This window comes from Microbulbifer maximicatervae (SeqCode) (assembly GCF_052467815.1).
Window position 1 is genome coordinate 468,871 of the sequence record NZ_CP174326.1, and the last position, 115,343, is coordinate 584,213.

Annotated in this window: 80 protein-coding genes, 1 tRNA gene and 1 pseudogene (2 of these 82 only partly in view); 27 read left to right on the top strand and 55 right to left on the bottom strand. The window is 46.9% G+C overall.

Features of this window, described 5'->3' with window-relative positions; all coding sequences use genetic code 11:
* The 7 genes and pseudogenes from ACJJIW_RS02030 to ACJJIW_RS02060 form a co-directional block, all read left to right on the top strand.
* A protein-coding gene (locus ACJJIW_RS02030; protein WP_444936588.1) for a non-ribosomal peptide synthetase crosses the window boundary here: on the top strand, positions 1-2,345 show its final stretch. Its footprint begins 2,740 nt before the window's first position; only the last 2,345 of its 5,085 coding nucleotides appear in the window; its start codon lies beyond the left edge, outside the window; its stop codon occupies positions 2,343-2,345.
* 3 nt (positions 2,346-2,348) lie between these two features.
* Positions 2,349-12,086, top strand: coding sequence for a non-ribosomal peptide synthetase (locus ACJJIW_RS02035; protein WP_444936589.1), 9,738 nt, complete (start codon positions 2,349-2,351; stop codon positions 12,084-12,086).
* Between the two features lie 10 nt (positions 12,087-12,096).
* Positions 12,097-16,374, top strand: a complete 4,278-nt coding sequence (locus tag ACJJIW_RS02040; RefSeq protein WP_444936590.1) for a non-ribosomal peptide synthetase — start codon at positions 12,097-12,099, stop codon at positions 16,372-16,374.
* Between the two features lie 197 nt (positions 16,375-16,571).
* Complete coding sequence (locus ACJJIW_RS02045; protein WP_444936591.1) at positions 16,572-17,834, top strand: MFS transporter; 1,263 nt, start codon at positions 16,572-16,574, stop codon at positions 17,832-17,834.
* A 698-nt stretch (positions 17,835-18,532) separates the two neighbouring features.
* Complete coding sequence (gene gcvP / locus ACJJIW_RS02050; protein ID WP_444936592.1) at positions 18,533-21,424, top strand: aminomethyl-transferring glycine dehydrogenase; 2,892 nt, start codon at positions 18,533-18,535, stop codon at positions 21,422-21,424.
* 391 nt (positions 21,425-21,815) lie between these two features.
* A pseudogene (locus tag ACJJIW_RS02055) lies at positions 21,816-22,163 on the top strand (Tse2 family ADP-ribosyltransferase toxin); the annotation flags it as partial.
* Entirely contained in the window at positions 22,163-22,375 is a 213-nt protein-coding gene (locus tag ACJJIW_RS02060; protein WP_282934107.1) for a hypothetical protein, read from the top strand. The pseudogene ACJJIW_RS02055 and the gene ACJJIW_RS02060, both read left to right, overlap by 1 nt.
* A 201-nt stretch (positions 22,376-22,576) precedes the next feature.
* Here ACJJIW_RS02060 and ACJJIW_RS02065 read toward each other — a convergent pair whose 3' ends face one another.
* The 5 genes from ACJJIW_RS02065 to purU all read right to left on the bottom strand — a co-directional run bounded on the left by ACJJIW_RS02065 (position 22,577) and on the right by purU (position 29,343).
* Positions 22,577-23,896 (bottom strand): glycosyl hydrolase family 18 protein, encoded by a 1,320-nt coding sequence (locus ACJJIW_RS02065; RefSeq protein WP_444936593.1) that lies wholly within the window; start codon positions 23,894-23,896, stop codon positions 22,577-22,579.
* A 113-nt stretch (positions 23,897-24,009) separates the two neighbouring features.
* On the bottom strand, positions 24,010-26,817 hold the full coding sequence (locus ACJJIW_RS02070) for a TonB-dependent receptor (protein WP_444936594.1): 2,808 nt from the start codon (positions 26,815-26,817) through the stop codon (positions 24,010-24,012).
* A gap of 380 nt (positions 26,818-27,197) precedes the next feature.
* On the bottom strand, positions 27,198-27,929 hold the full coding sequence (locus tag ACJJIW_RS02075) for an AraC family transcriptional regulator (protein WP_282934110.1): 732 nt from the start codon (positions 27,927-27,929) through the stop codon (positions 27,198-27,200).
* 87 nt (positions 27,930-28,016) lie between these two features.
* A complete protein-coding gene (locus ACJJIW_RS02080) occupies positions 28,017-28,433 on the bottom strand; it encodes a hypothetical protein (protein ID WP_444936595.1) in 417 nt (138 codons plus the stop codon).
* A 70-nt stretch (positions 28,434-28,503) separates the two neighbouring features.
* Positions 28,504-29,343 (bottom strand): formyltetrahydrofolate deformylase, encoded by an 840-nt coding sequence (purU, locus tag ACJJIW_RS02085; RefSeq protein WP_282934112.1) that lies wholly within the window; start codon positions 29,341-29,343, stop codon positions 28,504-28,506.
* Between the two features lie 83 nt (positions 29,344-29,426).
* Here purU and pepQ point away from each other — a divergent pair, with 83 nt between their 5' ends.
* Together pepQ and ACJJIW_RS02095 are read left to right on the top strand one after the other, a co-directional pair.
* Positions 29,427-30,728 carry a Xaa-Pro dipeptidase gene (gene pepQ / locus ACJJIW_RS02090; protein WP_444936596.1) on the top strand — a complete coding sequence of 434 codons (1,302 nt, stop codon included), beginning with the start codon at positions 29,427-29,429 and terminating at the stop codon, positions 30,726-30,728.
* Positions 30,729-30,933: 205 nt separating this feature from the next.
* Positions 30,934-32,985 carry an amidohydrolase family protein gene (locus tag ACJJIW_RS02095; RefSeq protein ID WP_444936597.1) on the top strand — a complete coding sequence of 684 codons (2,052 nt, stop codon included), beginning with the start codon at positions 30,934-30,936 and terminating at the stop codon, positions 32,983-32,985.
* Between the two features lie 123 nt (positions 32,986-33,108).
* On the opposite strand, the gene metE is transcribed toward ACJJIW_RS02095, so the two are convergent.
* Positions 33,109-35,343 carry a 5-methyltetrahydropteroyltriglutamate--homocysteine S-methyltransferase gene (gene metE, locus ACJJIW_RS02100; RefSeq protein WP_444936598.1) on the bottom strand — a complete coding sequence of 745 codons (2,235 nt, stop codon included), beginning with the start codon at positions 35,341-35,343 and terminating at the stop codon, positions 33,109-33,111.
* A gap of 172 nt (positions 35,344-35,515) precedes the next feature.
* On the opposite strand from metE, the gene ACJJIW_RS02105 reads away from it, so the two are divergent.
* The 3 genes from ACJJIW_RS02105 (at position 35,516) to ACJJIW_RS02115 (ending at position 37,492) form a co-directional block, all read left to right on the top strand.
* On the top strand, positions 35,516-36,475 hold the full coding sequence (locus ACJJIW_RS02105) for a LysR family transcriptional regulator (protein ID WP_444895075.1): 960 nt from the start codon (positions 35,516-35,518) through the stop codon (positions 36,473-36,475).
* Positions 36,476-36,714: 239 nt separating this feature from the next.
* Positions 36,715-36,942: a hypothetical protein gene (locus ACJJIW_RS02110; protein WP_444936599.1), complete on the top strand. Its 228-nt coding sequence runs from the start codon at positions 36,715-36,717 to the stop codon at positions 36,940-36,942.
* A gap of 10 nt (positions 36,943-36,952) precedes the next feature.
* Complete coding sequence (locus tag ACJJIW_RS02115) at positions 36,953-37,492, top strand: cytochrome b (protein WP_413664530.1); 540 nt, start codon at positions 36,953-36,955, stop codon at positions 37,490-37,492.
* 94 nt (positions 37,493-37,586) lie between these two features.
* Here the strand turns inward: ACJJIW_RS02115 and ACJJIW_RS02120 are convergent, their stop codons facing one another.
* The 30 genes from ACJJIW_RS02120 to gltX form a co-directional block, all read right to left on the bottom strand.
* Positions 37,587-39,353: a DEAD/DEAH box helicase gene (locus tag ACJJIW_RS02120; protein ID WP_282934580.1), complete on the bottom strand. Its 1,767-nt coding sequence runs from the start codon at positions 39,351-39,353 to the stop codon at positions 37,587-37,589.
* Positions 39,354-39,562: 209 nt separating this feature from the next.
* Positions 39,563-40,798, bottom strand: a complete 1,236-nt coding sequence (locus tag ACJJIW_RS02125) for a capsule polysaccharide biogenesis protein (protein WP_444936600.1) — start codon at positions 40,796-40,798, stop codon at positions 39,563-39,565.
* A gap of 681 nt (positions 40,799-41,479) precedes the next feature.
* Entirely contained in the window at positions 41,480-43,414 is a 1,935-nt protein-coding gene (locus ACJJIW_RS02130) for a capsule polysaccharide biogenesis protein (RefSeq protein WP_444936601.1), read from the bottom strand.
* Between the two features lie 101 nt (positions 43,415-43,515).
* On the bottom strand, positions 43,516-44,103 hold the full coding sequence (locus ACJJIW_RS02135; protein ID WP_444936602.1) for a glycosyltransferase family protein: 588 nt from the start codon (positions 44,101-44,103) through the stop codon (positions 43,516-43,518).
* A gap of 349 nt (positions 44,104-44,452) precedes the next feature.
* Positions 44,453-46,186, bottom strand: a complete 1,734-nt coding sequence (locus tag ACJJIW_RS02140) for an SLC13 family permease (protein ID WP_444936603.1) — start codon at positions 46,184-46,186, stop codon at positions 44,453-44,455.
* Between the two features lie 238 nt (positions 46,187-46,424).
* Complete coding sequence (locus ACJJIW_RS02145) at positions 46,425-48,524, bottom strand: glycosyltransferase family 2 protein (protein ID WP_444936604.1); 2,100 nt, start codon at positions 48,522-48,524, stop codon at positions 46,425-46,427.
* Between the two features lie 291 nt (positions 48,525-48,815).
* Positions 48,816-49,958 (bottom strand): glycosyltransferase family 92 protein, encoded by a 1,143-nt coding sequence (locus ACJJIW_RS02150; RefSeq protein WP_444892871.1) that lies wholly within the window; start codon positions 49,956-49,958, stop codon positions 48,816-48,818.
* Positions 49,959-50,091: 133 nt separating this feature from the next.
* Positions 50,092-50,652: a sulfotransferase gene (locus ACJJIW_RS02155; protein ID WP_444892870.1), complete on the bottom strand. Its 561-nt coding sequence runs from the start codon at positions 50,650-50,652 to the stop codon at positions 50,092-50,094.
* A 348-nt stretch (positions 50,653-51,000) separates the two neighbouring features.
* Positions 51,001-51,957 carry a sulfotransferase family 2 domain-containing protein gene (locus ACJJIW_RS02160; RefSeq protein ID WP_444936605.1) on the bottom strand — a complete coding sequence of 319 codons (957 nt, stop codon included), beginning with the start codon at positions 51,955-51,957 and terminating at the stop codon, positions 51,001-51,003.
* Positions 51,958-52,041: 84 nt separating this feature from the next.
* Entirely contained in the window at positions 52,042-52,881 is an 840-nt protein-coding gene (locus tag ACJJIW_RS02165; RefSeq protein ID WP_444936606.1) for a DUF2147 domain-containing protein, read from the bottom strand.
* 30 nt (positions 52,882-52,911) lie between these two features.
* Positions 52,912-53,583: a sulfotransferase family 2 domain-containing protein gene (locus ACJJIW_RS02170; protein ID WP_444892867.1), complete on the bottom strand. Its 672-nt coding sequence runs from the start codon at positions 53,581-53,583 to the stop codon at positions 52,912-52,914.
* A gap of 26 nt (positions 53,584-53,609) precedes the next feature.
* On the bottom strand, positions 53,610-54,647 hold the full coding sequence (locus ACJJIW_RS02175; RefSeq protein ID WP_444936607.1) for a glycosyltransferase family 2 protein: 1,038 nt from the start codon (positions 54,645-54,647) through the stop codon (positions 53,610-53,612).
* 10 nt (positions 54,648-54,657) lie between these two features.
* Positions 54,658-55,626 (bottom strand): hypothetical protein, encoded by a 969-nt coding sequence (locus ACJJIW_RS02180; protein WP_444892865.1) that lies wholly within the window; start codon positions 55,624-55,626, stop codon positions 54,658-54,660.
* Positions 55,626-56,858, bottom strand: a complete 1,233-nt coding sequence (locus tag ACJJIW_RS02185) for a glycosyltransferase family 4 protein (RefSeq protein WP_282934133.1) — start codon at positions 56,856-56,858, stop codon at positions 55,626-55,628. The genes ACJJIW_RS02180 and ACJJIW_RS02185 overlap by 1 nt, the downstream gene beginning before the upstream one ends.
* 10 nt (positions 56,859-56,868) lie before the next feature.
* A complete protein-coding gene (locus ACJJIW_RS02190; protein ID WP_444892863.1) occupies positions 56,869-58,740 on the bottom strand; it encodes a glycosyltransferase family 2 protein in 1,872 nt (623 codons plus the stop codon).
* 15 nt (positions 58,741-58,755) lie between these two features.
* Positions 58,756-59,865 (bottom strand): dTDP-glucose 4,6-dehydratase, encoded by a 1,110-nt coding sequence (gene rfbB / locus ACJJIW_RS02195; protein WP_282934135.1) that lies wholly within the window; start codon positions 59,863-59,865, stop codon positions 58,756-58,758.
* A gap of 46 nt (positions 59,866-59,911) precedes the next feature.
* The gene (rfbD, locus tag ACJJIW_RS02200) at positions 59,912-60,781 is read right to left on the bottom strand and encodes a dTDP-4-dehydrorhamnose reductase (RefSeq protein ID WP_282934136.1); all 870 of its coding nucleotides are present in this window, start codon (positions 60,779-60,781) and stop codon (positions 59,912-59,914) included.
* Positions 60,782-60,920: 139 nt separating this feature from the next.
* The gene (gene rfbC, locus ACJJIW_RS02205) at positions 60,921-61,469 is read right to left on the bottom strand and encodes a dTDP-4-dehydrorhamnose 3,5-epimerase (RefSeq protein ID WP_282934137.1); all 549 of its coding nucleotides are present in this window, start codon (positions 61,467-61,469) and stop codon (positions 60,921-60,923) included.
* Positions 61,470-61,602: 133 nt separating this feature from the next.
* Positions 61,603-62,535 (bottom strand): glucose-1-phosphate thymidylyltransferase RfbA, encoded by a 933-nt coding sequence (gene rfbA / locus ACJJIW_RS02210; protein ID WP_444936608.1) that lies wholly within the window; start codon positions 62,533-62,535, stop codon positions 61,603-61,605.
* Between the two features lie 277 nt (positions 62,536-62,812).
* A complete protein-coding gene (locus tag ACJJIW_RS02215) occupies positions 62,813-64,447 on the bottom strand; it encodes a polysaccharide biosynthesis/export family protein (protein WP_444936609.1) in 1,635 nt (544 codons plus the stop codon).
* 89 nt (positions 64,448-64,536) lie between these two features.
* A complete protein-coding gene (locus ACJJIW_RS02220) occupies positions 64,537-65,781 on the bottom strand; it encodes a KpsE/RkpR family capsule polysaccharide export protein (protein WP_282934140.1) in 1,245 nt (414 codons plus the stop codon).
* Between the two features lie 9 nt (positions 65,782-65,790).
* Positions 65,791-66,504, bottom strand: coding sequence for an ABC transporter ATP-binding protein (locus tag ACJJIW_RS02225; protein WP_444936610.1), 714 nt, complete (start codon positions 66,502-66,504; stop codon positions 65,791-65,793).
* Positions 66,501-67,292 carry an ABC transporter permease gene (locus tag ACJJIW_RS02230; protein ID WP_444892858.1) on the bottom strand — a complete coding sequence of 264 codons (792 nt, stop codon included), beginning with the start codon at positions 67,290-67,292 and terminating at the stop codon, positions 66,501-66,503. Before ACJJIW_RS02230 ends, ACJJIW_RS02225 begins: the two co-directional genes overlap by 4 nt.
* A 779-nt stretch (positions 67,293-68,071) precedes the next feature.
* Complete coding sequence (locus tag ACJJIW_RS02235; RefSeq protein WP_444936611.1) at positions 68,072-68,650, bottom strand: hypothetical protein; 579 nt, start codon at positions 68,648-68,650, stop codon at positions 68,072-68,074.
* Positions 68,651-68,775: 125 nt separating this feature from the next.
* Positions 68,776-69,066: a YciI family protein gene (locus tag ACJJIW_RS02240; protein ID WP_282934144.1), complete on the bottom strand. Its 291-nt coding sequence runs from the start codon at positions 69,064-69,066 to the stop codon at positions 68,776-68,778.
* Between the two features lie 455 nt (positions 69,067-69,521).
* The gene (locus tag ACJJIW_RS02245; protein WP_444936612.1) at positions 69,522-69,806 is read right to left on the bottom strand and encodes a hypothetical protein; all 285 of its coding nucleotides are present in this window, start codon (positions 69,804-69,806) and stop codon (positions 69,522-69,524) included.
* A gap of 1,293 nt (positions 69,807-71,099) precedes the next feature.
* Positions 71,100-71,720, bottom strand: coding sequence for a Type 1 glutamine amidotransferase-like domain-containing protein (locus tag ACJJIW_RS02250; RefSeq protein ID WP_282934147.1), 621 nt, complete (start codon positions 71,718-71,720; stop codon positions 71,100-71,102).
* A gap of 532 nt (positions 71,721-72,252) precedes the next feature.
* On the bottom strand, positions 72,253-72,618 hold the full coding sequence (locus tag ACJJIW_RS02255) for a hypothetical protein (RefSeq protein WP_444892854.1): 366 nt from the start codon (positions 72,616-72,618) through the stop codon (positions 72,253-72,255).
* A gap of 158 nt (positions 72,619-72,776) precedes the next feature.
* Positions 72,777-72,852, bottom strand: a tRNA-Ala gene (locus tag ACJJIW_RS02260).
* 161 nt (positions 72,853-73,013) lie between these two features.
* Entirely contained in the window at positions 73,014-74,489 is a 1,476-nt protein-coding gene (gene gltX, locus ACJJIW_RS02265; RefSeq protein ID WP_282934149.1) for a glutamate--tRNA ligase, read from the bottom strand.
* A 275-nt stretch (positions 74,490-74,764) separates the two neighbouring features.
* On the opposite strand from gltX, the gene ACJJIW_RS02270 reads away from it, so the two are divergent.
* Genes ACJJIW_RS02270 through ACJJIW_RS02280 form a run of 3 tightly spaced genes read left to right on the top strand, consistent with a single transcriptional unit; the run spans position 74,765 to position 78,778 of the window.
* Positions 74,765-75,292, top strand: coding sequence for a hypothetical protein (locus ACJJIW_RS02270; RefSeq protein WP_282934150.1), 528 nt, complete (start codon positions 74,765-74,767; stop codon positions 75,290-75,292).
* A 38-nt stretch (positions 75,293-75,330) separates the two neighbouring features.
* A complete protein-coding gene (locus ACJJIW_RS02275; RefSeq protein WP_444936613.1) occupies positions 75,331-77,844 on the top strand; it encodes a TcfC E-set like domain-containing protein in 2,514 nt (837 codons plus the stop codon).
* Complete coding sequence (locus tag ACJJIW_RS02280; RefSeq protein ID WP_444936614.1) at positions 77,831-78,778, top strand: hypothetical protein; 948 nt, start codon at positions 77,831-77,833, stop codon at positions 78,776-78,778. Before ACJJIW_RS02275 ends, ACJJIW_RS02280 begins: the two co-directional genes overlap by 14 nt.
* Before the next feature lie 61 nt (positions 78,779-78,839).
* Here ACJJIW_RS02280 and ACJJIW_RS02285 read toward each other — a convergent pair whose 3' ends face one another.
* Entirely contained in the window at positions 78,840-79,523 is a 684-nt protein-coding gene (locus ACJJIW_RS02285) for a fimbrial biogenesis chaperone (protein ID WP_444936615.1), read from the bottom strand.
* A 466-nt stretch (positions 79,524-79,989) separates the two neighbouring features.
* On the opposite strand from ACJJIW_RS02285, the gene ACJJIW_RS02290 reads away from it, so the two are divergent.
* A complete protein-coding gene (locus ACJJIW_RS02290) occupies positions 79,990-80,682 on the top strand; it encodes a glycerophosphodiester phosphodiesterase family protein (RefSeq protein ID WP_282934155.1) in 693 nt (230 codons plus the stop codon).
* On the top strand, positions 80,666-81,874 hold the full coding sequence (locus tag ACJJIW_RS02295) for a glycerol-3-phosphate dehydrogenase/oxidase (protein ID WP_282934156.1): 1,209 nt from the start codon (positions 80,666-80,668) through the stop codon (positions 81,872-81,874). Before ACJJIW_RS02290 ends, ACJJIW_RS02295 begins: the two co-directional genes overlap by 17 nt.
* An 85-nt stretch (positions 81,875-81,959) precedes the next feature.
* Here ACJJIW_RS02295 and ACJJIW_RS02300 read toward each other — a convergent pair whose 3' ends face one another.
* Positions 81,960-82,220 (bottom strand): hypothetical protein, encoded by a 261-nt coding sequence (locus ACJJIW_RS02300; protein WP_282934157.1) that lies wholly within the window; start codon positions 82,218-82,220, stop codon positions 81,960-81,962.
* A 528-nt stretch (positions 82,221-82,748) separates the two neighbouring features.
* On the opposite strand from ACJJIW_RS02300, the gene dusA reads away from it, so the two are divergent.
* The 3 genes from dusA to ACJJIW_RS02315 are packed head-to-tail and all read left to right on the top strand — an operon-like array spanning position 82,749 to position 85,205.
* Complete coding sequence (dusA, locus tag ACJJIW_RS02305) at positions 82,749-83,726, top strand: tRNA dihydrouridine(20/20a) synthase DusA (RefSeq protein WP_444936616.1); 978 nt, start codon at positions 82,749-82,751, stop codon at positions 83,724-83,726.
* 44 nt (positions 83,727-83,770) lie between these two features.
* On the top strand, positions 83,771-84,766 hold the full coding sequence (gene tal, locus ACJJIW_RS02310; RefSeq protein ID WP_444912162.1) for a transaldolase: 996 nt from the start codon (positions 83,771-83,773) through the stop codon (positions 84,764-84,766).
* On the top strand, positions 84,747-85,205 hold the full coding sequence (locus ACJJIW_RS02315) for a tellurite resistance TerB family protein (RefSeq protein WP_282934160.1): 459 nt from the start codon (positions 84,747-84,749) through the stop codon (positions 85,203-85,205). The genes tal and ACJJIW_RS02315 overlap by 20 nt, the downstream gene beginning before the upstream one ends.
* A gap of 43 nt (positions 85,206-85,248) precedes the next feature.
* On the opposite strand, the gene ACJJIW_RS02320 is transcribed toward ACJJIW_RS02315, so the two are convergent.
* From ACJJIW_RS02320 to hrpA, 7 genes are all read right to left on the bottom strand, one after another.
* Complete coding sequence (locus tag ACJJIW_RS02320; protein ID WP_282934161.1) at positions 85,249-85,767, bottom strand: STAS domain-containing protein; 519 nt, start codon at positions 85,765-85,767, stop codon at positions 85,249-85,251.
* Positions 85,768-85,987: 220 nt separating this feature from the next.
* A complete protein-coding gene (locus ACJJIW_RS02325; protein WP_282934162.1) occupies positions 85,988-87,166 on the bottom strand; it encodes a PP2C family protein-serine/threonine phosphatase in 1,179 nt (392 codons plus the stop codon).
* Positions 87,167-87,203: 37 nt separating this feature from the next.
* Positions 87,204-88,106 carry an MlaA family lipoprotein gene (locus ACJJIW_RS02330; RefSeq protein ID WP_282934163.1) on the bottom strand — a complete coding sequence of 301 codons (903 nt, stop codon included), beginning with the start codon at positions 88,104-88,106 and terminating at the stop codon, positions 87,204-87,206.
* 127 nt (positions 88,107-88,233) lie between these two features.
* On the bottom strand, positions 88,234-89,004 hold the full coding sequence (locus ACJJIW_RS02335; RefSeq protein ID WP_282934164.1) for an HvfC family RiPP maturation protein: 771 nt from the start codon (positions 89,002-89,004) through the stop codon (positions 88,234-88,236).
* Entirely contained in the window at positions 88,985-89,830 is an 846-nt protein-coding gene (locus ACJJIW_RS02340; protein WP_282934581.1) for an HvfB family MNIO-type RiPP peptide maturase, read from the bottom strand. Before ACJJIW_RS02340 ends, ACJJIW_RS02335 begins: the two co-directional genes overlap by 20 nt.
* 88 nt (positions 89,831-89,918) lie before the next feature.
* Entirely contained in the window at positions 89,919-90,218 is a 300-nt protein-coding gene (locus tag ACJJIW_RS02345) for an HvfA family oxazolone/thioamide-modified RiPP metallophore (RefSeq protein ID WP_108731896.1), read from the bottom strand.
* A gap of 239 nt (positions 90,219-90,457) precedes the next feature.
* Entirely contained in the window at positions 90,458-94,372 is a 3,915-nt protein-coding gene (gene hrpA / locus ACJJIW_RS02350) for an ATP-dependent RNA helicase HrpA (protein WP_444936617.1), read from the bottom strand.
* Positions 94,373-94,538: 166 nt separating this feature from the next.
* On the opposite strand from hrpA, the gene ACJJIW_RS02355 reads away from it, so the two are divergent.
* On the top strand, positions 94,539-96,032 hold the full coding sequence (locus tag ACJJIW_RS02355) for a peptide MFS transporter (protein WP_413664480.1): 1,494 nt from the start codon (positions 94,539-94,541) through the stop codon (positions 96,030-96,032).
* Positions 96,033-96,044: 12 nt separating this feature from the next.
* The gene (locus ACJJIW_RS02360; RefSeq protein ID WP_444937342.1) at positions 96,045-97,292 is read left to right on the top strand and encodes an amidase family protein; all 1,248 of its coding nucleotides are present in this window, start codon (positions 96,045-96,047) and stop codon (positions 97,290-97,292) included.
* 16 nt (positions 97,293-97,308) lie between these two features.
* On the opposite strand, the gene ACJJIW_RS02365 is transcribed toward ACJJIW_RS02360, so the two are convergent.
* The 10 genes from ACJJIW_RS02365 to dnaX all read right to left on the bottom strand — a co-directional run bounded on the left by ACJJIW_RS02365 (position 97,309) and on the right by dnaX (position 106,444).
* Positions 97,309-98,490 carry a vWA domain-containing protein gene (locus ACJJIW_RS02365; protein ID WP_444936618.1) on the bottom strand — a complete coding sequence of 394 codons (1,182 nt, stop codon included), beginning with the start codon at positions 98,488-98,490 and terminating at the stop codon, positions 97,309-97,311.
* A gap of 100 nt (positions 98,491-98,590) precedes the next feature.
* Complete coding sequence (locus ACJJIW_RS02370) at positions 98,591-99,436, bottom strand: AAA family ATPase (protein ID WP_282934167.1); 846 nt, start codon at positions 99,434-99,436, stop codon at positions 98,591-98,593.
* Between the two features lie 172 nt (positions 99,437-99,608).
* Positions 99,609-100,289 carry a YEATS-associated helix-containing protein gene (locus ACJJIW_RS02375; RefSeq protein WP_108731891.1) on the bottom strand — a complete coding sequence of 227 codons (681 nt, stop codon included), beginning with the start codon at positions 100,287-100,289 and terminating at the stop codon, positions 99,609-99,611.
* 414 nt (positions 100,290-100,703) lie between these two features.
* Positions 100,704-101,084 carry a hypothetical protein gene (locus ACJJIW_RS02380; RefSeq protein WP_282934168.1) on the bottom strand — a complete coding sequence of 127 codons (381 nt, stop codon included), beginning with the start codon at positions 101,082-101,084 and terminating at the stop codon, positions 100,704-100,706.
* A 463-nt stretch (positions 101,085-101,547) separates the two neighbouring features.
* Positions 101,548-101,997 (bottom strand): YcgN family cysteine cluster protein, encoded by a 450-nt coding sequence (locus ACJJIW_RS02385; RefSeq protein ID WP_282934169.1) that lies wholly within the window; start codon positions 101,995-101,997, stop codon positions 101,548-101,550.
* A gap of 10 nt (positions 101,998-102,007) precedes the next feature.
* The gene (locus tag ACJJIW_RS02390; protein WP_444892840.1) at positions 102,008-102,295 is read right to left on the bottom strand and encodes a YcgL domain-containing protein; all 288 of its coding nucleotides are present in this window, start codon (positions 102,293-102,295) and stop codon (positions 102,008-102,010) included.
* Positions 102,292-103,422: a ribonuclease D gene (gene rnd, locus ACJJIW_RS02395; protein ID WP_282934171.1), complete on the bottom strand. Its 1,131-nt coding sequence runs from the start codon at positions 103,420-103,422 to the stop codon at positions 102,292-102,294. The genes ACJJIW_RS02390 and rnd overlap by 4 nt, the downstream gene beginning before the upstream one ends.
* A gap of 9 nt (positions 103,423-103,431) precedes the next feature.
* Positions 103,432-104,037: a recombination mediator RecR gene (recR, locus tag ACJJIW_RS02400; protein WP_282934172.1), complete on the bottom strand. Its 606-nt coding sequence runs from the start codon at positions 104,035-104,037 to the stop codon at positions 103,432-103,434.
* Positions 104,038-104,067: 30 nt separating this feature from the next.
* Positions 104,068-104,412 (bottom strand): YbaB/EbfC family nucleoid-associated protein, encoded by a 345-nt coding sequence (locus ACJJIW_RS02405; RefSeq protein WP_282934173.1) that lies wholly within the window; start codon positions 104,410-104,412, stop codon positions 104,068-104,070.
* Between the two features lie 55 nt (positions 104,413-104,467).
* Positions 104,468-106,444 (bottom strand): DNA polymerase III subunit gamma/tau, encoded by a 1,977-nt coding sequence (gene dnaX / locus ACJJIW_RS02410; RefSeq protein WP_444936619.1) that lies wholly within the window; start codon positions 106,442-106,444, stop codon positions 104,468-104,470.
* Positions 106,445-106,679: 235 nt separating this feature from the next.
* Between dnaX and ACJJIW_RS02415 the strand changes: the two genes are divergently transcribed.
* The 5 genes from ACJJIW_RS02415 to ACJJIW_RS02435 form a co-directional block, all read left to right on the top strand.
* Complete coding sequence (locus ACJJIW_RS02415; protein ID WP_282934175.1) at positions 106,680-107,207, top strand: RNA polymerase sigma factor; 528 nt, start codon at positions 106,680-106,682, stop codon at positions 107,205-107,207.
* A gap of 296 nt (positions 107,208-107,503) precedes the next feature.
* Complete coding sequence (locus tag ACJJIW_RS02420) at positions 107,504-108,535, top strand: FecR family protein (protein ID WP_282934176.1); 1,032 nt, start codon at positions 107,504-107,506, stop codon at positions 108,533-108,535.
* A gap of 309 nt (positions 108,536-108,844) precedes the next feature.
* Entirely contained in the window at positions 108,845-111,559 is a 2,715-nt protein-coding gene (locus tag ACJJIW_RS02425) for a TonB-dependent receptor (protein WP_444892837.1), read from the top strand.
* Positions 111,560-111,817: 258 nt separating this feature from the next.
* Positions 111,818-114,451 carry a TonB-dependent receptor plug domain-containing protein gene (locus ACJJIW_RS02430; protein ID WP_444892836.1) on the top strand — a complete coding sequence of 878 codons (2,634 nt, stop codon included), beginning with the start codon at positions 111,818-111,820 and terminating at the stop codon, positions 114,449-114,451.
* A gap of 514 nt (positions 114,452-114,965) precedes the next feature.
* A protein-coding gene (locus tag ACJJIW_RS02435) for a TonB-dependent receptor plug domain-containing protein (RefSeq protein ID WP_282934179.1) crosses the window boundary here: on the top strand, positions 114,966-115,343 show its start. 2,331 nt of this gene lie beyond the right edge of the window; only the first 378 of its 2,709 coding nucleotides appear in the window; it begins with the start codon at positions 114,966-114,968; its stop codon lies off the right edge, out of view.

A 115,343-nucleotide genomic window follows, 5' to 3' on the forward strand; every position in this document is an offset into this window, starting at 1 on the left:
TTGCAAGAATAAAACAAAACTCAAAACAAGAAATTAATGATTTTATTCACACCTGTTTTGATACGACACAAGAAATACAAAGAAATCAGGAACTTCCATTTGAAACCGTAGTTGATTTGGTAAATCCTGACCGTATCAAAGGACTAAATCCGTTATTTCAGGTCTGCTTTAGTTTTCATGATTCTCCCCTACCGAAAATGACATTGCCTGGCATCTCAGAGATGCAATTGGTCGAAGCCATCGGCAGCAAATCCGCAAAGTTCGATTTAAATATTGTGGTTATCCCGAGGATGGGACAGGAAGGCAGTGACGACCCAGTTACTGTCCTATGGGAGTTCAATCAGGAACGACATGCCCCTTGGTTTATTCAGAATATGATGACCTCATTCAAGTCAGTAATGGCCCAAATCCTGAACGGGAAAGCCAGTAAAATATCAGATTTGATTATATCTGATCCCCAACTGAAGCAACAGCTCGCCAGATGGAATAATACCGATACTGAATATGCAGCGACCAGTAATTTGGTCGAATTATTTGAATCCCAAGTGAGTAAAACCCCACAAAATACAGCTCTGGTGTATCAGAATAGTACTATTAGCTATCAGGAACTCAATAAAAAAGCAAATCAACTTGCCCAGGTTATACGCTCTCAACACCGAGCTCAAACTGGCCAAGAGTTAATGCCAGATACCCTAGTAGCTTTGTATTTAGATCGTAGCCTGGATATGGTGATCAGTATATTAGCCGTTCTAAAATCTGGTGGCGCCTATTTACCTATCTCTCCAGAATACCCAGAGCAACGTACTCAATTTATCCTTGAAGACAGTCAAGCTCCCATTATCCTAACGCAACAGTATCACTTTACTGCGATTGATAAAAAACTGTCAGAACTAAAAAATGTTCCATTACTTATTTCTGTTGATATACCTGAATTGCTATTCACTCAATCGCCAACGGCCCCCTGTATCAAACTCGACTCCAAAGCCCTGGCATATGTGATTTATACCTCAGGCACTACAGGAAAACCCAAGGGGGTAATGATAGAGCATCAAAGTGTAGTAAATCTGGCTCAATACATGATCAAAAGTCATCGATTGGATACTGAAAAGCGGATATTGCAGTTCTCTAACTATGTTTTTGATGCTAGCGTTTTTGAAATATTCCCGGCACTTTTATCTGGCTCGGAGCTCCATATTGCTTCAGATGAATGCCGGGTTGAGAGTGAAAAGCTAATTTCATATATCAATGAAAATAATATCAACCAGGCATTTATTCCAACTGTAATGCTCAATGAAATTGCAGAGGAGCTAAGAAAGTCCACATTAACATTAGTTCACACAGGTGGTGACAATTTAAGTCCATTACCAGTATTGCCTGCCGAGCCCACATTTAATGAATATGGCCCGACAGAAGCCACGGTATGTGTGACACAGCAAAAAATAGAGAAACCTGACCAAATAAACATAGGAAAACCAATCGATAATGTGAGGCTTTATGTATTAAATGAATATGGACACTATTCACCTGTTGGTGTTATTGGCGAATTATATATAGGTGGAGCTTGCCTGGCTCGCGGATATTTAAATAGAGAAACCTTAACGCAACAGCGATTTATTCCCAACTATTTTGCAACACAGGAAGATCTCGATAGAGGTTACGATAGATTATATAAAACTGGTGATTTGGTCCGCTGGTTACCTGACGGTTCTCTAGAGTATTTTGGCCGTAACGACAGCCAAATAAAAATCCGTGGTTATCGAATAGAAACAAGCGAAATCGAAAACATCTTGTGCACTCACCCCGAAATAAAACAGGCAGTTGTTATTAAACGGGAGTTAAAGGGTAATCAAGTCTTGGCAGCCTATTTGGTTTCAACACATGATGTAGTACTGGATTTCGACGCAATAAAGTCATTTCTACAGTCGAGTCTACCCAATTATATGGTGCCTGATTCATATAATTTAATAGATGCCGTTCCCCTTAATATCAATGGCAAAGTTGACCCCAAACTATTACCCGATCCAAAACTGGTCACCCAGCAAAATTATGTTGCGCCAAGAAATGACCTTGAACGACATTTATGTGTAATCTGGCAAGAAGTATTGAATCTGGACAAAGTCGGGATAGAGGATAACTTCTTCCGTATCGGCGGTAACTCCATCAATGCAGTAAGGCTCACAGCTGTCAGCCGAAAGTCGAACGGGATAGATATTCCATTGCGCCTACTATTAGAGCACAGCACCATTGCCAGATTAGCACTCGCATTAAAGAACCAGAAAAGCGTAGTAATTCCCAAGCTGCCTGATGATCCTACGACTATAAATCAGCTTGTAATGGAGATTTAATTGATGTTGGATTTACTTAAAGAACTCAAAAAAAATAGCTTAGCGGTTTGGGTCAGTGGAGATATTCTAAAATTAGCAAGTAGCACTGATGAAATACCAAAAGAACTACTAACACGATTGAAAGAAGAAAAGTCTCAGTTAGTTAATTATTTGCAAAGAAGAGAAATTGATTCACAGGAAAAATTTTCTGAGCTTAAGGAACTTATACAATACCGCCTATCTTTTGCTCAAGAACGATTATTGTTTATTGAGCGCTTACAGCCTGAAACCTGTGCATATCACATTCCGTATTTAGTGCAACTGGACCAAGATGCCCAATTAGATATTCTACAAAGTGCTTTTACACATTTGGCAATACGCCATCCTGTGCTCAATTCCGTCTATATGGAGTCTGACAACCAGAATATCAGCCAGATATTATCTGACTCTATTAAAATTTTGACAACCCAATTAAGCACAGAAGAAAATTTACTACCGGCGGTAAAAGATGAGATAGTGCGCCCCTTCGATCTGTCACAAGATCCACCAATGCGCCTGAAATATTATGAGGTCAATAAAAAGCTGTATTTGCTAATTATGTGGCATCATATTGCGTTTGATGGCTGGTCAATGGACATTTTCTTACGGGAATTATCTAGCACCTACCAATCTCTACTTAACAGTCAGGAAGTACGCTTACCAGACCTATCTATCCTATATAGCGATTACGCCCAATGGCAGAGGGATTACCTAAATGGAGAAAATCTCTCCAAGCTAAAGTCTTTCTGGCATAATACCTTATGCGGTTATGAACTTTTAGCTTTACCAACAGATCGCCCTCGCCCAAAAAAAATGGATTACCGAGGAAAAAATACCTACTTTACGTTAGAGACTGGACTATCCCTGAAATTGCGGCACTATGCCCAAACAAGGGAAACTACTCTATATACCGTCCTCCTCAGTGCTTTTTTTGCAACACTGTCTAGCCTATCAGGGCAAGAAGATATCCTGATAGGTACTCCGTCAGATAATCGTCATCATGCCCAGACCCAAGACGTAATTGGCTTTTTTGTCAACTCGCTGGCGCTACGTGTAAAGTTAAATGCAGATATAACAGCTGATGAATTAATCAGGCAGGTACATCAGGTAGTCTCTGCGGCTAAAACTCACCAAGATCTACCATTTGAGTCTCTCATTGATACACTGGAAGTGGAAAGGGATTTGTCCCGCCATCCATTGTTTCAGGTAATGTTTACGGTACAAAGTTTTGGTTTGACAAACCTATATGAATTGCCGTTTACCCGAGTAGAAACAGATCCTCAAAACCCATTATATTCGCCTGCAAAAGCGGATTTACGCCTGACTCTCGATGACAGTGGGAACCAGATAAAAGGTTTATTTAGTTATGCCGTAAGTCTATTTGATGAAGACAGCATTATTCGTATCAGTAGAGTCTATCAAAAAATTTTAGTACAGATGCTGGAGCAGCCCTCCCGATCTATCAATACTTTTGATAGTTTGTCAGATAGAGATCGCCAAAAAGTTTTAATTGATTGGAATCAGACAAGCTCACATAGTGGTAATGAGCTAAGTTTATCACATCTATTTGAAACTCAAGCCCTAATAAATCATGATTCAATCGCGGTTAGTTTTGAAGAACAACAATTAACTTACCAAGAGTTAAATGAAAAAGCTAATCAAATAGCAAGGGCAATACAGCATAACTATCAAGATAAACACCGAAATACGATAAGACCCGATACTATCGTTGCCTTATATTTTGAACAAAGCCTGGAAATGGTTATAGGGATATTAGCTGTGCTAAAAGCCGGCGCAGCTTACCTTCCCCTTGCCTGTGATGCACCTCAAAAACGTCTGAAATTTCAATTAGAAGACAGTAAATCTGCCCTGGTATTAAGTCAAAGTTTCAAGCTTGATAAACTCCGCTCTTTACTCGAAGAAATCCCCACTCCACCTTTATTACTTGCAGTAGATAACCAAGTAGAAACTGCGCCGTATTCTATCGAAAACCTAAGTCATGGTCCGCAAGGAAACAACCTGGCGTATCTAATCTATACCTCAGGCACAAGCGGTACTCCTAAAGGAGTAATGGTAGAGCATAAATCCGTTGTCAATCTAATTAAAGCACAAAGCGAAGCATTTAATTTTGACAATCAAGAACGTGTACTTTGGCTGTTGTCTTATGTTTTTGACGCATCAGTTGAGCCCTTTTATTTGGCTCTGTTGAATGGTGGGAGATTGATATTACCCGAAAGAGGAATATTAAAACAACCGGAAAAAATCATCGGCTTATTAACCAAACATCAGGTTACACACTTGGTAGCATCTCCTTCTCATTTGTTGACTTTAGGTAACATCAAAGACAAACAGCAAATAAAAAGAGTGGTATTTGGCGGTGAACCTTGTTCACCAGAGTTGGTAAATATTTGGAAAGACAAGCTTATTAATGAATACGGACCAACTGAAGCTACGGTAACAGCCATTCAAAGCCTGAACTTTTATCAGCAAAATAATAATCGATGTATAGGTCGCCCTATCAATAATGTTAAGGCTTACGTACTTAATAAAAAAGGTTGTCCGGTACCCATCGGGGCTCCAGGGGAATTATATATCGGTGGAGCAGGAGTCGCCCGAGGCTATCTCAACCAGAAAGCACTGACAGCACAGAATTTTATCAATAACCCTTTTGCCAATAATGAAGATAAAAGCAGGGGGTATGATCGCTTATATAAAACCGGCGATTTGGTGCGCTGGTTACCCAACGGGAACTTGGAATATCTGGAACGTATAGGACAGCAGGTTAAAATTCGGGGTTACCGAATTGAGTTAGGGGAAATTGAAACTGCGCTCACCAACGTAGAATCAGTAAAACAGGCACTGGTGACAACTTATCATCATCAGGGTAGTACCCTGCTAATAGCCTATATAGTACCTTGTCTAGCACAAGATATTTCATCAGAAGTCTTACGGGACACATTGGCTCTTAGCTTACCTGAGTATATGTTGCCGGAGAGCTTTACTTACCTGGATCAGATCCCGCTAACCACCAACGGTAAAGTAGACTATCGTGCTTTACCCGCCCCGGAACTAATTTCTAAGGATAACTACCTTGCACCCCGAACCGAACTAGAGAGTCAGATGTGTCAGATCTGGCAACGTGTACTGGGACTGGAACACATAGGCGTTAAGGATGACTTTTTCCGTATAGGTGGCCATTCAATTAATGCAGTTCAGCTAACCGCTACTATTCGTCGAGAACTGGCTATAGAAGTTTCACTGGAAGATCTGTTCGAACGAAAAAATATAGCCACTCTGATTTCGGGAATAGAAAAACAAAAGCTGTTGACAATCCCGCGCTCAAATGCAACCGCATTTCCACTATCTTTTGCTCAGGAAAGACTTCTATTTATTGAGCAATTTGAATCTGGTAGCAGTGCCTATCATATACCTTATCTTACCCGACTAAAGCCAAAGACATCGCTGGATAAGCTTGAACAAGCGCTAAACGCTGTGATTCGTAGACATACTGTGCTTAACAGTGTCTATTATACCGATAACACCGGAATTAGTCGGCAAGAGGTACTATCTACTCCTGTCACTTTACAAATGCACAAAGCTGCGGACAAAAAACAATTAACGCTCTTAGTTAGAAAAGAGTGTATGCATTCCTTTGACCTTGAAAAGGAAGGGGCAGTTCGACTTCATATATATCAATTAGGGGAAGTAGATTATCTACTAATACTCTGGCACCACATCGCCTTTGATGGCTGGTCTAGCGGGATTTTCATCAAAGAGCTTTCAGAAATTTACCAAGCTATATGTCAAAAGCGAGAAGCTCTCCTACCCGAACTGGATATTCAATATCGTGATTATGCTGCCTGGCAACATGACTATCTGCAAGGAGAGCAGCTAGAGAAGCAGCTACAGTATTGGCAACAACGTTTGTCCGGATATGAATCTTTGGCTTTACCACTTGATTACCCCAGGCCCATAGTGGCTGATCACCGAGGTAAATACCATCGGTTCACTCTAGGTAGTCAAATCTCAGCACAGTTACGAAGATTAGCAAAAGATCAAGGAATCTCTCTATATACTGTACTTCTCAGTGGATTCTACCTATGCCTGACAACCCTGTCTGGGCAAGAAGATATTTTGGTGGGCACACCGTCAGATAATCGTCATCATGCCCAGACTCAAAATTTGATCGGTTTTTTTGTTAACCCCCTGGCTTTGCGTGTTGTAATCAAGTCCGAAATGTTGATAAAAGAACTATTAGCCACAGTGCACCAGGTCGTAACTTCGGCTAAGGTGCATCAGGAGTTCCCATTTGAGCGTCTAATTGAAGAACTGAAGATAGAGCGAGATAATTCTCGCCATCCTTTATTCCAGGTAATGTTTGGCCTACAGAATAACAGGCAGGAAATCAGTGATGCCGAAAAATTACCTTTTATTCCTACAAAATTAATTGATGAAAGCAATTTATATGTACCGGCAAAATTTGATCTAAGTTTATCGCTAAATGATTATGGCGATGAAATTACCGCAGGGTTTAACTATGCGGTAAGTCTTTTTGATGAAGAATCTATAGCACATATATCCAGTCTTTACCAAAGGATGCTCTCCGGTCTCCTTTCTGGACCAGACTTTCCGATAGCACAAATAGAAAAACTAAGTACCGTTGATCGACAGAAAATGTTGTACCAGTGGAATGATACTCAGGTTAATTACCCCGACGGAAACACTATACATGGTCTATTTGAACAGCAGGTCAGCCGGACACCTGATCATATTGCCCTGGTTTTTGAGCAATGCCGACTAAGCTATCGGGAGCTAAATCAAAAGTCCAACCGTCTCGCACGTGCACTTTTAAATAAATATGAAGACAGCACAGCGAGGACAATAGAGCCCGACGATCTAGTAGGATTATGTTTTCAACGTAGCGCAGATATGGTGGTTGCCATTTTGGCGGTACTGAAAGCTGGAGCGGCCTATGTGCCAATTGCACCGGACCTCCCTCAAGCACGTATTAAATTTATACTGGAAGATGCACAAATCTCGCTGGTAATGAGTGATAAGCAGAGCTTATCGGCACTACCCGCATCCCAGGCTGGCAAGTACCAAGCTCCATCAATCCTTGTAGTTGATGATAAAAAGGAAGTCACCGCATATCATCACGATAACTTACCAGAAACATCAAGTAGCAATCATCTTGCCTATGTGATTTACACGTCAGGGACAACAGGTAAGCCCAAAGGCGTTTTAGTGCAACATAATGCAGTAGCAGCTTTTACTTGCAATAATCGTTATTTGGAAGCCTCCAAGGTGACCAATATTGCCAGTTTGTCTTCCTATGCTTTTGATGGTTTCGTATTTGACTTATTTTACAGTGTGCTAAATGGCTGCAGTATGCATCTCATTACGCAGAACGTAATCCAGTCTCCTATAAGTTTAATAGACTATCTAAATAGCCATCATATTGATTCATTTTTTATCACGACTGCATTACTGAGTGTCCTGACCAAAGAAAGCCTATTAAATGGATTGAAGGTAAATAATATTTTATTTGGCGGAGAAAAGGCCGATGCTGGAACTTTACACCAGCTAGTTAATGACCACCCTGAAATTTCGTTTACACATGTTTATGGGCCGACTGAAACGGTTGTTTTTGCTACTGCCTGTCACTTAAATACCAAGATGAGAAAACTGCCTATTGGCAGCCCATTGCATAATAAAAAATTATATGTTTTGGATAAAAATGGCCAACCGGCACCTGTCGGGTCTCCTGGGGAACTATATATCGGCGGTGCAGGTATTGCTCGCGGCTACCTTAATCAGGAAGAGCTGACAGCTAAGAGTTTCATTAATAACCCTTATGCCAGTGATGAAGATAGAGAAAGGGGACATGACCGGCTATATAAAACTGGGGATTTAGTGCGCTGGTTACCAGACGGAAATTTGGAGTACCTTGAGCGAATTGGTAAGCAAGTTAAAATTCGGGGCTACCGGATCGAATTAGGAGAAATCGAGTCAGCCCTGCATGAAATCGAAGCAGTAAAGCAAGCATTAGTGACCACTTTTCACCATAAAGAAAATACAATATTAGTTGCTTATATAGTACCAGAGGCAAGAGAGAAAATTTCACCGGAAACCCTAAAGCAAATGCTATCTATTAATTTACCGGGATACATGGTACCTGAAAGCTATACTTTGTTGGAGAAATTGCCATTAACCCCTAACGGAAAATTGGACTATCGCGCGTTACCAAATCCACAATTGATTATAAATGATAACTACCTCCCTCCCCGCACCAGTCTTGAACAAAATCTCTGCCTGATCTGGCAGCAGATATTGGGACTTGATCGTGTAGGTATTGCGGATGACTTTTTTCGAATCGGTGGGCATTCGATCAATGCGGTACAACTCATAGCTACCATTCGCAGGGAATTAGGTATTGAACTATCCCTAGCAACTCTCTTTGAGAAAAAAAATATTGCTGCCCTCTCCAAAGGGCTTGAGGAGAAGCCGCTGCTAAGAATTCCTTCAGCAAAAGTCGGCCCTTATCCCCTGTCTTTTTCCCAGGAGCGTTTATTCTTTATCGAGAAATTTGATTCCGGGGCAAGTGCATATCATATTCCCTACTTAGTTAGGCTCAGGCCTCAAGCATCGCTAAATAATATTGAGCGGGCAATAAGCGAGGTAGTACGACGTCACACTATACTAAACAGCATCTACTACACGGACAAAAATGGTGTCACCCTACAAGAAGTCCAGCCCAGGGAGATAGCAATAAACAAGCACCAGCTTACAGATGAATCCCAATTGAAGACTGCCCTGATTAGGGAAAATAATCGGCCCTTTGATCTAAGCCATGAGAGCGCCGTCCGCTTACATATGTACCAGTTAGGCGAACAACGGTACTTGTTGATCCTTTGGCATCATATTGCTTTTGATGGCTGGTCTACTGGCATTTTTATTAAAGAATTTTCACAAATCTATCATGCTATTTGTGAAAGGCAGCAAGCATCACTACCGGTGCTGGAAATCCAATATCATGATTATGCTGTTTGGCAACGAGAATATCTCAAAGGTGAGACTCTAGAAAATCTGCTGAATTACTGGCAAAAAACGTTGTCCGGTTACGAATCCTTGGTACTGCCACTAGATCATCAACGGCCGCCAAAGGCTGATCAAAGGGGTAAGCACTATCACTTTGTCCTAGACGAAAATACATCAGCGCAGTTACGCGCTTTTGCAAGATCTGAAGGTACTACTTTATATACCATATTACTAACTGGATTTTATCTTTGCCTCGCAACCTTGTCAGGGCAGGAAGATATCCTGGTAGGTACACCCTCAGATAATCGTCACCATGCCCAAACTCAAGACTTGATTGGTTTTTTTGTTAACACTCTAGTATTGAGAACTGTTCTAGATACTAAAATGACTGTAAAGGATTTGATAGCACAGGTGCATCAGACCGTTACTCAGGCTAAAGTGCATCAGGAACTGCCTTTTGAACGCCTGCTCGAGGCACTTGATGTTGAACGTGATAGCTCCCGCCATCCACTCTTTCAAGTCATGTTCGGTGTACAGAGCTTTGTTCAGCAAGAAAGTGTTAATGACGATTTCCCGTTTTTACCCTCTGAACTCGATGGAGAAGCTTCTCTATATTCACCGGCAATTTTCGATTTAAGTTTATTTTTAAATGATGGTTACGAGGAAATTACCGCAACGTTTAATTATGCAGTCAGCCTATTTGATGAAAAGACCATCATACGCATTGCCAACTTGTATCAACACCTACTCACAAGTATGTTGGCAACGCCTAAGTTATGCTTAGAAAAGATTGAACGAGTTAGTGAAATTGAACGTCAACTAATCCTGGGTAAGTGGAATGATACAAGGATTGACTTCCCTGAGGGACAAACCTTACATGGTTTATTTGAACGGCAAGCCCTGCGAACGCCAAATCACATTTCACTGATCTTTGAGCAGCAACGGACTACTTATAGTCAACTTAATAAAAGAGCCAACCGTTTGGCCCGCATCCTGTCAAAACAATATCAATCAGCTCACGGACAATCGATAACTCCAGATACCGTTATTTCATTATATTTTGGGCGCGGTATCGATATGATTATTGCTATTTTAGCAGTACTAAAAGCCGGTGGAGCTTATTTGCCCCTTTCGCCTGATTACCCTGAACAGCGCCTGAGTTATATCTTAGCTGACAGTCAATGTCCGATGATCCTAACGGGAGAGAGTAACGAAGATAAACTCCGGAAAATCGTCGGTATTGAACATCAAGAATCCATAGTGTGTGTAACCCAAGAGTTACTTTTGAATGAAGCAATAAGTGGGGATAATTTACCTGCGCTGACATCAACATCCGATCTGGCTTATGTGATTTATACATCCGGTACCACTGGCACACCTAAAGGTGTGATGATTGAGCATCACAGTTGCGTAAATTTGATGCAACATAACCTAGAAACGTATCAAGTTTCTTCTGGTGAAAATTTATTATTACTGGCTAACTACACTTTTGATGCATCGATAGAGCAGATATTTATAGCATTACTTAGTGGTTCTCGGCTAGTGATTACCGGTGATGCCGACATCCAGTCTTTTAGCCGTCTGGAGCGGCTAATTGAGCAAGAGTCCATTACTCACCTGGATGCACCATCTAGTCTCCTTCTGGCATTGGAACTTGGGGAAAAACATGGCTTGAAGCGAGTCATCTCGGGTGGCGAAGTGACCTCAACCAAGCTAGCCAGTGATTTGGGGGATAAACTCATTAATGTCTACGGACCTACAGAAACGACTATCAGTAGCCATCAATATCATTGTCCACCTCAATCAGAAGACAACCAGATCCCGATAGGCAGGGCCATCGCCAATAACAAAAGCTATGTCCTCGATAAATCAGGTCAGTTATTAGGAATAGGGGCTATTGGTGAGTTGCATATAAGTGGAGCCGGCCTTGCCCGGGGTTACTTGAATCAACCTCAACTGACAGCAGAGCGCTTTATAGAAAACCCCTTTGCCAGTGAGGAAGATAAAGCCAGAGGTTATACCAAATTTTACAAAACTGGCGATCTGGTCAGGTGGTTACCCAGCGGTGAGCTGGATTATATCGGTCGCAATGACTTGCAAGTGAAAATTAGAGGTTTCCGTATTGAGTTAGGTGAAGTCGAAGCGGCTTTAAATGACCTAGATGGAGTAAGGCAAGCGATAGTGACAGATCACGAATATCAAGGTCAAAAATACTTGGCAGCCTATTTAGTCCCAGATTCCGAGGACTCCAAAGATCTTGATATATTAAAAGCAACATTAGTGTCTGTATTGCCCGAGTATATGATTCCTGCAAGCTTTAGCTGGATTGATAAAGTACCACTTAATTTAAGCGGCAAACTGGATAAAAAGGCCTTGCCAACTCCCAAGCTTGTTTCCCAGAGTGATTATCTGGCTCCACGTACGCAACTTGAACGCCAATTGTGCGAAGTTTGGCAACAGGTCCTGGGATTGGACCAGGTTGGTATCCGCGATAACTACTTCAGTATCGGAGGAGATTCAATCAAAGCCATCAGTCTTGGGGCCAAAAGTCGCCAGATAATTGGTATAGATATCCCACTAGCAATGTTATTTGCAAATCAAACAATTGAAAAATTAAGTACCTCGTTACAGCAAGACGCAGTATCAAATCAGGATGAAACTCAAGAATTTGAGATGGTCTTATAGGGATAATAAAATGAATCAATTAATCAGCAAAATAAAAAACAATCAAGTCGCAATCTGGCTGGATGGAGAACAGCTACGCCTGAGTAGTAAAAAAGATTTGTCAGACAGCGATCTATTAGAGTCAATCAAAGAACACAAGTCATCATTAATCCGCTTGTTAAAATTTAATCACATTTACAGTAAAAGTGACTTCATCAATAGGATAATATTTTCTGTACCCGAAGAGAAATCTGAACTTAGTTTTGCCCAGGAGAGGTTATTATTTATTCATCAGTGGCAGCAAGGAAGTAATGCCTATCATATCCCACATCTGATTCGACTATCTGATGATATTAACTATCCCGCTTTAGTAGATGCTATTCAGTATATGGTTAGGCGCCATCCAATACTAAACACCGTTTATCGCCTTCATGAAAATGGTGATACGTACCAGCAAGTCCTTGATAGCCCTTTAACTATTCGTTGTCTATCAAAAAATAACAATACTGATCTGTTAAATGGGATACAAGAAGCCATAGAGCAGAACTTTGATTTAAGCGAAAAAATACCGTTAAGGGTTATTCGATTTGATTCTCCCCAAGGAGTGTTTGTTCTTTTTGTTTGGCATCATATTGCATTTGACGGCTGGTCAGCACAAATTTTCTTCACCGAATTATCTCAAGCCTATTCATCCTATTGTCTTGGGCAGTCACCCGACCTTGCTCAGATAGACATTTGCTATAGTGATTATGCCGTATGGCAAAAGACATTTTTACAGGGAAAAGAACTACGAAACCTTGAAAATTACTGGCTAGGGCAATTGGGTGGATACAGCTCGTTACACTTGTTCACCGATAGACCACGTCCGCCCCAGCAAGATTATCGTGGTCAGGTATTCAATTTTTCATTAGATACACATCTTTCACAACAATTAAGATTATTGGCCCGTGATCAGAAGACAACTCTGTATTGTTTAATGCTCAGCGGTTTTTATTTGTTGCTCTCGACGTTAAGCGGCCAGAAAGACATGGTTATCGGTACGCCGTCAGAAAATCGTCACCATGTACAAACCCAAAATGTTATAGGCTTTTTTGTTAATTTGTTAGCATTGAGGGGGGAAATAGACGAAAGCTTTTCAATTGCACAATGGATAGATAAAGTTCACCAATTGGTTCTTGGAGCTAAAATTCACCAGGAACTCCCCTTTGAGCACTTGGTTAAACTGCTTAAAGTGGAACGAGACCCCTCCCGCCACCCTTTAGTTCAAGTCCTGTTTAGTCTGGAAAGCGTCCAGAAGAATGTAGAAAAAAGTAAAAATCCCTCTTTTACCCAGCTATCCTTAAACGACCTAAACCAGCTAGATTTTATTGGCGAAGAATTACTAGAAGACATTCAACACCATCAAGAGTATTCTCCAGCAAAATTTGATTTGAGTTTATATATTAATGACTCGCAACCTGATCTCAGCGGTGTCTTTAATTTTGCTATCAGCTTATTTGATGAGCATACAATCAAGCGATTCGCTGATTTATATCAAAGAATATTGGCCCAGATGGTTTCCGATGTACATCAGCCTATTGCTTCTATGAATTTGGTTTGCAAGCAGGAGAAGCAAACTTTATTAAATAACTGGGTCAAAACCACACAAAGCTCATCTCAGAGTCTATGTCTTCATCAACTATTTGAAGAACGAGTTAAGACCTTTGCCGATAAACCAGCAATATCATTTAAACAACAAACTCTCAGTTATCAACAGCTAAACAATAGAGCCAACCAACTGGCGCTAAAGCTACAAGCTGATTATCTATCAGCACAGGGAAAACAACTTGAACCGGATACTTTGATTGGCATTTTCCTTGATCGCAGCCTGGAAATGGTAATTAGCATTCTAGCTATTCTCAAGGCCGGCGGTACTTATGTACCTATTTCTCCAGACTACCCCAAAAGTCGAAGCTTGTACATTTTACAAGATACTGGGGCCTCCTTGGTTATAACCAGAAAAAAATATGCTCACACTTTCACGGCTTTCTCTGGCGAACTGGAACTGATACCCCAATTGGTATATGTGGACACCTTAGAAAATCAAGCTACTAGCGACAGACAAGCGCCTGTAAGCGCTGTTAAACCTCAGGATCTGGCTTATGTGATTTATACCTCTGGCACTACAGGCAAACCTAAAGGGGTATTACAAACTCATGAAAATGTGATCCGCTTATTACAGGTAACCCAGGCCGATTTCGGCTTCAATGACAGCGATAACTGGGTACTTTACCACGCTTATACCTTCGATTTTAGTGTTTGGGAACTTTGGGGCGCTTTGACTACAGGTGGAAAACTTGTAATCCCAACGACAGAAATCACAAAGGATCTACCCACTTTTGTCCGTTTGTGTCAGCAAGAGCAAGTGACAGTATTAAACCAAACACCAGCTGCCTTTTATGCACTAGTTGATACATTAAGGATCACTGGAGAATGTCTTGAAGCACTTCGATTGGTGATTTTTGGAGGGGACAAGCTAAATATTGAACAACTTAAAAGTTGGTGGGATACCTATGGTAATAAATCAACTCGACTGGTAAATATGTATGGTATTACAGAGACGACCGTGCACGTGACCTATAAAGAGTTAACAGCCGACGATAATACGGCTTACTCCAATATCGGTAGGCCATTAAAGGATATGAAGGCATATGTACTCAATAGTAAATTAATACCTTTACCAATCGGTGCTCCGGGGGAGCTATATGTAGGCGGATCAGGGTTGGCTAGAGGGTACCTTAACAGGCCCGAACTTACGGCTGAGAGATTTATTGAGAACCCTTTTATTGCATCAGAGGGAAACATCAAAAACCGGCTGTATAAAACTGGAGATTTAGTCCGCTGGCTGCCTAACGGTGAACTTGAGTATCTTGGACGAAATGATGCCCAGGTAAAAATTCGAGGTTATCGTATTGAACTGGGTGAAATTGAAGCTGCCTTAGCCCAACATCCTCAAGTACAGCAAGTAGCGGTAATTGATAGGATCCACGAAAAGAATAAGTACCTTGCCGCCTATGTCGTCCTCAGTGAAAAGAAAAGTTCAGACCCTAGCAAGTTAAAAGATTTTGTTTCTGAATTCCTACCTGATTATATGATGCCTTCCACCTTTACCTTCCTGGATACATTGCCGCTAACAATAAACGGAAAATTAAATCGCGTGGCCTTGCCCTTTCCAGAATTTACTAGCAAGGTTGAATATGTTGCGCCAGAAAATGAACTGGAGCAGGAGTTATGCCTGATTTGGCAAAGGGTATTGGGTATAGATACTGTCGGAGTACTAGACAGCTTCTTTGAATTGGGAGGGGACTCAATACTGTTACTTAAAGTTTACCATCATTGTAGTCGCAACAATATCCGGGTTTCACCTAAACTACTCAATGAACAACCCACTATCAGAGGCTTGGCTGAAAGTATCAAAGAAGAACCCATGCCTGATTTTTCATCCTGCACCGAGGATGAAATTGTTAACTTTTTGACTGGTTATAATGAATTTAATAAATTTATGACCTTTAACGAAGCCAGTAACAAAACCGGTTTATTCCTGATTCCAGCAGCGGCAGGTCCTGAAACTTTTACTCCACTTGTGGAAAAACTGGAAATCAACCGGCCGGTCCACTTGCTGGAAAATATCCAGGTGTACAGTGGGCGGCAAATAAGACTGAATTATTTGATTGACTATTATTTTGCTGTGATACGTAAGAAGCAGGCAAGTGGGCCCTATTTGCTGGGAGGCTACTGCGAAGGCGCTATGGTTTCCCTTGGTATCGCCCAAAGACTGAAAGCTTTAGGCGAGAGTGTCGAAATGCTATTTTTAGTTGACCCCGTGGTGATCAATATAGAGCAAAATCTGATTGACACCATCAAGCAGGATCCTAGGCTACCTAATTGTGGGCGTTTTGAAGCTGAAATGGTGGATACTTTTCTTTTCTATGCCGAATATGTCAAATCACTTCAGTCCTATAGCGGACCAGTAGTTTTCTTTGAAGGCAGTAGTGTCTCTGATGAGGCAACCCCAACACAAATCCTTGCTGTGATCAATGACTATATTGACATTCAAGAATTGTTCAACAAGGGCTTCTCAACACCAAAAAATGGTTTCGAAAGTTTATTGTTAAATTGCGATTATATTGCCATAGATGCAAAACATGAGCGAATCATGATAGAAGATGAAACACTGAATACTATGGCCAACGTAATCAACCTTAAATTGTCCTCCAGCTACGATAATTATCTAGAGACTGAAACTCATAGCGAAGTAATTTATAGTTAAATGAAGATCTGCTGAAAACTAAGATTTAGCTTTGTTAAAGCTCAAAATTACAGTTGAACTGAGGGAGATTCTGACTTATTTCCTTATACACCTACATTCCTTGAATATATTTTATCAAGAAAAAATTTACATCTACATATTTACGATAGAACTTTTGAGGAATTGGGTATTTTTTAGGGACTTCCCAGGAAGGATTTATGGAACGACAAGAATTAATCCGCTTATACGGATTTCAAATGGGGTGGGGATTTTTCTCCACCTACTTAGTTTTACCGATATTAACACCTTTTTTTTTAGCTATGGGCCTGTCTATGCCACAGCTGGGAATAATACTGGCAATCATGGGGTTGTCAGTCATGCTTTTTGAACTACCTACCGGTAGCTTGGCGGATCAGATCGGGAGAAAAAAGGTATATCTAATTTCCCTGACGATGTCTATGGCTTGTTACCTAGTGCTATTGGTTTGGCAAAGCTTTTATGGAGCTTTACTGGCAATGTTTTTATGGGGAGCTAGTCAGGCATTATTTTCTGGCTCTTTAAATGCCTGGTTTGTAGAGTGCTTTAACCAAGCCGAGGGTACAATGAGCCTGCAAGAGGGTTTTTCACATATCGCGACTCGTGCCGGACTCATTGGGGCTCTTGGTGCAATGAGCTGCGCCCTAGTAGTAGGAGGCGGGGAGTATTTCGGGCATTATGACCTGGACTTATATCGGGGACTTTTAGCTTTATCCCTGTTTAGCAGCTTACTCTTATTTGCCTTTACCGAGATAAAAATCAGAGAAAATCGTGTATTTGATCGTTTTCGACTTTCAAATATCGGCCAAATCCCTAGCCAACTCAGTTTAGGTATTAAAGCCTGCTATTCACCATCACTATGGCGCTTATTGTTGGCTGTTATTTTATTGACTCCAATAGCTAGTGCTGTCGAAAAATATTGGCCAGTTCGCTTAGAGGCCTTATCGGGCGATATGCCCGTAGGTTGGCTGTATGGGCTATTAATGGCATTAATTATGCTACTAGGCAGTTTGTCAGCGAAAATCACTACCTGGATGGCTCAATTTTTTAATCAGCAATTGGGAAAAGTACTTTTGGTAGCCAGCCTGATAAAATTATCTCTGGTGATGTTGCTGGCTTTATCTGGAGATCTATTACTGTTTGTAAGTTTATTCTTATTGTTTAATTTTAGCATCGGCCTGGGTCTTTCTGCCTCCGCTCAGTTACAACATCAAGCAGTCAAGGACGAGGTCAGGTCAACTGTTGACTCCATTTTTTCATTAACGACTCGCTTTGGTGGTGTCATTGGTTCACTAGTTTGTGGTTTTGGCGCAGCTGAAATAGGACTGAACAATACTTGGTTATTGTTAGCAGCCATGGGGCTTTGTGGTAGTTGTATATTTTTGAGCTCAGAATTTAACCCTACGATCATAGATAGAGACAAGCAAATAATAGAGAACGGTTAGTGCTCCAGTCCCACCCCCCTTCGGGGGGATAGCCTACTTGCAGGGGAGCAATTGATACCCTCAAGAATAATTATTTCGTCAAAGCTTCTTTCTATGCTAATCACTCCGCTATCCCACTCCAGACAACAGCTCATTAGGTGGATCGAGAGATTCAATACCCGGGTCAAACGACAGCTAATGCAGATCTCATTCCATAAGCTATGTCCATGATCGCAATTCTTGATGGCAGATATGTCGCACTCAATAAGGTGTTAGTTAATTGGAGAGGCAGCTAAGATGCTGAGCTTTTTTTTAAAGATGAACAGCATTCCTTTAACAGTTAGCGGCCTGTAGGGGAAATGGCCAACCATCAAATCTGCTCAGCCATGCGTAGAACAAAATCTCACCAACCCAAAATTCACAGGATTTAACCCACTTTTTGGGCCCAAATTTAGCAGTTTCCTCGCTCAAATCCCGCAGATTGCCCCTACTCGCCCCGATTGCTAAGATGCGCGCCTGCCGCTATGGCCCGGCTTCCCCTTTGGTTCCGTATTGCGACACTGGGGCTGCCTGCAAACCGATTTTCCCAAGCGTTACCCTCGCCTATCCGCAACGCGGAGGCCCGAGGCTTTCCACAGGAAAAGCGGTACTGAGGCCAGGTGCTATTTTTAACCGCGAGCGCACCGCGACGACTCCCTGCGACTACAGGAACGAAGTTTATGACCCAACCATCGCTGCAGCAGTTGGAACAACACGACGCCTTTATCCATCGCCATATTGGCCCCGATGCCAAACAGGTAGAGGCCATGCTGGAAACCCTCGGAGTTGCCAGCCTCGAAGAGCTGATCGAGAAAACCGTGCCCGAAGCCATTCGCAAGACCGATGAGCTGGATCTGGCCGATGCGATCAATGAAGTTGAGGCCCTCGCAGAGCTGAAAGATATCGCGGCGCGCAACAAGATCTACCGCACCTTTATTGGTATGGGTTACCACGACACCATTACCCCCAATGTGATCCTGCGCAACGTGCTGGAGAATCCGGGTTGGTACACCGCCTATACCCCTTACCAGCCGGAAATTGCCCAGGGCCGCCTGGAAGGCCTGCTGAACTTCCAGCAGATGATTATGGACCTCACCGGTATGGAACTGGCTAACGCCTCCATGCTGGATGAAGGTACCGCAGCAGCTGAAGCCATGGCCATGTGTAAGCGCCAGGTCAAACGCAACAAATCCAACGTCTACTTTGTGGACCGGGACTGCCACCCGCAGACCATCGCCGTAGTTAAAACCCGCGCCGAGCACTTCGGCTTCGAGGTCGTTGTCGGCGATGTGGAAAAAGATATTCCCGCCGAGCTGTTCGGTGCCCTGCTGCAGTACCCCGGCAGCACCGGTCGCGTACGCGACCTGACCGACATCATCACCAAAGTACACGAAGCCAACGCCCTGGTAACCGTGGCCGCTGATCTGATGAGCCTGGTAGCCCTCCGGGCACCGGGTGATATGGGCGCAGACGTGGTTGTTGGCTGTAACCAACGCTTCGGCATCCCCATGGGCTACGGTGGTCCCCACGCCGGTTTCTTCGCCTTCCGCGAAGCTTACAAACGCTCCGCACCGGGTCGTATTATTGGTGTTTCCGTAGACAGCAAAGGCAAGCGTGCCCTGCGCATGGCTATGCAGACCCGCGAACAACATATTCGCCGCGAGAAAGCCAACTCCAACATCTGTACTTCCCAGGTCCTGTTGGCGGTAATGAGCGCTTTCTATGCGATTTACCACGGCCCTGAAGGCCTGAAAACCATCGCTGCCCGCATCCAGCGCCTGGCAGATATTCTCGCTTCCGCCCTGCAGCAGGAAGGCTTCAATCTGGCCCACGACAGCTGGTTCGATACCCTGAATGTCACCGTTGGCGCCAAGCAGGAAGAAATTTACCAGCGCGCCCTGGCCGCTGAGATCAACCTGCGTAAAATTGGTGAAGACGCCCTGGGTGTGAGCCTGAGTGAGACCGCCACCCTGCAAGATGTGTCCGACCTGCTCAATGCCTTTATCGGCACCGAACACAGCATCGATCTGCATACTCTGGACAGCGAAATTGCCAGCAAGGGCTCTCTGGGTGTACCCGCCTCCCTGGTGCGCGATACTGAATTCCTGACCCATCCGGTGTTCAACACCTACCACTCCGAGACCGAGATGCTGCGCTACCTCAAGTCTCTGGAAGCCAAGGATATCGCCCTGAATCACTCCATGATTCCCCTGGGCTCCTGCACCATGAAGCTGAACGCCACCGCCGAGATGATCCCGGTCACCTGGCCCGAGTTCGGCAAGCTGCACCCCTTCGCACCCGTAGATCAAGCGGAAGGCTACGCGGAAATGTTCCGCCAGCTCCAGCAGATGCTGTCCGCCTGTACCGGTTACGATGCCGTTAGCCTGCAACCCAATGCCGGCTCCCAAGGCGAATACGCAGGCTTGGTTGCCATCAAGAAGTACTTCGAAGCGAAGGGCGAAACCCAGCGCGATATCTGCCTGATTCCCGCCTCTGCCCACGGCACTAACCCTGCTTCCGCCATGATGGTGAGTATGAAAGTGGTTGTGGTTGCCTGTGATGATAAAGGCAATGTGGATATCGAAGACCTGAAAGCCAAAATCGAAGAACACGGCGACCGCGTTGCCGCACTGATGGTCACCTACCCGTCCACCCACGGGGTGTTCGAAGAAGGTATCCGCGAAGTTTGCGATCTGGTTCACCAGGCTGGCGGCCAAGTTTATATTGATGGCGCCAACATGAACGCCCTGATCGGCGTCGCCGCTCCGGGCCAGTTCGGTGGTGACGTATCCCACCTGAACCTGCACAAAACTTTCTGTATTCCTCACGGTGGCGGCGGCCCCGGTATGGGTCCGATCGCTGTTGGCGAGCATCTGAAGCCCTACCTGGCGGCCCACCCGGTGACTGAAGTACCGGAAACCAAGCTGGATAATGGCACCATATCCGCCGCTCCTTGGGGCTCCGCCAGCATCCTGCCGATCAGCTGGATGTATATCCGTATGATGGGTAAGCAGGGCATGAAGCAGGCTACCGAAATGGCAATCCTGAACGCCAACTACGTAGCCAAGAAGCTGGGTGAGCACTACTCTCTACTCTACACCGGCACCAATGGCTTTGTTGCCCACGAGTGCCTGGTTGACCTGCGCCCCCTCAAGGAGGCCAGCGGTATCACTGAAGAGGATATCGCCAAGCGTTTGATGGACTTTGGCTTCCACTCCCCCACCATGTCCTTCCCCGTAGCCGGCACCCTGATGATCGAGCCTACCGAAAGTGAATCCAAGGGTGAACTGGATCGCTTTATCGAGGCTATGGCAACAATTCGCCAAGAAGTGGAAGATGTCACCAGCGGTAAATACACCCCTGAAGACAACCCGCTGCACAACGCTCCCCACACCCTTGAGGACGTGATGAGCGATGAGTGGACACACAGCTACTCCCGCGATATCGCTGCGCGCCCGGCGGCGTGGTTAAAAGAGCATAAGGTGTGGCCCGCCGCTAACCGTATCGACAACGTATACGGCGACCGCAACCTGATTTGTTCCTGCCCTCCGATTGAGAGCTACGCTGAGTAAGATCTAACACTCTCACAGGTGGATTTAAAAGCGGGCTTAATGCCCGCTTTTTTATTCGACCCACAATACTTTTATCGAACTGGCACAAACTCTCACTTCCTGTATAGCTACGTATTTGCAACCATCACCTTTCAACAATATTATTCTGCGTTAACTTAGTTAAAAATCCTCACATAGGCAGCGCCTAACAACAAAGAAACGGTATTAGAACGTTTCGGAAAAAATTTAGCCAAACTTTCTAATCGTCCCAAGCTTTCAATATCGGAGGTGAAAGTGACCATTAAAGTTTTAAAAGAAATATTAATTGCGAAGGGAAAAGCAGACTCTTACTCTGACGGTCAAACACCCATAGATCTATGGAGAGCTCTGAACAAAAAAATCAGACCAAGGTGTCTTCGACTTTATAGAAAAAGGTTTCATTCTGTCTAACGGACGTCCTAGACCAGCAGATATCACCATAGAATACCGCGATGGGACAGAGTGGGTTTGCATAAAGGATCGCCCCAGGGGACTCAGCACTTTTGATAAACCAGGATTACCAAAAGGCAAAAACTGGGAGTACTACAAAATTCCTACAGGGACAGTTTTGCCAGAAGGTACTGCAATTGTAAAAGATGAATATAACACCAGATTTGAGGCAACACACTATACGATAGCCCCAGCATACGACATGCCTCTGAATCAATTTAAGAGTAAGTTAAAAATACTAGAAAAATCCTTAATTAAGGAAGCTATATAATGGAAGTACCTAATACCTGGGCACCACTACTAATTTCTGCTGTTAGAGATGCCGTTTTGTATCAAGAAAGCCTTTTAAGAAGTGAGACCATAGGCGACAAGACAGACTATGAGGAGCATCACTTACAGCTAACACAGTTCCTGGAGTTTCTTAAAGAGGAATATAAAGTGATTGAAAAGGAAACAGGTATACCCTTAGAAAAACTATTATAAAGCTTTTCTTCTGGGTGGCTTCAAACCACCCTGAAGCATATTAAGCTAAACAAATATATCCACACCACTTATCGCCCATAGCTGTATAGGATATCCCCATAAAAACAGTAATAATACAGACATTCCTGCCTGTACTGATTAGTTAGCTTTAGCACATCCCCGCTTCAGCAAGTCACACAAGATTCCACGGGGAATTTTTAACTACTTAAGGCAACTAGGAACCGCTGAAGTACCTGGCCATATTGTAGAAAGATAACTGCTAGAATCTTTAGTCACATTAAATATCATAGTGCCACCACCAAGGTTATTATTTTCATTACAGGAGGCCAAAGCACTTGCAGTAGATGCACCATTCATCACAGTGGAGGCTCCAACACCTAGCTTAGACTTATCAACACCCAGGTTGATATATTTCTGGATTCGTGAAGTACAGCTTGAGCCCAACCAATAGCTCATCTCCCAACCATAAGTTAATTGGTCGCCCAGTTTCTTCCCATTCCATTCAGCCTGAAAAGCATCGGTATCACTCCAAAGTGCTTTAGAAATAATTTTGTTAGGCATCTTCTCTCGCAATGCACTAGTCACTTTTACCAAGGAGTCAGAATAGGTTTGGCTGCACTGTGAGTACTCATCATCAATATCAATACCATCCAACCCATACTGATCCATGGCATCTTTTAGCTGCTGAGCAAAGTCATCAGCGGACTGCTCATCGGCAAAACAGGACCAACCTGCATTTTGGTGATTTCCGAGAACGCTGAGCACCACTTTCGTACCCTTGTCTTGCAAGTCTTGTACTGTACTCAAATTGTTATTGAGCAAGTCTGACACTTGGTCATTAAAATGCAGTACAGCTTTCTGACCATCGTAATTAATATTTGCCGCGAAGATCACAGCTATATCAAACAACTGGCTGCCATCGCTCTCTGTAAAGCAGCCTGCATTGCCCAGGTTATTACTATTAACTTCTACGTAAGCAACTTTAGGCGCTGACACACTTTCCTGAGGAGTATCAGATTTACACAGAGTTGAGCCCAGCTCACGGATTTCATTCTTACGTGAACCACACCCATACCCGTTGCCATCCATGGAGGCATTATCGGCAAGATTTGCAATTTCCCAGTCCCCCAGGACGGAACACAGCTCATCCTTATAGATTTGAGCCTCAAGATAGGTGACCGGGCTTGCATCAGATGCACAGCTGCTTCCACTAACAACATGAGGCGCTGAAGGTTCGGATTTACACAATGTCATGGATAATTGGCGACTTTCATTACTCGTCAATTGGCAATTATTTCCCAGGTGTTCTATTGATGACCCGTCTGATAAACCAACCAAATCACCATTATTGAGAAGATCACAAAATTCATTAGGATAATTAAGCGCTTCAGAATAGCTTACTGTTGTAGTGTCCGAGGGACAGTCATCCGAATTGACCACTTCAATATCTGCGTATGCACCAGTCTGAAATAAAATGGTGGCACAAGCAGCCTGCATTGCTCTACGTGTCGATTTTTTCATATTTATGCTCATTTTTATTATGTGGTTATGTAAACTCTATAATCTAATATCGATAGTCAAAAAAAATGGTGTAGAGCTTACACTCTACACCCAATACTACGATCAACGAGGTATTAGAATTTATAGTTTGCACCAATATATAGTCTGCGCCCAGAGTAATTATAATAAGTCATTCTGTTTTCCTGCTTCCAGAACCCCTCTGCCTTTTCCTCCGTTAAATTAATGATAGATGCCGTGAAATTGAGGTTTTCATTGAAGGTAAAGCTGGCATTAAGATCAAGCTGCCCATAAGCTTTATCGTATAAATTATACCCTTGGTGAAGCCCCCCAGCTCGATCATCTTTCCAGTTATAAGATGCTCGCACACTGTACAAATCATTTTCATAATAACCGGAAAGATTGTACTGGTGCTTAGCCGTTCCAGGAATTTCTGCCTCAGTTTCTTCACCATTAACAAACACCCCTGAAGTACTGGTGTCGGTGTAGGTATAATTTGCCATTACACCAAAACCACTTTCGAACGCGTGTTGTGCAAACAGCTCAACGCCTCTTGAAGTTGCCTCAGCACCACCCGTTTTTGTGGTCATGTTGACTTCAATGAGTCCATTGCAGCAATTGTGCTCACGTAATACAACTTCAGTTGTGGTTATAGGAAGGTTGCTGATATCCTTACTAAATAATGTTGCCCCAAGTGCGGAAGCATCAAAGTAATACCATTCAATTCCCAGGTCGAATTGATTGGAAAGCATCGCTTCTAGCCCAGTATTTGCTGAAGTGCCAGTCCCACGGCCGGTCCAAGAATCCGGCGAGTTAATATTTACAGGGGGGCCATAAGACTCAGCCTGCCCCAAATCAGCATAACTAACTCGAGACATGGTTTTTGCTGCAGCAAATCGTATTACAAGGTCATCAGTTAGATCCCAGGCAATATTCAAACTTGGCAGGAAGTTTTCACTATCAGCACTTCGGTTATTTGCATTGGTGATATCTGTCTCTTGACCAATGATGTCATCGTACGTCGAGGTAGTTAAGTCGGTATTAACATAGCGGACACCAAAGTTACCCCGGAAGGCTTCCCATTCAAAATCTGCCTGTGCGTAAAGTGAAAATATTTTCTCCTCGATGGTATAGGTACCGGATAAGACAGGAACTACAGTCCGGGTAAAATTATCACTAACGTAGGCTTTAAGCGCATCTATATCAAAAGGCAGATAGTTAATAGCCCCGGTATCGCCTGCGCTATTATCGATTACGCTGCCGCCAAGTAAGATTGAAGTGTCTGGATGAAAATCCGGGTTGTGGAACCATTCGGTACCCGACAACCACCCACGATAACCACCGTTATCCGAAATACCGTCATCCCACAAGAAAGTATCTCTTAGGGACTTGGCTTCATGATCCCGATATTTAGTACCGACATAGATTTTGTTAACAATTCCCCAATTGGTATCAAATCCCAGGTCAAGCTGATAATAATCTTCCCTATCCCGATTTTGGGTAGCGTCAGAACTAAACCAGTCATAGTATGGATAGGCCTCCTGATCCGAGGTGAGATCTGTAGAGATTTCGTAGCTAGGTTCCCCGTCGGCAATAGACCACAGCCAACTATTTACGGAACCATAACGTGCATCCATATTTGCCATGGTTCTTTCGGAGACACCTCCTTTTGCAGAGCTGCGCCCAATATTCACTGCTGCCGTGTAAGAGTCACCTTCATACAGAATTTCGAGGTCGAATGTATGAGATTCTGATTCACCGTAGCTATCCTGCCCGGTCAATTGCGGAGACATTAAACCTCGCTCTACCTCGACACCACCATTGACATCAGCATCGCCCCAGTTATCAGCATTTAGCAAGCCGTTATCACCGTTGCCATAGGTGACTACGGTATCCCCTTCCAGCTCAACGCCAAAGTAGGGGTTATGGTTATCATTCCATTCAGCTAAGGTGAGATTCTGACTACGGGTATCGTATCCCAACTGGGAACCGAAATAGTTCAGAGAAAATTCCAAGCGCTCAGTAGGCCGCCATTGAGTGGTAATTTGATAACCATCCCTGGCCCTATCCTGCTCATGATTACCAATACCCATAGCTCTGGGCGCCCAAACATTGTTGTAAACTTCACCAGTTTCCTGGTCAACAATTGCCGGACGCTCAGCACCTTCAACTGTATCTGAATGGAATCGCCAATGGCTCGCGTAGTTTTCAATTGAGGTTACGGTTCTGTCCTGCTTGGTATAGCCAGCCAGGATACCAAAGGTTTCACTCTCATTTTTCCAGGAGTAAAAAGCACTATATTGAGGTTCCCACTGCTCATTAGTATCTGAGTAAGTGGTTTCAGTAGTTATAACACCCTCACCAGAATCCATTTCCAGAGGCTTACGACTGTGTAGAATAACCGTTCCGCCAATTCCTCCTTCATCAATTCTAGCTTCCGGGCTTTTGTAAACTTCTACTTTGCTAATCATGTTGGATGGCAGCAAAGTGTAATTAAAGCTTCGAGAAGGCGCTTCCCCATCAGAGGTTGCAATGTAGTTTCCATTTAACTGGGTCAAGGTCCACTCGGCACTGGTGCCACGAATACTGACTCGACTACCCTCTCCACCACTGCGTGTAATTGTGATCCCTGGCACGCGCTGAAGAGAGTCTGCAACATTCTTATCCGGGAACTTGCCCACATCTTCGGCGGTTATCGCGTCTACAATAGCATTAGAATCCCGCTTAATTTCCAGGTTTCTGGTATTACTCTCAAGGATTCCGATTACCTCAATATGATCCATCGGTTTGTCTTTCTCAGAGATATCATCAGCAATCGTCACGCTACTAATGGCTAATGAAATAGCGGAGACTAGCGATTTCTGCTTAATCTCCCGACTCCAGATTTTGACCGTGGTTCGTCTATTATTCTTGACTGTTTTCATAGTATCCCAACTTTCTTTTCTTATAAGTTTTTTAAAAGAGCCCCCCTCCAAATTGGAGAGGGGCGAGAAACCGTCAGGGGACCCTAAACCCCGTAATGACAGTCCACTTGTTGAGCACTAAAACCCTAAGAAAAAAAAGGGATAAGTGGGTAATAGAAACTGAGACAGGAATAGAACAAAATCGGCGTTTGGAATTTTTGAGGACACTAAGGGAAAAGTATTAGAAGGTATGAAAGGCCAAAATTCGATTATGGATTTACAGGATATTCAACAAATAGATAAACTATTTTTAAAGGGAAGTAAGCCAGCACCAAACCATTTCAACAAAAAACTTCTATTGATTATCCATCTCCAAGTAGTTCAGGAATGGCCTATCGCATTCAAAGTTGAGACTGAACTTCTTCTCTATAAATAGCGGGAAGCTGCCCAAACATGCTCTTGAAATGTCTACTGAAGTAACTGTGAGATGGAAATCCGACACGGTATGCGATTTCAGAAATTGGCCGCTGAGTATCCACCAGCATACGACGGGAGTTCTCTAACCTAACCTCTCTGACAAACTGCATTGGAGTTTTCTCCAAATACTTTTTAAATCGCCTCTCAAGGGCGCTAACAGACAAACTGGCTACCTCTGCTAGCTGTTCGACAGTAATCGGCTGACTGTAATTATTTTTAATATATTCAACAGGCTTTTTCAGCTTATCCATTCTGGAGAGCGTTTTGACCGTCTCATTAAGATCGCGAGCTACGCCATAGGTACCAATAATTTTTCCAGTGGAATTCTTTAGTGGGCGCTTGGATGTCGTAAACCAAACCAACTCTCCACTTTTCCCTATATTTAACTCCAGTCGATCTGTAATCGTTTCACCCTCCATCACTCTTTGGTCATCACGCATATAGTTTTTTGCGAGATAAGAGGGGGAAAAATCCATATCAGAGCGGCCCACAACCTGATTAAGGGACCTGCATCCCACATGCTCAATAAACTCTCGGTTACAATGTACTACGTAACCAGAATCATCTTTTACCCAAAAAATAATATCTGATATTAAATCAAAAACCGCAATAATCTGCTGGGTAGACACCATTTCCAATATTGATTCAGACTTCATTATTATTATCTGCAATAGCTGGTAAAGAGCCCCTGTCTTTTTATATCGGCTTGAATTACTGCACAGGTCTAGCAAGCAGAAAAGACACTAAAAAGCGCCTTCTCGGCACTCTCCCCGCACCTCACCCCCATCTGCGGAAATAACCCGCTCAATTTCAAAATAGCCACGCTCACAGAAACCGGTTTCCAACATCTTTTGTTCGAGAGCCCAATCTAAATAACGCTCTACACGGTCACTTGAACGGCCTCCCAAACCGATAGTATCCCGCTGCATTCGACGTTGAGAACCAGGCTGGTTTGAAACTGGGGGAGGAAGATCCTGCCGATCCTTCTCAAGAGTATATGTAAAACGCTTGGCTCCATTTTGAGCAATCTCAGTTACAAACGACTCTTTCATTCCGGGAATCGGCTTGTTGCTGGAACAGGCACTGAGAAAAATAGGTAACGCTAGGCCAGCGGCAATAAATAAACGGGCCTGAAAACTGCTAATATTTTTATTATTCACTCAAAATCCTCTCTAAACACTAACCTGCTTTACTACATCGAGCACAAAGTTAGTATTGTTTACTGCGTTTCTATTTAAATACCACTGTTTTGTTTCCGTGTATAAACACTCGTTCCTGCAAAACTAGTTGCAGCGCTCGAGTCAAAACCAATTTTTCAACATCCCTACCTGCATCCGCCATGGTTTCTGCAGAATAGGCATGATCCACATGTATTACATCCTGTTCAATGATCGGCCCTTCATCCAGATCATCGGTAACAAAGTGCGCTGTGGCTCCAATAATTTTTACTCCACGCTCGTAGGCCTGCTGATAAGGCTTGGCCCCAATAAATGCAGGAAGGAAAGAATGGTGGATGTTGATAATGCGCCCACTATAGCGAGCAACAAAATCAGGGGTTAGCACGCGCATATACTTGGCCAGCACCAAATAATCTGGATTGTACTCATCCACTAAGGTGGCCACTTGCTGCTCGTGGGCTCCGCGCTCCATCCCCTCTGCAGAAATACAGTGGAAAGGAATATCAAACTTCTGTACCAGCCCCTCCAGATCCGGGTGATTGCCGATAACAGCCGCGATCTCCACATCCATAGCGCCGGAATAGCACTTCATCAGGATATCACCCAGGCAGTGGGGCTCGCGGGTAACCATCAGCACCAGGCGTTTCTTCCGCTCTATGGATACCAAGCGACGCTCTGCGCCCTGGGGCAGTGTCATATCCAGATCTTCCAGGAAGGTGGCATCGTTAAAGATACCCTCCAGGGCAGTGCGCATAAAGAAGCGCCCCTCAACCCGGTCCACAAACTCATCATTCTTGATGATGTTCAGCTGGTGCTTGTAGCAAATATTGGTAATCTTTGCGATCAGCCCCTTATCATCGGGGCAGTCGGTCAGCAGTATCTTCTTTTCCATGGTCAAATTTCAGGCCAAATATCCAGAGTCCAGACTATACACTATGCCGACTTTACGATTCAGCGATCCATTCCGGGGAGAACATGGATAAAAACCTTTACGCCGATCATATGGCCACCCTGTGCCGCCGCTACGACGAAATCCTCGAGCAGAGCGGGTTTGATACCCTCAACGTATTCAGTGGCGCTCCCAGGGTGCAGTTCCTGGACGATAACTATTACCCGTTTAAGGTGAATCCCCACTTTAAGGCACTGGTTCCCATTACCGACAACCCCCACAGCTGGGTTATCTATCAGCGCGGACAAAAGCCAAAGCTTTTGTTCTACCGTCCAGTAGACTTTTGGCACTATGTACCGCCGGCACCCCAGACCTTCTGGAGCGATTTCTACGATATCGAGCTACTGAGCAAGCCGGCCGATGCCCAGGCGTTCCTGAGCCCAGAGAATGCCGCTTTTATCGGTGAGAGCGACAAGCTGCAAGGCTGGCCACTGGGGGAGGAAAATCCGGAGCTTCTGATCAACCGCTTGCACTGGGCCCGCGCTTATAAAACGCCTTATGAGGTCGCCTGCCTGCGTGAAGCGAACCGCATTGCGGTCAATGGGCACCGCGCCGCCGAACAGGCTTTCCGTAGTGGCGCCAGTGAATTTGAGATCAACCAAGCCTACCTGGGCGCTGCTGGCCAGGGCGAGAACCGTATGCCCTACGGCAACATTGTTGCCCTGAATGAGCATGCCGCAATCCTGCACTACACTCACCTGTCTACTGAGCGCCTGCCTGAGCCGCAGCTGAAAAGCTTCCTGATCGATGCGGGTGCTGACTGCAATGGCTACTGCTCTGATATCACTCGCACCTACGCCTATGCCGATAATGAGTTCGCAGAGCTGGTAGCGGCAATGGATGAAAAGCAGTTGCAGCTGGTAGACGGCCTCAAACCTGGCCTGCCTTACCCAGAACTACATCGCCAGTGCCACTTAAACGTAGGCGAGCTGTTGCTCCAATTTGGCATTATCAAAACCTCTGCCGAGAATGCCGTGGAATCCGGCTTAACTCGCCCCTTCCTGCCACACGGCCTGGGTCACTTCCTCGGCCTCCAGGTACACGATGTCGGCGGTCACCAGACCGGCCCCGATGGAGGCACGACACCCCCACCGGCCGAGTACCCGTTCCTGCGTACCAGCCGAACTATCGAGGAGAACCAGGTATTTACCATCGAGCCAGGGCTCTACTTTATCGAGAGCCTATTGGGAGAGCTAAAAGACTCAGACCTCGCTGCCGAAGTTAACTGGGATAAGGTCGACAGCTTCCGCCCCTACGGCGGCGTGCGCATTGAAGACAATATTGTCGTACACGCAACCGGCAACGAAAACCTTTCTCGCAACTCTTAGTTCATAGACTAAAGCAATATTGTGAGAGTGCTTACAAGTCAGCGCTCTCACAATACCTTTACCTTACTCCGAAAGTTAAAACATTAAAGAACGCCTTACCGCTCCCGCTTTCCCTCTCGCCGCTTGCGCCCCTAAGCTGCTTGCCCCCTCACCGAAAAGAAGCCAAAGTCCATCACCGGTATTACAACAAGAAAAGGGACAATTCATGAGAAAAAAAACACTGGCAACGCTTATCGCAGCCACAGTTCTAGCCGCAGCCAATAGCGTTTATGCAAAATCAATCGAGTATATTTTTTACGATAAAGAGGGCATTGCTGGCTCTGAAGTTATTCATCAGGATGGAACAAAGGTATCTGGTGAATTAAAGCTCGGCTGGAATAACCGTCGCCTAAACCTCAAGGAGAGCTTCACTATCGGTGAGGCGGCAATGCCCGAGCAACTATCCATTGAAGGGATCAGCCCATTTGGTGCTCCAGTCAGCGAAGAATTTTCCCTGGAAAATGGTGTCGCTCGCTGGAAAGGTTCCGATGAACATGGCAGCGCAAAAACTTCCGAAGCCCAATTTTATATTCCCAAGAACAGCACCCTTGCCGTACAGGCGCAATTGGTAAAAGCACTGATTGCCGATGCAGATCAAAATATTGATTTACTGCCGCAAGGAAAAGCACGCCTCCATAAGCTTGATAAAGTGACCCTGCAACAAGGGGAGAAAAAGAAAACGGTCCACCTTTACGGCGTAAGCGGCCTGGGCTTTACCCCAGATCTCGCCTGGTATGATGACAATGGGGATTTATTTGCCTCCGACGAAGGGGGATGGTTCGCCATCCTGCGCAAAGGCTGGGATAAATCTCACCTCGAAGAACTGAAAACCCGGCAAGTCGCAGCCGCAGACCAGTACCTGCAAGGTATTGCCAAGAAACATACCCACACATCAACCCAACCCATCCTGATCAGCAACGTCAACCTGGTTGATGTTGAATCTGGCAAACTGCAGAGACAGCAGCATGTTCTGATCAAAGATGGAAAGATCGCAAAAATCAGTAAAAAACCGATCAAAGCCAACGGGGCAACCACCATTGATGCCCGTAACCATACGTTGATCCCCGGCCTCTGGGATATGCACGCCCACTTATCCCCTACCGATGGTGTCCTGAATATGGCCGCTGGCATTGTCAATGTTCGCGACATCGGTAATACCCATGAAAGTATCATGCGTATTGAAGGGATGTTTGAGTCAGAGCAAATCATTGGCGGCGACCTTTTCCGTGCGGGCTTTATGGACCGGGAAAGCGAAAATGCCATGCGAATGGGCAAGACTGCGGACAGCCTGGAAGAAGCCAAGGATATTGTCGAGTGGTATGCCGATCGCGGCTATCAGCAAATTAAAACTTACAGCTCGATGGAGCCAGAGTGGATCGCTCCCTTAGCCAAGCATATCCACGAAAATGGTATGCGTTTGTCCGGTCATATTCCTGCATTTATGACCGCCGAAGAGGCAGTCGACGCGGGCTTTGATGAAGTTCAGCATATCAATATGCTGTTCCTGAATTTTATGGGCAAGATAGATACCCGTAAAAGACTGCGCTTTACAGAAATCGGGGAGCACGCCCACGAGCTGGATCTGGATAGCAAAGAAGTGGCTACTTTCCTGGATAAGCTAGCCAAAAAAGGCACTGTCGTAGACGCAACCACCACCGTATTCAGCTCGATGTTACTGCGCCAGCCGGGCAAGGTAGATCCTGAATTTGCCGATATTACCGACCACCTTCCAGTCAATATCCAGCGCGCCTTTGTTGGGGCCGAACTGGATGTGAAGCCGGAACACCGGGATGACTACGACCTTTCAGCGGAAGCCCTGCTGGCCATGATGCTCAAGCTACACGAGCACAAGGTCACTATGGTCGCGGGCTCCGATGGCATCCCCGGATTTACCCTGTTACGCGAACTCGAACTCTATGCCAAAGCAGGTATTCCCAATATTGATGTTCTGCGCACGGCTACACTGGTACCGGCGCAGGTTATGGGGGCCGACGAGTACACTGGCAGTATTGCAGTGGGAAAAAATGCAGACCTGGTTTTACTGGAGGGAAATCCCCTTGAGGATATTACCGCGCTGCGTCGCACTGCACTGGTACTCGAGGGGCAGAATATGTATCGCCCGGATGAGCTTTACACAGCCTTGGGTATTAAACCTTTCCACCCTTCAGTGCCATTTGAATTAAATAACACTACTACAGTAGCCACCAAGTCCCAGTAAGCGAAAAAAAAGTAGCGAAAAAAAAGTAGCGAAAAAAAGAAGCGAAAAAAACAGTAGCGGGAAAAACTGAAAAGAAAAAACCGGCAATCCAAATGATTGCCGGTTTTTTTATTTATAAATTAACTAGGCCAGTTCTGTGCGCACAGTGCGCGCCGCTTCTACCATATTCAGCAAGGATGAACCCACTTCGGCCCAGTTACGGGTTTTAAGGCCACAGTCTGGATTTACCCAAAGTCTCTCAACCGGCACCACCTGTGCAATTTTCTTAAGTCGCTCTACCAACTCCCCCCTTTCCGGCACATTGGGTGAGTGAATATCGTAAATGCCAGGTCCAATTTCATTGGGGTAACCACCGGCCTTGTCAGCAAACGCGCTGAGTAGGCGCAAGTCGGAGCGAGCAGATTCAATAGTAATTACATCCGCATCAAGGGAAACAATGGCATCCATAATTGCATTGAAATTGCTGTAGCACATATGGGTGTGGATCTGGGTTTCCGCTTTTACTTCGCTACAGGTGTAGCGGAAACACCCTACCGCCCAGGCAAAATAATCCTGGTGCTCAGACTCTCGAAGGGGAACTCCCTCACGCAAAGCCGGTTCATCAATCTGGATAATCCCGATACCGGCCGCCTCAAGATCCAACACCTCCTCCCGCAATGCTTTGGCAATTTGCAGACAGCTCTCACTGCGGTGGATGTCTTCCCTCGGGAAGGACCAGTTGAGAATTGTAACCGGGCCGGTGAGCATACCTTTTACCGGCTTATTAGTAAGGCTCTGGGCATAGCTGCTCCACTCTACAGTCATAGCGTTAGGTCGGGAGATATCACCAAAAATAATCGGGGGTTTCACACAGCGAGAGCCATAACTTTGCACCCAGCCATTACCGGTGTGTACAAAACCATCCAGTTGCTCCCCGAAATATTCCACCATATCGTTGCGCTCTGCCTCTCCATGCACCAGTACATCCAGACCGAGTATTTCTTGACGACGGATAGCTTCGGCAATTTCAGCGCGTAGATGTTCTAAATAATCCGCCTCAGAAATCTCGCTATTGCGGTACTTGCGGCGCACACCGCGCAAAAGATCCGTCTGTGGGAATGAGCCTATTGTGGTGGTGGGCAGCAGTGGTAATTGCCAACGCTTGGCCTGTACTAAAGAGCGATCCTGAAAGCACTGTTGACGCCAGGTATCCTGCAATTGACCGGCAATGGAGCCCTCGGCTACACCACTCTCTCCGCCTGAGGCAGAGATTTCTGTGTCCTCATTGAGCAGCTGCTGTAATTGAGCCAACTCCTGAAGTTTCTGGCGGCTGTAAGCAAGCTTCTGTTTTTGCTCACTGGGCAGCTTGATCTCTGTTTCCAGATCCACAGGGCTGTGGAGCAGGGAGCAACTGGCTGATAGCCACAGGCGATCTCCCAACTGTTTCGCCAAAGGCCGCAAAGTGCCCTGCCAGCGGTTGAGGTCTGCTCGCCACACATTGCGCCCATTAATCACACCCGCAGACAGAACCTTGTTCTTACCTTCCAGCTGGGCCGCAGCTTCAAGTTCTTCAGGTGCGCGTACACAGTCAATATGTACCCCAGACACCGGGAGGGAAAATACCAGCTCCAAATTCTCGTGCAAAGGTGAGAAATAGGTAGCCAGCAGTGTATTCACCCCCGGGGCTACTGCCGCAATCTGCTGGTAGGTGCTATCAAAAGCCCCACGCCATTCATCCGGCAGATCCAGGCCTAGTATGGGTTCATCCAACTGCACCCATTCAACTCCGAGGTCAGCGAGCTGAGACAGCAACTCGGCATAGCAAGGCAGGAGTTTTGGCACTAAATCCAGAGGGCTATCCACACCTCGCCCCAACCACAGGTAAGTGAGTGGTCCGATAATCACCGGCTTGGCTTTGTAGCCCAGGGATTGGGCTTCCCGCACCTCGTCAAGTAACCACTCACTATCCAGGGAGAACGCCTGATCATTGGAGAGCTCAGGCACCAGATAGTGATAATTGGTATCAAACCACTTGGTCATGGCACTGGCCGCTACCGGCTGTCCCGATGGAGCGCGACCACGGGCCAAGCGGAAGTACTGGTCCAGCTTGTTATCTGCCGCTCCTTCTTTAAAGCGCTGACCGACCACACCAAACATCAGGGAGTGATTCAGAACCTGGTCGTACCAGGCGAAATCTCCCACAGCCACACGGCTCAAACCGGCCTCACTTTGGGCCTGCCAGTTACCACGGCGTATCTCTGTGCCCACTTGCAGCAACTGCTGCTGGGGCATATCACCGCGCCAATAGGCTTCTTGCGCTTTCTTTAGTTCGCGATTGGCTCCGATACGCGGATAGCCGAGGATATGTGTTTGCACCATGGCCGCCTTCCCAAGCTCTTTCCTGTGAGGGGAACAAAGTTGCCCCATTGAAAAATACCCCGCATCTGCGATCTCGGTAACGGTCGCATTAGCGAGAGTCCTGACTTGATTGTGTGCGCACAGTACTGTTCAATCAATTTCATATTTTTTGCAAATAACATGAATAATTTTAATGATGATTGAATTGCGCCATTTGCGTGCGCTGAGTGTTTTGCGTGAGACAGGCAGTCTGGTACGCGCAGCGGAACGCCTTCACCTGACCCAGTCGGCACTTTCGCACTTATTTCGCGAAATGGAGGACCGGCTCGGCCAAGAACTGTTTATACGCAAATCCCGGCCTTTGCGATTTACCAGTGCCGGTCTGAGGCTGCTGCAATTGGGGGACGACATACTGCCCCAGGTAGCTATAGCACAACGGGACCTGTCCCGGCTGGCATCTGGTCAAGCGGGCAGGCTCAATATCGCTATCGAGTGCCACAGCTGCTACCAGTGGCTGATGCCCGCACTGAATACCTATCGGGACGGCTGGCCAGAAGTGGAACTGGACCTGTGCAGCGGCTTCCACTTCGCTCCCCTGCCCGCACTGGTGCGCGGCGACCTGGACCTGGTTGTCACCTCCAATCCAGACCCGGACCTGAAAGGCCTGCACTACGAGCCGCTGTTCAGCTTTGAAATGTGCCTTGCCATAAGCCGCAAACACCCACTGGCGCAGGAGAGCAAGCGGCGCTGGGTAGAACCGCAGGAATTGGCTGGTGAAGTCCAGATTACCTATCCGGTTGAGCGCGAGCGGCTGGATATATTCCAGCACTTTCTCGATCCAGCCGGAATAGAGCCAGCGGGTGTTCGGACCGCAGAACTCACCGTGATGATGGTTCAGTTAGTAGCCAGCGGCCGAGGGGTTTGCGCCCTCCCCAATTGGGCTCTGCACGAGTACCTGCAAAAGGGGTTTGTTTCCCAACTCCAGCTGGGTAAAGAGGGCCTTTGGAGCACTCTCTACGCGGCAGTGCGGGAAGATATGCTCGAGCAACCTTATCTCACAGACTTCCTCAAAACCGCACGGGATACCAGCTTTGCCAATCTACAAGGTGTGAGAGCGGCCAAAACCAGCCCCAGTGTGGCAGAACCTGCCTAACCACTTACAAAAGTTAACTGGGCGGCTTAAGCCTTTACGGAAATAATGACTTATTCAACCTCAGCACAATTATTAAACAAACTGAATATTTTCAGATCGAACAAATCAATGGTTTGGTCTGGCCGGAGAGGCCGGTAAAATCACACAAATAACGATGGAGCCTCTGAATAACTCCGTGATACCTCTGGCTTACAGAGCGGTTCACAATCAAGACGCGGATTCGCAGGAATATCCAGATCTTGCAAGAAGTCGCAACGCAGAGTGTGAATCGCTCTGCAAGCCCCGAAGGGCGGGTCTTGAAGGCCGCATCTGCTGCATGGCAGCGTCCGCAAAGGACTGTAACCATTCGCACTGAGCTGCGTCTAACACCTGCGGCCTTCAAGACCCGCAGAGGCATTACGGAGTTATTCAGAGGCTCCTTATACACGGCAGTGGCCTGTACCCGGCCAAATGCCTGGACTTTGTAGGAGACCCTCTATGTCAAACCCGGTTGAACGTTGGAACTCAGTGAGTAAAGGACTGCACTGGCTTTTTGTAATCCTGCTGCTCTCTGTGTGGGGAGCGGTTGAACTGCATGAGTTTTACGAGCGCGGCGACCCCATGCGCGGCTGGTTTATGCAGCTGCACTTCTCACTGGGAGTCGGTGTCCTGATGCTTCTGGCCCTTCGCCTCTACTGGCGTGCACGTCACAAGCGCCCACAGATTGAAGGCAAGAAGTGGCAGAAGGCACTGTCCAGCCTGACCCATGGTGGACTCTACCTGTTGATTCTGGCTATGCCGGTATCAGGCATCGTGATGCGCCAACTGTTTGGGCGCGATACCGAGTTTTTTGGCCTGTTTGCCGTTCCCAACCTGTTCGCCAAAAACCCGGATCTGGGCAAGCAAATCGCTTTCCTGCACAAAGATGTAATGTGGCCCGCCCTGCTCGTACTGGTTGGACTGCATATCGCCGCCGCCCTGTGGCACCACTTTATTGCCCGCGATAACACTTTGACCCGGATGCTGCCGCAACGCTAATCCAAGATAGGGAAGTGAGGAGAGATAGGGAGAGTTGAATGGGAGAGCGCAAGGCTGCGCTCTCCCGAATAGAACCAGCTAAAGCAGGTACGACTTACTCGTCGTTATTGCCGCGCTTGGCTTTGGGCTTTCCTTTGGGCTTGAACTTAGGCTTACCCTTAGGCTTCCCTTTCGATTTCACCGCCGCTTCATCGAAGCGGGTGATTTTCATCGGCTTACCGGAAACACGCACCTTCTTCAGGTGTTGGAACACTTCTTTAGGCATTCCCTGAGGCAGATCTACCGTGGTGAAATCATTGTAGATTTCGATACGGCCGATATAGGAGCTGTCCAGATCCACCTCATTGGCAATAGCGCCAACAATGCTGCCCGGGCGCACGCCCTGCTCGCGGCCGATCTCGATACGGAAGCGCTCCAGCCCTTCATCGGGCGGCGGCAGCTTGCGATCTTTCTCGAAGCTTTCCTTCTTGCGACGGCGGCCACCGTCAAAGTCATCATCGCGCTCGCGACGCTCTTTGCGCGGTCTCTGCTCTTTCTCTTGAATCAGCAGGGGCTGATCACCTTGGGCCATTGCAGCCAGCGCGGCGGCAACATCAAGTGGATCAACCTCATTCTGCGCCAGGAATTCCTCAACCAGCTGGCGATAGGGCGCCAGATCAGTTTGGCCTTCCAGGGTCGCGGTGATGCGCTCGCGGAAGCGCTGCATACGAGCACTGTTAACCGCATCTGCGCTGGGCAAATCGAGTTTTTCGATCGGCTTCTTGGTCGCTTTCTCGATGACACGCAACATACGGCGCTCGCGGGGCGCCACAAACAGGATCGCATCGCCTTCGCGACCAGCGCGGCCGGTACGACCGATACGGTGAATATAAGCTTCGGTATCGTAGGGGATATCGTAGTTAATCACGTGGCTGATACGCTTTACGTCCAGTCCACGAGCCGCAACATCGGTGGCTACAACAATATCGAGCTTGCCGTTTTTCAGCTTGTCGATCACGGCTTCACGCAGGTTCTGCGCCATATCACCGTTCAGGGCGGCACTGGCGAACCCTCTGGCGGCCAGCTTATCTGCCAGTTCCACGGTGCTGTTTTTGGTGCGCACGAAGATAATCGTAGCGTCCACCGGCTCCGCTTCAAGAATACGGGTCAGTGCATCCAGTTTGTGCAGGCCGCCAACCGGCCAGTAGCGCTGGCGAATGGTTTCCGCAGTTTCAGTCTTAACACGGATTTTTACTTCAACCGGCTCATCCAGATGCTCGCGGGCGATGCGGGCAATCTCTTTTGGCATAGTGGCGGAGAACAGCGCAATCTGGCGCTCTTCAGGAATCTGCTCCAATACCCACTGCACATCATCGATAAAGCCCATGCGCAGCATTTCATCCGCCTCATCCAGCACCAGGGTGCGAAGATTAGACAGATCCAGGGAACCGCGACGCATATGGTCCATCACCCGTCCGGGAGTACCTACCACCAACTGAACGCCACGCTTCAACTGCTGTATCTGGCCGCGGTAGTCAGCGCCACCGTAGATAGGCGCAACGTGGAAACCTTTCAACTTGGATGCGTAAGACTGGCAGGCTTCAGCCACCTGAATAGCCAGCTCGCGGGTCGGTGCCAGCACCAGTGCCTGAGGGCGACGATCCTTCAGGTCCAGCTGGGAGAGTAGCGGCAGCGCAAAGGCTGCGGTCTTGCCAGTGCCAGTCTGGGCCTGGCCTAGCACATCCCGCCCCTCCAGCAGGGATGGAATAGTCTGTGCCTGGATCGGGGAGGGAGTCTCATAGCCGAGCTTTTCGATGGCGCTGAGAATTTCAGACGGCAGACCCAACTGGTCGAAGCCGGCCGCTTTAGGGGTATCGGTCATTTCGGAATTCACTTGAAGCCAAAGTCCCTATCGCGGGACCGGAGCGGTGGGTAAAAGGCCGCGCAGTCTAACAGGTTAGACGATCCAGATCAGCCTGTTTTTTAGGCAAGTTGATTGGCATGTATCTGCCCCGACAGATAGGATATCAATATTGGGTAGATAAAAAGAAAAGCGTCATTGATCTAGAGGTAAAAAGAGTACAGCGCTCCTTAGACCATATCCACCTCAGTTTCAGGCTGCTGCCTTAGCTCCGTTGCACGGGCCTCCGTCAAGCGCCTGCAAACTCCATCGATTGTAGCGGTAATATGGCGGGAGAAGCTGCCATCCACTTGGGTCTTATCATAGAGATAGGCCCGAAATCGCTGGAAGAACTCCGTGTCTACCGGGTCGGATTGATTCCAAAAGCTGGAGAGTCCCCCTTGGTGAGTCAGCCCCGGTAAGTCATACAGTGATCGTCCAAGTACTTGAGTTGGCACCTCGTGGAAGAGTGCAGATATACCCACTGTACTGTTGATTGTTACAACCCCTAGGGTGTGGTCGAGCAAAGTCGGCAGGTGCAGGTCATGGCAATAAATAACCCTTCCGGTAATCTGGTAGCGAGTTTCCAGCTCCCGTATCAGCTTTTGATAGTGACAAAACCCACGATCCATCGGGTGGTGCTTTATTACCATCATCGAATCCTGTGGTGCATTTTGTGCAAACGATTGCAACACTACCTCTATCGCATTTTCGATAGAAACCAGATCAGAGTGCTTTCGCAGTTGAAAATCATCGCGGGTTTGAAGTGGAAAAAGAAAGTACCGGCCGCTGAGCTCACCCGTCAAACGGGCCGTAAGTCCCCGCTCCATCAGTTTATACAGGCCTTTTCGATAGAAACTCCTGATCCAGCAAACACCTTCACCGAGCCAGCTGAGACTTCGGTGGTGCCGATAGTGGGGAAATTCCGATTGAGAAACCCGCATCGCAAGATAATAGGCCATTGCAAAACGCGCTCGTCTAAAAAAAGTTTGCCCAACAGATTTAACCGGCTTTCGCTCTCTGGCTCGATAACTATTAATTGCTTCTCGAGACCAGTCCGTACGCGAATGGGCGTTAACCCCGCCAAATTCAAGAGTGATAAAATCCGGGCGCAAATATCCCTCTTCGAACACACCAAAAGCGATATCCTTGGACTCGCAGATGGATTTTGCAATGGTATGCAGGCGGCGGCAGTCCCCATAGCAAAAAACAGTATCTACATTATTTTTAGATAGATAATCTGAGAAGAAGGCACTCCAATCACTTTCTCCCCCGGTGAAATCCACCTGAAAATCAGCCCAAGCAAAGTAGCGATCCCCGCCATTAAAGTTGATCTTATGAGTAATGACTCCGCTCTGTGACAAGCGCCTCGCCAATTGGGCAAAGAATGGGCCATGAGGTCCTTGTAAAAATACTGCCACAGACATGTATTGGCTTTTCCTTGAGCTAAGGTCACTGGATACGTTGAAACGAGGCGATGAATAAAAAAGAAATGACTGTGAAATTAGGCAAACTTCACAGTTATTATATTGAACTGCTTTTTACATCTATGCGAGCCATCTAACAACATAGAACGTGGATATTAGAGTCGCTACTAACAGGGCAGAAACTTTTGTAAATTTGGCAGCAAAAACTGCCCTACTATGGTTTCTTACTTCTAGGATCTTCCCATCAATCAAACTGTATAGTCTAAAAATGCCGACACACAATTTGTATTTGGTACAAACCATAAAGTCAATTTATCTAAAAGTACAACCACTCAGCCCACCAAGAAATTAACATCTGGCGACACATGAGAAGAAGTTAGCCCTGTAGCAACCCGAATAAATTCCAGCTCCATTTAATCCCACATCTTATACCAGGAAAAAATAGGTGTCAGTACAATTGGTACTATAATCACCGAAGTGTAATCGAGCGTAATAGAGTAAGAATGGCTTGCAGCCGGAAAGCCTTGGAAACCAGTTCCCGAATACTTAACGCAGAAGGGGGAAATATACAAGTTAGCAAAGTAGAAGATTGAAACTATATTCCCCGAGATCTAAAAATTTAAAGCAATATATCAAAAGAAATTAAATAGAAAACCTTATACTGGATTTCGGGTACAGCTTTCAATATCTCATAAATATTCTTCGATACAAGGAGAAGAGTTTAAAAAAAATTCCTTTTTTATTTCCCAAAGACCGCGCCCCCTCAATTAGCTCAATAGTAGTTTCTGCATTGATAAATTCAGCCGTTTTGGGATCCACATAAACAGGGTATAACAGCAAAGTAGCGGCAATCATCTGATTTAAAGTTAAATTGCGCTGCCTTCTCGATAAAAAATCCCTTAACTCACCCGTGGGGATTTCTCTATTTTCGACAAGCGTATCCCTTGTGAGCCCCCAGCCAGCATAAAAGGGTAACCCATAAGTGACCACCTGCTTGCCTCTCAGTAATGCCTCAAAACCACTCAGGGAGCTCATGGTGTGAATTTCATCAGCGACTTTAATAGCAGAAACTATATCACCCTGTTCAAGCAATGTGTCATAAAGGGAATCAGAACTCCCCTGCAAAGTACCTAGGCGAGCACCACAAACTACGTCAGGGTGAGGTTTATAAATAATATGAGCATCAGGATTATTGAGCCTGACGCGCTCAAGAAGCGCCAAGTTACTTTTTATTACCGGGGAGCCATTAGCTATCGAGGCATCGCTTTCTACCTGCCCGGGAACTAAAATAATTTTTTTACCAGAGGAAAAACCAAAATCAACTGTAGGTTGATCTTCTACAACGTTGTATTTGCTAATCCCTTTATCGATCAATTTGTCTCGTAACTTTCCAGCTCTATCTAGAAGAGGATCAGGAAAACTACAGGTATTTAACAGCATCTCCAAATCGCTGGGCTGCCTGGCGTCAAAGTAAATACCACGACTATCTAGAACCAGTGAACTCGGAACGACCAGGTCGGCACCCAAACCAACGGAACGCAAAAAGCCATCTTCAACCCTCCAGACATTTAAATCAGATTTCTTAGCCTCATCAAGCAAACCATCTGTAATCCGACTTGCCCATACCAGAATATTGGTTCCTGCCCTTGCATCTGGTACCTTTGCAGAAGAGAATTTAATCCTTCCCTTTCCACCGATAAAACCTGGAATAAAACTCCTTTTCCAGTGAGAAAATCCTACCCCGACCCAGTCTCCATCGAAGCGGCTCCATTGCCTGCGTTGTTCAGCAATTAATGCCACAGTGTCTTCAAAGTTACATCGATTGCCAGTATACGGATTAATATACCGGGAGTATTTTAGGTACGCAGCACAAAAAACCTGAAGCAACGTTCGCTTCACACTGCGGCGACCACAGTTTTGCCTATCTCGAGTTAAACCCCACCCCGCATAAAAAGGCATTCCAAAGCAATGGACCTCCTTACCGGCGACCAGCGCCTCAAAACCCAGCTGGCTGCTGACCACATAAACCTTTTCAACTCGATCCAGGATTGACCAGGGGGAGATATCCTCAGAGATAATCCTACAACCCCTCAGTTCAGCCAGTTCCTTTAGATAGCCACGCTTTTTCCCTGCGATAACATCGGGATGAATCTTTACAAGAATTTCAGCATCAGGATTTTCATTAATTGCGGACTCAAGCATTTGCGAGAAATGCTGCTCAGAAGCCAACCCACCTTTAACAGAGATATCTCCAAATGTTTGATCGACCACTAAAATGGTCTTTTGCCCAGGCAAAATTCCCAGTGAGATATCAGTCGATTGATTATATTTCGACAGTCGGCTCTCTCGTATAAGCTTTAAGCCTTTCTCTGCACGAGCAAGATCTTCCGGCGAAAAATCAGCCTCCCTAATTAATATTTCCAGGTCACTTGGCCGGGAGGCGTCGTAATAAATACCTGTCGAGTCTACCACCAAGCTATGAGGTTCAGCGCCATTTACGCCTAGGCCGAGTGAACGTAAAAACCCATCTTCTATAGCGATATAAGGCAAACTCAAATGAGTGGCAAGGCGCTGTGCTTTAAGGGCGCTTTTTTTTAACCCCCAGCCAGCCATCATGGAAATTGATCTATCGGGCTTGAGAGCTACATAGCGACATTCAGCTTCCAGGAAGTTATCAAGGTTAGATAAACGCCGAAGCCCGAGTGAACAGTGTCCAATTACAGGCATTTCCTTGCCTCAAGAGAAAGTGCATCCCGAAGGCTATGATCGTTGGTAAGATCCAAGATTCCCTCAACCCAAGCTGAGGGTTCCATTGGCAGCAACAGACCATTTTCCCCATGCCGCACTACGGAACCATATATGTCCCCTTGAGCAAAGATACCTGCGGCACCAGCCTGGGTAATATCAAAAAATTTTGTATGCGACCTGGCGCGATTAAATGGCAAATCGAGCAAAGGTGCCAAACCAATTGATCGCCCTCGCCCTCGAAGCATCGACACGTAGGTAGGCCACTTCATCGGGTGCAGTACCTGCACCCGTGGCATTCCTCGAAAGAGCCGATTGACACACTGATCTCCAATTATCTCAAAATTGAGAATTGGACTGCGGCTGAGGACTTCCTCTATCACCGGCCGCAGCCACTGAACATCCTCAAGGTGAGACGCAGATCCATGGTAAAACACGGTCAAAAGCTGCTCCTGCTCACAACTCAAGGGAGCAGGCTGCAGTAACTCTGGAGACCAACTTTGATACTTTTCCGCAAGGTAGGGGGTCGATACCAATAGTTGCGCGCCGACAGATTTCAACCACCTCTGCTTAGACCAGCTAAGCCGTAATATTTTTGCTTGATATCGAAGTGGCATGCTGGAAAACGCATACCAATCAAATAAATCATCATCGATAAAGAGGTAAATTCTCTGAAACTGACCTCTGTTTTTATCAATAAATGACTTCCAACTCCGAGGGATGTAGCGAACAAAGATTAAGGATTTTCCATTAATATCCTGTTCAAATGGGGAGCTGGACCAAGTTATACACCGGAAGTTGATTCCCCTCTCATACAAATATGGCCGGATAAAATAGTCTGTTGATGGATTTGCACCCTCTTCAATGACTAAACAGCTTTCTGTGGGAATCGAGTCAAGTGCCAAACTACTACCCCTCTAGCGGAAACACGATTGGAATCAAAATCAAAACTGTTATCGAGTAAGCAATAGTCAGGGGTAATCCAGCTCTGAGGAAATCACGTAAATGATATCCTCCCAAGTTTTGCACAATCAGGTTGGTCTGATAGCCAAATGGGGTGAGAAAGCTGGCACTGGCTCCATAGGCTACGGCCATTACAAAGGGCATCCAGCTAACCCCAAAGCTCTCAGCCAAACTCCATGCGAGGGGGAAAGCCAATGCAGCGGCGGCGTTATTGGTCATCAATTCTGTCAGCGCCAATGTCAACAAGAAGACGCCCACCAGCCCGGCTAACGGCCCCCACTCCGCTAATAAACTACGCAGTCCTAGCGCCAGTGAATCTGCCAAACCACTACCCGCGAAAGCCTCAGCCAAAATCAGAGCACTAGTGATAATCAACCATATCTGAAATGGGAAGCGCCGCTGTAACTCAGTAGTAGATATAATTCCCAGGCCAATCATTCCACCAAGGAGAACGATGAGCCCTTTTAGCAGCGAGAAGATCCCCAGTGCCGCACCAGCTACAACGGCAGCAAAACCCAACCCCAAAAGCCAGTTATTACGTCGAGAGAGGTCGCGCCGAACCTCTGTGCCGCTGATCACATAGAAATTCTTATCAATATTCAGGTGATGACGAAAATCCGGGCCCACCGCCAACAGCAGGGCATCCCCGGCACGAAGCTCAATCTCCCCGAGCTTGCCAGACAATCGCTCACCGCCACGGCGCATGGCAACCACTGCCGCATCGAAGCGAGTACGAAAATTACACCCTTTTAAGGTCTGGCCAAGAATACTGGAACTGGGCGTAATCACTACTTCTGTAAGATTCAGGTCCAGATCCTCATCTTCCAGCGCAAATAAGCGCAGCCCCTCAATATCCTGCAAGCGACCAAGATCACGTACATCGCCACTAAAAATTAATTTGTCCCCGCAACGGATAACTTCAGAGGGGCCGACAGGGCTAATAACCTGATTTCTGCGAACAATTTCAATTAAGTAAAAAGTCTCAAGTTGGCGTAGACGGTTTTGCTCAACACTCTTCCCATCCAATGGAGAGTTAGCCACCACTTCAGCCTCCAGCAGATACTCAGTGACAGGCTCCTCCGTTACTCCCCCTTCAGGGAGAAGACGATTGCACAAAAGCAATACCACCAAGCCCACTAAAGCTGCGGCCAAGCCCACCGGCACAAAGGCGAAAAAGTCCAAACTGGGAAGGCCGCGATCGAGTACAAAGCTGTTAACGATCAAGTTCGTAGAAGTACCAATAAGCGTCAGAGTACCACCGAGAATTGCCGCATAGGATAACGGAATCAGCAACTTGGCCGCAGGCAAGCGCCGCTGCCCTTTCACACTTGAAGATAGGGCCGCCACCACTGCCGTATTGTTAAGAAATGCGGAGCTTAAGGCGGTAGCCGTTGTAAGTCTCAATAAACTGGCTTTTAAAGACCCCTTGATCAGGCCCTCTGAGATAGAACGCAACCAGCGCGCCTTCTCCAGTCCCACCGACACGAGCATCAATACAACTAAGGTGGCTAAACCGGGGTTGGCCCCTTTCTGTAACGCCGATTCCGCAGGAACCAAACCAGTAAGAAAACAGGCACCAGCCGCCGCAGCGAACACCAGGGACGGTCGGAAGTGAGTAAAAATTAAACATCCGATAACCAGGGCGAAGATACCGGAAACAAATAATTGGGGGAAAGTCATAAGGTCGAAAGGTCGCTCTGGTTACCGATACTATTGTTCGTCTTTATATACACACCTGTGGTGAAATCAAATTATGCCAAATCTTGGGTGAGTATTCCCCTAGTGTAAACACTCCCCATCACGCCCTGAGTTGGAGATTTTTACCCCCCGCACACGATACTCACTGTTTGAACGAAACTCGATCCGGGAACTCGCCATAATATAGGCCCTTAACAACATTGAGATACCTCACACTCGACTAAGCCAAGGAGAAATCTTCATGAGCCAGAGTCAGATTCGGGTTATAGGCTGGGTCAGTATCTAGTAAATCCCCCCAACGAGCACGCATATGCTCCGCCTCCCGTTGTGCCCGTCGGCGTTTACTGAGGGTATTATCAGCACCCCGTGACACCGACTCATGGTGATACAGCTCTGCGTATGGGGTCCATAAGTTGCGATAACCCGCTTCACGTACTTTTAAACACAGATCAACATCATTAAACGCAACAGCCAGGTTCTCCGCATCCAGGCCAGCAACTTCCTCAAATACTGATTTGCGTATCAATAAGCATGCCGCAGTCACAGCGGAAAGGTTCTGTACCAAATGCAGGCGCGAAAAGTATCCATATTCGTGGCGGCTGAAGTACTTATGGGAGTGACCAGCAACACCACCAATCCCCAAAATCACCCCACCGTGCTGGATGGTATCATTTGGGTAGTAGAGCTTCGCCCCTACACAACCGATTTCCGGCCTCCGAACCTGGCCGACCATCTCCGTTAGCCATTCATCGCCAATTGGCTCAATATCATTATTAATCAGTCCGATGATCTCGCCCTTGGCAAGGCTGACTCCAAAATTATTAATTGCAGAGTAGTTAAAGGGATGATCCCAGCGATGTACTGAGACTCGAGAATCAGTAGCCTTCATTTCATTCAGAAAGCGCAATGTTCCTTCACAACGACTCTGATTGTCTAAAATCAGTAATTCAAAATTGGGATAACATGTTCGGGCAAGGATAGCCTCCACGCAGGGCTTCAGTATATCCAAGCCATCGCGGGTTGGAATGAGCAAGCTTACCAAAGGGGGGGGCTCAGAAATATCCCATCGCACCCGATAGCTATTAGGGGCTATGCCAGGTAGAGCTCTGGCTTTCAGGCCCTCACTTTCCAGGTAGTCACTCACAGCCCTAAGACCCGCAGAAGCCGCATAACCTTTTGCACAACTCTCTTGTGCTGTCGAGCCACTAATAGCCCGCCAGTGATAGAGGACTTCAGGAATATGGGCCACGTTTTCTTGGTTCAAATAGGGCATACAGCGCAATAACAAATCGTGATCCTGACTTCCCTCAAGGCCAGCACGAAATCCTCCTATACGCTCAACCAGCGCACGGTGCAATACCGTTAAATGGCAAATATAATTTTGTGATAGTAGAAGATCTGGATTCCAGCCTGGCTTAAAGTGAGGATCAAAGCGCACTCCCTGTTCATCAATTTTATCTTCATCGCTATACAATAATTGTAACTGCGGATTATCTACGATTGACTGAACAACCCGTTGTAGCGCAAAGGGAGCCAGGGTGTCATCATGATCTAATAGCGCAACATATTCACCATTAGCCAACGACAAAGCACTATTACTTGCAGCCGAAATATGGCCATTTTCTGTTCGAAATACTACTTTGATACGCAGGTCTAGCTTTTCATATTTCTCCAAACAAGATTTAACCTGAGCCAGACAGGAAGCATCATCAGCAATACACAGCTCCCAATGACTATAACTTTGTGCCAAAACTGAATCGATACATGAGCTTAACAGTTCAATGTCAGTGTTATAGGTTGGAAGAATAATAGAAATTAAAGGTCTACCAGACACTTTATCGAAATCCAGTGAGCCCGGATAAGAAGCAACTCTTTTTGCCTCTACAGTTCTAATCCACTCAGAATAATCACTGGTTTGCTTCCGCTTAACAAAAGTTCTTGCATAGTGCTGTAAAGCCAAATTCCGCCAGTTGCGACCTGAATCACGGGCCTCTTCACGAATGAGTTGTAAAACCTTTGCCTTTCCCCGACTGCGAAATTTATAGTGCATATTGGCCAAGCGCTGCGCCAGCCGATCGTAGGCAAACTGGGGAAGAAGCTTCACAAACTGGAAGTGTTGTATAGTAAATAGGCCTTCAGATTCCATAGGGTCAAAGCGCAAAGCATTAGGGCGTTGTTCAAGGTAGATAAGACGCTTACTAACACGACCCGATTTAATTGGAAGAAATATACTATCCTGCTCAGTAAAGCCATTCCCATAGTCAAAATAGAGTTTAGAATCTGCAGACGACTGATTGTGCTTTAGACCAAGTTCCACCATATACCAGCCAGGGCCAGGAGCTCGTCCCAATACTTGGAATTGGGGGTCCGCTCCAGATGCGTACCATACAAAATCTGTTTCAGTGCAATCGGAGGGCCCAATCGCAAGTCCAGGCTTAAGCCTGGGAGCGAAATCGACATAGAAAAAGGACTTTAAAATATTTAACACCGTAACAAATCCAGTTATTACTCAGCACTCTTAGCGGTGCCGCATGCATTCGCCAATAAAATAATAGCTAGTTCAACTTACACTGAAACTGGCAAGTATCAACTACCCGATACACACCTTAGACTAAGGGCTAGCATCCAGTCTGAAGTTGACTTTGGCAGCAATTTTTGTACCATAAATATAGGCCTCAATCTCGTCTCGATTGGATAAACTCATTTTAGGCTTAAAAGCAAACCCACATTTTAAATTCTGTGAAAGTCCCTTTCGCACAACGTCGGGGCGGTCTCTATTCAACTCAACTAAGTGCTCTTCTCCATTAATCAGCAAGCGAATTTTTATCGCTCCAGAAAATTCCGCTGTCGCCCAACCAGTAATCAAGTCAGGACCTACATCTACAAAAATTTTCCCATAACACAGATATGGAGTCTCAGCAGCTATACGCTCCTTCAAACGTACAACACCATTTTTCACACTTTCTACATGACAGAGAAGTGCATCATCAGCCTCATCATTTAAATCATGAGCTTTAAAATAAGCTTCACCCTTTTTCCTAGTTGAACTGCCAGCACCAGAACCCTTGTTCTCCTTTTTTATTGCATGTTCATGTCTGGACTTGACAACATAATGATTTATCCTTAACCCATCATAGATGACTTGAGTCGTTTTAGGTTCACTAGATCCACCATTTTCAAATTCAGTAGGTTGGAAGTTAGCAGAATAATAACGTCCGGTTTTAAGTACACATTCATGGACATGCATCTTCTCAACCAAAGACGGCTTCAAGATTGTTTTAATGTGTCGGTTAAATTCGTGCTCTGGTTTTGAAGCTTGAGTAAATCTCTCAATCACTAATCCATCGCTCTTAAACTTATGTCCGGATGAACCGAAATTCCTCCAATTTAGCGCTAGTGCGCTGGCATCCTCGATCTGATTAAAGTCAGATAGTAAACCTTTTAAATTAACGTCTTGACCAGTAACAATAAATTCATCGGCATCAATAAAGCCGAGTAAATCAACTTCATCGCCAAAGCGATTTAATATCAGATTATATGCCGGCATCTGTGGACCATGATCCCCTACTCTGGGGAAATAAATCCTATTTACTACTCCCAAGCTGTCCAGAGCCTCCAACAATTGGGAGGACCCATCATCACTGATATTATCTGCAATATAAAAAGCATCAGCACCAATCAACTGATGATAAACGATCCACTCAAGGATGTACTCATATTCGTTCTTAAAAATCGCAGCTATTCCAAACTTCATTCTTACTCAAAAGACCTTTCCAGGTGAAAGCATTATTTTCAACACTCTCACAATAAACTATATATAACTTAAAATTCTCGATCGTCTACTATAATCATCAAAAAGATGAAAGCCCAACTTTCCAAAAGGTTAACTAGCAAGCTGTTTTGTGGGCATGTGTATAAAAAGAAGCCTGCAACCTTGAACAACCAACAAACTCTTTTAGTTTACGTCCATCATTCTTTTCGATATCAAAAAGAAGAAAATTTTTCCGGCCATAAAAATACTGAAGCACATTTGAATGATGTCTATGCCACTCATATTTCCAGCGCTGTATAACAGTTTCGCGATCGCATGAGTAGATCTTCTCAAATCTGTGCAAATAACTACCATTACCGTGATTAAGCCGACTCTCAACCCATTTCTCTACAGGACGAGTATTTAAAATAAAAAGAGAATCGGGGTACTGTCGATCTAATTCCTGATAGTACTTTTCGAAAGCATATAGGCACCGACTTGAGACAAACTCCATATCACTATAGAAATCAAAATTTTCATATCCACTTAATAGAGGTCTCCCATGTAAGTAGTTATCCTCAAGTCGTAAAGCCAAGCTCCCATGATCCCAGTGGACAGCTTTATAGCCATTACGCAAGAAAAAATGATTCAGACTGGTTGTACCGCACTTATTAAACCCAATTTGAAATACTTTCATACTAAAAAATCTTTAAAAGCTTATTCATCCAAAGTGCTTCTTAACGTCGAGCCGCCTGTATTTGATCCAAATCGAAACAGTAAAGTAATACAGAATTTAGGTCTTGCTTTTAGCTATTTACACCGGTAACCAAGGACTACAACTTTAATCAAACTACATAGCATACACTATCAAGAGGATGAAACAGAGCAATCAGGAAAAAGTAGCTTACATTACTAAATCACACATCTTGGGCGGATTATACCGAGTAAAGATGAAGCAATGTTCCCTGATGCATTTCACCGGACAGAACCACCCCCGTCAACACCTTGGAAGGTAGCCCGGTTCCAAAATCGTGGGGCATACATACTAAGAAAGCCTTGTAAGAGATGGTAAAATTGGCAGGGGTTGGCCCGTTCTGGCCACAACAACCTCTATAGAGGATAAATCCTTGATATCAGTTAAATCAAAGGAGAAGCCAACAAATCCCCTCCTGCCCAGCCCTCGTGCCTTGTAGATCGGGCTATATTCACTTGCTTTAGTCTCGGCCACAACTTCGCCGTTGTGTTTAACTCTAAGCAAAGCCGCTTCAGTCTCTTCCTCTGACATCGCCCACCCCCTCAGACACCCATTTTCCCAGGCAGTAGCGGCACCTCGTGTAAAGCGTGCACTGTCACGAGCTAAATGAAGCCGCCAGTCAAATTGTGTACGAGCACAGTTATAAAATTCATACTCCTTTGCATTCAAGGCTCGCAATTCAGATAGTTGTTCATTCGTGAGCCCTCTCGAATGAACAACCTCATTAGAAGCAATGTTTTGACGCAAAATTGGAATATTGATACCAAACTTTTTGTTAAGCAGGAGAAGAGAATCCTCAAATGATTCAACAAACCCTATAAAACCAAGTTGAGACCAATTACTCTGACCGATAAGGCGAAGCTGTCTATTAATATTTTCACGAGAGCGGTAAAAGCTCTCAAAACTATCTTTATAACCTTGATGCCGAACTTTATGATTATACTCAGAAACAATTCTATCAACGGGATCACGCAAAAAAGTTATCATCTGTCCAACATCAAATATATCAATGTATTTTGATGCGTGAAAATGACCAGTGAAAAATTGATAGCCTTCTTTGTTAAAGTCCTGATAAAAACTCCAACCATCCACCTCCCCAGAACCCCACTTTTTAATGAGAGGACTTGTCAAAGGTGAAAATTTTCCATAATCCTGACAGACTCTCGATTCACCAAAATAAGTATTAGCACCTTTTCGGAAACTTGTGCCAGCAGTTTTTGGAATATGCAAAAAAAACAAACACTTCATAATAGCAAACCATAACCCCGGGAATCTATTCAGGAAAACAGAAATATATAATTTAGTAAAAGATGTTGCAAAAATCTAAATATTCTACTTTTGTATTTTTTTAAAAAAAGGATCGCCAGGGAAATTTATGCGCCCAAGAGAAAGTATATAGTCAGACATTATCATTTTTCTTTTTGCGTATACCAATCTGAAAAGATTTATATAGAATGACCTAGCTGACCTTCGCTTTCTGAAAGCAAGCCTTATCAAATAGCCAACATCAGAAGGCCCGAGATGTCCATTCATTATATTCTTTACTAAATAACTCAACATCCCAGTCTCTGACAAATAAATACTTGATGGATGGCCGGAAAACGGTAGTCGCAATAAAGTAGCGCCACTAATATTCAATAAATCCACATGCAATCTATCAGCACTGTATGGATCATAAATTATATAAACATCCGTGTAGATCGAAATAGATTGAGGAATTTCATCATAAAGAAATTCCAATCCCACTAAGTCTTTCCCCCATCTTTTTTCATCAGGTACTTTCTTACGATCTATTGAAAAAAGTGGAGAAATAGCAATCACAGAATTGAGCCTAAATTGCTTCATAAACAATAATGAAGCATACGCCCCCATTGATGAACCATATAAAATTCTTCTTGTAGCAAGATTGTATTCGGATCTTTTTTTTATGGCTTCAATACACTCAAAAATCTCGCCTGTTTGATACCAATGATTTTCATGTATCAAAACATGAAACGCATTAATTTTTATCTTCTCAAGAAAACGCTGAGCAAAGCCTAATTGATTTATTGACTTATCTACATTTTCTGGCAACCGCTGCTGAAATGTAATTGCTAGTGGCGTGCCTCCATCAGATACCGATACATATCTACAGCTAACCTGATTTCCTATAAAAATTAATTCTTCTTGCATACTCAAACAAATATAATGGACAAAACTATATTAAATTTCATAACCAAACAATTCAAAGTCCTCAGCATATAAAGAAGAAACTATATCCCTGCCCTTTTTATCAAGTAACTCAATCGATCGCTTTCTTACAGGCTTTCTATTATGGGCACGTTCCTGTGAACCCCATCTAACACTAACTAATGATAAATCCGGAAAAAGTACGTCAAATTTTGCCGAGGCTTTGCTAATAGATTCCAGCTTTAATATTAAATCCACATACCTTTTTCCTCCAATATAAAACATATCCTTTTGCTTAACACAATGTCGATATCGTAAATCGAAGCCATTGAGAGTATTACTATTCATTGAATAAACATAATCTAAAAAATATCTTCTATAATCAGAATCACTGACCTCACCATGATTATATCTCTCATAGATACCCTTATTTACTTCATTAAATGCAGATAAGACTCTATCGTATGGATTACGAACGAAGCCAAAAGTAAAGTGATCCGTTAGACTCATGAATTCTTCAGGATAAATATCTCTTAAAAGAATCAAAGGCAAATGTGCTTTATCAATTTTTCTACCTTTGAACTCGTCAAACATCCAAAAGAAATTATCGCGAGTATCAAACTGATACAATGAATTCCTAACAGTCGTGCCAGCGCATTTTGGATTGTGAATGAAGGTGAATTTCTTAGAATCACTTACTATCATAATAACATCGAACCTTAGAGCATTTACTAAACTTCACTTTTTAAGTCAACTAATTTTTTTCTATAAAATTCATTAGCAGGCCTGGCTCGAGAGAGCACCTTATATAGTACGAAAGAAATCAGCGGATTAATTTTTAAAAAAGCAGATGCTGTATCCCCCATTACTTCAACTTCAGATTGCTCCAAAAAAGAACTAATGTTTAGCGACTCTATGCCCAAGTCACCAGAAGAGGGGGGGAAATCAGAAAACTCTATATTTCCGTCGTCATCAAAAAGTAATTTTGCTCTCGCAATGAAAGGAGAATAACCACTCCCAGATTGAACAGTATTCATATAATGAGATCCAAGCCCTTGATAAAGGCCATTCTCATTTTTTTTCAGCCTTTGTTCATCCAGACGCTCAGAATTTTTAAGTGCAGATTCATAATTCCTTAACCCAATGTGCTTATAGTGAAGAAGAGCTATTGGATACTTATTAGAAGACTTGTAATCTAAAGTTCGCTTCATATATTCAAACCCAAACCCTTTTGGATGGCATCCATAGCTATAGGCCATATCAAAGTTACAGTCAAAAATAATTCTTTTGTCAAAATTTGGGGAGCGAATTCCATTTTTATACTGCCCTAATAAAGACTGATCTTTATCTATAGGTTTTTCATCTACAATATCAAATCCGGTAATTTCCGGTACAGTAACTCCCATATTCTTATATTCAGACAACACATCATGTAATTTGGGGTGGTATAATATTTCATCCATATCACAACTAATAACCCAGTCAGCGACCTCATCGGTGAACCTCCCTCCTGCGCGACTGTAATTTTTATATAACTGAGTTTTTAATTGGATATATTTCGCCTCATCAATTTTACCAGTTGAAGACTGCCAACTAATAACGGTTACCTTAGGAAATTTTTTTGCTAACTCTACGCTACGATCTGTAGAAAGATTATCAAGAAGAAATATTCTCGTACAAATATTACTATAGTACTCTAATACATTACTAATTATATCTTCTTCGTTATAGCAAAGGAGATATACATGAATTTTTATATTCGGAGCCATGAAATATACCTCAAGATTGAGAGTCTCTATATGAACAAATTAGATAATCAAGAAGATTCTTAACCCCTTCTGTGGGATCCCAATCAAAAGAGTCAACGACTTTTGCATCCTGAGATAGACACATATACTCCTCGCCAAAAATTTCCTCTCCCTCACAGAATTTACTGATGAATTTTCTATTTGATTCAAAATATGCAAGCTTTACAGAGTCGGAAAAAATTTTCGGAAGGAGGAAATCAGATTTTGCCAATTCCGATCTGGAAAAATCAGATATTAATTTAAAGTCATCCATATTTTTTCTATTTAGAGCCAATTTAAGCTTTACTCCTTCGGCACTGAGAGAGTAATTTGCACCCTCCCCATTTGAAATCGGCTTTAACTCTGACAAACAATTAGGTGCAATATCCAAAAGTTGTAAAAACTCAGATTCTAACCCCTTATCCTTATACCTTATCTGATCGTATGGAATTATTTTTATACTACACCCAAGCTCTAACCAAGCATTGCAAGTTTCATAATAATCAAGAACCTTATCTGTATTTTTCCAATTTAAATTGGTCGTACGAGAAAGAGCCTTTACATCTTGATTATATCCTGATGCTAACAATTCGTCTTGGCGCCTAACAGTATAAACGATTTCTATTTCATCATAAAATCGCTTAAGAAAATCTACGAGCTTTTCTTTATTCGCTATATGAAAATATTCTGAAGAGATAAATGTTTTTGAGAAGCCATTTGACTTATCTAAAAGCTTCGCCAAATCGTCTATATCAACCTCTCTTTTCAGTCCATAAATATCTTTTCGGCTAATAAGTCTATCAGAGTCTATAAAATTACACGCCAGATTATGAGGAAGACGATTAGCTAGAATCAATACACCACCAGCTTTAGAAATATACTCTCTGTTAACATTGAAGCATGATTGAATATAACTTGTTCCAGTTTTCGGCATACCTGCATGGAGATACAACTTAGTCATTAATAAGCCTCCAGATGTTTCTCTGCACAGTCATTAATACTCAAAGGAGAAGTAATTCCTTTACTAATAAACTCCCAATCAACTGCTCTTTCATGTGCCTTAGTTATAGCAGACTTCAAAGAATTACTATTTCCATGTCGAAAATTATATCCATTTATACCATCAGTAATTTTTTCAACCATCCCGCCAATATCACTGCCAATCAATGGGCGACCATGATTAAAAGCTTCCTGAATTACCATTGGAGAATTCTCCCACCAAACCGAGGGAATAATTACCCAGTCCGCTTGCTCCATCAACTTGCCAATCTCATGGGATTCATATGATCCATGCAAAGTCACTAAATCTCCCAGCTCCTCTAATAGATCATGAATTTTTTCCTGAAATTCCTCAGTCTGCCCCTCTAGATTTGCGCCATGAATATCGAGGTGTACTTCTTCCCGAACTTCATCTGGCAGCAATTTAAAGGCTTCTAGTAATACATCAACCCCTTTAAACGGATTGATTTGGCCAAAAAATGCAAAACGACCCCGTTTTTCGCCTTCACCCAGTGGCCTTGCAGCCGGGCGCTCTACTTCTGGTTGACCATTTTCGATCATGATCAGCTTTTCTTCTGGAATCCCCCAATCTTTATATCGATCAACCAGGAAGTGACTGGGGGAAACAAATTTATCCACTAGATTGAAGATGGACTTGATATATTTTTCCCGCAGAAAAAAATCTGCAGTAGAACGTTCAGGAAAACAACGTCCACAGTCAGCTGGTGATGATTTATAGCAGAGCTTCATCTGTTTGCCCGGCTTTACCATCTGTCCATTGTTTGCACAAATTGCCAAATATTCATGCAATGTCATCACAATACGCGTATCCGGCAGTGTATTTCTAACTTCACGTACTAATTCAAGTCCCATATGAATATAGTGATGAAAGTGAACTACTGTTGGTCGATATCGTTGGAGCAATGCGCGGAATTCCTGCCATACATGCTTTTTACAACCTGATTGAAACAGGAAGAAGTCAGACATATGCGTATGAAATAGGATCTCTTTCTCAGAGTTAATTGTAGAAAAGGCAGACCCACCATGAGACGCTTGGTTAGTCCGAGCTAAAAATACGGTATCCAAGCCCCGCCGTTCATACTCTTTAAATAAATTGTAAGCAGCAACTTCAGCTCCACCTTTACTGTGATCCGGGTGGCCATGCGAAACGATCAGTATTCTTTGTTCTGTCATCGGTAAGTCCTTAGTGCACCAGCTGCTCAATTAGATTTCCCCAGCGCTCTGTGTGTTGCCAAGCGTTGTATAGGGTAATCTTGAATTTCCAATCGCGATTTTCAAATAAGTTCTGAGACAATCTCTCTAAATGATAGAGCTTCTCATCAGAAAGTACGTAATGGCGATATCCCATATCACGCAACTTCAGACAAAGATCTGAATCCTCAAAATCACCGAGCACATAAGTCTCATCTAGACCACCGACAGACTGGTAGAGCGATTTAGTGATAAACATGCAAGCCCCAGTAACAGCTGGGGACTCAGTGACCGGATCTATATTTAACAACCACTCAGGATTACCTTTTCCTGGGTGTTCATTAAGCCATAGATTGCCAAACTGCATACTCTTGGAAAAACTCATACCCACATGCTGTATAGTGCCATCATCAAATACCAGCTTTGGTGCAACAACGCCAACATCTTCCAAGCCCGATGATTTTTCTTCAATTCTAGAAAGCCAACCATTACGACTTGGAATAATATCTGAATTAAGCAGTACTAGTTTATCTGCGGTTGCATACTTGACGCCCAGGTTATTGGCACCAGCATAGCCCAGGTTTCTGCCACCATAGATCACCTTGAAGCCAATAGGGAACAACATACTGGTGTCGTAACAGAATGGGATAAACTCATCGTAGAGTCTGGGATCATCCAGGACGTAGATTAATTCAGTTTCATTAAAATCTTCATCATTAATAAACTGTGCAATCTGGTGTAAAAGAAAATCATAGCGGCCATAAAGCGGAACAATGACACTACGTTTAGGATTGCGAACCTCTGTGCCAAACTGCAATACTTCAACTTGAGGTTCATCTAGAAGATCACGCCGATTCGACCAAAGTGCAGATAATGCCGGGCCGATATGTTGACGCATATTTACCTGGTAATCTCTTCCGGTAACATTAAAATTCACTAACACTTGTTGGCTAGCCAAAATAATATCTTCCCGCACATTGGATTGCTGTACTGGAATTGTGCCTAAAGCACCATCTTTAGTGAAAAAAAGAAGTTCTAACTTAGCTTGCTCAATTAAATGTGGCATAGGTATCCAAGCAAAGAATCCAGCCTTATAAGTTGGACTTGCTTTTCCAGGAAAAGCTTCCAGAACATCCTGGCGAGTATAACGAGCAGACTCTTTGAGTAAGTTCTCGCTATAACTACCATCGGTAGTACGCAAAACCAAACTCGCCAAGTCATTTTGTCCATCTAATAGCCAGCCTGATAGGAATAAACCGTGCCCCGGTACTGCTAAAATGTTATCCCAGTGGGAGTTAACTTTAGATTTAAGTTGGTTTTCATCCAGTGTACGCAATCCTGGGATTACAAATACACTGTTACCCATACTTTCGAACATCAGATCAAGTAGTTGTGCCTTTTCATCCGTACGCCAAGTCATACAATGGCCAAATAGGGATTCACCACTTAATTCAACAAAAGCATTTAACTCAACGCTCTTAGCTTTAGAGTCTTTAGCTGAAACAGATAAACATAGGGATTTTTCGTTCACTGGGTGATCATAAGGCCAGTCTACCAATAGGCTATACCCCCAACGGGCACTACCTTCAAAGCCAAAATGTCGATTTACATCTAAGCGAGTTGTGCGCAGCGTTGAGTAATTAAGTTCACCAATATTTGGTCCTTCAAAATCTTCATCGCTATCAATATATTCAAGGCGAAAGTCCAATGTGCTATGGGCGGGGTGAAAGGCCCAACCTTGTATCAATAAATGCTTGCCACCAATAACACCACATATATCAACCCAAACCTGAGCTATTTCCGGGAAATTCTTAGTTGGCTTAGTTGTTGCCGCCTTTAAACGCTCTAGTATCTTAATTCCCATTATCTCATTCCATCCTTATTCAGCGGTACGATATTGTTGTGCAATCCATTTACGGTAACTGCCATCCATTACCGCTCTCCACCAACAATCATTGTTCAAATACCATTGCAAGGTCTTATAAATGCCTGTCTCAAAGCTCTCCAGGGGTTGATAACCAAGTTCATTATTGGATTTCTTTGGATCAATGGCATAGCGGCGGTCATGGCCGGCCCTATCCTGGACGAATGTAATTAACTCTTGCGCATTACCTTTGATAACAGATAGCGCTTGAGGGTACTTAGTGGCTAGCGAAGTGTTTTCAGCAAACTCACGATTCATCAAGTCACAGATGAGTTTAACAATATCGATGTTTGCCCATTCATTAATGCCACCGATGTTATAGCACTCTCCAAGTTGCCCCTTTTGTATCACCTGTTCAATGCCCCTAGCGTGATCTTCGACATAAAGCCAATCGCGAATCTGTCTTCCATCTCCATATATAGGCAATGGTTGATTGAGCAAAATATTTGTGATCACCAGCGGAATCAGTTTCTCTGGAAAATGGTAAGGACCATAATTATTGGAGCAATTACTGGTTGTTACCTGCAGTCCATAAGTATGGTGATAGGCTCGAACTAGATGATCAGAGGCAGCCTTGCTGGCAGAGTATGGGCTATTTGGAGCGTATTGGCTCGTTTCACTAAATGCAGGATCTTCTGCTTCAAGAGTGCCATACACTTCATCGGTTGATACATGGTGAAAACGGTGAGTTTCTCGATGGAGCCCTTCATCCAGCCATACTTTTTTTACCGCCTTTAACAAGCTGTGAGTACCGATAATATTTGTCTGGATAAAGGCATCTGGCCCACTTATCGAACGGTCTACATGGCTCTCAGCTGCAAAATGTACCAAAGTATCAATCCGATGCTCTCTAAGTATATTTTCGACTAAATGTGTATCTGAAATATCGCCCTGATAGAACTTAAAGGTCGGCAGATCACTAACTGAATCTAAATTTGCAAAATTACCAGCATAGGTGAGCGCATCCAGAACTACTACTACGTCTTGTGGATAGGTTTTCATCCAGTAGTGAACAAAATTGGCTCCTATAAAGCCTGCGCCACCGGTTACCAGCAAGTGTTTCATCTTCATACCAAAAAATTAGCTACGATTTATTTAAAATCGATTTGTACTATTGAGATTTTAGGGATAGTGCTTGTCTCAGAGACTCCCGCCAATGTGGCAGTTCAACTTCCAGTTCATTTATCAATCGGCTCTTATCTAGGACACTGTATGCTGGCCTTTCAGCCGGTGTTGGATAGTCTTCAGTTCTAATTGCATCAATGGAAAGCTCTTTATCGGAAGGAATAAGGCCAAATTTCTTACTTTCTTCGAATATTGCTACTGCAAAATCATACCAACTTGCCACTCCCAGATCGGTGCAATGAAAAATACCTTTTACACTATTTTGCTCGGCTAATATGAATAGAACCTTAGCAAGAGTTCCAGTCCATGTTGGTGTGCCTATCTGATCTGCAACTACACCTAATATCTTCCTGTCAGACATTAGTCTAAGCATCGTACTAACAAAGTTATTACCATGGGCAGAATAAACCCAAGCAGTACGTACTATTACCGCTTCTGGTAGTACATTCTGAACGGCAACTTCAGCTTCCGCTTTACTAGCGCCATATACCCCCAATGGATTCAACTTATTTGTTACCAAATAAGGGGATGACTTTTTCCCATCAAAAACGAAATCAGTAGATATGTGGATAAGTCTAATACTAAGTCTCTTGCATACCTCAGCTAGGTTTGATGCACCAATTGCATTAACAGAAAAAGCTAGGTCTTGCTCTTTTTCAGCTTTATCTACAGCCGTATAAGCTGCTGCATTAATAATTAAATTTGGGCGATACTTCTCTACTACCGATTCAACGGTGGACCGATCAGTAATATCAAGCTCTTCACGAGATAAGCCTATCAACTCATACTCCACAGGACATAGACGCTGAAGTTCACGTCCAAGCTGACCGTTTTTGCCAGTTACTAGAATTTTCATAGATACGCCAACCGATTGCCTATAGTAACGATACACATGGCTTATATACGCAGCATTGCAAAGCAATTAATTTATAAATTACGAGGAGACCTTGTATAAGAATTTAACTACAACTTCAGAAATATACTGTTATCGTTTGTTATGCAAAGTAGTCGGCATCCCGAAAGTGCCTACCTTCAGCATCTTTCCTTGAGAGTATGGGGGGACGCCCATCTTCGATCGGCCAGCTTATATTTAGGTCCAGATCATTCCACAATATCGACTGCTCATAGCTTGGAGCGTAATAATCTGTACATTTATATACAAATTCAGCCGATTCACTTGTAACATAAAACCCGTGCGCGAATCCCTCTGGTATCCATAGTTGCCGTTTGTTCTCAGCTGACAAATAGACACCGACCCAGCTGCCGAAAGTTGGTGAGCTTTTGCGTAGGTCTACGGCAACATCAAAGACCTCTCCTTGTACCACTCGCACAAGTTTTCCTTGAGTTTGCTCTGTTTGATAGTGCAGACCGCGTAAAATACCCCTGGAAGATTTACTATGATTATCTTGTACAAATACACTATTTGCACATTTATCCAAAAATACATCATCACGAAATGACTCAAAGAAAAATCCTCTTTCATCACCAAAGATCTTTGGTTCGATGATTTTTACATCGGGTATATCTGTTTCAATAATATTCATAAGGTCTAAATGTCTACAACTGCCAAGACCAAGCTCTATCAAGCTCAAGCTAAAAACTGTAAGAAGTGGAGCCGTCCATCCTTAGACGATACCCTGGTTAAACTTCAAATAACCAATATATGTTATCGCTTACTTAAAGATTTGAAGCATACCTGCGCTCACTTAAAGATGATATTTCGCCATTTTCAATTAGCAATTGCATTAAGTACTTACCATATCCACTTTTCATAAGTGGCTGTATTTGAGCTTCCAGTTCTTGAGCACTAATAAAGCCTTTGCGATAAGCGACCTCTTCAGGGCAAGCTATTTTCTGCCCTTGTCGGCGCTCAATCGTCTGAACAAATTGCGCTGCATCCAAAAGGTTGTCATGGGTACCTGTATCCAGCCAGGCGCTACCTCGACCAAGGTGCTCTACATCTAGCTGCCCCTGCTCTAAATACACCTTATTGATATCAGTAATTTCCAGCTCTCCACGACTACTAGGTTTGACTTCTTTAGCAATGTCACAGACTTGGCTGTCATAGAAGTACAATCCCGTTACAGCATAGTTTGACTTGGGTGCTTCGGGCTTTTCCTCTAGGCTGACTGCTTTTCCTTCAGTATCGAACTCCACAACACCATATGCTTTAGGGTCTGCAACACGATAACCAAAGACAGTAGCACCATTGTCTCTTTTATCCGCCTGCTGAAGAATTCGGCTAAAGTTATGTGCGTAAAAAATATTATCGCCCAGAACCAGTGCACTATTACTATCGCCTACATGATCACGACCAATTAAAAATGCTTGGGCCAAGCCGTCTGGAGACGGCTGCACCGCATAAGAAATGTTTAATCCCCACTGTGCGCCATCTTCAAGCAGACGCCGGTACAAACATTGCTCATCTGGTGTTGTAATAATCAGAATGTCCTTGATTCCTGCCAACATAAGGGTAGTTAGGGGGTAATAGATCATCGGTTTGTCATAAACAGCCATTAACTGCTTCCCGACACCCTTTGTTAAGGGATATAAGCGTGTACCAGAACCTCCAGCCAAGATAATTCCCTTCCGATCAGAAGACCCCTTCACAGTTTTTCCCCCAACGTTGAATCAATATTCATTTATTAATCACATCAAACAAAAAGATGTCGATGCAAAAATACAGGATTTATAGACTTAAGAGTCCAGGAAAGTTATCAAACTTTATAATGACAAATTCGAAGTGAATAATTACATACAACACTTTAAATCGGTATGGTGTAAGACTTACAGCTTATAACAGCCAGTAAGGAAACCAACCATACCGATTTATATCGTGCAATATGGGAGCCAATCTTAAAAAAGTTTACAACCTATCAGTACCAAATTAGAAAGATAGAACTGCGGCGGTTCCAACAGCTATACGGTAGAGTATTTCTGTTACATCTTTGGTTACTTGTAATTCACTGGAATGAATTTTTGGCATAATCATAATTTCATCTCCAGGGCGTAATCTATCCCCCAAACGATTATCAAAATCACTATCTTCTATACGATTAATCGTTCCATCGAGATGTAGAATCACCAACTCTTTACGGTTTGCATTATTGGCGAATCCACCGGCCAATTCTATATAGTCCTCCAAAGTCCGCTTCTTGCTGAAGACCAGGGAAGTTGGGAAAATTACCTCTCCCACGATTGACACAGTTGATGATTTCAAAGGCACAATCAGCTCATCACCATCTTCAAGCAGCATTTCTGCTGCGTTTGGGTTGTTCGCAATAACAACCTGGCCTCTGGGTTCGGCCTTTCGCGCCTGCTCGATAAAGTTCTGAATCATCATGGCGTTGTCTTTTTGCGCAGACTTTTCCAGGTCAGTATTGGGCTGGCGAGTTAGAACTTCCATCTGAAGCGCATCTAAAGAACGATCAAGAGCAGCCCGCTGGCGATCAGCGACACTCTTTCTATACAGCTGTATAGAGTTTCTATCTGCATTATCGCGAAAACTCAATTGACTAAGTAATTCGTCAAGAGTTGCACCATAGGGCAGTACGTAAGTTGCAGGCCCATCCAACTCACCGGATACCCGGATTGAAATAGACTCAATATCGTTATCGCGTACCAATTCTATATGCGCTCCCGGATAGAGGCGTGTGGTCATTGCACTTGCAAGTGGCATATAGTCGGCTTGCTGAAGACCCTCAATTACCTGAGTAATTCGTGCAAAGTTCGCCTGAGGGTCAGGTTTTGTTACGAGAAGCATCTCACCCAGTTGGGTGTAGGGTCCTATAAACTCCATCTGTGCAGCTTGCTGCACCGCTCCTTCAACTGTTACCGAACCATTACGAGCACCAACGACTACAACATCGCCATTGCGAAGTTGTAAAGCAGGCATAATTCCATCCACCAGGAAGCTATACAAGTTTACCTTTTGTATTTCCTCTCCCTGACGCATTACTTTGATATCAACAAAGCTGCCACTTTGCTCATCGATACCTCCAGCACTATCCAAATAGTAAAGGATCGAGTCTGAGCTAAAGCCGTTATAGAGACCAGGGTTCTCCACAAAGCCTGTTACAAAGACTTTAACCGGCTGGCTCGCCTCCAAGTTGGCATACGCTTGCACATTATTCTTGAATACTCGCTTTACATGACGCAGAACGAAGTCATTCAATGCGCCATTCTTTACTCCAGCAACATGAACTGGGCCAACCTCGGGGACAAAAATATTGCCTTTCGGGTCTACCGGTAACGTCGCACTAAAGCTATAGGCACCCCAGAGCTGTAGATTAACCTGGTCGCCAATCGATATTCTATAGTCGGGATTAAATCCACTAAATGGCTGATCTTTAAATGCTCCCTGAAACAGTGATTCCCCAAAAACGGGTATACTTGTCTCAGGTATTTCTGTTGAGGCAACCTCATCAATTAATTGTGTTTCCAATGCTCCGGCCTGAATACTGGACAGTGAAACCAACAATCCTACACCTAAACTAAAGCGCTTTATTTTTTCAGTAATCATTTGCTTGTTCTTTGTAAATTGATATTTACTCTGTCAGCGACATCAAAAATTCACCGACACTATTCTGTCTTGCAGCCTTTTGTCTGGCGCTACATCCTATGATCCCGAATAGTCACAACTAGCATCTTTCCTATTCCATAAAGCATTAGCAGAATAATTCCCAAGCTGGCTAGGTTATAGAGCTTGTGCGGATACTCTGCTTTCTCTGCTAACGATGGCTGGGTTACCACCATCAAGTGCTTAAGTTTACCTGACGCTTCCATACGAGCAGTTTCTAATGCTTTTAAAGAAGCTGCATAGGCATCGGTTGCAAATTGCAAATCGAGTTCAAGATTCTGGAAATGAGCACCAAGAAAATTAAGCCGTTGCTCTCCTTCTTCTTCCCCTATCCCCACTAGGCGTACCTTTTCTATCTCAATTTGGTTTTCTAACGCATCGATGTCTGCCTGCATGGAGACCACTTGTGATGAATCAGCATTTAGATAGGATTTTGCTGCAGTCAGATTTGCTCGTTGCTCAGCCAATCGCGCCTCTAGCCCTTGAATAATGGTACTGATACCTTTTGTAAGTTCTTCGGGACTTACAACTTTATGACTATTCTGGAAGTCAAGAATTTCTTGCTTAGTACTGCGTAACTTAGCTTGTGCCAAATCAACTTCACTCTTTACAAAAGCCACTTGCTTATCTGCAAGCTGATTGCTGATCTCGTTAACAAAATCTTCTGACTTTTGAATAACTGTCTCAACCAATCTTTTAGCAAAAGCCGGGTCGAATGCCTGCATTTCTATAGTAATAATTCCGGTAGCTTCATTATGGATAACACCAATATGATCACGATAGTATTTCAGGTAGTCCTCCTGAGTAGCATCTGAAGCCAAGCGCGAAAAGATATCGTGGCTAGTACTTCTGTAATAATCAGCCAAATGTAACGTTTCATCCAAATACAGGGCCATATCCAATGACTGGATATAGTTCACCACTAAAAACGCATCCTGATTATCTGCTGACATCCCTGGAATTAAAAAACCTAATGCGGGTGATGCAGCCTGTGAGGAAACACTATCTTTTACGATTAATTGGGTATTGCTTACATAACGCTCAGAAACCCAAAATAGGTAATATCCTGCCATTAGAATAAGGGGAAATATGACTAACAGGCCGAGACCTCTGGAATGATAGATTTTTTTGAATAGTTTCCCTTTCCCTTCATTCTCATTGTTGCCGGTTAATTTGATAAATAGTTTTTTTGTTTTATATAGAAAACTATTTGATCCTCCCCCTGCTAGCTCAAGGTCTTTTTTTTGCTCTTCAATGACTGGTTCTTTGGCTTCCATAATCGACTCTTATGCACTCACTGCCGGCTTAGCTGCGCCACTTTCGGATTGCGGTTTTTTCACTGGTTTTTCGCCCTTGTATAGATCAATAGCCTCATCTACGGTATCAAAAATTCTGAGGCCATTTGAATCAAGGTAAATTCCTACATCACAGTTTTTCTTAAGCATCCCCATTGCATGGGCAACGATAACAAAAGAAGAGTTCTTACGCTTTTCGGCAATAACTTCTTCACATTTCTTTTTAAAGTGAGCATCACCAACAGACATCACTTCATCGACTAAATAAATATCAAAATCTACGCCGATACTTAAACCAAAGGCCAAACGCGAACGCATACCAGATGAATAGCTCTTTACGGGTGCATCAAAGTAATTGCCAATCTCGGCAAAATCCTGAACCCTATCCATCAACTTCCGCTGGGTAGCTCCCCAGATACCGTGGATACCGCAAATAAAGGCCACATTTTCGCGGCCAGTCATGCTTCCTTGAAATCCTCCAGATAATCCCATGGGCCAGGAAATTCTCTGATCCGTGACTACCCGCCCATAATCTGGATAATCAATACCACCCATAATCCGCAGTAAAGTTGTTTTCCCAGCTCCATTACGCCCTAGGATGCCAATATTTTTTCCCTCAGGGAAATTTGCACTTACATCCCTAAAGAGAACCTTTCTTCCATGGGGAGTTCGAAAAGATTTGGTTAGTTTTTCTAGTCTAATCATTGGCTTCTTACCAAATCCCGCCAATTGGCCCGGTAACACAACAGACCAAAAGCCAACATCGAAATTGAAGCACCCCCTAAGTACTGCAGGCTTCCAAATATTCCATGGTAGTTTTTGAATAGCCCCTCACGTGTCAACTCAATCACATGCAGTATTGGATTCCACGCTAGGTAGACATGGTATTCTTGAGGAACTTGCTCCAGAGAAAAGAATACTCCAGACATAAAATACAAAGGTCGTATTAGCATTGGTGACAGCTTTGCAAGCTCAGGGAATTTTACCCCAACAACACAGAGAGCCAGGCTCAAGCCTAAGCAAAAGCAGAAGAAAAATATATTTACTATCACTAGGAACAAAAAATTATTGAATGGGCTTGTGACGCCAAACCAAGCAAACACAATTATTAAGGTAATAATTGTTGCTAGATAGATAGCAAATTCAAGGAGCACCCGTGTAAGTACAGCATCGAAGGGCCTTAGCTGGCGATAATTAAAGAGCCCTCGATTCGATTCCACTGCTGCCAACCCCTTTTGAAAACAGTGAGTGAAAAATAGGAATGGGGCAATTCCTCCTAGCATAAATAGCGGAGTTGGAACGCCGGGATAGAATGTATCCTTCAGGAAACTAAAGACTGCAACCAAGACCATAATATGCAGTACTGGTTCGAGAAGCATCCAGGCATATCCCAGTCGCCACTTGCCAAAGCGAGTTTTCATCTCGCGCACTAGCAATGCGTAAATGACGTCACGCTGAATTTGCCAGACGGAGCGTTGAACTGATGGATGCATAGCGATTACTTTCTTGGCAATCTGTGAACCAGTCGTTACCCAATCTTGGGTTAAAACTGAGACAATTAATTCAAATAATGTCGAGGCATTCTTGAAGCCAAAATGCCTTCGTTTATTGGGTCGCCTCTATCAAGATTCGACGCCTCCACTCTGAACCGCTAAGCTTAATTCGAGCTCAATACACCGCAAAATGGACGCGGAATCCTATCGCAGCGTCTCTTCTTCGTCATTTTTTAATTAATTACGTGCCATTACGTTCGTCCCAACAGTCTAGCTCAAAGCTCCCTATAGTGAACGATACGCTCTGCTAGATGATCACCAATGATGATTATCAATTTCTCTATGAATAAGCAGGCGACATCACCAGAATACATATTAGTCGCGGACAACAATGCTATCACTCACGTATTTTTCGAATGTGAATGCACAAACAGTTACTGGGAGAAACAGACGCAAAAAGACATCAAAGAAGTACTTAATGCCATACCTGGTTTAATTACTGAGATCCTCTACTGAATAACAAATAACCAGCTTCAAGTTTCTGGTACACAATCCTTTGCAGGCTTACTCAATAGTTCTGAGCAAAATCTACGCCAAGATAGATTTAGATAGGAAGCTTAAGGTATTAGAGAAGAAATTATTTGAGCCCTCGAAGTAGAAGCTGCAAACATTTAGCCTAATCTTTACCATAATAATTTATACTATCGTACAATATAGCTAAACCATTCTTTATAGCCATAGGCTAGTAAGACACCGAGATTCTCAGTGATAGAGAATAGTTAACTACCAAGTACTACAACTACTTCTGCACTTGTGTACCACTTTGTTTTAGGAACGGTAAGATTCACCTCAGGGAGAGAATAAGGCTTTTTTAGAATCCTTCCACTCGTATCCCAAATCCTGCCCTCACAGAGATCGACAAAATGTGCAAATTTATGGATATGGCTAGCATTCATCCACTCTCCATAAGGCTCATGATTAGGCTCTACAAAATCTACTGAACAGCCACGATTAGGGGCATAGGGGTAAAACACAAAGAAATTTTCACTCCCCGAGCGCCATACGTTATCACTGCCCTCAGGCTGAGAGCTACCCAGAGAGCTAGGATCTTGTAATGACCCTAAGTACTCATTAATGAGTAATTTATCTCTGTCAGTTCGCCGATAAACAGAGAAATAGCCATACTCTCTGTATTCACCTTTCTTCATGTCTGACAAATCAAACGCATAGGTAGAATCATTCTCAGCTCGATTATTAATACCAAAGCTAAGGAAAAAGGGCATACCGTAAAATACAGTCCCCAAAAATAATAAAACTCCCATGCAAGCCCATAGCAGTATTACTTTCAATTGATTCATTGTCTGCCCCTCAACTACATATTCTCTGCTACCTCATTTTGCCTACCGGTTCAATTATGGGCAACATGGGCCACTATACCTAAGAGACCTATGCAATCAAAAAACTATCATTTTCTTTTTTTCGGCTAGGCCGAAATCAGAAACTCTAACTCTCGTGAGGATTTAGTCGGTATTATTTGTATCATGTCATAATTAGCCAATCCTTCACGATAGAATGGATCTTGTTTAAGTATCTGATCTAACGAGGACCGACTATCTATGGTCACTAGGATTACCCCACCTGTGCGAGGTTCCTTACGACCAGAAAGCTGAAAATACCCGAGATCGTAGTACTTATTCAAGAATTCAATATGCTCTGAAATAAACTTATCCACTTCCTCAAGGGGCTTTATGTAGGTAAGAGATACTATGAACATGCTGATCAACCTCTATTTGAAACTCAAAATATCAGAAGTAGAGATGAGAGATTTATCTCCATTTAGCTTCTTATAAACATCGATTACCAATCTATAACTCTGGACTTCATTTAGACCACTATTGTACCTTCAGGAAAGCTGAAAATTCGGACAAAAATCTCGGTATTGATGCCGAATAAAGAGGAGTCTCTCTAGATAGTATTGCCTTAAGGAAAAAACCAAAACAAAGTATAATAAGACCTAGAATTATTAAGTAACTGGTTGACAGCTTTCTATTTATCTACTATTCAAAATCCAACTTTAAAAATAGAAATTATTTGTATAATAGTGAATATATAGGTTTTGATTTAACCAGTATTATTAGTTCGGTTAATCTCCAGCATACCTTGCGCAGGCTGGCATAAATAAGCCAAAGTATTCATCCGTTATTAAATTTAGGATTATACGAATAAATATTATCGGCAGAGAATCATAAAAGCTTCACCTCTTGCTCCACCCACACCTCCACCTCCACCTACAACCTTCCATCCCTCTGGCACTTTGACAGTTTTCTCCGGAACTTCCCCTTTGTTTAATGACCTTCCAGATATATTCCATAAAGTAGCAGCAAAGCACTCATTTAACTGCTCATCTAATGGTTCTTTATTCTCCTCAGAATCAGCTTCAGCCAAAGCAGTTAGAGCGCCAAGATAAACTACTAATCCAAGTAGTCCAGAGAATAAGATGCTGTGCTTTTTCATTGACTTCCTTTTAGTACTAAATTTTAAATTTCGTATTTATCCATCCGTTGAGATAGGAACATATAGCCGAATAAAAAGTCAACAAATACTCCTTTTTTTTATTTTAGATTGATCCACTTTTTCTCTATCTAACCAGTCGAAAGGTTTCTAAAGTGGAAGATAGATGCTGGGAACTAATTTTTTCCTTATATTGATACGATCAATAACTATCGAAAAGGTGATCTAAGAGAGTTTTCAAATAGCTCATATGTAGCAGAAACCACATCTAAAGTACCCTCTCATAATATTCGATATGCATGCAACAGCTCTTGCGTAATGTTAGAAATTTTTTCTAATAGAGAATAGCTCATAATATTTCTTTCAGGCGTCCTCAAATCACAAGTAAATATGACCTTATAAGTGTTCACTCCAATATTAAGAAATCAGGGAAATCTGAAAACAGTAGAATAAAATTGCTAATAGAGGACTGCCATATTTAGCCTTTTTTAAAATTCAAGAATCATGAATGTTGCGAAACGATAAATAACGAATTCACTTAATGAGCTTCTTGTAAGTTTCTCATCTTCACTAGTAAAAAATACAGTCATATATGACGCTTGAGTATTTTTTAAACAGCAAGCAAGGTCTGGTTGTGGCATCATATTCAACTACGTAAATTAATTTTCAGCCTATGGAAACGATGTAATGTGTAAAAAGTTATCCATTAAAACTAGCCTTACCATCCTAGCGTCCGCAATTACTTTGATGGGATGTACAAGTGCCCAGGAAAAAGAAGCGATGCAGAAGATAGTATTTTCTATACGCTGAGGCTATAGAAGGATGCGTACTAGTAGAAGATGTAACATGCAAAACAATCAGGGTTAACCAGGGAGATGTTTGTACTTCTTGGTTACAAAAAAGGGCTGTGCGAAGAGGTGGAACCCATGTGGTTAAGGCTTCTTCAATGGCGCAATTTGGCGATATCTATATGCCTAACGGAGTATCGGCAGGTAAGGCTGTAACAGGCACGCATATCCCAGCGAAAATCTATAACTGTAGTGCTGCCAGCAAATAAGCGCTAACATCCCCAGGGAGCAAGTCACATTATCACTTGCTCCCCGGCAGTATTCTTTAACATTCCGATCAACTCAAACTATAAATTCTTGCTTACCCCAATTTTAAGCTACTCCTTGAAAAAAAGCCCTAAAGAAGAGAGAATTTCTAGAATTTATTTTTTTCTTCGCCACTAGATAATTGCAGCAACTTTAATGAAATATAGATAGTATGACTTATCATACAACGGTTATCGACTCACTAAGACACCGCGATCCAAGTCTCTGCTTCCCCATCGATTACAGCGATCAACTGATTGTTACTGAATGGAGCTAATTCCAGCTCATCTGAATATTTGGAAATAACAAGTTCAGCAGCATCCTTAAACGGTTGGTTTCCATAGTGAGGTAAGGGATAGAAGTGCACAAGATTTAACCCTTCATAAGACTCTAGATTCTTCGCTGCATCGGGGTTATCCATCTCCTGAATATACGCGATATTCGGCGAGAGGATTACAGTACCTGCCGACTCACCTATATAGGGCTTACCCAGCCTAATCTGCTCCAACAAGATTTTGTCTGCCCCACTTCGCCTAAGTTCTTGAAGTAGGAAATAGGTGTTACCACCAGTTACATAGATATACTCATTGTTTTGCAGCTTATCTTTAATCTCATCCACTGAAGCCTTAGACACTTCCAATTCATCTACAATAAGACCTAACTGCTCCAGTTCCTTCTTAGCATCTTCCACATAAAAAGTGATCTCTTCGGGAATGCTTGCAGTAGGGATGAATGTAACCCTCTTACCTTCAAGCCGCTTATCAAAACTCGCGATCGCGCTCGCGACCTCAGCAAAATACGAAGTCAAAAATAGCTTGGCCATATATTTTAATCCTTTAAAGTACTTAATTAATCAATTACTTGATATCGATATAGTTTACTCGAGATGTGAACAGGTCAATAAAGATGTATCACATTATCCGATTATGTATGGAGGGCCCAATATTATTTTTTTATTATCTCGCAGCAAAATCATCAATTACCGATTCCACCTTGAAAGTGGTCAACTTTGTCACTAAATCCAATAATAAATGGCGAAGCTTCTCCCCCCTGATTTTTACAAGAATGTTTATATCAGGCTGGTTTGACTATGAATTTCAACAATATTTATAAGCAGCTAAAGCCAAGTTTAAAGTATGATCTAAGTGGAACTAACAGGTAACCAAAATCACTTCTTTATCATTCACTATCTTGGCATCTCTCATAGAACCAGAAGCACAAGCAAGCAAAATCTGTAAGATCCATATTACATAAAGATTCGGCAGCTTAACTTTTGTACCATTTACCTAATGGTAGGAGCCAATTAGCATACGCAAAATGGAAGGGGAGATAAGTCGCTCCAGAGGCTGCGGCTCTTACTGCCCTTGTTTATGATGCATTTTTCGTACACGATCTTTCGGAGTAAGCACTCTTGCTCCCGAATCTACCTGAATCCCACCAGTGGTATCTAACCATTTAGCAAAAAACGAATATATTTTGGTATAGCCTTCCCAGCCTTTAAAGTAGCCGAAAATCGCAGCCACGATATAAACCACAAACAAAGTACAAAAGAATATGGCTTCACGGTCAGGAAAAAACAGCTCTCCCATACCTTCTTTGGGGTTTACCCCCCGGGCGAACCCCATAATTAAAATCACATTAGAAAAAAGCAGAAGAGTTACCGGGATACAGCCTAGCATTATCCCTCGAGCAATTTTCTCCGGTTTTGTTGGCTGATACATGTATTGCACCGATGATTAAAATCGATTGACTGGAAGGCAAGGCGTGATAGGAATTTTAGGCAAAAAAAAGGGCCTAAAAGGCCCTTTTTTTATTTTTGCGAGTTCTGGATAAGAGATTTTCCATCTCTTCTCGCACCCTTTAATAGACAAGGGAAATTTGGTGGAGCTAAGCGGGATCGAACCGCTGACCTCAACACTGCCAGTGTTGCGCTCTCCCAGCTGAGCTATAGCCCCAAATTTTGTTGCCTGACGTTTCCGTCGAAAGCGGGGCGCATTTTAGCAAGGTTTAGGCGCCTGTCAACAGAAAAAATAACTTTTTAATCAATTAGTTAGCTGCTGACACCGCAGGCCCCCGGAGGCTGCCGCTTCCGGGGGCTCACCAACGCGAATCAGCCTTACTTGAGTCCAGCGTACTCTTTTTCCCAGCGCTTCAGCACCTTCTTCCCGGCACCGCCCAATACGTCGATCGCCTGGCGCAGGCGGGCGCGGCTGAGGTCGGGGCCCAGGAGCACCATGGCTTCCATCACGGAGAAGGACGCAGTGGTGCCGCTGATGGCGACAAACAGCGGGGCATTAAAGTCTTTCAGCTTGATTTCCATAGCCGTGGACAGGGCTTTCACTGCCTGGAAGATACTATCCTTGTCCCAAGCGCGCAGGGCTTCCAAGCGCCACAGGGCAAATTGAAGCAGCTTCTTCTGGTCATCCAGAGGCAGCTTGTTACCGCTGAAGCTGTCTTCGGTCAGGGGCAATTTGCCAGAGGCGAGGAAGCTAACCAGCGGTGCAAAGTCACCGAAGGTTTCCATGCGCTCTTTCGCCTGGGGCAGAACCTTAAGCAGGTTGTCCCGGTTAAACATCCACTCGGTGAGGCGATCGGCGAGTTGCTCGTTTTCCAGTTCGCGAATCCACAGGCCGTTCAACCAGGACAGCTTCTCTACATCGAATACCGGGCCGCCCAGGGAGACACGCTGAATATCGAAGTGCTCCAGCATCTCATCGAGGGAGAACTTCTCGCGCTCATCTGGCATGGACCAGCCCATACGGCCGAGGTAGTTAAGCAGTGCTTCGGGCATAAAGCCGGCGCGCTGATAATACAAGATAGAGGTGGGGTTCTTGCGCTTGGACAACTTGGTCTTGTCCGGATTACGCAGCAGCGGCAGGTGGCAGAGCACCGGCATTTCCCAACCAAAGTATTCGTACAGCAGTTTGTGCTTGGGTGCGGAGTTGATCCACTCCTCACCGCGCAGTACGTGGGTGATCTCCATCAGGTGATCATCCACCACGTTCGCCAAGTGGTAAGTAGGCATACCATCAGACTTGAGCAGAATTTGTGCGTCTACCTGGGCCCAGTCGATTTCAATAGTACCGCGTAGCAGATCTTCCACTACGCAGGTACCGCTTTCAGGCACATTCATACGCACTACATAAGGTGCTCCCGTAGCGCGTCGCTTTTCAACTTCCTCTTCCGGCAGAGCCAGGTCACTGGGCTTCAGTGAAGTGCGGCCCGCTTCACGCAACCCCTCACGGAGTTGCTCCAGTTCTTCCGCTGTTCGGTAGCAGTGGAAAGCATGCCCTTTTTGTACCAGCTCTTCGCAGTAAGTTTTGTAGATATCGCCACGCTCACTCTGGCGATAGGGGCCGTGGGGGCCGCCCACATCCGGTCCTTCCTGCCAATCCAGTCCGAGCCAACGCAGGCTGTCGAGAATGGCTTTCTCCGATTCCGGAGTACTACGCTGCTGGTCGGTATCTTCAATACGCAATACAAACTGGCCGCCTTGCGCTCGGGCAAAACACTGGTTAAAGAGGGCAATATAGGCAGTACCAACGTGGGGATCACCAGTTGGAGACGGTGCTATTCGGGTTCTTACGGTCATGATAAACCTGATTGATAAATGAAGGACTGGTTAAACCGCAGGATTATAGCGCTGGCCGGCCTCTTGGCACAGGCGGGGTTTTCTCCTCAATAAGAGAATTTACGCGCCATAAATTCATTATTACAGCCTATAGGCGTGACATGCATCACGAAAAAAGTATTATTGCCGCCACCAAGAAGGAATGGCTTGACTGACTTATTTCCCATATTTTGCAGGGGTTTCCGCGAGCCGCTTCTCCCTAAAAACGATAAATTAATCGCTCAGGACGGCATACCATGCAAAAAAATGTAGTTCGCACACTGTTTTCTGCTATTGCAGCAGGTACCCTTTTCAGCATTTCTGCCGCTTCAATGGCCGCTACTGATAGTGCAAGCAGTGATATCACCCTCTCTTTCACTCCCACAATTGAGATCACTCGTGTAGACAACCTCACGATTACCGATCCCACTTTGGGTACCGATGCCGTAGGCACCGAAGATTTCTGTGTGGGTGGCCTCGGGTTCTCCACCTATAGCATCACTTTCGACAGTAATGACTCAGTAAATGATACTGAGTTCACCCTCACTGACGGCACCAACAATGTCCCTTACAGTGTTGGTTTTGATAACAGCACCTCCGGTACTTTTACTACTGTTACCGAAGGCGATGCGCTGACAGGCCAAATCCGGAATATTGCTTCCTGTGGCTCCAGTGATAATGCGCGCTTCCAAATCACTGTGGCCAACAGCGATTGGGAAACTGCAACTGTGCTAAATGGCACCACCTATACCGATACCCTGCTGATCACTGTCGCCTCCGAGTAAGAGTAAAGAGTGGCTGGCCCTGCCAGCCATAGCTCAATATGGCAGGACGTCATCTGGAGCGCCTTGCGCTGGCTTTGTGTCTGGTGCAAGCCTCCTGCCCCGATGCCCTTGCAGCGACCGCAGCGACTTTCCTGCTGGAAACCTCTGCTCCTGAAGGGTTTGATGATCTCACCGAACCCCAGCAACTCGTGGTGGATCTCTACTACGGCGGCCGGGAAATTGGTGCTGCGCAAGTCACAATTGACCCGCGCTTTGTTCGCTTTAACTCTCCGTCTGAGGTACTCGAACTATTGCCCGAGGTTCGCGATACCGAGCGAATTATCTCCATCCTCGAACGACCGCAAACAAGAAACAGTCACCATGTATGCCGCTCAAACCGGCAAATTGGCTGCGGCTACTTAATGCCCTCGGAGTTTGCCGTTATTTACGATGAGCAGCTCTACCGGCTGGATCTTTTTTTCTCAAAAGAACTGTTGCCACAACAAGCGGCAATCAATGATCCCTATTTGCCGGAAGCGAGTTCTGACTTCTCTGTCGTACAAAACCTGAGCGGTTCCTGGAGTGGGGTTGAAAGTGATTGGGGCCCGGACAGCTATAGCGCTGCATTAAATGGCAACACCATAGTGAGCTTTGGTGAGAGCGCACTGCATTCACAATGGTCTGTGGCCTCAGAGCAGGACAGCCGGATCCATAATCTGTATTGGAGTCGGGATTTTCGGGGGCAAGCCTATTCGGCCGGCCTTTTACAACCCCAGGGAGGCTTTGGCTATTTCCGGCCTCAGGAAGCGATCTATGGCGTAGAGCTACGCACTTCCCAGCGCACCCGAACCGATATCAGTTATCAACAGGGAGCGCCGGTTGAAATTAATATGCCCGTGCGCGGTAGAGTCGAGGTATATCGGGATGAACGACTTATCCACACCGAACTACTGGAGGCCGGCAACCGCCTGTTAAATACCTCTACCCTACCCCACGGCGCCTACGATATTGAGGTGCGCACCTACGATGAAGCGGGGCGGGTATTAAGCCGGCATATCGAATTCTTTGCCAAGGATTCGCTATTGCCAGCCCCAGGCGAGTGGTTTTGGAGCTTGCAGGCAGGTTTGCCCACCCGCAGTTTTTGGGGCGACACTCTGCCGGACCACTACGAAGAAGGAATTGTTACTGCCTCTGTCGCACGCCGTTTAACGACCGGATTGGGTCTTTTTGTTTCTGGCGCCGCAACCGAGGAGCAGCAATTGTTGGAAATCGGCGGTCGCTGGATTGGCGAAGGCGTTGAAGTCTCCCCAAGCTTGGTGACATCCGGTGATGGACGCAGCGGATACCGATTGCAGGCATTACTTAAAATGCCCTACGGGACTTTTAGTGCAGTAAAAACTGAGCTGGATGCCAATACAACGCCGTTCAATAACGATAAATATACATTGCTGCCGGGCAGCTATTCCCAAACAAGTCTGAGTCTGCGCACAGCAGTATTGGGCGGACAGCTATCCCTAAGATTCAGCGAGCGGGACCAAAACCAACTCCCCGACAGCATCAACAACGGCGATTCACTGAGCAGTGCCCAGAAGTTAAAAACCCTTGAGTTCCGCCACCCCATTTTTAAGAGCACCCATTGGCTCAGCAACGCCACTCTGTCCCACAGTGATGCAGACGGCGAGCAATACACCAGTGTGGAGTTCCAGTTTCGAATGCGCTCCAAACACTGGCAACACACCGCTAATCTCTATAGCGACAACAGTGAACAAAGCACTAGCAACGAGCGATTTGCACTGCAAAGCCGCTGGTACGACCGGGATTTATGGGCGGCTGAATTTGAGCAGCAGCTTTCTGTGGAAGCATCCCCAGAAGCCAATTACCTGGAGGCCCGTACGCATTTAGCGGGACATCACGGATATTTGAATACTGCAGTTGGGCTTTACGATGATGATGAAGGCCGTGCGATCAACTACCTCGGAGGGTTCAGCACCAACCTAATTGCCACAAAAAATTCCCTCAATTGGGGCGGTGAGCAAAATCTCCAGAGCGCAGTTATCGTAAATATCGAAGGCAGTGAAGATAAAGATTTTGAAGTTTTGGTTAATGGCAGCCGCCGTGGATACGCCAAAGGCGGCACAACGTCAGTGATTAATTTACCGGCTTATCGCAGTTACGACCTTTCCCTCCGGCCCCTGGAAGAGGGCTTTTTCGATTACCGGGAAACCTCCGAAACCATTACCCTGTATCCGGGCAATGTGGGCGCCAGCAGTTACCAGATACTGCCACAAATCCTGGTACTGGGCCGATTAACCAGCCTTGGCCAGGGGCTGGCAAATACAGAAGTAATCATTGGCGAACACTCAGCGAAAACTGACCAATACGGCGTTTTCCAAATGGAATTCCACGGTGAACATAACACCATCCTAAATACAGAAGTTCGCTGGGGAAATTGTAAAGCCTCAATCGAGGCCACTTCATCAGGTGATAGCTGGCTCAACCTGGGAACCATAGAAGAGTCAGAGGCCAACTGCCAGACTGGGCAAATAGCAGAGGTAAGCCGTGTCCATAACTAAGAAGCTGCACAAATTTGGCCTAGTCTCTGCGCTGTTGATTCCGCTATTTAATATACCAGTACATGCCCAGGTAAATTGCTCCAGCAATAACGATTTGCGAGTTTGTGGCCTGGAAGATTCACACACTATTGATTACGAATCAGAACCTAAAGAAATTCAGTTCACTACCCGAAGCCTGCTGGGAAGCTGGACCCTGCGCTACGATGTAGAAGTGAGTCCGCTCAGTGGATCCACTTTCGCACTATTTGCGGACAGTGGTGAACAGCTGGATATTGATATTTCATTTCGAGCCAATAACGGCACCACGGAAACACTCAGCCCAGGAACTCAGTCCGCTACTTTTGCCGGCACCAGCGACGACGCAGATACTTATTTAGTGATCGAGCTGGACAGCAGCCAAATACCCTCTTCCAGCCGCTACTCCGCCAGCTTTGAGATGACACTGAATAATTATTTTATTATTTGGACTGCCGGCACCGAAACAGTTCAGTTTGACATTGTGCTGGACGTAGAGCCAAACATCGCCATTCGCAATCTGGGTGATATTGACCTCAGCAACAGTGGCACCCTGTTTGGACAGGCCATTGAGGGCAGTGAGGACTTTTGTGTTGGCGGTATAGGATTTAGCGGTTACACAGTAAACCTGTCCAGCGCCAATGGCAGCACCGGGGGATCAGGCAGCAGTGCCTATGAATTGGGGGGAAACAGTGAACAAATCCCCTACAGCGTTGCCTTCTCAGACAATCTGGCTGCAACTTCAGGCATTTCCCCAGATAGCCAGGGAGATATCTCCGGCAGCTTTAGCCGAACTTCGGATGAAAACTGCCTTTCTGATAATGCGCGAATTTATATTTCCATTGCGCCCTCAGACTGGGAAAACGCGGGCGAACCTCTCTACACCGATGCACTCACAGTAACGGTGAGCAGCCAATGAGCTAAATACAAAATAATCCTTTAATCCGCCCAGCCTGCTATAGGCAAGCAACCAATTCTAATTAGCCACTAAGAGGAAAACGAACCCGCTCACTCTGCTGCCCTCGTAGTAAAACTTCCAGCTCACCGCCAACGGGTTTACCCGTTACTTCGATACTGGTGCCAGCGTATAACCGACCGGTGGCCTCAAGTTTTTCACACTTCTCTTCAATCACACAATGACGTACTTCCACGACCTCTACATTAATATTCCCACTATTCGTGAGTCGGTAATTATCTCCTTCAGCCACTAAATCAATTTTATAAGCTCCTCCTTTTGGCTGCACAAATACCAACGCCTGATAAGCCACAAGGATTTTTAGTGCCGTTCTGTCACTCTTGATTTCACCTACAACGGGTTTAAAAGTCACCCGGTAGACTTTTTCCTCTTCAAGATCTCTATCCAAGGCCATTAAGCGAAAGCGCTTTCTCTCTCCGGGAGCCAAGACAGCTTTTGCCGGGCTGACAAGGAGTTTAAATTCATCAGGATTGATCACCCTGACTCGACTCTCATTATCATGGCCGGGGTTATCCACACGGAATATTTCAGTTTGGATATATAGCGCCTCATTATCTGGGTTGCTGACGAGAACATCATCCCGGGCGCTGGGAGTATCTTCCAGGTAAAGGACAATTTTATCCACAGACATAGCTGCCATTACTGGCTGGACGACAAAGAATAGCAGTGAAAGCAGTACTTTTTTCATAAAGAGCGGGTACTCTTAGAACTTCTTATAGTAAGCGCAATATCGGGCTGTTTTATCCACAAGTCAAATCGGAACCTAATGAGCCTCCCTTAAATCAACATCACCAGCCCCGCTAGTAAATAAGAGGCAATGCTGATTTGCCCTACACCGCCTGAAAAGTAAAACACTGCCAACGTAATAGATCATCCTGACGGGACATACCGCTAGCTAACTCAGTGGCGCGCTATCCATATCCATATGGGCAGTATGCAATCGATTCAGCATCATCACTATGTAAAAACCCCAGCCCTCCATTGATAGCCCTCTGGTCCCATATTTCCTCCCCGTGAACCTTGCAACAGCGGTGGCACCGTCTATTTTTCCTGTATGACCCGGCTCCAGCCAGGGTCCGGTTCATCTCTGGGCAAAGGCCAAATTACGCCCAATTCCAGACGACAATAACACCCGCTTTTCGGACCAGATTCACATGTTAATTGCTCATCGCGGCGACAAGACCCGCCAACCAGAGAATACGATTGCCGCTTTCGAGGCGGCCCATAATCTGGGGGCCTGCGCTATTCAGTGCGATATCCGCTTCAGCGCCGACGGCACCCCCTGGTGCTTCCACGAGGATAGCCTGCACATCCCCGGCAATGACCAGTCCCAGGTCTTCCACTCCCTTAGGGACTCACAGTTACACCACCAGTCGATCAATCGCTTTATCGAGCTGGTGGACTGGGCCAGCTGCCATCGCCACCTGGATTGGTTTATCGGTATCTCACCTGCCAATATCGCCGCCACTGGATTTGTCACCGCCGTTAAAAAGTTAATGGAGCTGATGCGCACCGAGAATGAGTCATTCGCTCTACTCACCGCAGACTGCCGCAGCCTCAGAGCCGCCCGCAATATGGGCTGGCATCGGGTTGCCCTTGAGATCAATAGTGTCTCCCGGTGCCTATCTGCCGACATTGTTACTTTGGCGCCAGAATATCTACTAATTCGCGACAGCCAGGTTGAATGTGACGAATTGCCCCCAGGCCCCTGGCAATGGGTTGTCTATGAAATCAACTCGACAGAAGAGGCAGTACTCTGGCGCAAGCGCGGTGCTCACCATATTCTCACCGGCAACTTGCCGCTGCTGATGCGCTCCCGGGAAGCGAGTGATGTCTACGGATTTTGATGTCCTGGTAGTCGGCGCAGGTATACAGGGAGCGGGAGCCGCTGAGGTCCTGGCCACAAATCACTATTCCGTGGTGATACTCGAACAGCTGGGTATCGCCGCCGCCACTTCCTCTCGCTCCTCCAAACTCATTCACGGCGGCTTGCGTTACCTGGAGAGCGGCCAGTTCCGTTTGGTCTACGAGTGCCTGCGGGAGAGAAAGTGGCTACTGGATAACAAGCCTGAACTCGTGAGAATGGTCCCTTTTTATATCCCTATCTACCAACACAGCAAGAGACCGGCCTGGCTGGTCCGCTTGGGGTTGAGCCTATATAGCCTTCTGTCTGGACTGAGTAACACCGATTCATACTTTCGCAGAATACCCAAATCCCAGTGGGACAGCCTTCCAGGCCTGAATAGGGAGGGCCTAAAAGAGGTCTTCCGCTATAACGATGCGCAGACCGATGACGCAGCCCTTACCCGGGACGTAGTTGCCTCAGCGGTTGCCCATGGGGCGCAGATTATCTGTCCCGGTAGCCTAGTAGGTGCAGAAGTCACTGGGGATGGGGTCCGCGTTGACTATGTTGCTAATGGCAAGCTCAGCACGTTGCGCACCCGGGCGCTCATAAATTGCAGTGGCCCCTGGGTAGCCAACACGAATGCACGCTGTTCACCGCCAGTGGACATGCCCCCTATCGACCTGGTCGCAGGTACCCATATTTTATTGCCCCTCTCTCTTGGCGATAAAATCTACTATGTGGAGGCTGATGATGGCCGTGCGATTTTCGTGATGCCTTGGCAGGATAAAACACTGGTTGGAACTACAGAACGCCCCTATTTTGGCGATCCTCGGGATGTCACCCCCACACTAGAAGAAGAGAGTTACCTTCTGCAGACCGTACAGAAATATTTCTCTCAAGCCCGAGAGCTCAATGGAGAAGATATTTGCGAGAGTTATTCCGGACTACGGGTACTTCCGGAAATGGAAAAGAGTCCTTTTGCGCGCTCCCGGGAAACCATTATTTGCTGTGATGATAATAAGAAGCCTAGAATTCTAGCGGTGGCAGGCGGTAAGCTAACCAGCTATCGTGCCACTGCACGTAAATTACTAAATAAACTTGAACCCACTTTATGTGTGGAACCACCCACCCCACCCAATACCCAACATTCCGAAACCGCAAAAAACTCTTCTGAACGCGAGAGAAATATCTAAAATTTCTTCCTCGCAATAGCTCCCATTTACTTTGGGAGCAAGAAAATGGGGAGCAAGAAAAACCTCCTACCCCCGAATTTTGCTATTAACCTTCATCCACATTGGAATTCATTACTGCTAAACACTGACTTCCCGGACCTGAACAAGGTCCCTGCAATACATAAGTGGCACGCTTATCACATCCTGAAACCCCATAAGTTCTGTATCCCAGTTGCTGGATCGTTATTGAGCCCGCATCACAGTTCAGATCAAAAGGCGCCCTTTTAGATACAGTTTCTTTCATTAATGAAGCGCATCCACCCAAAACCAGTACCACAGCTCCCACACTGATTAATTTAAACTTCATACTAAACTCCTTTTATAAATTTTGTTGAGCTTGGCCAAAAAGTCAGAAGTGCACTGCCATCAAAGAAAAGACTGCACTCAAAATAATCGGCTCAGTATTAAGGACGGAGCAATTCTATCTTTCATCACAGAAATCTGTCGGCAGAAGAACATTGTGTTCACTCACTATTTATTTTGCTGATGTGGATAATTCAAATTACCAGCAAGTACAAACTGAATAAAACCTGATCTCTCTTTACCTTGCATATATCAGCCATCAAGGATCGAGTAAGAAGCTCCTGGTATATGAACCCGTTCCAGCTTTGACATCCACCGCAGATCTCTCACACTATTAGTTACACAAGCAACCGATAGGATAAGAGCACCCCTTATAAAGCCCGCCAACCATTATTCGAGTTCCACCTTGCTGTTCCGCAAGCACTCACTCCAGGAAAGGTGCCCGAAGTTTCACAATAAAGCCGCACATCACCATAGGCATCCCATATAATGGCGGCTACTCTGTTTTTATTAGTGTTTTACTCCGCAGTTTATGTCCGAATTTAATACCCACCGTTTCTGCACTGCACCACTTCTCGATTGGAGCGACCGCCATTGCCGCTATATGTGGCGCCTATTGAGCAAGCATGCACGCCTGTATTCGGAAATGGTGACCACCGGGGCAATACTGCATGGTGACCAACAGCGACATTTGCAATTTGATGCAGCTGAACAACCTGTCGCCCTGCAGTTGGGGGGCAGTGGCCCTCAAGAACTGGCTGAATGCGCCCGTATCGCCGAGGAATGGGGCTATAGCGAAATCAACCTTAACTGTGGCTGCCCCAGTGACCGAGTCCAGTCCGGGCGTTTTGGTGCCTGCCTTATGGCGGAACCGGATGTGGTAGCCGCAGGACTCACTGCCATGCGGGAAGCGGTATCTATTCCGGTTACCGTCAAGCACCGTATCGGCATCGACGATATGGAAGACTACCCAGGCCTGACCCGCTTCGTGGAAGCCCAGGCCAATGCCGGTGTGGATACCTTTATCGTCCATGCGCGCAAAGCGTGGCTAAAGGGGCTAAGCCCCAAGGAAAACCGTGAAATTCCTCCGCTCAATTACGACATGGTTTACCAGTTAAAGAAGGATTACCCCCAGCTACAAATTGTTATTAATGGGGGGATCAATTCAATTGAGGAATGCCAGCAACATTTAAGCCACGTGGATGGTGTTATGCTGGGGCGCGCGGCTTACCAAACCCCGGCAATCCTGGCCCAGGTGGACAGCCAATTATTTGGCGGTGAGACCGGCCCGGATGCCATCCAGGTGGTAGAACAGATGCTGCCCTATATCGAGCAGGAAATGCAGCGCGGACAGCGCTTGAATCATATCACCCGGCATATGCTCGGGTTATTCCAGGGGCTTCCTGGTGCGCGGCGCTTCCGCCGCCACTTGAGCGAAAATGCCCACAAGCCGGGGGCGGGTCCCGAGGTGCTTGAACAGGCACTGGCCCAGGTCACCCAAGCCGCTTAGACCGCTTTCAATATGTAGACCAGTGAATAATTAAGGGAGGAACCATGAACAAGTTGGAGCAACTCAAACAGCGCAGCCAGGTTGTAGCAGATACGGGAGATATTGAAGCAATTCGCCGATATTGTCCTCAAGATGCCACAACCAATCCCTCCCTACTGTTTAAGGCCGCCCAGCTCCCTCAGTACGACAACCATATCGCCGAGGCACTTCAGTGGGCCGAAAGCCACCAGGGTGGCTCGAACGCGGAAAATATTGCGCGCCTGGCCGCCATCAAACTGGCTGTCAGCATCGGCACGGAAATCTTGCAGTTGGTGCCCGGAGTGGTGTCCACCGAGGTCGATGCTCGCCTCTCTTTTGATACCCGCGCTACTATTGACTACGCACGCCACCTGATCGCCCTCTACGAACGCGCAGGTATTGCCAAAGAGCGGGTATTGATCAAGATAGCGTCGACCTGGGAAGGCATTGCTGCCGCATCAGTACTGGAGCGCGAGGGAATCCACTGCAACCTGACCTTGTTGTTCAGTCAATCCCAGGCGATTGCCTGTGCCGAAGCCGGGGTGACCCTGATCTCCCCCTTCGTCGGTCGAATCCTCGATTGGCATATCGCCAACAGCGGCCGCGAGTCATTCCCTGCGGAAGAGGACCCGGGCGTAATCTCGGTGCGCAATATCTATGAGTACTACAAGTCCCGAGACTACAAAACCATTGTGATGGGCGCCAGCTTCCGCAATACCGGGGAGATTGAGGCTCTGGCTGGTTGCGACCGACTGACAATCAGCCCTCAGCTGTTACAGGCCCTGGAGGACAGTGAGGCACCTCTCGCTGCTGGCCTGCCACCGGTATCCGCAACCAAGTCCCGGCCGACACAGGATCTGGCTGAAGCCGAATTCCGCTTTCAATTGAATAGCGATGCCATGGCCACTGAAAAGCTTGCCGATGGCATCCGGAACTTTGTGAAGGATCAGGAACGTTTAGAGCTATTGTTACAGAACCGAGTAAAGGGACAGCAGGAAATTCATGCTGCAACAAATCCGTAAACTGTTTGAGCAGATAGGAAATAGCGTTGATGTTGAAGCACGTGATGAAAAAGACGTGCGGATGATCAGCGCTGCGCTGTTAGTCGAAGTCGCCACTGTCGATCAAAAGCTCGATGAGTGTGAGCGTGAAACGCTCACACAGCTCTTGTGCCAACACTACTCTCTCGACCAGACTAGTGCCACAGAAATAGTCAGTGAAGCTATTGGCCAACGGGACAGAGCTACATCCCTGTTCGAGTTCACCCAGGCGGTGAATGAACAGTTCAGCGAGAGAGATAAATACCTGCTGATTTTGCAGATGTGGCAGGTAGCTTTTTCAGATGATGTTATCGAGGCTTTCGAGGAGCACCTGATTCGCAGGGTGGCAGAACTAATTTATCTGCCACACGGACTCTTCACCAAGGCACGCGCCGAAGCGAGGGATATGAAGCGTTGCTAAGAAAGGGAGATTTCCAGAACTGGGGATTAGGAGAGAATAAGCGCTAGTGATAATGCGCCGAAGATTTGGCAACCGGGGAACATTCTCGCTCCAGGGTATGTACCAAGTCGCGAAAAGTCTCGGCGTTTTGCTCGTTCATGCTCATCAATACCCGGTGAGCTTCCAGCACCTTTTCCCGCGCAGCACACTCGTCGGGGCTATTACATACCAAAGGCGTGGTGGGTACACTCATATCGTGGACCGTATCGCTGATTTCAACCAACGAATCAAAGCCCATAGCGTCCAATAGATGGCGGATACCTTTACCCGCAGAGAATACCAGCGGCTTATCACAGCCCCGCTCCAAAGCGCGAATAGCAATCTTCGCCATCAGGCCGAGGGTCGTACTATCGACACCTTCTGCACCACCGAGATCAAATGCCACTCCGGCAAAATCACCCCGTGCAAACATGTTGTCGATAAAGCTATCAAATGAGGTACAAAGGTTGAGACGAACATCACCTACTAACTTGATGACGTATATGCCCTGGTGGGCCCCAACCATAATTTGCCCGGACTGCATAACAACCCCTGGCTCACCCGAATACACCTTTTGATAGAAGTGCAGGCGGATGGCAAAAGTTCACTGGTAGAGAACACAATAGCATTTGACGTTTTTGGCGCCTAGTGCAATTTTGTGCATAAAGTGGGCGGAGCTTACTCCTGACCATGCAGACTGACAAGTGCGATAAAGCACAAAATTCGACTTCATAGTCGAAGACTATCGATAGAAGTTTTGGGCATTACTGGCGGCCTAAAGTGAGAATCGTAATATCGTCCGGAAGGGCACCAAAAGTATCCATTTTTAGAGACTGACAAAGCCTGTCGAGTTCTCCCCCACTCTCTGAAATAGCCTGCAAAAGCTGGGCCTCTTTATCGAGCAGATCGCCCTGTAATAATTCAAGTACACCGTCTGAACAAGCGACCAGGCGCCAAGCGGGCGGCAGCTCAGCACGCATCACTTGCCAATCACCCCGTTCAAAAATACCCAGGGGACGCCCTTTTCCCGGCAACCAGTCTGCACCCGCCTCACTAACCAGGGCCGGCATCGGTATTTGCCCGGCGACGGCATAGTGCAATTGCCGGGCACTACTATCCACAACCCCGACAAACATACTGGCGTGCTTGCCCAATTTTGTGGATAACAACTCCCCATTGACCAGGTTAAGGACATCCAATAAGTCATCACTGAGAGAGTCCAGCTGGGCAAATAAGGGGCGCTCCCGCAAGCGATGCATAATGCTGTGCTTAATCAGGGCAGTAACCAGCGCAGAAGAGACACCATGGCCCGACACATCGACCAGATAAAAGGCTACAAAGCGCTCACCGAACAAGCCGTAATCAACAAAATCACCGCTCAGGTACAGGGAGGGAACCAGCCGGTAGGATGCTTCCACACCGCTGGGGTAGTGATAGGGGGTACGGGGAAGTAAATGCTGTTGTAATAAACGGCCAGCTTCCTGGTCCCTGCGCAGCAGCTCCACATGATCCCGCAGTTCACTGTTGCGACGCTCCAAGGTCACTTTATATTCGCGGTTCTGCTTCGCCAGGTTTTCTTCACCGCTGATACGGCAGATCATACGATCAATAGCCGCTGCTTCTTCCAGGGGTTTAACCAGGTAGTCTTTAGCTCCAAGGCGCATCGCTTGGAGTACATCATCGGTAGCGCTATCTGAAGCAATAATTACCGCAGCCACTTCTGGAGCTATGCGCTTTATCCGCCGCAACACTTCCAGCCCACTCATATCCGGCAAATAGCGATCAATCAATACGATATGGAAAGCACCGGGGCTGAACTGGTCGATGCCATCTTCCCCGTTGTTGGCAACACTTACCTGGAAGCCAAAACGCGAAAGCGCCCCTCGCAAAAAATTGCGGGAGCGCTCATCGTCGGTAAGCACCAGGCTACTGGGGCCAGCCATATAAGGGCTCTAAGGCTTATTCGCCTTAGGTGACAGCTCAGTAATCGGAAGCTTCTTCCACCTCACCCTGATCAATTGCCTCTGCAGCCTCTTCTTCTGTTTGAACATCCATTTCACCATCGACAATCAAGTAGTCGCGACGCTGTAGATATGCATCTCGCAAGAGTACATAACGGTCACCGTGCAAGAGGGACTCCGCTTGCAGCAGGCTAGCACGGCTTTGAATAATATCTGTCCCCTTCAAAGCATATTTGGTTGCGTCATGATCTACATAAGTTAAGGGGTTAGTGTAGTAATCCACTACCTTAGCAGGGGTATCCCGAACAGTAGATGGCCCCAGCAGTGGCAAAACCAGATAGGGACCGGAGGGCACGCCCCAAACAGCCAAGGTCTGGCCGAAGTCCTCACCATCCCCCTGTTCCAGGCCCATATGTTGAGCAACATCCAGAACGCCAACAATGCCCACAGTGGAGTTCACCAGGAAACGACCGGCGTCATTACCCGCTTGTCCCCATTTACCCTGCAAGACGTCATTAAAGGTATTGGTAACTTCACGCAGGTTGTCGAAAAAGTTGCTGACACCATGCTGCACGAAAATCGGGGTAATTTGGCGATAGCTGACAGCGGCGGGCTTCAACACATAGCGATCTGCGCCATCGTTGAAGGAGAATATGGCCCGATTAAAACCTTCCCAGGGGTCGCGAAGTGATAAATCTTCGCCCTCTGCACCACCAAATTCATCGGCAGGATCAAAGCCGTACTCATCCTCGAGAGACAGGCCCCCGTCATCGGCACTGGCATCCTCTGCTCCGCTGGTATCTACCGCAGCCGGGTTTTGAGCTGCACCACCAAACGGATCTTGTTGCGCTAGCGCCCCTACTGGCATAACAGCTATCAGAGTTGCCATTAACCAGGGCGATAAAGTTTTGCTTCCAAGCACAACCCTGCTCCTCTTTTATCAAACTAGTGAGACCAAGGATTCTAACGCCCTAGTAATTCGTAAGCTACCCTCGGCAGCATAGCAGCTGGGATTTGCCAAAGATAAAGGAGTTTCAGGCAATCACCGGCTAAGCCTTTAAACCAGCAATAACCCCTTTATTCAGTAGTTTTTCCAATAAATCAGCACCGAAAGCAAGTAGGGAGTCACGACTAATATTGGGTAATTCCTGGGCCATCTGGTCCAAAATTTGTAAGCCCGTGTAATCGCCCGCAGAGACCAGCTGCAATAATCTGGCGGTGACGGCATTGATCTCCATAAAATTCACTTTGTCGGAACGATCCCGGTACACAAAAAGGAACGTCGGTAACTCCGGCGGCTCTTGGGGCTGAAAATCCGGCCCCAACCGATGCACTGGGTAGCGGTAGCTGAGGCTCCAGACAAGAGGGGAAACTACAGGAACTTGCTGTAAAACATCCCCCTCTATCGCCAGCCCTTCCGGTAATTCCACATCACTGACATCTAAAGCCAACTCTACCCACTCGTAGTGGGCAAGCTCCAACAGGAACGGAGGATCTTGTGGTTGTTCTCCCCGTTCGTTCTGTAAATATGAGAGAAACTCTTCACTGATCTGCAAAAAATACGGGCTAACGGATGTGTGTTTGTGGACAAAATCACGCACCATTTGATGCCAGTTTTCGTCGCTATAAAGACTGCGCAATACCGGGAATCCACTGGCAACAAAGGATTCAATATTGTTGTAAATCAAATCTCGATAAATAGCGACACGCCGGTCCTCAATTTCTGCCGGCGGCGCAACTTGATCCGGTGCGCGCAAATGGGCAGCAAAGTCCCGCTGCACACTTTTGAATGTCTCGGGCTTATCGACGACTGAGGACATAATTCTCTTCCACCTGGTGACTGGCCTGAATGGTTTTAATATGTCCTACTTCTTCAAGTAATTTGGGAATTGGCGGAATATTAAAATCCCGCTCAAGTAGCGTCGGCATCACACCGTGAATATCGTAGGCGCGATCGAGTAGTTCCCACACAGGATCAATAACCGGTGCACCATGGGTGTCCACCTTTAAATCCTCTGCCTCATCATAGTGCCCGGCAATATGTACGTAGCGAATTCTTTCAGTAGGTAGTGCAGATAGAAAGTCCAGCGCATCGTAGCGATGGTTAATCGAGTTTACATAAATATTGTTCACATCCAGAAGCAAATCACAATCGGCCTCTTCCAACACCGCATTTAAAAAAGCCAGTTCAGTCATCTCCTGGCCCGGCGCCGCATAGTAGGAGACATTCTCCATTGCAATCCGTTCTTCCAGTGCGTCCTGGACCATACGGATTCGCTCGGCAACATACATCACCGCTTCTTGCGTAAAGGGAATGGGCAATAAATCGTACAGATGGCCGTGATCTGAGCAATAACTCAAGTGCTCACTGTAACCGCGAATATTGTGTTGCTTGATAAATTTTTTAATGGCTGCAACCAATTCCATATCCAATGGTTCTGGTGCACCAATCGAGAGAGATAAACCGTGAAGTAAAAAGGGAAAACGTTCTGTATATTCCCTAAACCAGCGCCCATAGCGACCGCCAACACCAATCCAATTCTCAGGCGCTACCTCCAGAAAATCTACGGCATCTGTATCAAGGTTCTCACCCATCATTGAGCGGCGCAATCCAAACCCAGCACCTTCTACGGAAAACTCGCGCAACACTTTCAGGTCTCACTTTTTTCAGCGATCAATAAAAAACAGGGTGGATCGCTAAAGCGTATCCACCCTCTTTGAGTACAGCGAAAAATTACCCGCCACACTTACCTTCGCCGCACTTACCTTCTTTTTTCTTGCCTTCGCCGCACTTACCTTCGCCGCACTTGCCTTCTTTTTTCTTACCTTCGCCGCACTTGCCTTCGCCGCACTTACCCTCTTTCTTTTTATCATCACCATCGTGATCAGCCAGCGCCACGTTGTAGCCTGAGCTCAGGTCTGCTGCGGCAAAGGGGTTAGCATTGCTGTTGGCAGCAGATACATTCATAGCGGCAGTGGCGATAAACGCTGCGCCAACTGCGGCGGCTACAGGGGAAAGGTGCTTCTTGTTCATAGTGAATCTCCTAACTAGGTGTCCTTAGCAATAAAAAGTACAAGAGACTTTTATCCACTCCGCAGAAGTATAATGCTGCGAAACAAAAATCAGTCATTGAATAGAACCCGCCACAAAATAACCGGTATCAAGGGGTCATTCTGGGCTCCAGGCCTGCTTTCAGTACTTCTGTCGGGCTCTCCATCAAATTCTTACACTTGATCAAAATTTTTTTTGTGATCTCTTTTCCATAGAGAAAATCAACCAAGCAAACCTTTCCCATCAATTTCTGCCCATGACTTGCTTAAGCGCTTGGATGACACCGGCATCAGGGTTTTTAGAGTCTGCGCGAATAAGGAAACACGAAATTCCTCCAACATCCAGCGAAACTCACGCAATTCTGCCTCTGCAGAGAGTTCTCTGGGTGAATATTTCTCCACTTGCGCCAAGTAAGGCTCCGCCGCCTTCTGGTATTCAACTTGCAGTTTTCGGTCACGGTTAGGGTCGAGAGCAGCCTTTTCCAAGCGCATTGCGATCGCCTTCAGATAGCGGCCGTACTGGCGCAGCCATGACAGCGGAGTATCAAACAGGCATCCTCGGTAGAAGAGCCCACCCAGTTGCTGCTGGATATCCCCCACCGCCATTGCGACCGCCAGGTTTTTCTGCTGCTTGATTTGTTTGCGCAGTGGCACCAGCTGGGCCAGGGCCTTGACCAACAGATCACCAATCTCCTGGGCCACCCCCACCAAGTCACCGTCATTTTTCAAAGCGGCCAGGAATTCAGCTTCGGTGCGAGGCAACTCCTCTTTGGGCCAGAAAACTTCGCGGACAGCTGCCATCAATATGTCGTCAGCTACCTCCTCACGACGCCCCAAATCTGCTGCAGAAAGCCCCAGCTCCTTGCCTCGCAACAGCTCTTTGCGCAGATACTTCACCTTCTCCGGCAAGTGCAGCAGAGCCAAACGGCAAATACCGGCACGAGTAAGCCTGCGCGCCTCGCTGGGGTTATCCAGTAGCTTCAGGGAGACACTGTCTTTTCCTTCAACCAGTGCGGGGTAAGCCCGCACCTTGAGCCCACCCTGGTTGAGGGTATGGGTCTCTGGAAGATCACCGAAGTCCCAGCGGGAAATACCCTCCCGCTCAAAACTGTCGCCAGCTGTTGCCAGCCCCTGCTGTACCCGATCCCGGTAGCGCACCTGCAATAGGGCCAAATCCCGATCTTGATCCAGCAATTTGCCGCCTTCATCCATTACCTGGATATTGAAACGGTAATAATCTTCCAGGGCCTGTTCCGCAGACTCCCACACCTCATCTGGCAGCTGCTGTGCTGTCTGGCGCTTCAGCTCCAGAGCCAACGACTGCCACAACGGGGTATTGTCTGCACGCAGCCGGGGCAAAGCCTTATCTATCGCAGCCGGCACTGGCACAAAATACTTGCGCCACTGCTTGGGCAGGGCTTTTACCAGAGCGATGCACTTGTCCCGCAAGATGCCCGGCACCAACCAGGAGAGGCGAGCTGCCGGCAGCTGGTGCAGCGCTGCAACCGGTACCTGGATACTGACGCCATCATCCACACTGCCAGGCTCAAAGTGATAGCTGAGCGGATAGACAATACCGCCCGCCTGCAACTCATTGGGGAATTGGGCCTCTCCCACATGATCGGCACTCTGCTGCATCAATAAGTCGCGGGGAATAAACAGCAGCTGTGTATCGCTGGATTCCGCTTTCTTGCGCCAGTGCTCAAATCCAGCCAGGTTGACGATATCCGCTGGGATACGCTCATCGAAGAAACGGTACACCACTTCATCATCCACCAGAATATCCCGGCGACGGGATTTGGCTTCCAGCTCTTCCAGGGACTTCAACAGGTCGAGATAGTGCTTATAAAATCGGCCCTTACCGCGATAGCGTTGCTCCACCAGCGCCTGGCGAATAAACACTTCCCGAGAAGTTTGCGGGTCCAGTTTGCCGTAGGGAATTCGGCGTTTTTCCACCAGCACCAAACCGTAAAGGGAGACCTTCTCAAAGGCCATTACCTGCCCGGAGCGAGCGTCAAAATGGGGTTCAAAATAATTGCGCTTAACCAGGTGCTGCGCGGCGGCCAATATCCACTCGGGCTCGACCTTGGCTACGGTATGGGCGAACAGGCGGCTGGTCTCCAGTAACTGGGCAGACACCACCCAGCGGGGAGGTTTTTTAAATTGACCGGAGCCTGGGAAAATATGGAAACGACGATTGCGGCAGCCGTTAAACTCCTTGTTTTCATCCCGCGCGCCAATATTGCCCAGCAATCCCACCACGATGGCTCGGTGTATCGCTTCGTATTCCGCCGGCTCTTTGTTTTCTTTAACTTCGAGATCGCGACAGGCCACACGCAGCTGGTGGTGGATATCTCTCCACTCGCGCATACGCAGCCAGGACAGGAAGTTTTTCTGGCACCACTTGCGCAACTGATTTTGACTCAGTTCCTGACGCTGGACTTCAAAGGCATCCCACAGCTGAACGAAGGATAAAAAATCCGATTGTTCATGCTGCCACTGGCGATGTTTTTCATCCGCAGCCTGGCGTTTTTCTGCCGGGCGCTCGCGCGGGTCCTGCACGGCCAGAGCGGCGACAATAATCAAGAGCTCCCGCGCACTGCCATTCTCTGCCCCCGCCAATAACATGCGGCTCAGGCGCGGGTCCAAAGGCAACCTTGACAGGGATCGCCCCAATTTAGTGACCCGGCCCTGCTCATCTACCGCCTGTAATTCCTGCAGCAATTTATAACCGTCATTAATCAGTCGTGGGTCCGGCGGATCGACAAATGGAAACTCGCGGATATCACCGATACGCAGCTGTAACATTTGTAGAATGACTGCTGCCAGATTCGTACGCAGAATTTCCGCATCGGTAAATTCCGGGCGCTGCTCAAAATCCCGCTCTTCATACAAGCGCACACAAACACCGGCGCTGACACGGCCACAGCGACCGGCACGCTGGTTGGCGCTGGCCTGGGAAACCGGCTCTATAGGCAGCCGCTGAATTTTACTGCGGTAGCTGTAGCGGCTCACTCGTGCAGTACCCGGGTCGATCACATAGCGGATACCGGGCACGGTAATAGAGGTCTCTGCCACATTGGTAGCGAGTACAATGCGACGGCCTTTATGGCCGTGGAAAACTTTGGCTTGCTCCGCAAGGCTCAAGCGGGCATACAAGGGCAGCACTTCCAATTGCGCTATCTGTGCATCCCGCAAAGCCTTGGCGCACTCGCGGATTTCCCGCTCGCCGCTCATAAATACCAGGATATCCCCACCGCGCCGACTGCTGGATTTCTCCTCGTGCAGCAACTCCTCCACAGCAGTGACCACCTGCTCGTTGAGATCTGCATCCGTATCCGCTGCGGGGCGATAGTGAACTTCCACCGGGTAGGTACGACCGGAAACCTCGATAATCGGCGCATCGTCAAAGTGCCGGGAAAATTTTTCCAGGTCGATGGTGGCCGAGGTAATTATCAGTTTCAGGTCAGGGCGCTTGGGCAGTATGGTTTTCAAATAGCCCAACAGAAAATCAATATTAAGGCTGCGCTCATGGGCCTCATCGATGATCAACGTATCGTATTTATTTAACAGGGGATCGCGCTGAATTTCAGCCAGCAGGATACCGTCTGTCATCAGTTTGACGTGGGTATGCTCGGTGCTGTGGTCGGTAAAGCGCACCTGGTAACCGACGGACTCTCCCAGGGGCTGCCCCAGTTCCTCAGCAATTCGATTGGCTACAGTGCGCGCGGCAATCCTGCGCGGCTGAGTGTGGCCGATCTGGCCGAAAATTCCCCGGCCCAGTGACAGGCAAATTTTTGGTAACTGAGTGGTTTTACCAGAACCGGTTTCACCGGCAATCACTACAACCTGATTTTTCTCGATCTGCTCGGCGATTTCCTCCCGCCGCGCTACCATTGGCAAAGACTCCGGCCACTGCACTTCCGGCAACTTGCGCCGGCGCTCCTCCACCAGGGTCTCAGACGCTTGGAGCTGCTGCTCCAATTGGGCCAAGATGCGATCTACCGGCTTGCCCTCTTTCTGGCGCCGGCGCACATTTTTGACAGTCCTGCGCAACCCATAGCGGTCACGCCCCATGGTCGCGGAGATTCGGGCCTGCAGCGCCCCCAGTACTTTTTCTGCTTCGGTGTGACTCATAATTCGTACAGCAATGGCAAACGCGGGATTATACCCCCTGAGCACCGCAGGGCTATCAAACCTTATTGTGGCGCTCATCTATACTGGTGCGAATAGCACTTCTTCTGAGGGGCACGGCCTTTACTGCTGGTGCAATTCCTCAGGGTCATACCTTGCGAGCAGTACTATGCAAGAGATCAAGCCCAAGCCCCCCGCCAGCGCAGGCCAGCTGTTTGGCCACCCCAAAGGACTCTTCCTGTTGTTTGGTACTGAGATGTGGGAACGTCTCAGCTACTACGGCATGCGTGGTATTTTTGTCTTCTACCTGACCTCTACAGCGACTGCCGCAGTCTTCGGCTGGGAACAACTGACCGATACCGAACTGCAATCCAAAGCCCTCAGCTACCTGGGCTGGTATGCAATGCTGGTCTACCTAACCCCCATTATTGGCGGTTGGATGGCAGATAATCGCTGGGGCCAGCGCCGCTGTATTATGTTCGGCGGCACCTTGATGATGCTGGGGCAGTTCGCCCTGGGATTCCCCCACGGTTGGCTGCCAAATGGCAGCCAAATTTATATGCTATGGATCGGGTTGGCATTGCTGATTATCGGCAACGGTTTCTTCAAGCCAAATATCTCTACCATGGTCGGGGACCTTTACGAGGAAGGTGACCACCGCCGGGATACCGCCTTTACCATTTTTTATATGGGCATCAACCTGGGCTCTATCCTCGGTTACCTACTGGTGGGCTGGATTGGGGAAAAGGTGGATTACCAGCTGGCCTTTATCGTCGCTGGCCTTGGCATGTTAGCCGGCCTAATCCTGCAGATGACCCAAGCCAAGCGCTACCTGGGAGAAATCGGTGTAGAACCTTCTGCGCACCTGGAACTGAAAGACAAGAAAGATGAGGACGTCGATAAGCGCCGCCCGTTGACTCAGGAAGAGCGCGACCGCATCAAAGTTATTTTGGTGCTGGGTGTGTTTATCGTGATTTTTTGGGCCGGCTTTGAGCAGGCTGCCGGCTCAATGAACTTATTCGCCAAATATCGAACCGACCTGAATGTACTGGGGTGGGAAATTCCCGCCAGTTGGCTGCAGATGGTAAACCCTCTGTTTATTATTATCCTCGCGCCGATTATGGCCAGTATCTGGGTAGGCATGGGGGATCGGGAACCCAGCTCACCGGCCAAATTCAGTTTGGGGCTGGTTTTTCTCGGCGTGGGTTTCTTATCCATGTGCGGTGCCGCCCTGCAAATTGGCGATTCAGAGACCATTAAGGCGAGTATTTGGTGGTTGGTATTTGCCTATATTTTCCACACCATTGGCGAACTTTGCCTATCGCCAATTGGGCTCTCTGTCGTAACTAAATTATCTCCGCTGCGCTATTTATCCCTGATGATGGGGCTTTGGTTTGCCTTTATTGGTATTGCCAACAAAGGAGCCGCAGAGATCGGTAAACTCGTCGGTGTATCCGGTCCACTCGCAACCTTTGGCGGAGTAGCCCTGGCCGCAATTATTGCCGGAATTATCCTGTATTTTATTCGCGAGAAACTGGTGGACTGGATGCACGGTGCAGAAGAGGTTCACGTAAAGGTGGGCGAAACCACCAAGGAGGAACTTAGCATCACCGCCGATCACGACGGTGTACCGCCGAAGCATTTTAGCGGTAATGACAAATAAGGGAGCCAACCCATAAAAGGCGTATTTTGCGAGCACGGACCTCGCTCTTTAACGTTATCAGAGTCCGGACCGCTAACAGGCGTACGTTTAGCGGTCAAAGATCTCTTTCAATTGAAAGGGGAGAAAAATACGGCAGGCAGCCCCGAGTGGTTTAATACTCACCCTCCTGCCAGTAAAACCGCACTTAGCTTGCAGCAATTACTGGAGGCCGGCTCAACCTTTACTGGGTTTACTCACCTTGATGAACTCGCCTACAGCATGCAGGGGAGTAATTTACACTACGGTTCTGCCGACAACCCTAAACTGCCCGGCTATTTTTGTGGGGGTTCCTCTATGGGATCGGCCGCCGCCGTGGCCTCAGGAACAGCCGATATTGGCTTAGGCACCGACACCGGCGGATCGGTGAGGGTACCTGCAAGCTATTGTGGTTTATTCGGCATTCGAACCAGTCACTCACTTATTCCTACCGACGGTGTTATCGGTTTAGCACCCTGCTTTGATACTGTCGGTTGGTTTAGTCAAACTCCTTCATTACTTGTAGACGTCGGCAAAATTCTAATCCCGTCACGGCACTTATCCGCAAATAAAGTAACCCGCCTGGTTACTTGCCCCGAGATCAGTCAACTGGCAGATACGCCCATTCAATTAGCAATCCAGGAATTTATTCCCACATTAAATAATCAATTTCCTATCTGCGAGATTAAACACCTGTCTGACATTGAATTACTGGGCGAACTGGCGGATGTATTCAGAATTTTGCAGGGCCGCGCCATCGCCAATACACACGGGGACTGGTTGCGAAAATACCGGCCGGTTTTTTCAGAGGACATAGCCACAAGAATTACTATGGCCCTATCAATTACCGACGATGAGATATCCTGGGCCAACGAAAAACGACAACAGTGGTACAAGTTGATGGAAACATTACTACCGGACAACAGTAGCGTTTTACTAGTACCAACCACCCCCACAACCGCAATTAAGAAAGGGACCGATAGTGAATCCAGAAAATTACAAACAAATCGCCAGCGACTATTGGGTTTAACCGCTATTGCAGGGCTTTGGGGCGCCCCCCAGTGTCATCTGCCGTTGTTTTCTATCGTAGAAAATGGGATTAATACTGGGGGAAAAGAGATAGAGAAACCCAGTGGCTTCTCATTGATAATGACTCCACGAAGCGATTTTTCACTTCTCTCTCTAGTTGAACAACTAACAAAATCCCTCGAAGGAATAGCAGGCAGCACCTACGGTGCTACCTGAAAAAGCGATCAGCCTGTTAACGCCCTTTAACCAAATAAGCGATGGCTCGATCCAATCCCTCCAGGGTCATCGGATACATATGCCCGTCCACCAGTCTCTGGGTCATACCGATACTGGGAGTATATTGCCAGTACTCCTCTCCTACAGGATTCAACCAGATCAGGTTACTGTAGGTATCGGTAACACGCTCCATCCAGGCCGCACCGGGCTCTTCATTCATATGTTCGACACTGCCGAAACGACTGGTAATTTCGTAGGGCGCCATAGACGCATCGCCGACAAAAATTACTTTGTAGTCCTTGCCATAGGTGCGCAGTATTTCCAGCAGCGAGGTATTTTCGCTATAGCGCCGCTGGTTGTCTTTCCACACATGTTCGTAAACAAAATTGTGGAAATAAAAATATTCGAGATGCTTGAACTCGGAACGACAGGCGGAGAACAGTTCTTCACAGACGCGCACATAGGGGTCCATAGAGCCCCCTACATCGAAGAAGATCAGCACCTTAATCGCATTATGTCGCTCCGGCACCATTTGAATATCCAGTAACCCGGCGTTGCGTGCAGTAGAGGAAATGGTGTTATCCAGATCCAGTTCCTCTGCGGCACCGGTGCGGGCAAATTTGCGCAGCTTGCGCAGAGCCACCTGGATATTACGGGTGCCCAGACTGATGCTGTCATCCAGATTTTTAAACTGGCGCTTCTCCCATACCTTTGACGCCAAGCGATTGCGCCCCTTACCGCCCACACGGATACCACCGGGATGATAACCGCTATTGCCAAACGGGCTGGTGCCGCCAGTACCAATCCAGCGATTACCACCGCTGTGACGCTTCTTCTGCTCCTCTAAACGCTTTTTAAATTCCTCCAGTAGTTTTTCCAAGCCACCGAGGCTTTGCACCTGGGCCTTTTCCTCTTCGCTCAGCTGCTTCATAAATTCTGCACGCAGCCAGTCCTCGGGAATCAATTGCTCGACAATGTCGTCGAGGGTCTCAAGGTCCTTAAAATAGGCGTCGAAAGCGCGATCAAATTTATCGAAGTGCTTCTCGTCCTTGACGAGGCAAACGCGGGCAAGGAAGTAAAATTCCTCAAGGTCGGCAAACACCAGGCGCTGCTGTAATGCCTCAAGCAGGGCCAGCAGTTCGGTGATGGTTACCGGTAATTTATAGCGGCGTAAATTCTGGAAAAAACCAATCAGCATAATAATTCGCAGTCAGCACAGGGAAAAAATAACACCCGGTTAAACCGGGCCGAAATCACCGAGGACAACCTAAGCCCTCGGTGACATTAACCAACACAGTTTAGCGATTATCGCGACGGGCCATAAACGCCAGGCGCTCCAGCATATGGACATCCTGCTCGTTTTTCAGCAGGGCACCATAGAGCGGCGGAATGGCATTGCTGCTATCGCTGTTTTTCAAGATCTCCTCGGGAATATCATCAGCCATCAACAGCTTGAGCCAATCGATCAGTTCGGAGGTCGAAGGCTTTTTCTTCAGACCTGGAACCTCGCGCAGCTGGAAGAAAATATCCATTGCCTCGGCCACCAGCTGCCCTTTGATCCCTGGGTAGTGCACATCGACAATTTTGCGCATGGTGTCACGATCGGGGAAGCTGATGTAATGGAAAAAGCAACGGCGTAAAAAGGCGTCCGGCAACTCTTTCTCATTATTGGAAGTGATAATTACGATGGGGCGCTGCTTGGCCTTGATGGTTTCGCCAGTCTCATAGACAAAGAACTCCATGCGATCCAGTTCAACCAGCAGGTCGTTGGGGAATTCGATATCCGCTTTATCGATTTCATCAATCAGCAGCACCACACGCTCATCCGCCGCAAAGGCCTCCCAAAGCTTACCGCGCTTAATGTAGTTGCCAATATCGTGAACCTTATCCACCCCCAGTTGGGAGTCCCGCAGGCGGGATACCGCGTCGTACTCGTACAGGCCCTGCTGGGCTTTGGTGGTGGATTTAATATGCCACTGGATCAGCTTTAGTCCAAGGCTCTCTGCTACCTGCTCGGCGAGCAGTGTTTTGCCGGTGCCGGGCTCACCCTTGATCAATAGTGGGCGCTGCAGGGTAACGGCCGCATTCACCGCCATCTGCAAGTCTTCGGTCGCTACATAGCTTTCGGTACCGGTAAACTTCATAACTGCTCCAATCCTGTCGTCGAGGCTAACTATCTCTTTTAGCGAATGATAATTGAACAACAGGTTGGGGGCGAGGCGGTAACGCTCAATTTGGATGACCAGCTTGCGCTGGGGAAATTTGCCAGTCCCGCAGGGCGAGTCTTGAAAGCCCGCGTGGGCTTTCCGAAGCAGCCTAGGCCATCTGGGTACTGCGGCGGTGTACAACCTGGCGACCTTTGCCGGTGATATACCAGCGGATACCCAGGTGACTGTGAATTTTCCCGACCATCTCCAGCACCAGCAAGCTGTTCAAGGCGCGAGCTATAGAATTGGTCTCCATACCGCTGTCCTGCACCATGCCGGAAAGAGACCGAAATACACACTCCCCGGTATTTAACAAATGCAGTACCTGTAGAGCATTGTCATCCAATTTACGGATCTGATTGAAATCGATGGTCGGCCCCTGCTCGGGATCGCCCTCAATTTCATGCTCCAATAGGGGCATCATTTCCAACTGCATGGTGCGCAGTTCCTGCTCCATATTCTCTACTCGGGCGCGGGCAATACTGGCGTCGCGCAACTGGCGCCGTGCGGCGTTAAACACGAACATACGGGACGCAATTGCAGCGAGCAGGCAGTAACCGGTAAAAATCAATAAACGCGAGGGGTCACCCTGGATTTCTATCAACAAGTCACTCTGGGTGAATTTAAGGAATATCGGCACCATCAAGGCGCCACACAGCCCCATAATCAGGCAACGTGCGAGCCCCGCTGGATCTTCTTCGGTAAACAGCATTTGATAGTAATTGACCAACCCACCCAAAATGCCCGAAACCAGCATTACTGCAGTCAATATAAGCAGGTGATCGAGCATCAGTATTCCTCAGCCATTCGGCTCTCACTGCCAATCCGGGCAAGTGGGTATTGAACTGAATATTTCACTCTATTCACGACTGCCCTTGCCCTCTTCCCCTGTTAGGTGCGAGGTATTTCCCACATGCAGGATACAGCCGCTCTTGTTATTACTGGATACCTGGCAGAAAAGTGACACGGCTTTTACATTGTTTTGCATTGCGCCACAGCGGGAACCAGCTTAATAGATATAGCAGCTGTCATTGACTGGGGTTGTCGGTCTAAAGGGTTTTAGCGCCTTTGATACGAGCAACCGAGTGAAGGCCTGGATATAGGCGTCGAGGAGGGACGATGGCTGCGCAAGTGAATTAAAGTGCAACAAAAAATACTGGGTGAATGGCTACCCTGCCCTCAGGCATGACAGCCATGTCTTGGGTTATTGTTCGTTAAAGTAGGGATCTTCATCAAAGCGACGACGCCTGTCCCGACGAAATCTCATCAGCAAGCTGACAATCCCCCAAACAACCATGATCGCCAGGGCTCCACCCGAAGCGAATATCAAATTGGTAGTGACCTCTGGCGCCGCTCCATTTTCTTCAAACAGCGTTTGATAAACAAATAGCGGCAACACCGGCACAGCAACTGACTCCGCTACAGAGGTCTTTGCCGGCGCCAACAACACTGCCGCAGCCACTAAGAGTAGAGTCTGGCGCACCCAACTCCAGCGCCAATTGCGCATAAACCACCAGCCCGCCAACAGCATAACCAGTGTTGAAGCGGCGTATACCATCCAGGCAAATTGGAAATCTTCTGTCATTCTCTCACTCTACTTTCTGGCACACCGATTTAATATCGGGCAAATATGCCAGGGTCCTTTACATCGTCACTCGCTCGGAACCGGCATATTTACGCCGCTTCGCAGACAAGCACTGCCAGCCATAAATCGATCCGAAGAATGATTTGAGGAGCCTCTGAGTAACTCTGTGATGCCTCTGGCATGCAGAGCGGTTCACAATCAAGGCGCGGCTTCGCAGGAATGTCTAGACCTTTCAAGAAGTCGCAACGCGGAGTGTGAATCGCTCCGAATGCCCCGAAGGGCGGGCCTTGAAGGCCGCATCTGCTGCGTTGCAGCTCTTGCAAAGGGCTACGGCCATTCGCGGCGAGCTGCGCCTAACATCTGCAGCCTTCAAGACCCGCAGAGGCATTACGGAGTTATTCAGAGGCTCCTTAATTATGCGCAATATTCAAAGGCGTTCACAGGTCGCAGTTCCCGTTTGCGATCAACCTTGTTCAACCCAAGAGACAATATGATCCTCCATATCGTCTGGATGAACCGACTCTTCACTGACAACGCGCCCACGCACCGATATCCCCGCCCGATGCACGGATTCCGGGTCCCCCGACACCAATGGGTGCCAGTCCGCAAGAGGGCGCCCTTCCGCAAGACTGCGGTATGCGCAGGTGAGCGGCAACCAATCGAATTCGGCAATATCCTCTATACGCAACTGAATGCATCCGGGAACATGGGCTTTGCGCTGGCTGTACTTGCTGCATTGGCAGGAATGGGTATCCAACAGGCGGCAGGCCACATTAGTGAGGTAGACCTCACCCGTATCCTCATCCTCCAAGCTGTGCAGACAGCAGCGACCACAACCGTCACAAAGCTGCTCCCATTCGGACCGACTCATTTGATCCAGCGTTTTCCGCCGCCAAAAAGGCTCCTGTGCCATTTAGCTCGACTCAGCGTTGCAACTTGCTGTTCTTCAGCGCGATTTCACTCATTTCGGAATCGGCTATTGGCGGCATCTGCAAGTAATAGCCGCGAGTGCGCACCTCTTTGAGCAGCTTGTCCGCCTCTGCACGGGCCAGCTTTTTGTCCGGCGTCACCAACATCGTAGTGACATGCTGCGGCTTGCCGAAAAGCTCCAGTAGATTTTTGGGAACCCTGGCAGTGCCCTCGCGCTTATCCACGTACAGATACATCTCGTCTTTATTTGGACTGCGATAAATATCGCATAAAACTTTCACTTCAATTCCTCTTTACGCAATTGTTTCAGAGCTTCGAGCAAAGGGTGGCCAATCACATCGGCCCGCCACCCTCTGAGCCGACCCTCTAACTCGGGTCGACGGGCCTGGACCAAGGCTTCCAGCTCTTTTTTGCGAATTAATATTTCGGCAGGCAACCCGGCCCGCTCGGCAATAGACACCATCTCAAGTCGCAGTTGCTTGAGGATCTCTCCCTGCTGCCGGTTGAGGGGCTGCTGCATTCGCGCAGGTGGATCGCTTCTCTCGCAGGCTTGGGCAACGATTTTTAACAGGGCCTCGCCATGCTCACGCAGAGCTCTCCCTTCCATACCCAGTTGGCTCAAGGCACCTCTATGCCGAGGCAACTGTTGGGCCAGTCCGAGACAGATATTCTCTTTTAACAGGTGATTGCGCGGCATATTCAGCGCCCTGGCCTGCTTTTCGCGCCAGGCACACACATCCTGTAACACTGCCAGTTGTTTACTGCGCAGGCGCCAGGCACCTTTCACTTTTTGGTAGTAAATCTCAGGCGGGTTCGGGTTTCGAGCCGTGACCACCAATGATGCACAGTCTTCCTGCAACCACTCCAGGCGCCCCTTCCCATTGAGGTCCTTTACCAGTACGCCGAAGAGTACCGGCAACCAAGCGACATCGAGGGCGGCATAGGTTTTTTGTGCATCGCTGAGAGGTCTCTGCAGCCAGTCCGAGCGGGTTTCACTCTTGGGCAATTCAATATGCAGTAGCTGGTTAACTGTCGCCGCATAACCCAAGCCCGCTCCCATACCACAGATTGCAGCGGCAATTTGGGTATCAAAAATGGGCTCGGGAATCACCCCCAGCAAGCGCTCCAGGGTTTCCAGGTCCTCACTACAGCTGTGCATGATTTTAGTGACAGCGGTATCGAGCAAGAGGTCGCGAAGCGGCTGTAACTCCTCAATCGCCAAATTGTCGATCAGGTAGCAGTGTTTTCCATCACCTACCTGGACCAGCGCCGGTTGGGGATAAAAAGTACGGCTGCGCATAAACTCGGTATCCAGGGCTACCGCACTCTGCTTGCGCCAATCTGCACACAACTCTACCAGCTGCTCGTAACTGTCGACCCAGCGTGGAGTGGTATCTATTTCTGTCATCGATATCACTCAACTGCCGGAGAAAAATGCGGTTCGACTATTAAAGGCGTGGGCGAGAGTGCCGCCATCGATATACTCTAACTCTCCGCCGATGGGTACACCGTGGGCAATCCGGCTCACCGTCACCCCCTGGGCACGAGCTCTCTCCGCAATGTACTGCGCGGTAGCTTCACCTTCTACCGTAGGGTTAGTGGCGACAATAAGTTCGCGCAACTGCTCAGTAGCGAGCCTCTGCTCCAGCAAGTCGATCCCCAGGTCCCCCGGGCCAATGCCATCGATGGGCGAGAGATGCCCATGCAGGACAAAGTAGCGACCGTGGTAATTACCGGCCTGCTCAATAGCCAGAACATCAGCGGGCGTCTCAACCACGCACAGTGAGTCCTGCTCGCGCCGGCTATTGCTACACAATGAGCAAACGGGCTCCTCTGTGAGAGTGCGACACTGCCCACAGCGCCCCACTTGTTCCACCGCTCGCGCCAAACTCTGGGCCAGCAGGGAGGCAGCTTCTCGGTCTTTTTCCAACAGGTACATCGCCATGCGCTGCGCGGACTTAGGGCCCACACTGGGCAGACAGCGGAGAGCGCGGATCAGCTCTTCAATCAGGGGACTAAACATACAAACTCAAAACCAGTGGATGGCCACTTCTTAAAAGGGGAACTTAAAGCCTTCAGGCAAATTGATACCTGAAGTCAGGTCTCCCATTCCCTGCTTTTGCAGTTCCTGTGTTTTTTCCTCTACACGGCGCACAGCGTCGTTGACCGCAGCGGCCAGCAGGTCTTCCAGCATTTCCTTCTCTTCAGTCATTAGAGAGGGATCAATTTCTACCGATGTCACATCGTGGCGACCATTCATCGTCACCTTGACCATCCCCGCACCAGCTTCACCACAGATGCGAAGCTCGGTCAGGTCCTTCTGCATCTTCTGCATTTTTTCCTGCATATCGGCCTGCATTTTCTGGGCCTGCTGCATCAAATCGCCCAAACCTTTCATAGGTAACCTCTATCTTGTGCATGTGGCCCCGGAATAAACCGGGCCCTAATTGTCATTAATCTTCTACTACTAGTGATTCTACGGAGCCCGGCACCAGTTCAGCACTCAATTCTGCCTGTAATTCTTGAACCAGTGGGTCAGCGACCAGCGCATCCTGGGCAGCTTCTAGCCGCGCTTGGCGGGTAGCTGCGACTAATCGGGCGGGGGTACTCCCATGTACCTGCCCTACTTGTATCTGCGCCACGACAGGCTGCTGGAAGAAGTCAGCCAGAGAATCCCCCAGGCGCCGCTGGTGAACTTCGTCATAGAGACTGCTGTAGGATTCATCCAGGGTGAACGAGAGTATATTGTCCTGCCTGCCCACCATCTCCAAGTGCTGGGCAATGGAGTGCAAAATACCGGTAATACCCAGCTGTCCATACATTACCGGCCAACTGCCAGGCGTTAATGCTTCCAAACGCCCTTTTGGCACTGCCTGACTGCGGCTTTCTACCGGGGCCTCCCGCGAGGTATTCACCGTGTTTTGTGGTGCTGGTTGCTGTGGTGCCGGCGCCGACTCCACTTCCGCAACTCGCTGGCGAAGCTCGGCCAGGACATCTTTACGCTGGGGGCGCTCTTCTGCCACTCCCTGGACAGGGGGCGGGCTTGTAATTTGCTCCGGCTGAGCCTCCGTCGCTGGCTCACTGATCATTTCAGTTGGGACTGCCGGCTCTGCCTCTCGCTGCTCTGCCTGATGCTTTAACGGTTGTAGGTCCTCCACTGCTTGCGAGGGAGCTAGATCAACCGCTGTAACAGCCTGCGGCTGTGCCGCTTCAGGCTTTTTTGCCGGACTGACCTCCGATACTTCTGGCGCTACAGGAGCCTGTGGCTGTAGCACTTCTGGAGCCGGTGCTGGTGAAACGGGTTCGGAAGCCGATGGCAGTGGTGAACGGGGAATATCCGCAACACCCTGGGGACGGAAAGCCAACATCCGCAGCAGAGCCATTTCAAAGCCACTGCGCTGATCCGGGGCCAAGGGCAGGTCACGCCGGGCCAGCAGAGCCATCTGGTAATACAGCTGCACATTTTCCGGGGCGATACGCCCAGCTAAATTTCTCAGTCGCTCACCATCACCCAGGGAATTATCGATAGATTGCGGCAACACCTGAGCCACTGCGATACGGTGCAGGTTATCGGCGAGTTCTGCCAGCGCAGCACTGTAATCAGGGGCCTGCTGAGACAACTCAGCAACTGTGGCAAATAAAGCCTGTGCGTCCTCTTCAGACAAGGTTTGCAGCAGCTTCCACACCAAACCGGTATCGATACTGCCCAGCATACCGCGCACCTCCGCCTCGGTAATTTGCCCCCCACCAAATGCGATGGCCTGGTCAGTAAGACTCATCCCATCACGCATACTGCCATCTGCCGCACGACCGAGATGCCACAGGGCGCCTTCTTCAAATGGAACCTGTTCCTGCTCCAACACAAACTTCAAGTGCCCCACAACCCGCTCGGGGCTCATATTCTTCAGCTTGAACTGAAGACAGCGGGACAGCACGGTAACCGGCAACTTCTGCGGATCAGTCGTTGCCAGTAGAAACTTTACATGGGGAGGCGGTTCTTCGAGGGTTTTTAACAGCGCGTTAAACGAGCTGTTCGACAACATATGGACTTCGTCGATCAGGTAAACCTTGAAGCGACCCCGGGTCGGTGCGTACTGCACGTTCTCAAGCAGTTCACGAGTATCTTCGACCTTGGTGCGCGAGGCTGCATCCACTTCGATCAAGTCGACAAAACGGCCATCTGCAATCTCATTGCAAGTGTGGCATTGGCCACAGGGTTCAGAACTGACCCCCTCTTCACAATTCAGGCACTTGGCCAGGATTCGTGCGATCGTGGTTTTACCCACACCACGGGTACCGGCAAAGAGGTAGGCGTGGTGCAAGCGACCATTATCCAGAGCGTTGATCAACGCCTGGAGAACATGCTCCTGTCCCACCATCTCGCGAAACAGCTTCGGCCGCCACTTCCGTGCCAGTACTTGATAACTCATTCAATCTCCGGTGCTCGACACACCTCTGCAAGGTCTTATTGTCTGCGCCTGTGGCGCGGCCGCCATTATACCGGCATCCACCGCCAGGCATAGAGAATCGGAGAGTGTGACCAGTCAAGTTCGATCGTACCTCTCGTAGCGAAACCAATGCTTGTGATATAACTGTGCGCCAGCTCGCACTAAGAACAATCAGTCCATAACTACAGCGAGCAGGGTACGGGGATCACGATTAGTAATGAATAAGGCCAGGAAGACGCTTCTTGAAAGGCTGTTTACCGAGCACGGACAGGCCTTGGTACGCTTTGTCTCTCGCATTGTAAAAAGCCCTGACGATGCCGAGGATATCGCCCAACACGCCTATCTACGCCTGCAAAAACTCAGCGATGAAAAGGAACTTGAGAATCCACGGGCCTACCTCTACCAGATTGCCAATAATCTTGCTGTAGACCAACTGCGCCGAGGCAAGCTGCATGTGGAGTATGTAAGCCAGCAAGTTCCTATGGAGGGCGAGCCCTATACAGACGACCACGCGGACCACCAGTCACCAGAAAGGCTGCTAGCAGCCCGCCAGCAACTTCAGTCCATCTACGAAACCATGGATAAGCTGCCCCTCAAGTGCCGCCAAGCATTCCTCCTGCACAGAACACGTGGTCTCTCCTATAGCGAGATTGCCCAGGAAATGAATATCTCAGTCAGCAGCGTGGAAAAATATATTTTGCAGGCCTTGAAGGCCTGCCGCAAAAAGGTGAACCCGGATAGGTGAGCAGCCTCCTGTGCAGGCATAGACTGTTGATCCACTAGATCTAAAAATTAGTTGAGGGGGAAACCTGTTCAGCCGTCTCAGCTTGCAAGGACCAATTAAGAAATTGAGCCGTACTAGGATCCCTGCAAATAGCAGCATTTTTCACTGCTAATTAAGAGAAATTTCCGGAATTGTTTTGTTCCGACCTGTACAACACAAAGTAGAGGCCACACAAATAAGGAAATTTTGAGTAAGATGCCCTTTTTTAGCATCGTTGTGCCAATTAAAGTCTAAAGATACAAGGTATTTGAGCAGCCATGAGAACCAACCCGAAGCAAGCAGTAAGCGAAGACAGCCTGGATCAGGCTTGTGCTTGGGTGGCTCGCCTGCGCTCTGACTCGATTACGCTCGCCGATCGCTCTCAATTTAAAGAGTGGTACTCCATCGAGGAGAACCAGCAGGCCTTTGCAGAAATCACTGAACTGTGGGGTGACCTGGGAGCCCTATCCAAAATGCCTTTGGGAACTCTTTTTCCCGAGAGCATTCCATCCCAAAAGAAAAGAAACCTCGATAGAACAGAGTCCACCAAATCCAAGGCCTGGACCTTACCCCAGTGGCTCATTGGTGGGGGGCTTGCAACCTGTGGAGCGATTGTAACTTTGTGGGTAAGCTTCCAAGGTATGGGCGGCGAAACCCAGGCTCAGATGTATGCAACAGAACGCGGCCAAATACAAACTATCAGCCTACCTGACGGCTCCGAAGTAAAGCTGAACTCCAACAGTAAGTTGAGAGTAATCTATAACCGGGATGAGCGCCGAACAGAGCTTGTTCGCGGTGAGGCATTCTTTGAAGTAGCCAGGCAAACATCGCGCCCTTTCACCGTCTCTGCGGGTAGCGCCAATATTCGAGTTTTAGGAACCGAGTTTAATGTGGAGCTCAACCCTGAAAACACACGGGTATCTGTAACTGAAGGCACGGTTTCGGTCACCGAGTCTGGCAGTGCTCCTGGACTAAAACCTGAGTCAGTGCAACTGGTTAAAAACCAGAAGGTCAGTGTATCTGACCGCGGACTCAGCCCAATCGGTCGGACCTCCCCAGAGGAGGCTACGGACTGGACTAAAGGCTTACTAGTCTTTGAAAAAACCCCCCTTAAAGATGCTCTCACAGAGCTAAACCGCTACCTCAACGTACCCGTTGCTGCTTCAGCCCAAGTGGAAAACAGACTTGTTTCTGGAACTTTTGAGGTATCTGATCCGGACAACACTCTAAAAGCCATCGCAACCGCACTGGACTTACAACAAGACCACAGTAACGCCAACCTGACTATCTTGTCTCCCGCGAATAACTAGGTTATAACCGTCCTTTAGGGCGGTTGTTTCTTGTCCAATTAGGTTAATCCGCCCATAAAACCAAAATAGCAACACCCTTGCCGGCAGCGATGGCCGGCACTTACAATAATGGGCACCCCCTTGAATCTTAGGCACTGGATAAAAATATCCCTTGCGACAGCACTCCTTCTTCCCAGTGCTGCCCTCGCCCAGTGCCCTGAATCTGGGATCCAGATACCCTCAGGAAGCCTCTCAAAAGCACTGATATCGCTGGGAAAGCAATGCAAAATATCACTGCTTGTTAGAACTTCTTTTGCTGCAAACTATCGGGTGAGCAAGCAAGTTCTACAGAGCCCTCAAGGTCAGTTTGAGCCCGCCCTTGCCGAATTACTCAAAGAGGTCCCCCTCTCCTTTAAAAGAGTCGGCCCCTCCTCTGTCGCAATTATTGAGTCATCAGCAGCAGAGCTAACATCTACGCAGCCTCAATCTCACACACAAACGGAAGAGGTAACCGTCACCGGGCAAAGCTTAACCGGCAGCCATTTACGCCACTTTCAATCCGACGGATACCTGCCAGTCGACAGACTGTCTCGCGATCAACTTGAAATGACTGGCGCCCAAACTATTGCGGACCTACTTCAATTCCTACCTGCCATTTCGGGCAACTCAACCAGCACATCTGTTAGCCAGGAAAATGACGGAACAGCTACAGTCTCTCTGCGCAATCTCCCAGCAAGCAGCACACTAGTACTAATTAATGGTCGAAGGATTATCAGCGATGGGTTTAATGGCGAAGCCACAGATCTAAATACGATTCCTCTATCCATTGTCGAGAGAGTAGAAATTTTAAAAGATGGAGCCTCAGCTGTTTATGGTTCTGATGCCATTGCCGGGGTGGTCAACATTATCCTGCAAAGGGACTTCGAAGGCCTTGCTGTAAAAAGCTACTACGGACAAGCCCAGCAGGGGGATCGCCGCAGCGAATCCCATCAACTAACCTGGGGATGGAAAGGTGATCGCGCTCACGTAATGCTCAACCTCTCACAGACCCGTCAGGCAGAGGTTATGAGTCGCAATAGAGGGATTTCTGAGTCGGCCGACAGTCGTGAAGAAGGTGGCTCTGATCAGCGATCATCAGCAATCCCCGAGGGGTTTATTGCTATAGGCAAGGATGAAGTATTAACCAACCTCTCAACCGGTACTTATCAAGACTGGTCACCAGAGGATAAGTTTGACTATAGCGACTACTCATCAGCCATCCCAGCAACGCAGAGCGACTCTTTCTATATAGTTGGCAATCTGGATATCGGAGAAAGCACCCTTGCTTTCTCCGAGTTCATGGGAGTGCGCTCAACAGGAGAAGCAACATCATCCCCCACGCCTGTCTTTACCCGATTTGATAATGGCGACCTGACGATATCTGCAGATAATATTTATAACACCTTCGATCAGGATATTTACGATGTACGCCGACGCATTGTCGAACTAGGCGCCCGAACTCAAGAAAACCGGGCAAACACCTGGAGGATAAACACAGGACTAAAAGGCTATTGGGATGACTGGCAATGGGAACTGAATGCCTCAACCCACCAAACCCATAAAAAAGAGAGCTTGAGTAATGTTATAGATCCATTCGCCCTATCAATTGGACTTAAAGGGCCTGATATCTGTAATGAAACCACCTCCTGCACTCCGATCAATCTTCTAGGCCCCAGTGGCAGTATCAATCAAGAGCAGCTGGACTTCATTCGGGGAAAGAGCGTTACGACCAGCAACTCCCGCATGACCTCACTCACCTTTATTACTGACGGCATCATTAAAAGGATAGCGTCAGGAGACATTCTCGCAGCAGCCGGAATTGAGTTCAGGCGAGAGAGTGTAAACCTATACTCCAATGACAGCTCCGGGCTTTCGTTTATTGGCGGCCACGCCCCCGGCTCAACGAAAGGCAGCCGCATAATCAAGGAGGCATTTGCCGAGATCTCAATCCCGCTTTCGCCGGATAGTTTATGGCTGGACGGAGCTATCCGAACCTCTCATTACGACGACTTTGGAGATACAAGCAACCCAAAGCTCGCGGTAAGATGGAAACCACTAGAATCAGTACTCATTCGCGGGAGTTATACAACCGGCTTCAGAGCCCCCACCCTGACGGATATGAACCAAGAGGGCTATCAAACCCAAGAATTTTTATTTGACCCCTGCACAAGCTCTAACGCAATCAATCTTCCGGGGTGCCGAGGTCAAGCCGACAGCTCACGAGTACAGTACCTGACTGAGTTCAGTGGCAATCCAGACTTAAAACCCGAAACTTCCCGCACACTATCTCTGGGAGTTACCTGGCAACCAGCTGTAATTGATGGATTCAGTGGAACATTCGATCTTTACGACATCAAAGAAGATCAGGTCATCGCTACCAACCCACAGTTTCTGCTAGAGCAAAATGCCTACTTCAACCTCTATACGGACCTCGTTATTCGTGATGACAATGGAGATGTCACCCAAATTTACGCATCACGCATAAACCAGGGCAGCCGAGAAATTCGCGGCTATGACACAGCCTTCCGCTATGAGTTTCACCCCGGCGTTAACAATCACGTCCAACTCGCCCTGAATATCAGCCGCACGCTACATTACCTCAACCAAAGCTCTCCCGAATCAGCCAAAGAGGATCTCACAGGAACCTTTACTGACATATTGACCGGCGGTGCTGGCTCACTTCCCAAGTGGAAGGCAAATGCTGGAATTTACTGGAAGAAAGGCCCTTGGGGGGCAGGATACACCATTCATTACGTAGGCAGCCTTAAAGAGTCCTATACGAACCTTGAGGGTGTAGAGGATAGCCGCACGATCAATGACTGGTCCGCACACGACCTCCAACTCACCTTTACTGCCAATCAGCGACTTAAACTGACAGCTGGTATTAATAATCTGCTAGACCGCTCGCCACCATTTGCCTCAACTGCCGTGAGCAACAATTACGATTATCAAACTTACGACCTCACCGGCCGTTTTTTCTACGGCAGCCTCTCCTTCAAACTTTGATTCTACTGCCTAGAAGCACAGTAGAAACAGCCAAAAGATCAAAAAACACCCCATTTGATCAAATAGAAACCACCCCTTTACGTAACAAACCTGACAATACGTAGTATTAGAAAAAAAATACGATTCTTATGAGGGGTTCTGCCCGCCAATCGTCTTGTTCTTTGTTGGGAGGAAAGTGACCACTTGGGGGTAGTCACTTTTAACGATCGCCACTTATGGCAAAAGACTATAAATCCAACGATCAAGAGAGGATTGACAATGAAAAAGAATCTCCTGTCCGCAGCTGTAAAAGGGGCCTTGGGTCTGACTGCAGCAGCGATCATGGTTCCGGCAATGCCTGCCTTTGCACAAGATGACGCTACCCTCGTTGAGGAAGTTGTTGTTACTGGCTCCCGTATTAAACGCACCAATTTCGATGAAGCTGCGCAAGTAGTGAGCATGGACCGTGCCGACATTGACGCCGGTGGCAGCCTGATGATTGCTGACACCCTGCGCAATACTCCTCTGAACTCTTTGGGCTCTTTCAGTGAGCGCTCTGGTAGTTCCGCTCAGTCCAACGCCACTGTTGACCTTCGCGGTCTTGGCGACCAGCGTACCATGGTTATGCTGAATGGTCGCCGCCTGCCTGGCTCTCCGAACCTGGGCGCAGCCACTGTCAACCTGAATATGATCCCGATGGCCGCTGTTGAACGCATCGACATCCTTGCCGATGGCGCCTCTGCTGTTTACGGTTCTGACGCTGTAGCTGGCGTTGTGAACATGGTAATGCGCGAGAATTTCGATGGCCTCGAATTCTCCGTTCGCCATGGTGACCGTTCTGAAGACGATGGCTCTGAAGAGTCCTTCAGCTTTATCACCGGCATCAGCGGTGACCGCGGCAATATCACATTTGCTGCAGAATTTGACCGTCGTGACCCAATCTACGACGCTGATCGCGATTACACAGCACCCTGGGTTCAGGATCAAAATGGCGATGGGGCAATAGACACATATATTGATACAGATGGTTATTCCTACTACGGAAGAACCATGCTGCTTTCAGACAGCACAACAGGCTACGAATCATACCGCGCTACCAATAGCTGTGATTCTGACTCAGTGTTCCAGGAGCAGGGTTCTAGCGCTTTTGGTGATAGCGACGGAACTATTTGTGCATATCCTTACGGCAATATCTCAGCGAACAAAGCAGAGCTAAAGCGTGTCAACACCTACATGACCGCTAACTACGAGATTTCAGACAAAGTAGAGTTCTTCTCCAACGTCCTCTTCTCTAAGGTAGAGTCTTTCGGCCGTTATGCTCCGCCAGCAGCTACCTGGTCTGACGTGCCTGTAGACTACTCAGATAACCCGTTTACTACTGATGAAATCAACGCATTGATAGCCGACGGCACAATCACTGACGATTACACTCTGACTGGCTATTATCGCTGGACCAATATTGGCCCGCGCGACAATATTGTTACTGACTACCAGTACGACCTTACCCTGGGGCTTCGTGGCGATCTGTCTGACAACGTGAGCTATGAAACTTACGTCCAAACCGGTCGTTACGAGTCTAAAGAGTTCGGTAGCTACTACCTGTCTTACACTGGCCTCGATTACGTACTTGCAAATGATATCGACCCTCTTTCCGAAGAGGGTGCTGATGCAATGAAGGCAAGCACCTCTCAGGACAACTTCACAGCCATGTCCAAGGCCTACGGCCATGTGCAGTTCGGTATTGGCGACTGGTTCGGCGCAGGTGAGACCCTCATGCTGACAGGTGCCGAAGCTTACAACATGGAATACGGTAACCAATACGACGCAGCCTCCGAAGCTGGTTACGTAGGTGGCAGTTCTGGTAACTCTTCCAGCGGTGATCGCGATGTAGTCGCCTTGTTCGCTGAAGCCATTATGCCAGTAACTGACGCAATCGAAGTTAGCGCCGCTCTTCGCTACGATGACTACAGTGACTTTGGCTCTAATGTTGCTCCGACCCTTTCTGCCAGCTACCGCGTTACTGATACCCTCAGCCTGCGCGCTCGAGTGGGTAAAGGCTTCCGTGCTCCGGCTCTTGACGAGCTGTACGGCCCATCTTCCTTCTCTGCTGAGAATGCTACCAACCCAATCACTGGCACCTACAGACAGTGGGATGTCTACTATTCCACTAGCGAAGATCTCGAAGCGGAAACCTCCACTTCTATGTCTATCGGTGGTAACTGGGAGTTCATCGACGACTGGACTCTGGACCTGAGCCTCTGGAACGTAGAAGTTGATGATGTAATCATTCAGCCAAGTGTTCAGAGCATGTTCTATGCTTGGGCTTCTGGTGTCGAGCTGACAGAAGAAAGTGGCATTTACTTTACCGGTGATGGCTCCAGTGCTTCGACTATTTTCTACTCTCAGACTACCAATGCTGGTGTTCTTGACGTAACTGGCCTCGACATTTCTGTTGATGGTAGCTTTGAGCTTCCTTACGGACTTCTCACACTTAGCACTTTGATGAGCCACCAGTTGTCCTATGAAACTGATGCCTACTATCAAGGCCCTGTTCAGGATGTTTCTGGCTTTAATCTGTACCCAGATTTCCGAGGTCAGTTTGGTATTGGCTGGAGTATGGACCAACATTCTGTAGACCTGACTGTTGACTACGTCGCTAGTCACGATGAATTCACCGATGTCACTGATAACGGTGAACTAGTTAAGAGTGGCGAAGACCTAGATTCCTGGACCACTGTGAATCTGTCTTATAGCATCGATACAGAGTCATACGGCATGATTAAGCTTGGTGCTCGTAACCTGACCAACGAAGATCCAGTTCTGGATAAAGATGGTAAATATGCTCGCGACCACTATAACCTGTACGACAATACTGGTCGTGTACTGTACGCTGAGTACAGCATGAGCTTCTAAGAGCTAAACCTCTAAGAAGATCAAAAGGGTCGGCTTTGCCGGCCCTTTTTTGTTTAGCCGAGTCCACTCTATACCCTCCCCTAAAAACCCATTGGCGAGCACCAACACAGTACTCTCCGACAAAGTCCCCTAGCTTTTTCCCTCATCCGAGTTACTTCTTCCAAGAAAAGAGAAGAAGAGGTCATCTCGCCAGCAAGTAGCAGGTCAATGCTTCGACCGGCTTCACAAGCCTTAAATTTGTAAATTTCAGAAGAAAGACAAATTTCCTAACACACGAACTCCCTGGGTGACAGTTTTACCAGTTCAGGAGATTTTAGACAGATAAACCCCCGCCAAGAGTACAAAAATTAGACAAACAGACTGAAAAACATGCCCTTGAACTGGCTATCAGGAGACTTCAAAAGCCCCACAGTAGTTCCATATCCAAAAATAATGCATTAAAGTCAGGTCTGACAGCTTTTAACCAATATCATAAAACGCAATATAAGTACCTTAAGTATAAGAAGGTTCCAATATGATCAAGACCAAACTGAGCATTGCCATCGCTGCTCTGGGAACACTGGCCAGTACTGGCATATTTGCCCAGGAGTCCACCGCCGGCGCAGAAGTAGAAGAAGTAATTGTTACTGGCTCGCGCATTGCGCGTGACCCTTTATCCACTACAGGCCCAATTACTCTGGTTGACTCGGAGGCCATTTCACGTTCTGGTGTTGGCACTATTGACGAGCTACTCAACCAGCTGCCATCTATGGGTACCACAGGTATCAACTCCAACGACAACAACGGCGGCGCCGGTTTGTCGTTTGTTGAATTGCGCAATCTAGGCTCCGCTCGCACTTTGGTCTTGGTCAATGGCCGTCGCTATGTATCCTCCAGTTCAGGGGTTAGCTCT

What these genes read in the sequence shown, in the direction of transcription:
- ACJJIW_RS02035 (WP_444936589.1), top strand. Translation starts at nt 2,349, where the DNA reads ATGTTGGATTTACTTAAAGAACTCAAAAAAAATAGCTTAGCGGTTTGG.
- ACJJIW_RS02040 (WP_444936590.1), top strand. Translation starts at nt 12,097, where the DNA reads ATGAATCAATTAATCAGCAAAATAAAAAACAATCAAGTCGCAATCTGG.
- ACJJIW_RS02045 (WP_444936591.1), top strand. Translation starts at nt 16,572, where the DNA reads ATGGAACGACAAGAATTAATCCGCTTATACGGATTTCAAATGGGGTGG.
- gcvP (WP_444936592.1), top strand. Translation starts at nt 18,533, where the DNA reads ATGACCCAACCATCGCTGCAGCAGTTGGAACAACACGACGCCTTTATC.
- ACJJIW_RS02060 (WP_282934107.1), top strand. Translation starts at nt 22,163, where the DNA reads ATGGAAGTACCTAATACCTGGGCACCACTACTAATTTCTGCTGTTAGA.
- ACJJIW_RS02065 (WP_444936593.1), bottom strand. Translation starts at nt 23,896, where the DNA reads ATGAAAAAATCGACACGTAGAGCAATGCAGGCTGCTTGTGCCACCATT.
- ACJJIW_RS02070 (WP_444936594.1), bottom strand. Translation starts at nt 26,817, where the DNA reads ATGAAAACAGTCAAGAATAATAGACGAACCACGGTCAAAATCTGGAGT.
- ACJJIW_RS02075 (WP_282934110.1), bottom strand. Translation starts at nt 27,929, where the DNA reads ATGAAGTCTGAATCAATATTGGAAATGGTGTCTACCCAGCAGATTATT.
- purU (WP_282934112.1), bottom strand. Translation starts at nt 29,343, where the DNA reads ATGGAAAAGAAGATACTGCTGACCGACTGCCCCGATGATAAGGGGCTG.
- pepQ (WP_444936596.1), top strand. Translation starts at nt 29,427, where the DNA reads ATGGATAAAAACCTTTACGCCGATCATATGGCCACCCTGTGCCGCCGC.
- ACJJIW_RS02095 (WP_444936597.1), top strand. Translation starts at nt 30,934, where the DNA reads ATGAGAAAAAAAACACTGGCAACGCTTATCGCAGCCACAGTTCTAGCC.
- metE (WP_444936598.1), bottom strand. Translation starts at nt 35,343, where the DNA reads ATGGTGCAAACACATATCCTCGGCTATCCGCGTATCGGAGCCAATCGC.
- ACJJIW_RS02105 (WP_444895075.1), top strand. Translation starts at nt 35,516, where the DNA reads ATGATGATTGAATTGCGCCATTTGCGTGCGCTGAGTGTTTTGCGTGAG.
- ACJJIW_RS02115 (WP_413664530.1), top strand. Translation starts at nt 36,953, where the DNA reads ATGTCAAACCCGGTTGAACGTTGGAACTCAGTGAGTAAAGGACTGCAC.
- ACJJIW_RS02120 (WP_282934580.1), bottom strand. Translation starts at nt 39,353, where the DNA reads ATGACCGATACCCCTAAAGCGGCCGGCTTCGACCAGTTGGGTCTGCCG.
- ACJJIW_RS02125 (WP_444936600.1), bottom strand. Translation starts at nt 40,798, where the DNA reads ATGTCTGTGGCAGTATTTTTACAAGGACCTCATGGCCCATTCTTTGCC.
- ACJJIW_RS02130 (WP_444936601.1), bottom strand. Translation starts at nt 43,414, where the DNA reads ATGATGGCTGGCTGGGGGTTAAAAAAAAGCGCCCTTAAAGCACAGCGC.
- ACJJIW_RS02140 (WP_444936603.1), bottom strand. Translation starts at nt 46,186, where the DNA reads ATGACTTTCCCCCAATTATTTGTTTCCGGTATCTTCGCCCTGGTTATC.
- ACJJIW_RS02145 (WP_444936604.1), bottom strand. Translation starts at nt 48,524, where the DNA reads ATGGTGGAACTTGGTCTAAAGCACAATCAGTCGTCTGCAGATTCTAAA.
- ACJJIW_RS02150 (WP_444892871.1), bottom strand. Translation starts at nt 49,958, where the DNA reads ATGAAGTTTGGAATAGCTGCGATTTTTAAGAACGAATATGAGTACATC.
- ACJJIW_RS02155 (WP_444892870.1), bottom strand. Translation starts at nt 50,652, where the DNA reads ATGAAAGTATTTCAAATTGGGTTTAATAAGTGCGGTACAACCAGTCTG.
- ACJJIW_RS02160 (WP_444936605.1), bottom strand. Translation starts at nt 51,957, where the DNA reads ATGAAGTGTTTGTTTTTTTTGCATATTCCAAAAACTGCTGGCACAAGT.
- ACJJIW_RS02165 (WP_444936606.1), bottom strand. Translation starts at nt 52,881, where the DNA reads ATGCAAGAAGAATTAATTTTTATAGGAAATCAGGTTAGCTGTAGATAT.
- ACJJIW_RS02170 (WP_444892867.1), bottom strand. Translation starts at nt 53,583, where the DNA reads ATGATAGTAAGTGATTCTAAGAAATTCACCTTCATTCACAATCCAAAA.
- ACJJIW_RS02175 (WP_444936607.1), bottom strand. Translation starts at nt 54,647, where the DNA reads ATGGCTCCGAATATAAAAATTCATGTATATCTCCTTTGCTATAACGAA.
- ACJJIW_RS02180 (WP_444892865.1), bottom strand. Translation starts at nt 55,626, where the DNA reads ATGACTAAGTTGTATCTCCATGCAGGTATGCCGAAAACTGGAACAAGT.
- ACJJIW_RS02185 (WP_282934133.1), bottom strand. Translation starts at nt 56,858, where the DNA reads ATGACAGAACAAAGAATACTGATCGTTTCGCATGGCCACCCGGATCAC.
- ACJJIW_RS02190 (WP_444892863.1), bottom strand. Translation starts at nt 58,740, where the DNA reads ATGGGAATTAAGATACTAGAGCGTTTAAAGGCGGCAACAACTAAGCCA.
- rfbB (WP_282934135.1), bottom strand. Translation starts at nt 59,865, where the DNA reads ATGAAACACTTGCTGGTAACCGGTGGCGCAGGCTTTATAGGAGCCAAT.
- rfbD (WP_282934136.1), bottom strand. Translation starts at nt 60,781, where the DNA reads ATGAAAATTCTAGTAACTGGCAAAAACGGTCAGCTTGGACGTGAACTT.
- rfbC (WP_282934137.1), bottom strand. Translation starts at nt 61,469, where the DNA reads ATGAATATTATTGAAACAGATATACCCGATGTAAAAATCATCGAACCA.
- ACJJIW_RS02215 (WP_444936609.1), bottom strand. Translation starts at nt 64,447, where the DNA reads ATGATTACTGAAAAAATAAAGCGCTTTAGTTTAGGTGTAGGATTGTTG.
- ACJJIW_RS02220 (WP_282934140.1), bottom strand. Translation starts at nt 65,781, where the DNA reads ATGGAAGCCAAAGAACCAGTCATTGAAGAGCAAAAAAAAGACCTTGAG.
- ACJJIW_RS02225 (WP_444936610.1), bottom strand. Translation starts at nt 66,504, where the DNA reads ATGATTAGACTAGAAAAACTAACCAAATCTTTTCGAACTCCCCATGGA.
- ACJJIW_RS02230 (WP_444892858.1), bottom strand. Translation starts at nt 67,292, where the DNA reads ATGCATCCATCAGTTCAACGCTCCGTCTGGCAAATTCAGCGTGACGTC.
- ACJJIW_RS02235 (WP_444936611.1), bottom strand. Translation starts at nt 68,650, where the DNA reads ATGAATCAATTGAAAGTAATACTGCTATGGGCTTGCATGGGAGTTTTA.
- ACJJIW_RS02240 (WP_282934144.1), bottom strand. Translation starts at nt 69,066, where the DNA reads ATGTTCATAGTATCTCTTACCTACATAAAGCCCCTTGAGGAAGTGGAT.
- ACJJIW_RS02245 (WP_444936612.1), bottom strand. Translation starts at nt 69,806, where the DNA reads ATGAAAAAGCACAGCATCTTATTCTCTGGACTACTTGGATTAGTAGTT.
- ACJJIW_RS02250 (WP_282934147.1), bottom strand. Translation starts at nt 71,720, where the DNA reads ATGGCCAAGCTATTTTTGACTTCGTATTTTGCTGAGGTCGCGAGCGCG.
- ACJJIW_RS02255 (WP_444892854.1), bottom strand. Translation starts at nt 72,618, where the DNA reads ATGTATCAGCCAACAAAACCGGAGAAAATTGCTCGAGGGATAATGCTA.
- gltX (WP_282934149.1), bottom strand. Translation starts at nt 74,489, where the DNA reads ATGACCGTAAGAACCCGAATAGCACCGTCTCCAACTGGTGATCCCCAC.
- ACJJIW_RS02270 (WP_282934150.1), top strand. Translation starts at nt 74,765, where the DNA reads ATGCAAAAAAATGTAGTTCGCACACTGTTTTCTGCTATTGCAGCAGGT.
- ACJJIW_RS02275 (WP_444936613.1), top strand. Translation starts at nt 75,331, where the DNA reads ATGGCAGGACGTCATCTGGAGCGCCTTGCGCTGGCTTTGTGTCTGGTG.
- ACJJIW_RS02285 (WP_444936615.1), bottom strand. Translation starts at nt 79,523, where the DNA reads ATGAAAAAAGTACTGCTTTCACTGCTATTCTTTGTCGTCCAGCCAGTA.
- ACJJIW_RS02290 (WP_282934155.1), top strand. Translation starts at nt 79,990, where the DNA reads ATGTTAATTGCTCATCGCGGCGACAAGACCCGCCAACCAGAGAATACG.
- ACJJIW_RS02295 (WP_282934156.1), top strand. Translation starts at nt 80,666, where the DNA reads ATGTCTACGGATTTTGATGTCCTGGTAGTCGGCGCAGGTATACAGGGA.
- ACJJIW_RS02300 (WP_282934157.1), bottom strand. Translation starts at nt 82,220, where the DNA reads ATGAAGTTTAAATTAATCAGTGTGGGAGCTGTGGTACTGGTTTTGGGT.
- dusA (WP_444936616.1), top strand. Translation starts at nt 82,749, where the DNA reads ATGTCCGAATTTAATACCCACCGTTTCTGCACTGCACCACTTCTCGAT.
- tal (WP_444912162.1), top strand. Translation starts at nt 83,771, where the DNA reads ATGAACAAGTTGGAGCAACTCAAACAGCGCAGCCAGGTTGTAGCAGAT.
- ACJJIW_RS02315 (WP_282934160.1), top strand. Translation starts at nt 84,747, where the DNA reads ATGCTGCAACAAATCCGTAAACTGTTTGAGCAGATAGGAAATAGCGTT.
- ACJJIW_RS02320 (WP_282934161.1), bottom strand. Translation starts at nt 85,767, where the DNA reads ATGCAGTCCGGGCAAATTATGGTTGGGGCCCACCAGGGCATATACGTC.
- ACJJIW_RS02325 (WP_282934162.1), bottom strand. Translation starts at nt 87,166, where the DNA reads ATGGCTGGCCCCAGTAGCCTGGTGCTTACCGACGATGAGCGCTCCCGC.
- ACJJIW_RS02335 (WP_282934164.1), bottom strand. Translation starts at nt 89,004, where the DNA reads ATGTCCTCAGTCGTCGATAAGCCCGAGACATTCAAAAGTGTGCAGCGG.
- ACJJIW_RS02345 (WP_108731896.1), bottom strand. Translation starts at nt 90,218, where the DNA reads ATGAACAAGAAGCACCTTTCCCCTGTAGCCGCCGCAGTTGGCGCAGCG.
- hrpA (WP_444936617.1), bottom strand. Translation starts at nt 94,372, where the DNA reads ATGAGTCACACCGAAGCAGAAAAAGTACTGGGGGCGCTGCAGGCCCGA.
- ACJJIW_RS02355 (WP_413664480.1), top strand. Translation starts at nt 94,539, where the DNA reads ATGCAAGAGATCAAGCCCAAGCCCCCCGCCAGCGCAGGCCAGCTGTTT.
- ACJJIW_RS02365 (WP_444936618.1), bottom strand. Translation starts at nt 98,490, where the DNA reads ATGCTGATTGGTTTTTTCCAGAATTTACGCCGCTATAAATTACCGGTA.
- ACJJIW_RS02370 (WP_282934167.1), bottom strand. Translation starts at nt 99,436, where the DNA reads ATGAAGTTTACCGGTACCGAAAGCTATGTAGCGACCGAAGACTTGCAG.
- ACJJIW_RS02375 (WP_108731891.1), bottom strand. Translation starts at nt 100,289, where the DNA reads ATGCTCGATCACCTGCTTATATTGACTGCAGTAATGCTGGTTTCGGGC.
- ACJJIW_RS02380 (WP_282934168.1), bottom strand. Translation starts at nt 101,084, where the DNA reads ATGACAGAAGATTTCCAATTTGCCTGGATGGTATACGCCGCTTCAACA.
- ACJJIW_RS02385 (WP_282934169.1), bottom strand. Translation starts at nt 101,997, where the DNA reads ATGGCACAGGAGCCTTTTTGGCGGCGGAAAACGCTGGATCAAATGAGT.
- rnd (WP_282934171.1), bottom strand. Translation starts at nt 103,422, where the DNA reads ATGACAGAAATAGATACCACTCCACGCTGGGTCGACAGTTACGAGCAG.
- recR (WP_282934172.1), bottom strand. Translation starts at nt 104,037, where the DNA reads ATGTTTAGTCCCCTGATTGAAGAGCTGATCCGCGCTCTCCGCTGTCTG.
- ACJJIW_RS02405 (WP_282934173.1), bottom strand. Translation starts at nt 104,412, where the DNA reads ATGAAAGGTTTGGGCGATTTGATGCAGCAGGCCCAGAAAATGCAGGCC.
- dnaX (WP_444936619.1), bottom strand. Translation starts at nt 106,444, where the DNA reads ATGAGTTATCAAGTACTGGCACGGAAGTGGCGGCCGAAGCTGTTTCGC.
- ACJJIW_RS02415 (WP_282934175.1), top strand. Translation starts at nt 106,680, where the DNA reads ATGAATAAGGCCAGGAAGACGCTTCTTGAAAGGCTGTTTACCGAGCAC.
- ACJJIW_RS02420 (WP_282934176.1), top strand. Translation starts at nt 107,504, where the DNA reads ATGAGAACCAACCCGAAGCAAGCAGTAAGCGAAGACAGCCTGGATCAG.
- ACJJIW_RS02430 (WP_444892836.1), top strand. Translation starts at nt 111,818, where the DNA reads ATGAAAAAGAATCTCCTGTCCGCAGCTGTAAAAGGGGCCTTGGGTCTG.